Raw genomic sequence first — 112982 nt, forward strand, 5'->3', positions numbered from 1 at the left:
TGCCGTTCAGCACGGTGTGGCAGTCGCTCGCGGCGAGCGCGGTGGCCGCGTCGGGCCCGGCCAGGATCTCGGGGAGCGGCTCGCCCGCCCCGTACTCCTCGCGCAGCGCCTCGCGCAGCGCCGGCACCTTGTCCTCGGCGGCGACGGCGACCGTGCGCACCCGGAGGCGCCGCGCCTGCTCGGCGAGCAGGGCGACCCGGCCGCCCGCGGCGGAGAGGGCGGTGACGCGGAAGCGGTCGGGGTTGCGCAGCACCAGGTCGATGGCCTGGGTGCCGATGGACCCGGTGGAGCCGAGGATCACGAGATCCCGGCGGCCGTCCGCGGCGTCGAAGATCAGATGCGGATCGGCGAGGGGGGCAGGGCTGTCGCTCATGCCCCCCATTGTTGCCGCAACGGCTGTGTGCCGTGACAGGGCGTCCCCGTGGGTGCCTGCCCGGCCGTGTCACTTCCCTGCGGGAGCCGTGTCACGTCCCCGTCGGAGCCGTGTCGCTTCAGCGAGGGACGCTGTCACTTCTCCATGGGGTGCGCGCACAGCATCTCCTGCCGGGCGCTGTAGTCGAGGTACACGAGCCAGTCCCTTCCCCAGCACTTCTCGCCCTTCGAGAGCCAGAACTCGGCCTCCTGCGAGCTGCACCCGACCTCTTCGAGGTCCTGTTCGGGCCACTCGGCGTTGTTGCGTCCGCAGTCGCCGGCCATGAACTTGGCCGGGGTGGAGGGGATGAGCCGCGGCACGACGAGGAAGCCGAGGGCCGCGACGAGGGCGCCGGTGATGACCAGGGCGGGCAGCCTGGCCAGGACGTGGCGGCCGGGGGCGAGCTGGGGCCGCAGGTTCCCCACCGGATGCGGCAGCGCGCGGATCCGGCGGCGCGCGCCGATGTTCATGAACAGGGTGACCGGGGCCGCGAACACGGACAGCAGCCCCCACCAGCCCTGCCAGAGGGTGTCCGACGTCATCTTCCGGTAGAGCGAGGTCCCGCAGACCCGGCAGAAGGTGCCTTCCTTCGTCAGGAAGCGCAGGGTGACGACGAGCCCCTGGTGACCGCGTACGACGGTGTGAACGGCGGGTATCGCACCGCAGATGTCGCAGGGAAGCGGCGGGGTGCCGCCGAATCCGAACGGGGGCAGGGGCTGGTAGGGCCAGGGTTGGTGGGGCTGGTGGGGCGGCGTGGCCATGAGTTCTCCTGTGGACGACGAGGCCCGGAAACCCTAACTGGCCCCGGTGGCAGCGAAATCCGCGAAGGTCTCGTGGAAGCGGGGGAACGTCTTGCGTACGCAGCCGGGGTCGTCGTACGTCATGCCCGGTGCGCGCAGACCGGTGACGGCGAACGACATGACGATGCGGTGGTCGCCGTGAGTGGTGATCTCGGTGGCACGGGGGGTGCCGGGGTGGATCTCGATCCAGTCGTGGCCCGTGTGCACGGTGATGCCCATGCGCCGGAGGTTGTCGGCGCAGGCGTCGAGCCGGTCGCACTCCTTCACCCGGGTGTTGGCGACGTCCTCGATACGGACGGGCGAGGAGGCGAACGGCGCGATGGCCGCCAGCGTCGGCATCGTGTCGGAGATGTCACGCATGTTGACCGTGAGGCCCGTCAGGGTGCCGGTGGAGCCGACGGTCGTCGCGTCCGCCGTCGTACGGACGTCGGCGCCCATGCGGCGCAGGACGTCGACGAAGCGCAGGTCGCCCTGGAGCGCGTCCCGGCCGAGGCCGGGCACGGTCACCTCGCGTCCGGTGAGCGCGGCGGCGGCGAAGAAGTAGCTCGCGGTGGAGGCGTCCGGTTCGACCGCGTACGTGGTGGGCCGGTATCCGCCGGGCGGGACGGTGAAGGTGTCGCCCTCCCGGACCGTCTCGACACCGAAGCTGCGCATCATCGCGAGGGTGATCTCGATGTACGGCGCCGACACCAGTTCGGTGACGTCGATGCGCAGGCCCTCGGAGGTGAGCGGTCCGAGCATGAGAAGGGCGGTGAGGTACTGCGACGACTCCCCCGCGTCCAGGGTCAGTTCGCCGCCCTTGATGCCCGACGCCTCGATCCGCAGCGGGTGGTGGCCCTCGGCCGCCTCGTGGTGCAGCTCGACGCCCAGGGTGCGCAGGGCCTCGGTGAGCGGGGCGAGGGGGCGGCGGCGCATCTGCGCGGAGGCGTCGAAGCGGTACGTGCCGGAGGCGGCGGCGGCGGCGAGCGTCGGCAGGAAGCGGGCGGTGGTGGCCCCGTCACGGCAGTACACATCTGCTTCGGCGACGGCGGGGCCGGCCGGGCGCCCCTCGATGTGCCAGCGGTCCTGCTCGCGGGTCACGGTGTAGCCGAGGCGGGTCAGCCCCTCCGTGAAGCCCTCGGTGTCGTCCGAGTGCAGGGGGCGTACGAGGGTGGTGGTGCCGTCGGCGGCGGCGGCCAGGAACAGCGCGCGGGCGGTGACGGACTTGGAGCCGGGGATGTGGATGACGGTCACGGCAGCCATCCTGCCGTGCGGCGGACACGACGGCGGGGCACGTCCAGCGCGTGGACGTGCCCCGCCGTCACGGCTCAGCGGATGGGCCGGTGGACGTTCTCCTTCGTCGAGGCGCCGGGGGTGGCATCGGCGATCCACGGGCCGTCGCCGCTCGGGTCGACGACGCCTTCCTCCAGCCAGGTGTACGTCCCGGAGAGGACCCCGTCGACCACGCGCCGGTCGAGGTCGTCCGTGTTGGACCACAGGCGGGTGAAGAGTTCCTCTACCCGGATGCGGGACTGGTGGCAGAAGACGTCGGCCAGTTGGTACGCCTCGCGGCCGTGTTCGCCGGTGGTGCGCAGGAGTTCGGCGCGGACGCAGGCGGCACTCATCGCGAAGAGCTCCGCGCCGATGTCGACGATCCTGCCGAGGAAGCCCTGCTTGGTCTCCATGCGGCCCTGCCAGCGGGACATCGCGTAGAACGTGGAGCGGGCCAGTTTGCGGGAGGAGCGTTCGACGTAGCGCAGGTGGGTGGACAGGTCCGGATGTCCGGGCGGGTGGAACTCGGCGTACGTGCGCGGCAGTTGTCCCGGTCCTGCGACCAGCTTCGGGAGCCAGCGGGCGTAGAAGCCCGCCGCGTTGGCACCCGCCTTCGCCTTGGCCGACAACGGTTTCTCGGGGTCGATGATGTCCCCCGCCACCTTGAGGTGGGCGTCGACGGCCTCGCGGGCGATCAGGAGATGCATGATCTCCGTGGAGCCCTCGAAGATCCGGTTGATCCGCAGGTCACGGAGCAACTGCTCGGCGGGGACGGCCCGTTCGCCACGGGCGGCGAGGGAGTCGGCGGTCTCGAAACCGCGGCCGCCCCGGATCTGGACCAGCTCGTCGGCGATCAGACAGCCCATCTCGGAGCCGTACAGCTTCGCCAGCGCGGCTTCGATGCGGATGTCGTTGCGGTCCTCGTCGGCCATCTGCGAGGCCAGGTCGACGATGGCCTCCAGCGCGAAGGTGGTCGCGGCGATGAAGGAGATCTTCGCGCCGACGGCCTCGTGCCGGGCGACGGGCCGGCCCCACTGCTCCCGCGCCGCCGACCATTCGCGGGCGATCTTCAGGCTCCACTTCCCCGCTCCCACGCACATGGCGGGCAGCGAGAGGCGGCCGGTGTTGAGGGTGGTCAGGGCGATCTTGAGGCCCGCGCCCTCGGGGCCGATGCGGTTGGCGGCGGGGACCCGGACCCGGTGGAAGCGCGTGACGCCGTTCTCCAGGCCGCGCAGGCCCATGAAGGCGTTGCGGTTCTCCACGGTGATCCCCGGGGCGTCCGCCTCGACGACGAAGGCGGTGATCCCGCCCCTGTGGCCTTCGGACTCCGGGACGCGGGCCATGACGACCAGCAGGTCGGCGACGACCCCGTTGGTCGTCCACAGCTTCACGCCGTCGAGCACGTAGTCCTCGCCGTCGGGCACGGCGGTGGTGGCGAGCCTGGCCGGGTCGGACCCGACGTCGGGTTCGGTGAGGAGGAACGCCGAGATGTCCGTGCTGGCCAGCCGGGGCAGGAAGGCGTCCTTCTGCTCCTGCGTGCCGAAGATCTTCAGCGGCTGCGGTACTCCGATCGACTGGTGCGCGGACAGCAGCGCGCCGAGCGCGGGGCTGGCCGAGCCGATCAGGGCGAGGGCCTTGTTGTAGTACACCTGGGTGAGGCCGAGGCCGCCGTAGTCGGTGGAGATCTTCATGCCGAGGGCGCCGAGTTCCTTGAGGCCGTTGATCACCTCGTCGGGAATCCTGGCCTCCCGCTCGATCAGCGCGCCGTCGATCCTCGTCTCGCAGAAGGTACGCAGCCGGGCGAGGAACTTCTCGCCGCGACGCACGTCCTCCTCGGCCGGGAGGGGATGGGGGTGGATCAGGTCGAGCCGGAAGCGGCCGAGGAAGAGCTCCTTGGCGAAACTGGGCTTGCGCCAGTCCTGCTCACGGGCGGCCTCGGCCACCCTGCGCGCTTCGCGTTCGGTGACTTTGGGCGCCTGGGACGGTTCGGGTGGTGCGGGTGGGGCGGACATGAGGAACTCACCTCGCCGCTTCTCGGTTCGGGTGGGGCCGGGTCGTCGGGGACCGGCCGGCGCGTTTTCTCCGGTCGGCCCACTCGTCCGTATGTACCCGATGTGCCCCGGTCCCACCACCCCTGCGGCAGGGTGCGCGAACGGCCGCAGCCCCCGCACAGTGGGCTGCGGCCGTTCGTCGTGCCGCCTGCTGCGATCGCTGTCCGGGCGGAAGGCAGGCGGCCGTTCGGGGTGTCCTACAGGGCGAGGCCGGTGAGGACGAGGACGCGCTCGTAGGTGTAGTCGTCCATCGCGTAGCGCACGCCCTCACGGCCGACGCCGGACTGCTTGGCGCCGCCGTAGGGCATCTGGTCCGCGCGGTACGAGGGGACGTCACCGATGATCACGCCGCCGACCTCCAGGGCGCGGTGGGCGCGGAAGGCGGTCTGCAGGTCGTGGGTGAACACGCCGGCCTGGAGGCCGTACTTGGAGGAGTTGACGGCGGCGAAGGCCTCCGCCTCGCCGTCGACCTTCTGCACGGACAGGACCGGGCCGAAGACCTCTTCGCCCGAGAGGGTGACGTTGTCCGGGAGCTCGGTGAGCACGGTCGGGGCGTACGTCGCCCCGTCGCGCTTGCCGCCGGTGAGCAGTGCGGCACCGGCCTGGACGGCCTCGTCGACCCAGGACTCGACGCGCTTGGCGGCGTCCTCGCTGACCAGGGGGCCGACGTCGGTGGTGGCGTCGGACGGGTCACCGGTGACCAGGGCCTCGACGGCCGAGACGATCTTCGGGACGAGGCGGTCGTAGACCGAGGCGTCCGCGATGACGCGCTGCACCGAGATGCAGGACTGGCCGCCCTGGTAGTTGGAGAAGGTCGCGATACGGGTCGCGGCCCAGTCCAGGTCCTCCTCGGAGGCCCAGTCGCCGAGGACGACCGCCGCTCCGTTGCCGCCGAGTTCCAGGGTGCAGTGCTTGCGCGGGACCGAATCCATGATCGAGTAGCCGACCGGGCCGGACCCGGTGAAGGAGATCACGGGCAGCCGCTCGTCCTGGACGAGGGCCGGCATACGGTCGTTGGGGACCGTCAGCACGGACCAGGAACCGGCCGGGAGGTCGGTCTCGGCCAGCAGCTCACCCAGGATCAGCGAGGAGATCGGGGTCGCCGGGGCGGGCTTGAGGATGATCGGGGCGCCGACGGCGATGGCCGGGGCGACCTTGTGCGCGCTCAGGTTGAGCGGGAAGTTGAAGGGCGAGATCCCGAGGACGGTGCCGCGCGGGAAGCGCCGGGTCAGCCCGAGACGGCCGGTGCCGCCGGCGTCGGTGTCCAGGCGCTGGGCGTCGCCGCCGTTGAAACGGCGGGCCTCCTCGGAGGCGAAGCGGAAGACGGAGACGGCGCGGCCGACCTCGCCGCGGGCCCACTTGATGGGCTTGCCGTTCTCGGCGGAGATCAGCTGGGCGATCTCCTCGGTGCGCTCCACGAGGCGGCGTACGACGTGGTCGAGCGCGGCGGCCCTGACGTGGGCCGGGGTCGTGGCGAACTCCTCGCGGACGGCGTGCGCGGCGGCGACGGCTTCCTCGGTCTGCGCGTCGGTGGGCACGCTGACCGTGCCGACGAGACGGCCGTCCCAGGGGTTGGTGACGTCGAAGCTGTCCTCGCCGGTGGCCTGGCGGCCGGCCAGCCAGAAGGCGTGGGTGGAAGTCATGGCGGGTCCGGCCCTTCGGAGGTCGTGAAGCTCGTGGGTGTGCTGCTCCCCCACCGTAGGGCGGCCGGACGCGGATGACGTTTGTCCGGCGTGGAGCACAGGGCCCCGTCGATGCTCCGCTTTGTCGGGGATCAGGTCGCGGGGGTGCCGGAAGCTCCGGGAGCGCCCGACGCCGCGGCCGTCGTGACCTTCAGCGCCAGCCAGAGCTCCATCCGGACGTCCGGATCGTCCAGGGACCGGCCGAGGATCTCCTCCACGCGGCGCATCCGGTAGCGCAGGGTGTGGCGGTGGACGCCCAGGTCGGCGGCGGCCGCGTCCCACTGGCCGTGCCGGGAGAGCCAGGCGCGCAGCGAGGCGACGAGGTCGCCGCGGCCCTTGGCGTCGTGCTCGTACAGGGCTCGGAGCATCCCGTCGGCGAAGGCCCGTACGGCGTCGTCGGCGAGCAGCGGGAGTACGGAGCCCGCGGCCAGCTCCTCGTGCTCGACGAGGGCCCTGCCGCGACGGCGGGCGACCGAGAGGGCCTGCTCGGCCTGCTTGTACGCGGCGGCGACGGCGATCGGGCCGCAGGGCGCGGAGAGGCCGACGACGACCTCACCGTCCTCGGTGCCGGGTTCGCGGGCCGGGCGGCCCTCCTGGGCCTCGGCGTAGCCGGCGCAGGAGGTGACGGCGGCACCGCCGTCCGCCGCGAGCACGACGACCCGCTCGCCCTCGGGGACCATCAGCAGCGCCTCCCCGGCGCGGGCCGCGGCGGCCTCCATGGTCTCGGCGAGGAGTTCGGGGGTGGACCCGGGTGCCGCCTCCGCGATCAGCAGCCGGAAGGGGGCGTCCAGCAGTCCGCCGTACAGGTCTCCGGCGACGGCCCGGGCGTGGTCGGACTGTCCGGCGAGCAACATGCGCAGCACGGCGGCGCCGAGGCGCTGTTCGGCGCCCTGGAGGGAGCGGGAGCGTGCGGTCGTGAGCGTCAGGAGGGCGACCGCGGAGTGCACGGCGTACCGCTCGGCGGTGCCGAGTGCCGCGCCCGTACCGACGGCGAGCGCGCCGCGGACGCGGCGGCCTGTGCCGAGGGACTGGAGCTCGACCCGGTCGTCGGTGTCGCCGACGACGACGCTGGCCGGGGCGGGACGGTCCCGGAGGCGCTCCACGTCGGGGGTGAGGCGGGCGGCACGTCTGGCGGCCCAGTCGGGCGCGGCGGCCACGACGGCGCCGGAGGTGTCGTACAGAGCCGCCCAGCCGTCGACGTGGGCGGCGAGGCGGGTGAGGAGTTCGCCGGGCCCGTCGCCCGCGACGGCGGCCTTGGTCAGCTCGCGCTGGGCCTCGAAACCGGCGGTGACGGCGCGGTACTGGTCGGCGGCGATGGCCGCGGACACGGCTTTGCTGATGGCGAGGAACGGGGTCCTGCGCGGGACTTCCAGGAGCGGCAGCCCGGCCTCCTCGGCGGCGTCGACGAGGGCCTGCGGGATCTCGTCGTAGTTCACGCCGACGGCGAAGCCGAGCCCCGCGACACCGGCGGCGGCCAGCCGTCGCACGTACTGGAGCATGGCCGCACCGTCCTCGGCGTCGAGGTTGGTGGCGGTGACGAGGAGGAGCTCCCCGCCCTCCATGTAGGGCACGGGGTCGGTGAGCTCACTGGCGTGCGCCCAGCGCACCGGGGTGTCGAGGCGGTCGGCCCCCGCGCGGACCTTGAGCTTGAGCGCCGAGTGCTGGGCGAGCGAGGCGAGTGTGGGGGGCATGGGACGGCGGACCCTCTGGATCGATTTCGCCGTCCCGTACGAACGGCTCCTTCGATTCTGCCAGGGCGGCAGAGTCCGTGGAGCCGCCACCTGGGCTACTGCCCGGTAGGGCGGCTCAGCCTCCCAGCTCCACCAGGAGCGGTGGCGCGTGCTCGCCGTCCACCGTCGTGAGGGAGAGGACGGCGTGCCCGGCGGGGAGCGAGTAGGCCAGTTCGGAGGCCGACCAGCGTTCCCGCTCGACCTGTCGTACGGTCACGGCGTCCGTCGTCACCGCCTTGCCGGTCACCAGCTTGCGCAGGGCGTGCAGGGCGCGGGTGAAGGGCTGGTCGGCGAAGACGGTGTGCTGGGCGACCTCCCTGGTGGAGACCCACTCCTTGCCCCAGACCTCGGCGAACCGCTTGCCGTCCCAGGTGGTCACGCCGGAGAACGCCATGCAGCAGCCGACGGCGCCCATCAGCGCGGTGTGCAGTCCTTCCGGGACGTCGTCGACGGTACGGAGCGTGAGGACGGCGCCCGCGTTGACCGACCGGAGCCGCCGGATTCCGCGCACGGTCTGCGGGGTCACCGTGTGCGTCGCGTCGTCCAGGACCAGGCAGACGAAGAGTGACCGGTCCCCGCGCGCCGCCGCGACGGCGGTGAACTGGGCGAGGACCAGCCGCGCGAGAAGCCGTGACGCCTCCGCGTGGGTGCGCTCCGGCAGATCGATACGGACCCGCAGCGGAAGCTGCCCCAGGGAGCGCAGCGAGAACGGGTGGCCCTCGTCCCCGGTGGCGAAGAATCCGGCGAACGCGGGCCGGTCGAGCAACGCGATCCGGTCGGCGAGCACAGGCCCGGGGTCCCCGGCGCCGCCCGCCTGCCGGGTCCTGGCCTCGAGTTCGCGCAGCATCCCTCCGTGGCCGCCCGCCTCCAGCGCCCCGCGCAGCGAGGCGAGCGCGTCCGGGGCGCCGTCGAGCAGTTCCCGCAGCTCGGGAACGCCCGGAAAGCGGCCGTGCACCGCGCGGAAGGGGCCGAGCAGCTGGGCCAGCACCGTGGCCGCGCGCCGGCTGTCCGTCGTGGACACATCGCCGACGAGCCCCTCCGCGAGCACCCCGGCGGCCTCGTCGGGATCGGTCGTCCCCGCGTACAGGTCGAAGTCGTGCAGGGAACGGGGATCACCGATCCGCACCACGACGTCGTACGCCTCGTCGGGGCCGGACGCGGCTCCGCCCCCGCCCACCGCGAGCACGGCGGCCTGGCCGGCGAGCGCCCGGAGCGCGAGGGACTCGACGACGGGCCGTACGAGGGAGGCGGACTTGCCCGAGCCGGGCGGTCCCACCGCGAGCAGGGAGGTGCCGAGCGTCCCGGGTTCCAGGGCGACGCCCGATCCACGGCGCGCATAGGGGTTACGGGCGTCGTCGGCGCACCTGCCGACGCGCACCTGACCGGTCAGGACGTCGTGCCGCGCGGTGCGCACCGGCAGGTCGCGGTGACCGGAGGGGTGCAGGGCGGCGGCGCCCCCCGCGCGCAGGACGGCGTCGGTGAATCCGGCGAGGCGCTCGGGGTGTGCGCGGGCGACGGTCCAGGCGTGGCGCAGCCGTGCGCAGTCCACGTCGTTCATCCGGCCGGCGCGCACCTCGGCGGTGAGCGTCTCGGCGGCGTCCGTCTGCGCTGCCGCGCGCAGCTCGGGCCACCGGTCGGCGTCCGTGTCGGGGGCCGTCTCCGGGGCGGGAGCGGCGCCCTGACCGCCGGACGGGCCCTCGCGGCGGGCGGCGAGGAGTTCGCGCCAGCGGCCCAGGCGGGCGAACGGGTACAGGACGGCTGCCGTGATCAGTACGTAGATCACGTTCACGACGCTCTGGCTCTGGAAGACCTCACCGCCCGCGACGGAGGCGATCAGGATGAGGACGGGCCTGACGAGCGGCACGGCGCCCTGCCAGACGAGGAGCTGGGCGACGCCGGCCATGGCGGCGGTGGCCACGGCGAGGAAGGGCTGCCCCCGTCCGGCGACATGCCGCCGGAAGAGCTCGGGCCAGTTCCCCAGGCGCCCGCAGCCGTACACGAGCAGCCCGAACAGGAGTGCCTCGTACACCGTCAGGGCGTCGACGCCCTCCACGGTCCGCGGACCGCCCGCGCTGCCCACGTACCACCACTCGCGGGGGGTGAAGAGCTTCAGCGGGACGAGGCGGTAGGGGATGTACCCGTTGCGCCACAGGGACCAGACGAGCACTCCGCACAGGACCGCGATCACCGTGCCGACCACGAGGGACCGGTCGGAGACCTCGTCCGGCTTCTCGGGCGGCCGGGGCGTGTGGCCGTACCTCCACACACCGGGCGCCTGCGGGAGACGCGGGGTGCGCAGCCACTCGTCGGGGCGCGGGCCCGCGGCCGGGGCACGGTCCGGGCGCGGCGGGCCCGGCGGAGGCCCGGCAGGAGGCGGGGGCGGCGGCACCGCCGGTGGAAGACCTGCGGGCGGGGGCGGGCCGGGCGGCGGCGCGCTCGGGCGGGGCACCTGATTCGCCCGTGTGTCCCGTGCGCCGTACGTGCCTTCGGTGTCCATGAACCGCTGCCCCCTGACCGGCCTGGTCCGTCCGCTGCCCCGGTCAATCTAGTGCGCCCGCACCAGGAGTTCAGCCAGGCACCCGAGCCGGTCCCGGAGCGGTGACTTCGCCGCCTCGTACACCCATCTGTCCGGATGGGACAAGGACACGCCCCCCACCACTCCCGATCGGCGTATGACCGTCGGCGCTCACCGCCCCTAGCCTGCAGGAAGAGAAGCGTACGAAACACCCCCAGGAGCCCCTCATGAGCGCAGTCCCGCAGGAGCGCAGCCTCGTCACCGCCATTCCCGGCCCGAAGTCGGTCGAGCTGCAGGCTCGCCGTGTCGCGGCGGTCGCCGCGGGGGTGGGCTCCACCCTGCCGGTGTTCACGGCCCGCGCCGGTGGCGGGATCATCGAGGACGTCGACGGCAACCGTCTGATCGACTTCGGCTCCGGTATCGCCGTGACGTCGGTGGGCGCCTCCGCCGAGGCCGTCGTACGCCGCGCGTCCGCGCAGCTCGCCGACTTCACCCACACCTGTTTCATGGTCACGCCGTACGAGGGGTACGTCGAGGTCTGTGAGCAGCTGGCCGAGCTGACGCCGGGCGACCACGCGAAGAAGTCCGCGCTGTTCAACTCGGGCGCCGAGGCCGTCGAGAACGCCGTCAAGATCGCCCGCGCCTACACCAAGCGCACCGCCGTCGTCGTCTTCGACCACGGCTACCACGGCCGGACCAACCTCACGATGGCGCTGACGGCGAAGAACATGCCGTACAAGCAGGGCTTCGGTCCGTTCGCGCCCGAGGTCTACCGCGTCCCGGTGGCGTACGGCTACCGCTGGCCGACCGGCGCCGAGAACGCCGGCGCCGAGGCGTCCGCGCAGGCCATCGACGAGATCACCAAACAGATCGGCGCGGACAACGTCGCCGCGATCATCATCGAGCCGGTCCTCGGCGAGGGCGGCTTCATCGAGCCCGCCAAGGGCTTCCTCCCGGCGATCGCCCAGTTCGCCAAGGACAACGGCATCGTCTTCGTGGCGGACGAGATCCAGTCCGGCTTCTGCCGCACCGGCCAGTGGTTCGCCTGCGAGGACGAGGGCATCGTCCCCGACCTGATCACCACCGCCAAGGGCATCGCGGGCGGCCTGCCGCTCTCCGCCGTGACGGGCCGCGCCGAGATCATGGACGCCGCGCACGCGGGCGGCCTCGGTGGCACGTACGGCGGGAACCCGGTGGCCTGCGCGGGCGCGCTCGGCTCCATCGAGACGATGCGCGAGCTGGACCTGAACGCGAAGGCCAAGCGCATCGAGGAGGTCATGAAGGGGCGCCTCGCCGAGATGCAGTCGAAGCTCCCCAACGGCGACATCATCGGTGACATCCGCGGCCGCGGCGCGATGATCGCGATCGAGCTGGTCCAGTCGGGCACGAAGGACCCGAACCCGGCTGCCGCCGCCGGCCTGGCCAAGGCCTGCCACGCCGAGGGTCTGCTGGTCCTCACCTGTGGCACGTACGGCAACGTCCTGCGCTTCCTGCCGCCGCTCGTCATCGGCGAGGACCTGCTGAACGAGGGCCTCGACATCATCGAGCAGGCTTTCGCCACGGTCTGATCCGTGCGAATCCCCGCCGAACGCCGCGAGGCGGACACGCGGGGACGCGGCGGCCCAGGCGTGTGGGCCTGTGAAGAACGTGTGGGGGGCCGATGGCGGGATCCGTTTCCGGCTGTCGGTCCCCCTCCGGCTGACGTACGGTTTCTGCAGATGAGAGAAACACGCCGCTCGCAGGAGACTGCGGGCGACTCCGGTTCGGCGCTTCCCCGGTGCCGTCCCGGTTGTGCCCACGCGCACACCACTGGAGCCTCTGGTTCCGGAACTCCTCACCGATCGGATGGCCGCCCGCCCCACACCCCCCGGGGCGCGCGGCAGACCGATCCCGCCGGTGACCCAGGAACAACCCCCCCTGTTCCTGGGTCACCGGCTCCTCTCTTCTCCCCCGCGGGAATCCTGACCGTCGTGGCCTCGCTGCTCGCGGTCTTCGGACTCATCACCTGGCAGGTCGTGGCCGACGGCCCCCTGCTCGGTCCGGACGAGCGCGTCGGCGGGGCGCTGGCCGGCCGCGGCCCCGTGGCGGTCGCGGAGGTCTTCACCGACCTCGGCAACATGCAGGTCGCCCTCCCCGTACTGCTCTGCGCGATCGTCTTCGCGCTGGTGCGGGGCGACCGTCCGCAACCCCTGTACGCGGCCCTCACGATGGCCGCCGTGCCCGCGCTGGTGGTCCCGCTGAAGCTGTGGACCGACCGCCAGGGCCCGCTGACCGAGGCGACCGGCTACTACCCGTCGGGCCACACGGCCACCTCCGCGGTGGCGTACGGGGCGGCGGCGATGCTCCTCGCCCCGTACCTGAAGCGCACGTGGATGATGCCCGCCGCCGCCGTCCTGCTGACGGCGGCGACGAGCATCGGTCTCGTACTGCGCGGCTACCACTGGCCGCTCGACGTGGTCGCCAGCTGGTGCCTGAGCGGGGTCCTGCTGGTGGCGCTGTGGGCGCTCAGCCGCCGAAGTAGGCGTCGAAGTTCTTCGAGAACTCCCACTGGTTGAAGCGGTCCCAGTTGATCGACCAGGTCATCAGTCCGCGCAGCGCGGGCCAGGTGCCGTGGGTCTGGTACGTGCCACAGTCGGTCTTCTTCGTCAGACAGTTCAGGGCCTTGTTCACCTCGGCGGGTGAGGTGTGCCCGTTGCCCGCCTGCGTCGAGGCCGGCAGACCGATGGCGACCTGCTCGGGGCGCAGTGCCGGGAAGACCTTCGCCTGGTCACCGGCGACCGGGAAGCCGGTGAGGAGCATGTCGGTCATGGCGATGTGGAAGTCGGCGCCGCCCATCGAGTGGTACTGGTTGTCCAGGCCCATGATGGAGCCCGAGTTGTAGTCCTGGACGTGCAGCAGGGTGAGGTCGTCGCGCAGGGCGTGGATGACCGGGAGGTAGGCCCCGGCGCGCGGGTCCTGGCCGCCCCAGGGGCCCGAGCCGTAGTACTGGTAGCCGAGCTGGACGAAGAAGGTCTCCGGGGCCATGGTCAGCACGAAGCCGGCGCCGTACTTCGCCTTGAGCGTCTTCACGGCCGAGATCAGGTTGACGATCACCGGCGAGGTCGGGCTGCGGAAGTCGGTGTCGCCGGTGTTCAGCGACAGGGAGTGGCCCTCGAAGTCGATGTCCAGGCCGTTCAGCCCGTACTCGTCGATGATCCTGCTCACCGAGGAGACGAAGGTGTCGCGGGCGGCGGTGGTGGCGAGCTGGACCTGGCCGTTCTGGCCGCCGATGGAGATGAGCACCTTCTTGCCGGCGGCCTGCTTGGCCTTGACGGCCGCCTTGAACTCGGCCGCGGATTCGACGTTCGGGCACTCGGCGACCGGGCAGAGCGAGAAGCGGATGTCGCCGGACGTGACGGAGGTCGGCTCGCCGAAGGCGAGGTTGATGACGTCCCAGGAGTCGGGCACGTCCGCCATGCGCGTGTAGCCCGAGCCGTTGGCGAAGCTGGAGTGCAGATAGCCGACGAGGGCGTGGGCCGGCAGACCACCGCCCCCTCCGCCGCCGCCCGCCGTCGTGGTGGCGGAGACCGCGGCCGACCTGGCGGACTCACCGGCGGCGTTCACCGCGCTGACCTGGAAGCTGTACGCGGTCGAGGCGGTGAGGCCGGTGACGGTGGCCGAGGTGCCGGTGACGGTGAGGACCTTGGTGCCGCCGCGGTAGACGTGGTAGCCGGTCGCTCCGGAGGCCGCGTTCCAGGTGAGCGGTACGGAGGAGGAGGTGGCCGTGCCCGCCCTCAGCCCGGCGGGGACGGCGGGCAGGGTGACCGGGTCACCGCCCGGGCCGATGAGGCTGAGGTCGTCGGCGTAGTAGGCCGGGGTGCCGTACCAGCCGTGGGTGTAGAGGGTCACCGAGGTGGTGGCGGCCCCGGTCGTGAACGTGGTGGTGAGCTGCTTCCAGACGCCGGGCGACTGCGTCCAGGTGGAGACGTCGGTGGTGCCGGTGCCGGACGCGCCGAGGTAGACGTAACCGCCCTGCACCCAGGAGCTCAGCGTGTAGGTGGAGCCGGGTCTGACCGCGACGGTCTGGGAGCACTTGGCGTTGTCGCTGCCCGCCGGAGTGCCCCTCAGCGCGGATGTGCCGCTGTGGACCGGCGTGCCGACGACGGCTCCGCTGCCTCCGGTACAGCTCCAGCCGTCCAGACCGGCCTCGAAGCCGCCGTTGCGTGCCAGTTCGGCGTCGGCGGCGCCCGCGGCCGGCGCGGTCGCGACCAGTCCCGCCGCGGCGAGCAGGGTCGTCGCACATGCGGCCAGAAGCCGCGACCATCGGGTGGGGGTTCCCGTACGTTCCACAACAGCCTCCGGGCAGGGGGGAATTGGGGGGTGGCGCGCCACAACATGGTCCAGACCAATCAACTTGTCAAGACCTCTGGCAGCGCGCGGCCACCACCCTTGCCCTCCGCTCACCGGCCCCCGGGGGCGTCAGCCCTCGTCGCCGCCCCGCGCCGCGGACCCGGCGGCCTCGTGCATCGCGAGCTCCAGCAGGGAGGGGTCGGTCAGCGTTCCGGAGCCGTCCGGCGGGATGAGCCAGCGCACTCCGCCGGACGCGCGGCCGGGATACGGAACGACGATCCAGGTGCCCTGACCTGCTCCTCTTACGCCGGAGCCGAGCCAGCGGGTGACGGTGCCCGGCGGCACGAAGAACCCCATCCGGGCCTCGCCGAAGTCGGCGAGCACCGGTCCCGGCCGGTCGATGAGGCGGGTGAGGACGTCGAGGGTCGGATAGCCGAGCTCCCCGGGAAGAATCAGCACGTCCCAGCGCCTGCCGGCGGGCAGGAGCGCGATCCCCTGCGGGTTGCGCTCCCATTCCCACCGGCAGGCGTCGGGATCCGGTGCCACTGATGCGAGCCACTCCACTGCGGACTTTGCCCCCGGGCCGGTCATGGCGTGCCTTCCGTTCCTGTGAGCACCGGCAGGGACCTGCCGGTGCGTTCACAGGAGAGAGAGCGCCGCGCCCGGTTCATTACGCGGGTTCGGGGACTTGTCGGCTGTGAGCCGGATCACATGGGTCCGGCCGGGTTCAGCTGTCGAAGCCGAGGCCGGCCCGGTCCATCGCCTTCAGCCACAGATTGCGGTGTCCGCCGTTGCTGTCGGCCCTGGCCAGAGACCGCTTGGTCAGCTCGATGCCGGCCCAGGCGAACGGCTCGGGCGGGAAGGGCACGGGCTTGGAGCGGACCATCTCCAGGGAAGTCCGCTCCGTCTGCTCACCGGAGAGCAGATCGAGCATCACGTCGGCGCCGAACCGGGTCGCGCCGACTCCGAGCCCGGTGAACCCGGCCGCGTAGGCGACCCGCCCCTGATGAGCCGTACCGAAGAAGGCGGAGAAGCGCGAGCACGTGTCGATCGCCCCTCCCCACGCGTGGCTGAAGCGCACACCGGCGAGCTGCGGGAAGCACTCGAAGAACTGGCCCGCGAGCTTGAGGAACGTCTCCGGCCGCTGGTCCAGGTCGGCGCTCAGCCGTCCCCCGTACGGATAGACGGCGTCGTATCCGCCCCACAGGATCCGGTTGTCCGCGGAGAGCCGGAAGTAGTGGAACTGGTTGGCGCTGTCGCCGAGCCCCTGCCGGTTCTTCCAGCCGATCGAGGCCAGTTGCTCCTCGGTGAGCGGCTCGGTCATCAGCGCGTAGTCGTAGACCGGGACGGTGTACGGGCGCACCCGCTTGACCAGCGAGGGGAAGATGTTCGTACCCAGCGCGACCTTGCGCGCCAGGACCCGCCCGTACGGGGTGCGGACCGCCATCCCCGGACCGGACTTCACCAGGTCGAGGCCCCGCGTGTGCTCGTACACCCGCACGCCGAGTTCGGCACAGGCCCGCTTCAGGCCCCAGGCCAGCTTCGCCGGGTGCAGCATGGCGACACCGCTGCGGTCCAGGAGCCCGCCCAGGAATGTCGGCGAGTCGACTTCCGCCCGCACCGCTTCCCGGTCGAGGAACTCCAGCCCGGTGAAGCCGAGTTCGGTGGCCTCCCGGTGCCAGGCACGCAGCTCTTCGAGCTGGTGCGGTTCGGTGGCGACGTCGATCTCGCCGGTGCGCTCGAACTCGCAGTCGATGGAGTAGCGGGCGACGGCGGCCTCGATGGCGTCGAGGTTCCGTGCCCCGAGCTCCTCCAGCTTCCGGATCTCGTCCGGCCAGCGCTCCACACCGTTGGGGAGGCCGTGGGTGAGGGAGGCGGCGCAGAATCCGCCGTTGCGGCCCGAGGCGGCCCAGCCCGCCTCGTGCCCCTCGATCAGGACGACATCGCGCCCGGGATCCCGTTCCTTGGCGATCAGGGCGGTCCACAGACCGCTGTATCCGCCGCCGATGACGAGGAGATCGCAGCGCTCCTCCCCGATGAGCGCGGGGAGCGCCTCCGGCTTCGCCGGGTCGTCGAGCCAGTACGCGAGCGGCTTGGCGCCGGCGAGCGAGTGTGCGGCAGTACGCATGGCAGCTGGGGCCATGGTTTCCAACTCCTTCAGAGCTTTCTAGGGTTGCGCGTTGTTCTTCCGTCGGTTGGCGACGAGCTGGCCGACGAGGACCACCGTCACGGCAATGATGAACATCGCCGTGCCGATGACGTTGATCTGCACGGGCGTGCCGCGCTGTGCCGATCCCCAGACGAACATGGGGAAGGTCACGGTCGAGCCCGCGTTGAAGTTGGTGATGATGAAGTCGTCGAAGGAGAGCGCGAAGGCGAGCAGCGCTCCCGCGGCGATTCCCGGCGCGGCGATCGGCAGGGTCACCCGGACGAAGGTCTGGACGGGCCCCGCGTAGAGGTCACGCGCCGCCTCCTCCAGCCTCGGGTCCATCGACATCACCCGTGCCTTGACCGCGGTCACCACGAAGCTGAGGCAGAACATGATGTGGGCGATCAGGACGGTCCAGTAGCCCAGCTCCGCGCCCATGTTGAGGAAGAGCGTGAGCAGCGAGGCGGCCATGACGACCTCGGGCATGGCCATCGGCAGGAAGATCAGCGAGTTGATCGCGCCGCGCGCCCGGAAGCGGTAGCGGACCAGCGCGAAGGCGATCATCGTGCCGAGCACGGTCGCTCCGATCGTCGCCCAGATCGCGATCCGGAACGACAGGGAGAGGGAGCCGCACAAGTCGGCGACGCCGCAGGGATCCTTCCAGGCGTCCAGCGAGAACCGCTGCCAGGCGTAGTTGAAGCGCCCGTTGGGCTTGTTGAACGAGAACACCATGACGACGATGTTCGGCACGATCATGTACGCGAGGGTCAGCAGACCCGCGATGACGATCATGTTGCGGCGAATCCAGCGCAGAGCGGGCATCAGACCAGGTCCTCCGTCCCGGAGCGGCGGATGTAGAAGGTGACCATCAGCAGGACGACCGCCATGAGGATGAAGGAGAGCGCGGCGGCGGTCGGATAGTCCAGGACCCGCAGGAACTGGGACTGGATGACGCTGCCGACCATCTTGGTGTCGGTGGAGCCGAGCAGTTCCGCGTTGACGTAGTCACCGCTGGCGGGGATGAAGGTGAGCAGCGTGCCGGAGACGACACCCGGCATGGAGAGCGGGAGCGTCACCTTGCGGAAGGTCGTGGCGGGGGTGGCGTACAGATCGCCCGCCGCCTCGTGCAGCCGGCCGTCGATCCGCTCCAGCGAGGTGTAGAGCGGCAGGATCATGAACGGCAGGAAGTTGTACGTCAGACCGCAGACGACCGCCATCGGGGTGGCGAGCACCCGGTTGGACTCGGTCCAGCCGAGCCAGCTGGTGACGTCCAGGACGTGCAGCGTGTTCATCAGGTCCACGACCGCGCCGCCGTCCGCGAGGATCGTCTTCCAGGCGAGCGTACGGATCAGGAAGCTGGTGAAGAACGGGGCGATGACCAGGACCAGCACCAGGTTGCGCCAGCGGCCGGCCTTGAACGCGATGAGGTAGGCCAGCGGATAGCCGAGCACCAGGCACAGGATCGTGGCGGAACCGGCGTACAGCAGGGACCGGACGAACTGCGGGTAGTAGTCCTTCAGCGCGTCCCAGTACGTCTGGAAGTGCCAGGTGACCTCGAACCCCTTCTCCAGGGATCCCGTCTGTACGGAGGTCGATGCCTGGTAGACCATCGGCACGGCGAAGAAGACGATCAGCCACAGGATGCCGGGGAGCAGCAGCCAGTAGGGCACGAGCCGCTTGCGGGCGGAGGGCTTGCGCACCTTGAGTGCGGTGGGTGGCGCGGGGGGCGCCTCGGTGACGGTCACGCCGCGTCCTCCACCGTCTCCACGCCGGCGTCACCCATCGTCCCCGCAAGCATGGACTGGGAGGCGTCCAGGCCGAAGGTGTGCGCCGGATTCCAGTGCAGGACGACTTCGGCGCCGGGGACGAGCCGCGCGTCGCGCTCGATGTTCTGCTCGTACACCTGGAGCGCCTTGCCCGCCGGGCTTTCCACGACGTACTGCGTGGAGACCCCGATGAAGCTGGAGTCGACGATCCGGCCGGTGACCCGGTTGCGGCCGTCGGCTATCCGCTCGGCGGCGTCGGCGTGCGCCAAGGAGATCTTCTCGGGGCGTATGCCGAGGAGCAGCTTGCCGCCGGTCGCGGCGGGTGTCGAGCAGCGGTCTGCGGGCAGCCTGAGCTTTCCGCCGCCGGCCGAGACGACGATGTCCGTGCCGGTCTCGACGACCTCGCCCTCGATGAGGTTGGAGGTGCCGAGGAAGTTGGCGACGAAGGTGGTCCGCGGGTTCTCGTACAGATCGGCGGGGGCGCCGAGCTGCTCGACCCGTCCGCCGTTCATCACGGCGACGGTGTCGGCCATGGTCATGGCCTCCTCCTGGTCGTGCGTGACGTGGACGAAGGTGATGCCGACCTCGGTCTGGATGCGCTTGAGCTCAAGCTGCATCTGACGGCGCAGCTTGAGGTCGAGGGCGCCCAGCGGCTCGTCGAGGAGGAGCACCTGCGGGTGGTTGATGAGCGCGCGGGCGACGGCGACGCGCTGCTGCTGGCCACCGGAGAGCTGGTGCGGCTTGCGGCGGGCGAAGTCGCCGAGCTGGACGAGCTCCAGCATGTCGTCGACCTGCTTCTTGACCGACTTGATGCCGCGCCTGCGCAGACCGAAGGCGATGTTCTCGGTGATGTCCAGGTGGGGGAAGAGCGCGTAGCTCTGGAAGACGGTGTTGACGGGCCGCTTGTACGGGGGCAGGCCGGTGATGTCCTTGCCGCCGAGCGAGACCGTGCCGGTCGTCGCCTCCTCCAGGCCGGCGATCATGCGGAGCGTGGTGGTCTTGCCGCAGCCGGACGCGCCGAGCAGCGCGAAGAACGAACCCTGCGGGACGGTCAGGTCGAGCGGATGCACGGCGGTGAAGGAGCCGTAGGTCTTGCTGATCCCGGTGAGACGGACGTCGCCGCCGGTTGTCTGCTGCTGAGTCATGGGTCGCAGTCCCAGTGGTGGAAGGGCGGGTGAGGGAAGGGAAGGTCCGGCTCTAGGCGCCGATGAGCTTGGCGAACTTCTCCTCGTACGCCGTTTCTTCCTTGGAGCTGAGCGAACGGAAGGCGCGCGATTTCGCGGCCATCTCCTTGTCGGGGAGGATCAAGGTGTTCGCGGCCATCGACTCGTCGATCTTGGCGAGTTCCTCGCGTACGCCGTCGACGGGACACACGTAGTTGATGTACGCGGCGAGCTGGGCGGCGACCGGCGGCTCGTAGTAGTAGTCGATGAGCTTCTCGGCGTTGGTCTTGTGCCGTGCCTTCGCGGGGACCAGCAGGTTGTCGCTGGAGGTGATGTAACCGGCGGCCGGGATCGAGAACTTGATGTCCGGGTTGTCGGCCTGGAGCTGGATGATGTCCCCGGCCCAGCCGATACAGGCGGCGATGTCGCCCTTGCTCAGGTCCGCGGTGTAGTCGTTGCCGGTGAAGCGGCGGATCTGCTTCTTGTCGACGCCCTTCTGGAGGCGGCCGATCGCGGCGTCGAAGTCGGCGTCGTCGAACGTCCCGGGGTCCTTGCCCATGTCCAGCAGCGTCATGCCGACGGAGTCGCGCATCTCGGACAGGAAGGACACCCGGCCCTTGAGCTTGGGGTCGTCGAGCAGCTGCGTGACGGAGTCGACCTTGCGGCCCCCGGTCGCCTTGGAGTTGTAGGCGATGACGGTGGGGATGCCGGTCCAGGGGTACGAGTAGGCGCGGCCCGGGTCCCAGTCCGGGGTGCGGAACTGGGTCGCGAGGTTGGCGAAGGCGTGCGGCAGGTTCGCCGGGTCGAGCTTCTGCGCCCAGCCGAGGCGGATGATGCGCGCGGCCAGCCAGTCGGTGACGCATATGAGGTCGCGCCCGGTGTTCTGTCCCGCCGCGAGCTGCGGCTTGATCTTCCCGAAGAACTCGACGTTGTCGTTGATGTCCTCGGTGTACTTGACCTCGATCCCGGTGCGTTTCGTGAACGCCTCCAGGGTCGGACGGCCCTTCTCGTCCTCGCTGACGTCCATGTACTCGGTCCAGTTGGAGAAGCTGATCTGCTTCTCCTTCGCCGAGTGGTCGTCCGAGGCGGCTGCGGCATCGCCCTCGCGCTTGGCGGGCGGGATGCCGCAGGCGCTGAGCGTGCCCAGGCCGCCGAGCGCGAGGGCGCCCATGCCCGAGGCGCGCAGCATCGAACGGCGTGTGAGGGCGCCCCTGCCCGTGGTCAGGCTTCGCCTCGTGGCCGCCAGCTGGGCGGGAGAGAGGTGCTCGGGCTCGTACTGCTCCATACGCGTTGCCCTTTCGGGTGTGTGGCCGCTGGTCAGGCGACGGCTGCTATCGGTCCCCGAAGATCGTGCGGTGCCAGTCCTTGCGGGCGACCGCGGTGTTGTCGTACATCACGTGCTTGACCTGCGTGTACTCCTCGAAGGAGTACGCCGACATGTCTTTGCCGAAGCCGCTGGCCTTGTACCCGCCGTGCGGCATCTCGCTGAGGATCGGGATGTGGTCGTTGATCCAGACACAGCCCGCCTTGATCTCGCGGGTGGCCCGGTTCGCCCGGTACAGGTCGCGGGTCCAGGCGGAGGCCGCGAGGCCGTACGGGGTGTCGTTGGCGAGGGCGATGCCCTCGTCGTCGGTGTCGAACGGGAGGACCACGAGAACCGGTCCGAAGATCTCGGACTGGACGATCTCGCTGTCCTGGGCGGCGCCCGCGACCAGGGTCGGCCGGTAGTAGGCGCCGTCCCGGAGGTCGCCACCGGGGGCCTCGCCGCCGGTGACGACGGTGGCGTAGGCACGGGCGCGCTCGACGAAGGCGGCGACCCGGTCACGCTGGGCGTGGCTGATCAGCGGGCCGAGGTCCGTGGAGGGGTCGAAGGGGTCGCCGAGCCGGACGGTCTCCATGAGCGCGGCGACGTCCCGTACGAAGGCGTCGTAGAGGGGCCGCTGCACGTAGGCGCGGGTGGCGGCGGTGCAGTCCTGCCCGGTGTTGATGAGGGAGCCGGCCACCGCCCCGTTGACCGCCGCTTCGAGGTCCGCGTCGTCGAAGACCACGAAGGGGGCCTTGCCGCCCAGTTCGAGGTGGAGGCGCTTGACGGTGGAGGTGGCGATCTCCGCGACCCGCTTGCCGACGGCGGTGGAGCCGGTGAAGGAGGTCATGACGACGTCGGGGTGTCCGACGAGGTGTTCGCCCGCGTCCCTGCCCGCGCCGGTGACGATGTTGATCACGCCGTCGGGGATGCCCGCCTCGGTGGCCGCCTGGGCGAACATCAGCGAGGTCAGGGGGGTGATCTCGGCCGGCTTCAGCACGATGGTGTTACCCGCCGCGACGGCCGGGAGCACCTTCCACGCGGCCATCTGGAGCGGGTAGTTCCAGGGAGCGATGGAGCCGACGACGCCGATCGCCTCGCGGCGTACGTACGAGGTGTGGTCACCGTCGTACTCGGCCGCCGCCTTGCCCTCCAGATGACGGGCGGCGCCCGCGAAGAAGGCCGCGTTGTCGACGGTGCCGGGCACGTCGAACTCGGTGGAGAGCTTGAGCGGCTTTCCGCACTGGAGGGACTCGGCGTACGCGAAGTCGTCTGCCTGCTCGGCGAGTACGGCGGCGAAGCGGTGCATCGCCTCGGAACGCTCGCCGGGAGTGGCGCCGGACCAGCCGGGGAAGGCGGCCGCCGCCGCGGCGACGGCCGCGTCGACGTCGTCGGTGCCGGCCAGTTCGTAGCGGTACACCGTCTCGCCCGTGGCCGGGTTCACCACCTCGTGGTGGCGTCCCGATGTACCGGACCGCAGTTTTCCGCCGATGTACTGCGCGCCGCCCGCGAAGCGGTCCTGCACGTGGAAGCCGTTGCCCATGACGCTCTCCTCCGCCGCTCCCCCTCTGAACAGGGGCGGCGTAGCTTCTGGTCGAGTTGAGTGCCGATCCTGACAGAGGGACCCCATGCCAACAAGTGATTCCGTTGTTGCCTTTTGGTTACGCGACGGAATCTGTCGACCATGTGTCGCGTCGGTACGAAGATCCCCGTACGTAGTGTCAGTGGCGGATGCCAGACTCACCTGCCATGGGGCATACCGAGGATCTTGTGGCGAGACTCGCGCGTGGCGAGAAGGTGAAGTACCTGCCGTTCTGGGGGCATCGGCCGCGGCCCGACGGCCGGCTCGGATCGAGCTGTCTGAGCCAGTGGTGGCCGTCGCCGTTCACCGTCGACGAGGTGACCTACGCGTCGGCCGAGCACTGGATGATGGCCGGCAAGGCACGGCTCTTCGGCGACGAGGAGGCGGAGATACAGGCCGTGGCCGCGAGCAGTCCGGCGGCGGCGAAGAAGGTGGGCCGCCTGGTGCGCGGCTTCGACGAGAGCGTCTGGGTGCGCGAGCGCTTCGCCCTGGTGGTGGAGGGCAGCGTCCACAAATTCGGCCAGGATCCCGCGCTGCGCGGATATCTGCTGTCGACGGGGGACCGGGTGTTGGTCGAGGCGAGCCCCGTTGACCGCATCTGGGGCATCGGCCACGCCTGGGACGACCCGAGGGCGAATGATCCGGCCCGCTGGGCGGGGCTCAATCTGCTCGGCTTCGCGCTCATGGAGGCGCGGGCGCGACTGCGCGCGCTCTGACCGTTCACGGCTGCTGAGCCCTTCGCCGGACGGCCGTTTCCCGAGCCGTCCGGCGAATGTGGGCGCCAGGCAGTCCTAGCGGCTGGTCCCGATCACGAGCGACGTGGCGAACGGATCGTCCTCGTACTCGTTGTTGTCGAACTCTTCACTGTGCGTGGCGAACAGCCAGATGAAGAAACCGATGATCGCCGCCCCGAGTGCGAGACCGATCGACCCCAGGATGACGCCGGCCAGGGCCTGACCGCCGTTGTCGGCCTCGCCGCGGGTCACGCGCTTGCGCCCCAGGATGCCGAAGATCAGGGCGAGCACGCCCAGGATCAGGCTCGGGATCCCGTAGAGGCAGAACAGGCAGACGGCCAGGATGCCGAGCACCATGGAGGCCGTGCCCAGCCCGTTCGCGGGCGGGGCGCCACCGCCCCAGCCGGGCTGGGCGCCGTAGCCGGGATATCCCGGGTAGCCGCCGTACGGCGGGACGGGCGCGGCCGGGTAGCCGTACTGGCCCATGGGCGCAGTGGGCTGGCCCGGGCCGTTGGGACCGACAGGCGGCGGCGGTACGGCCGTGTCGCCGGGCCCGAATCCGGGGCCCGCGCCGCCCGGCCCGTATCCGGCCCCGACGTTACCCGGCCCGAATCCCTGGCCTCCGGGCACGGGGCCGCTGCCCAGGCCCGGCATGGCGCTGACGGTCGGCTGGTCGTGCACGGGCGGCGGTCCGGCGGCGGCCGGCTTCCCCAGGTCCACCCGGCTGTCCGGCGGCGCCCAGGGATCGTGCGGCGCGGGCCCGCCCCCGGGCTGCTCTGTGCTGTCTGACATGGGCCTCCCCCATCGTGGTCCCGTCATGCTACGGCCCGGCCTCCGGCCGTCCACCCCCGCATACGATGATCGGTGCGGCCGGTACTCCCGGCCGAAAGACGCCGAACGCCAAGACTTCCGGAGAGTCCGATGAACGATCTGCACCCCTTCATCGCAGGGCTGCCCAAGGCCGAGCTGCACGTCCACCACGTCGGCTCCGCCTCTCCACGCATCGTCTCGGAACTGGCCGCGCACCACCCCGACTCCAAGGTGCCCACGGACCCGGAAGCCCTGGCCGACTTCTTCACCTTCACCGACTTCGCGCACTTCATCGACGTCTACCTCTCCGTGGTGGACCTCATCCGCACCCCCGAGGACGTGCGGCTGCTCACCTTCGAGGTGGCCCGGGACATGGCCCGCCAGAACATCCGGTACGCGGAGCTGACCGTCACCCCGTTCAGCTCGACCCGGCGCGGCATCCCGGAGGCCGGCTTCATGGAGGCCATCGAGGACGCCCGCAAGGCCGCCGAGGCCGAGCTCGGCGTCGTCCTGCGCTGGTGCTTCGACATTCCGGGTGAGGCCGGTCTGGAGGCCGCGGCCGAGACCACCCGGCTCGCCGTCGACCTGCGGCCCGAAGGGCTGGTCTCCTTCGGCCTCGGCGGGCCGGAGATCGGCGTGGACCGCCCCCAGTTCAAGCCGTATTTCGACCGGGCCATCGCCGCGGGCCTGCACTCGGTGCCCCACGCCGGGGAGACCACCGGACCGCAGACCGTCTGGGACGCGCTCACCGCCCTGCGCGCCGAGCGCATCGGCCACGGCACCAGCTCCGTCCAGGACCCCGCGCTGCTGGCCCACCTCGCCGAGCACCGGATCGCCCTCGAGGTCTGCCCGACCTCGAACATCGCCACCCGCGCGGTGGCCGACATCGAACGGCACCCGGTCCGCGAGATGGTCGAGGCGGGCGTACTCGTCACGATCAACAGCGACGACCCGCCGATGTTCGGCACCGACCTCAACAACGAGTACGCGGTGGCGGCCCGCCTCCTCGCCCTCGACGAGCGCGGAGTGGCGGACCTCGCCAAGAACGCGGTGGAGGCGTCCTACCTCGACGCGGCCGGCAAGCGGACGCTGGCCGCCGAGATCGACACGTACACGGCGAACTGGCTGGAGACCCCGGCCCCGTAACCCCGCACCACCACAATGGCCCCATGGTTCACCCTCTCGACACCGCCCGCGCCGTCACCGCCGTGGCCCACCGCGGCGATCCGTACCGAGCCCGGGAGAACACGCTGCTCTCGGTCCGCTCCGCCCTGGAACACGGGGCGGACGCGGTCGAGATCGACGTCCGCGTCACCCGCGACGGCGTGCCCGTCCTGCTGCACGACTCCACGCTGGAGCGGCTGTGGGGCCACGAGCGGCGTCTCGACCGGCTCCGCCACGAGGAACTGGACGAGCTGACGTCGGGCGGCGTACCCACGCTCCACGACGCGCTGCTCGCCACGCCGGATCACCGCCTGATGATCGACCTGCCCGGCTGCACCGACGCCTCCGTACGCACCATCGTGGGCGTGGTGCACGAGTGCGGGGCGGCCGACCGGGTGTACTACTGCGCGGGCGGCGGGGCGATGCTGCGCGTCCGGGCCGCCGATCCGGCCGCCGAGATCGCGCTGACGTGGAACACGCTCGCGCCGCCGCGCGCCGTGCTCCTGGACGCCGTGAAGCCCCGCTGGATGAACTACCGGTTCGGACTGGTGAGCCGGGAACTGACGGACCGGGTGCACCGGGACGGGATGCTGGTCTCCGCCTGGACGGCCGACACCAAGCGCACGATGCGCCGCCTCATCCGGCGCGGCGTCGACTCGATCACCACCAACCGCGTCGACGCGCTGCACGCTCTGCTCGCCAACTCCCCTGCACGTGAAGCACCTTGATCGGTCCGGCATGATGGAAGCGCGGCATCGCCCGTGATGCCCTGCCCGGCACCGGAGGAGCAGACGTGACCGACCCCAGCACCGCGCCCGTCCCCGCCCGCGTCCGTTCCGACGTCGCGCACAACGCACGCGTCTGGAACTACTGGCTGGGCGGCAAGGACAACTACCCGGTGGACCGGGTGGTCGGCGACCACATCACCGGCATGTATCCGAGCATCGCCGAAGTGGCTCGCGCCGACCGGGCGTTCCTCGGCCGGGCAGTGCGGCATCTGGCCGGGGACGTGGGCGTCAGCCAGTTCCTGGACATCGGCACGGGCCTGCCGACCTTCAACAACACACACGAGATCGCCCAGCACACCGCCCCCAGCTCCCGCGTCGTGTACGTCGACAACGACCCGATCGTGCTGGCGCACGCGCGGGCGCTGCTCACGAGCTCGCCCGAGGGCGCCACCGAGTACATCGACGCGGACGCCCACGACCCGGAGCGGATCCTGCGCTCCGTCGAGCCCACCCTCGACCTGGCGCGGCCCGTCGCGGTGATGATGCTCGGCATCCTGAACTTCGTCCTGGACACCGGCGAGGCGCGGGGCATCGTACGGAAGCTGATGGACGCGGTGCCGTCGGGCAGTTACCTGGTTCTCACGCACCCCACGCTGGAGCTGGGCGGCGAGGGCAACGAGGCGGCGATGCGCTTCTGGAACGAGAACGCCACCCCACCGATCACCGCCCGCACCCGCGCCGAGTTCGCCGCGTTCATGGACGGCCTGGACATCCTGGATCCGGGCATCGTGTCCTGCGCCCGGTGGCGTACGGAACCGGCCGGCTCCGCGGCCGAGGTCGCCCAGTTCGGCGCGGTGGCCCGCAAGCCGTAGGAGGCCGGGCCGTCCGGCTCGGGAGGTTCCCTTCCGTCCACCATGTCGGTGGGGCGGGCGGGCACGGGAACGGCCCCGGACGTGAGCCCGGGGCCGTAGGAACCGCTGTGCGTCACACAGGTCAGTCGTCGAGCGACGTCATGACGTGCTTGATGCGGGTGTAGTCCTCGAAGCCGTAGGCCGAGAGGTCCTTGCCGTAGCCGGACTTCTTGAACCCGCCGTGCGGCATCTCGGCGACGAGCGGGATGTGGGTGTTGATCCACACACAGCCGAAGTCGAGGTTCTTGGACATGCGCATGGCGCGCGAGTGGTCCTTGGTCCACACCGAGGACGCCAGGGCGTACTCGACGCCGTTCGCGTACTCCAGCGCCTGCGCCTCGTCCGTGAACGACTGCACGGTGATGACGGGCCCGAAGACCTCGTTCTGGATGATCTCGTCGTCCTGCTTGAGGCCGGAGACCACCGTGGGGGCGTAGAAGTACCCCTTGTCACCGACCCGCTGACCGCCGGCCTCGACCTTGGCGTGGGCGGGCAGGCGCTCGATGAAGCCGCTGACCTGCTTCAGCTGGTTGGCGTTGTTGAGCGGGCCGTAGAGCACGTCCTCGTCGTCCGGAAGCCCGGTCTTCGTGTCGGCCGCGGCCTTGGCGAGCTGCGCGACGAACTCGTCGTGGATCGACTCGTGGACCAGCACACGGGTGGCGGCCGTACAGTCCTGGCCGGCGTTGAAGAAGCCCGCGACGGAGATGCCCTCGACGGCCTTGGCGATGTCGCTGTCCTCGAAGACCACGGCGGGCGCCTTGCCACCGAGCTCCAGGTGGACGCGCTTGACGTCCTTGGCCGCGGACTCGGCGACCTGCATGCCGGCGCGTACCGAACCGGTGATGGAGGCCATGGCCGGGGCCGGGTGCTCGACCATCGCGCGGCCGGTGTCCCGGTCGCCGCAGATGACGTTGAAGACACCCTTGGGCAGGATCCGGCCGATGATCTCGGCGATCAGCACGGTCGACGCCGGCGTGGTGTCGGACGGCTTGATGACGACCGTGTTGCCCGCGGCGAGCGCCGGGGCGAACTTCCAGACGGCCATCATCATCGGGTAGTTCCACGGCGCGACCTGGGCGCACACGCCCACCGGCTCGCGTCGGACGATCGAGGTCAGGCCTTCCATGTACTCGCCGGCCGAGCGGCCTTCGAGCATCCGGGCGGCACCCGCGAAGAAGCGGATCTGGTCCACCATGGGCGGGATCTCTTCGGTACGGGTGAGCTCCAGCGGCTTGCCGGTGTTCTCCGACTCGGCCGCGATCAGGTCCTCCGCGCGCTCCTCGAAGGCGTCCGCGATCTTGAGCAGGGCCTTCTGGCGCTCGGCCGGCGTGACATCGCGCCAGGCCGGGAACGCGGCGGCTGCCGCGTCCATGGCGGCATCGACGTCGGCCTGTCCCGAGAGCGGGGAGGTCGCGTAGACCTCTTCCGTCACCGGGTTGACCACGTCGATGGTCCGCCCGTCCGCGGCGTCCCGGAACTCTCCGTTGATGTAGTTGCGCAGACGGCGCACCTCGGTGGTCACAACCACCCCTCCTGTCGGCTGTCCGATGGATGAGATTCCACCCTAATCGCTTCGGTGACGCTTTCGACATACCCGTAGTCCGCCAACTTCGGATTCCGTGAGATCGAGGTCCGCAAACAACGAATTTCATCGCTCTGGGCTTGCCAGACAGACGAGTCGCGGTGCAGAGTGGGTGCGTGGCCAGTCGCAGCGCAGACTCCAGGACCGGGAACGGATCGTCCTCGACGGTCGATGCCGTCTCTCTCGCAATCATCGAGCAGCTCCAGGAGGACGGACGCCGTCCGTACGCCGCGATAGGCAAGGCCGTGGGCCTTTCCGAAGCGGCCGTACGCCAGCGCGTCCAGAAGCTGCTCGACCAGGGCGTGATGCAGATCGTCGCCGTCACGGACCCGCTCACCGTGGGACTCCGCAGGCAGGCGATGGTCGGCATCAATGTCGAGGGGGACCTCGACCCCGTCTCGGAAGCCCTGGCGGCCATGGCCGAGTGCGAGTACGTGGTCATGACCGCGGGCTCGTTCGACCTGATGGTGGAGATCGTCTGCGAGGACGACGACCACCTGCTGGAGACGATCAACAAACGCATCCGGGCCATTCCCGGGGTGCGCTCCACCGAGAGCTTCGTCTACCTCAAGCTCAAGAAGCAGACCTATATGTGGGGAACCCGATAGCCGTGAGCAAGGACCTCAGCCGAACCGCGTACGACCACCTGTGGATGCACTTCACCCGCATGTCGGACTACGAGAACGCGCCCGTTCCCACCATCGTGCGTGGCGAGGGCACCTACATCTTCGACGACAAGGGCAAGCGCTACCTCGACGGCCTCTCCGGCCTCTTCGTGGTCAACGCGGGCCACGGCCGTCACGAGCTCGCCGAGACGGCGTACAAGCAGGCGCAGGAGCTGGCCTTCTTCCCGGTGTGGTCCTACGCTCACCCGAAGGCCGTCGAGCTCGCCGAGCGTCTCGCGGACTACGCTCCGGGTGACCTGAACAAGGTCTTCTTCACGACCGGTGGCGGCGAGGCCGTCGAGACCGCGTGGAAGCTGGCGAAGCAGTACTTCAAGCTCACCGGCGAGCCGACCAAGTACAAGGTCATCTCCCGCGCGGTGGCGTACCACGGCACCCCGCAGGGCGCCCTCTCCATCACGGGCCTGCCGGCCCTGAAGGCCCCCTTCGAGCCGCTGGTCCCCGGCGCGCACAAGGTGGTCAACACCAACATCTACCGCGCCCCGATCCACGGCGACGACCCCGAGGCCTACGGCCGCTGGTGCGCCGACCAGATCGAGCAGGAGATCCTCTTCGAGGGCCCCGAGACCGTCGCCGCGGTCTTCCTGGAGCCGGTGCAGAACGCCGGTGGCTGCTTCCCGCCGCCGCCCGGGTACTTCCAGCGGGTCCGCGAGATCTGCGACCAGTACAACGTGCTGCTCGTCTCGGACGAGACGATCTGCGCCTTCGGCCGCCTCGGCACGATGTTCGCGTGCGACAAGTTCGACTACGTGCCGGACATGATCACCTGCGCCAAGGGCATGACCTCGGGCTACTCCCCGATCGGCGCCTGCATCGTCTCCGACCGTCTGGCCGAGCCGTTCTACAAGGGTGGCAACACCTTCCTGCACGGTTACACCTTCGGTGGCCACCCGGTCTCCGCGGCCGTCGGTATCGCCAACCTCGACCTGTTCGAGCGCGAGGGCCTCAACCAGCACGTCCTGGACACCGAGGGCTCGTTCCTCAAGACGCTGCAGAAGCTGCACGACCTGCCGATCGTCGGCGACGTCCGCGGCAACGGCTTCTTCTACGGCATCGAGCTGGTGAAGGACAAGGCCACCAAGGAGACCTTCACCGACGAGGAGACCGAGCGCGTCCTGTACGGCTTCCTCTCCAAGGCGCTGTACGAGAACGGTCTGTACTGCCGGGCCGACGACCGTGGCGACCCGGTCGTCCAGCTCGCGCCGCCGCTGATCTCCGACCAGGCCACCTTCGACGAGATCGAGGGCATCCTGCGCGCCGTGCTCACGGAGGCGTGGACGAAGCTCTGACCCCGACGGTGACCCCTGGGCGATGACGTTCCAGCGGTCATTTCATACGGTCCACGCGGCCCGGATACGCCTTTCGAGTGAGAAGGAGCGCATCCGGGCCGCGTGCTGTGCGCACACCCCGGCCGGGCTGCCTACCGTGCCGAGTGACCGATCGGCCGCGTCTTCGTTCCCCCGTACGGGGGAACGGGAAAACTGATCTGAACCGAGGTGTACGCCATGGTGGCCCCGCCGGACAACGACGTGATCTGGGCGCGTTCCCTGCACCATTCCCACAACGGCTCGCCCGGCCTCGGCGGTGTCTCCGTCGGTATCCGTGACGGCGAGATCCTGGCCGTGACCGGCCCGCGCGGCAGCGGGAAGACCACGCTGCTGCACTGCCTGTCCGGACAGCTGGTGCCCCAGGAGGGCGAGGTCTGGTTCAACAGCGTGCCCATCCACACGATGGGCCCGCGCCTGCGCGAACAACTGCGCCGCGAACGCTTCGCCTGGATCGCCCCCGACCCCCAGCTCGTACCGGAGCTGACCACCTGGGAGAACGCGGCCCTTCCGCTGCTCCTGCGGGGCACCTCGCACCGGGCGGCGAAGAAGGCCGCGATGGAGTGGCTGGAGCGCCTCGACATCGCGGCGTTCGCCAAGAAGCGTCCGCACGCCCTGCTCCAGGCCCAGCGCCAGCGTGTCTCCGTCGCCCGCGCGCTGACCGCCTCGCCTTCGGTGATCTTCGCCGACGAGCCGACCGCCTCGCTCCACCGCACCGAACGCACCCAGCTCCTGCGCACCCTGACGACCGCCGCCCGCTCGCACGAGATCACGGTCGTCCTCGCGACCCACGACGTGGAGGTCGCCGCCCTCGCCGACCGTGCGGTCGCCCTGCTCGACGGCCGCCGGGTCAGCACCGTCTCCCTGCCCGCCGAAGCCGATACGGAAGGCCGCCCGGCGTGCTCGCTCTCCGTCTGACTCGCGGTACCCATCCCCTGGTCCTGATGCGGCGCCTGCTCGTGGCCGCCGCGTCGGCCGGGGTCGGCTTCCTGCTGCTGTGCACCCTGGGGTACGCCTCAGGGCATCCGGCGCAGGCCACAGGATCGGTTCTGCGGCTGCTGTGGTGCCTCGTCCCGCTGGCGGCCACCGTGCAGTTCGCCGTCGCGGTGGCCCGGACGGACCCGGCGACCCGGCCTCGCCCGGGTCTGTCCGCCATCGGGCTCGGGCCGGTCGGGCTCTCGGTACTCGCGGCCGTCTCCACCGCCATCTCCACCACCCTCGGCTCGATGGTGGCCCTGCTCTTCTTCCTCCACCTGCGCGGGGACCTCACCGGACTGCCGTTCGACGGCGGCGCGGCCGAACTGCTCGGCGCCGACGCCCCCTTGCCGCTGGCCGCCGCCCTCACGCTGCTCGCCCTCGTACCGGTGGCCGCGTCACTGGCGAGCGCGCTCGCCCTGCGCGCCCGGCCGCTGCCGCCCTCCACCGACGCCGCCGAGGCCAAGGAGGCAGGTCCTTCCGGGGCTCCGGCGGGTCTGCCGTGGGGAGTCGCCCTGACAGCGGCCGGTCTCGCCGTCGAGGCGTACGTCGGACGGGGCGGTGGGGGCAGTCCGTTCCCGCTGCCGGGCCGGCTGGACGCCACCCCGGCCGGCGTCCTCGCGGGCTGGACCCTCACGGCGATCGGCCTGGCCATGGCCGGCCCCGGCATCACCTACCTGTGCGGGCAGCTGCTCCAGGCCGTGCGCCCGGGAGCCGTCCGCCTGCTCGCCGGCCGCGTCCTGATGCAGGAGTCACGCCGCATCGGCCGCCCGATCGGGGTCATCTGCGCGGTGCTGTCCGGCGTGGTCGCGGCCCTCGCGCTGTACGGGACGGGCCCACGCCCCTTCGGCCCTCTCACCGCGCTCGGCGCGGCGCTCGTCCTGGGCTGTACGACGGCCACTCTGCTGACCTCGGCGCTGGAGGCCAAGCAGGCCCGCGTCGAGACGACCGACGCACTGCTGCGGATGGGCGCCCCCGCCTCGGCGCTGCGCAGCGCAACCGCTCTGCGCGCGGGCGTGCTGCTGGTCGTGTTCGCCCCGCTGACGTGGGCGGTGGCGGCACTGGCCGCGCTGCCCCTGACCGCCTGACCGGCCGGCCGGCCGCAACCGGCGGGCGCGAGGCGCGAGTCCGTCCGGAGACGAGCGCGAAGCGGTGCCCGGAGGGCCGGTGGCCTCTCGGCCGGAGTCCTACCGGGAGTCGGCGAGCACCAGGGCGAGCGTGTCGAAGAACGCCTCCCAGCCGTCCTCCGCCGCCGCGTACTGCTCGGGGGTGAGATTGCCGCCGCGCTGCCGGAACGTCATCTCGGTGGTGCGCCCATGGCCCGTGAACGTGGCGGTGACGACCTCGCCCTCCGCCTCCTCGGCGGCGCTCGCGTCCTTCAGTGTGAAGACCAGCCGCTCCGGCTCGACCACCTCGCGGTAGACCCCGTGGAACGGCATCTCGGCGCCCGGCACGACCAGGACGAGGCTCCACTTCCCACCCGGCCTGACATCCATCGACACCTGGTCGAGCGGCACGTCGGCGTGGCCCCCGTACCAGGCGGCGAAGCGTTCCGGCGTCGTCCACGCCTCGAACACCCGCTCCCGTGGGGCGTCGAAGACACGGGTGAGGTCGATCCCCTCGCGTACTGACCCGTTCATGGTCGTGGTCCTTTCCTGGGCCTTCGGCCGGGCGGTGCTGCCGGTTCCAGGGGACCAGGCTCCGGCAGGCGCCGCCAGCCGGTCACTCCCCCGTCAGGGGCCGGCCGGCTCCGGGCCCGTCGGTGACAGGACCACCGTCTCCGCCGCCTCGAAGGTCACTCCGACGGACGCGCCCTCATCGGGGGTGTCCCGCAGCGCGCACTCCGCCTCCAGCACGGGCCCGCTCTCCGGATACAGGAGAACGGAGACGTGGTGTCCCCGGAACGTACGCGCCCCCACGGTGCACCGCAGGCCGTCCTCGGGGGCGCCCATCCGCACCCCGGCCGGCCGCACCAGCAGCTCGCACCGCCCCTGCGACTCCCCCTCGGCGACGGCCAGCTTGCCCCAGACCGTGTCCGCGACCGTGCCCGTCACCTCCGCGTCCACCACGTTGTCGAAGCCGAGGAACCGGGCGACGAACGCGGAAGCGGGCCGCTGCCACACCTCCAGCGGCGTCCCGGTCTGGGCGATCCGCCCGTCGCGCATCACCACCACCCGGTCGGCGAGCGCGAACGCCTCGCCCTGGTCGTGCGTGACCGCGAGCACCGTCGTGCCCAGGCGGCCGAAGAGCGTACGGAGTTCGACGACCAGCCGTTCGCGCAGGCTCCGGTCCAGCTGTCCCAGAGGCTCGTCCAGCATCAGCAGCTTCGGGCTGGGGGCGAGCGCACGGGCGAGCGCCACGCGCTGCTGCTCACCCCCCGACAGTGCGGCGACGGCCCGCCGCCCGGCCCCCGGCAGCCCCACCAGGTCCAGCAGATCGGCGACTCCGCGCTCCCGCTCCGCCCGCCCCGCGCCATGCATACGAAGCCCGAAGGCGACGTTGGCGCCGACATCGCGGTGCGGGAACAGCTGGTGGTCCTGGAACATCAGGCCGAGGCCCCGCCGGTGCACGGGTACCCCCGCCTGGTCGGCGCCGCCCAGCAGCACGCGGCCGCCGTCCATCGGCTGCAGCCCGGCGACCACCCGCAGCAGCGTCGACTTGCCGCTGCCGCTCGGCCCGAGCACACAGACGATCTCGTGCTCGGCGACCTCCAGGTCCACCGCGTCGAGCGCCTTGCGCTTCCCGAAGAGGACCGTGGCCGATTCCAGTGTCAGCATCGTCAGAACTCCCCGGATCGGTCGGTGCGGATACGTTCCAGCAGCAGCAGCGAGACCGCGCAGACGAGCATCAGGATCGTGCTGAGCGCCATCGCCTGCCCGTAGTTGAGCTCCCCCGACCGTCCCAGCAGGCGGGCCACCGCGACCGGCAGCGTCGGATTGTCGGGGCGCGCGATGAACACGGTCGCGCCAAACTCACCGAGCGACACGGCGAACGCGAAGCCGGCGGCGACCAGCAGGGCCCTGCGCACGAGCGGCAGATCGACCTCGCGCCAGGCCCGCAGAGGAGAGGCCCCGAGCACCGCGGCCGCCTCCCTGAGGCGCCCGTCGACCGCCCGCAGGACCGGCAGCATGGTCCGTACGACGAAGGGGACACCCACCAGGGCCTGCGCGAGCGGCACCAGGATCCAGGACGTGCGCAGATCGAGCGGAGGTTCGTCGAGCGTGATGAGGAAGCCGAAGCCGACCGTCACGGCGGACACCCCGAGCGGCAGCATCAGCAGCGCGTCGAAACCGCGGACCAGCCGCCCGGCCCGCCTCGTGAGCGCGGCGGCGGCGAGCCCGCCTACGAACAGCGCGATGAGGGTCGCGACGAGCGCGTACCTCAGTGAGTTCCAGACGGCTTCGAGCGGTGGGACGAGGAAGGTGGAGCCGCTCGCGTCGGCGGACTGCAGGGCGCGGTAGAAGCCGAACCCGTAACCGCCCGATCCGTCGAACGAGCGCTCGACCAGCACACCGAGCGGCAGCAGAATCAGCAGGAGGACGGTCAGCAGGACCCCGCCGAGCAGAGTCCACTGCCCGGCGCCACGCGGTCTGCGGGCCGTCTGCTCCGGGTCGACCAGCTTCAGCGCGGTCTCGCGCCGCCGTACGGTCCAGCCGTGCAGGGCGAGGATCGCGCCGACGGCGGCGAACTGCACCAGGGTGAGCACGGCGGCCGTCGGCAGGTCGAGGAGCTGGGCGGTCTGCCGGTAGATCTCCACTTCGAGCGTGGAGTAGGCCGGTCCGCCGAGGATCTGCACGACGCCGAAGGAGGTGAACGTGAAGAGGAAGACCATCAGGGCCGCCGCGGCCACCGAGGGCGCCAGCGCGGGCAGGGTGACCCGCCGCCAGGCCGCGAACCGCCCGGCACCGAGGACCCTGGCGGCCTCCTCCTGCCGGGGATCCAGCTGCGACCACAGGCCGCCGACGGTCCGTACGACCACCGCGTAGTTGAAGAAGACGTGGGCGAGCAGGATCGCCCACACGGTGGTGTCGAGCCGCACCCCCCACAGCTCGTCCAGGAAGCCGCCACGGCCGAGGAGCGCCAGGAACGCCGTCCCCACGACCACCGTCGGCAGCACGAACGGCACCGTGACGACGGCCCGCAGCAGCTGCTTGCAGGGGAAGTCGAAGCGGGCGAACACATAGGCGGCGGGCAGGGCGAGGACGAGGGTGAGCCCGGTGGAGGCGAGAGCCTGCCAGGTGGTGAACCACAGGACGTCGTGGATCTCCGGCCGGCCCAGCACCTCCCCGATCCGGCCGAACTGCCACCGGCCCGCGTCCTTCAGCCCGCGGCCGACGATCGCGGCGACGGGGTAGGCGAAGAACAGCGCGAAGAACACGACGGGCACGGCCATCAGGCCGAGCCGCACCGCGCTCCCGCGTATCCGCTCCCTGGACGCCCGCCCCTTGCGCACGGAGCGGCCGGCTACTTCACCACGATCGAGGACCACGACCGGACCCACTGCTCACGGTTCTCGGCGATCCTGTCCGGCGCCACGGTCGTCGGCTGGTCGATCTTCGCGCCGAACTCCGTGAAGAGTCCGGGCAGCTTCGCGTCGCTCACGACCGGGTTCACGAACATGTTCAGCGGCATGTCCTCCTGGAACTTCTGGCCGATCAGGAAGTCCAGGAGGGCCTTGCCGCCCGCCTCGTTCTTCGCGCCGTCCAGCAGTCCCGCGAACTCGATCTGGCGGAAGCAGGTCCCGGTGGCGACACCGGTCGGGGCCTCGGCCGGCTGCGGCTCGGCGTACAGGACCTCGACGGGCGGGCTGGAGGCGTAGGAGACCACGAGCGGCCGGTCGGCCTTCGCCGCCCTGCCGCCCGCCGAGCCGGAGAACTCGTCGTTGTACGCCTGCTCCCAGCCGTCGACGACCTTGACGCCGTTGTCCTTCAGCTTCTTCCAGTAGTCCTCGTAGCCGTCCTCGCCGTAGGCGGCGACGGTGCCGAGGAGGAAGCCGAGACCGGGCGAGGAGGTGGCGGCGTTCTCGGCGACCAGAAGGTTCTTGTACGCGGGCTTCAGCAGGTCGTCGAAGGACTGCGGCGGCGCCAGCTTCTTGTCGGCGAAGTACTTCTTGTCGTAGTTGACGCAGATGTCGCCGGTGTCGACGGGCGTGACCCGGTGCTTGTCCGCGTCGAGCTGTACGTCGTCCGCGACCCGGTCGAGGCCCTTCGCCTCGTACGGCGTGAAGAGGCCGTTGTCCAGGGCACGGGAGAGCAGCGTGTTGTCGACCCCGAAGAACACGTCACCGCGCGGGGATCCCTTGGTCAGGATCTCCTGGTTGAGCGCCGCACCGGCGTCACCGCTCTTGAGGACCTTGACCGTGTAACCGGTCTCCTCCGTGAACGCCTTAAGGACGTCCTTCGAGGCGTTGAAGGAGTCGTGGCTGACCAGCGTGACGGTCTTGGAGCCGGAGCCCTTGCCGTCCCCGGACGCACCGTCGTCGGAACCGCCGCAGCCCGCGAGGGCCGTGACACCGAGCGCCGCGGCGAGCGCGGTCACGGTGATCTTCTTGGTGGTGCTCATGTGATTCCTCCTGGAAGTGACCAGGAAGAGACGCGGCCCTGCCCGCCTCCCAGTGATCATCGGGAGGCGGGCAGGGCGCAACAGCTTGAGTAAGGTCCGAACTTCCTACCCGGAATGACCCGGGCGAGGTTCAGAGGGTCTGCGGCCAGCCTGTCCTTGGTGCCGCACTCTCAGCGCTGTGGCGCTCCCCTGTCGGAATATGAAGTTGAGTGTGGCGCCCAGGCTACACCGGGCCCTTTCCGGCTCAGCGCTCGGAGGCCGCCAGCTGTCCGCAGGCCCCGTCGATCTCCTGGCCGCGGGTGTCCCGGACGGTGACCGGCACGCCGTGGGCCGCGATGGCCTCGACGAACGCCTTCTCGTCCTCGGGCCGCGAGGCGGTCCACTTGGAGCCCGGCGTCGGGTTCAGCGGGATCAGGTTGACGTGCACCCGCTTGCCCTTGAGCAGCCGGCCGAGCCGGTCGCCCCGCCACGCCTGGTCGTTGATGTCGCGGATCAGCGCGTACTCGATGGAGATACGGCGCCCGGACTTCGCCTCGTACTCCCAGGCGGCGTCCAGCACCTCCCGTACCTTCCAGCGCGTGTTCACGGGGACGAGCGTGTCGCGCAGCTCGTCGTCCGGGGCGTGCAGCGAGACGGCGAGACGGCACTTGAAGCCCTCGTCGGCGAAGCGCAGCATCGCGGGCACCAGGCCCACGGTGGAGACGGTGATCCCGCGCTGCGAGAGACCCAGCCCGTCGGGCTCGGGGTCGGTCAGCCGCCTGATCGCACCGACGACGCGCTTGTAGTTGGCGAGGGGCTCGCCCATGCCCATGAAGACGATGTTGGACAGCCGCGCGGGACCGCCCGGAACGTCGCCGTCGCGCAGCGCCCGCATCCCGTCCACGATCTGGTGCACGATCTCGGCGGTGGACAGGTTGCGGTCCAGCCCGGCCTGCCCCGTGGCACAGAACGGGCAGTTCATCCCGCACCCCGCCTGGGAGGAGATGCACATGGTCACCCGCTCCGGGTAGCGCATGAGGACGGACTCGACGAGCGTCCCGTCGTGCAGCTTCCACAGGGTCTTACGGGTGGTGTCGTCGTCGCAGCTGATGTGCCGCACGACGGACATCAGGTCGGGGAACAGCGCCTCGGCGAGGCCCGCCCGCGAACCGGCCGGAATGTTGGTCCACTCCGACGGGTCGTGCGCGTACCGCGCGAAGTAGTGCTGCGACAGCTGCTTGGCGCGGAACGGCTTCTCGCCGATCGCGGCGACTGCTTCCTTGCGCTCGTCGGGCGTGAGGTCGGCGAGATGCCGCGGCGGCTTCTTGGCTCCGCGGGGCGCGACAAAAGTGAGTTCTCCGGGCTTAGGCATGGTTCATCCAGTGTCGCAGACACGCCGTGGTACCAGAGGTCATCGTCGGCTCACAGGAGATCGGGCCCGGCCGTCGGCGGCCTTACGGCGGCCCACAGGCGGCCCGGCGCCCCGGACGAGGGTGACCGATCGCACCCAGGACAGGCGGTACGCGGACTCCTTCACCGAGATCTAGAATCGAATACGTGTCCGAAAACTTCACTCGCCTGGATCGGCTGCGCATCGTGCGCGAGTGGCAGGCCTACCAGCTCGGCCGAACCGATCGGACGATAGCCGAGCTGGAGGAACAGCAGGCAGCAGCCGCCCGCGCCGCCCGCGTCCTGCCGCCGCCGGCGCCCGGATGGAAGCTGTCCATGCTGCGCACGGGCGGCAGGGCACATGCCGACGCCGTCCACACGGACGACTGCGGCATGAGCGGAAAGCAGACACAGCCGATGACCCGCGAGCAGGCCCTGCGCGCCCTCACGGAGGACGGCATCGAGGCATGCCCGTTCTGCCGGCCGGACAGAGACCTCGGAGTGCTCTGAACCGCGAGCTGCCGGAACCGGCGACAGGGGCGGCTCGCCACGCCGCCTGCAACCGGGCCGTCTCCCTGCGCGTCCCTCGGCTCACACGGGACAGGGGGACAGAAGTGGACTCGAACAGCATCGCCGCGTGGTCGGGGCTGGTGGGAAACGTGATCGCCGTCCTGGTGGCGGTCTTCAGCCTGCGCAAGGCCGAACGTGCCTTGGCCCAGTCCGAAGCCCAGTCGCTGCGCAGCCTGGAGAGAGCCGACCTGGCGCTGACACAGGCACAGCAGATCGCGGAGCGCACGCTGCGGGCGCACTACAACATCGACGGGGCCATGTCGGCCATCGCCTGGCGCGACCAGGTGATAGCTCTGCATGACCGAGGGCTGACGCCTGCCCAGATCCGGGCGATCATGCTGCTGGAAGAGGGCGGCGCGGGATACGAAGCCGGCAACGGACGCATCGACGACATCGTTCGGGAGGTTCCCCGGCCGAGCTCCACGGACCCCGGCAGGGTTTCGCCGACGTAGCGGAGCAGGAGTGAGGGCCCGCCGTCCGGGGGACGACGGGCCCTCACGACATGCCGGAGTGGACGGGAAGCCGGCCGTCAGCCGGATCCGACGAAAATCACCAGCAGCAGCCAGACCACGGGCGCGGTCGGCAGCAGTGAGTCCAGCCGGTCCATGATGCCGCCGTGACCGGGCAGCAGCGTGCCCATGTCCTTGATCCCCAGGTCGCGCTTGATCATGGATTCGCCCAGGTCACCGAGCGTGGCACTGACGGCGACCGCGAGACCCAGCAGCAGGCCCTGCCACCAGGCGCCGCCGTCGATCAGGAACTCCATGCACAGCGCACCGGCGACCATGGCGAAGCCCACGGCACCGAGCAGACCCTCGCGGGTCTTCCCGGGGCTGATGCGCGGCGCGAGCTTGTGCTTGCCGAAGCGCCAGCCGACCGCGTAGGCCCCCGTGTCGCTGACCACGGTCAGCAGCAGGAACGTCAGGACGCGCTGCGGTCCGTCGTCGGCGGTGAGCAGCATCGCGACGAAGGTGGCCAGGAACGGCACGTAGAAGGCGGCGAACACACCGGCCGTGACGTCCTTGAGGTACCCCTCGGGCGGTTCGGTCATCCGCCAGACCAGCACGGCCAGTGCGGTGAGCGCCATGGCGACCCAGGCACCCTCCGCACCGCGCACGTATCCGGCGACGACCATGGCGGCCCCGCCCACCGCCAGCGGTACGAGGGGCGCCTTGATGCCCTTGCGCTCCTCCAGGCGGGAGGTGAGCTCCCACAGTCCGACCACGACGGCGGCGACGATCACGCCGATGAAGACGGCCTTCACGACGAAGAGCGAGGCGAAGATGACGGCACCGAGCCCGACACCCACCCCTATGGCGGCACGGAGATCACGCCCGGCACGCTTCTTCGGCGGGGGCTGCGTCGGGCTGGACATGGGCTCCTGCGGCATCTCGTCACGGAACAGGGGACCGCTCGCGCGCGCGGTCTCCCTGTCCCGGTCGTCGCGGTTGTCAGCGTCTCTACCTGCGTCGGGAACGTCCGGCACGATGGGCATGGGCCGAGTCTGCTGGGCTTCATGCACATCGTGAGCAGGACCCGCCGGGGCGGCTCCCATCTGGGGCGCGCCCCAGTATCCGGCTCCCTGCGGGGCACCCCAGGAAGAGTCGTTCATCAGACTTCGAGCAGCTCGGCTTCCTTGTGCTTGAGCAGCTCGTCCACCTGGGCGACGTACTTCGCGGTGGTGTCGTCCAGCTCCTTCTCCGCGCGACGCACCTCGTCCTCGCCGGACTCCTTGTCCTTGACGAGCTTGTCGAGCGTCTCCTTGGCCTTGCGGCGGATGGAGCGGATCGAGATCTTGGAGTCCTCGGCCTTGGTCTTGGCGACCTTGATGTACTCCTTGCGACGGTCCTGCGTGAGCTCCGGGAACGTCACACGGATGATGTTGCCGTCGTTGCTCGGGTTGACGCCGAGGTCGGAGTCGCGGATCGCCTGCTCGATGTTGCGCAGCGCCGTCTTGTCGAACGGAGTCACCACGGCCATGCGCGGCTCGGGAACCGAGAACGAGGCCAGCTGGTTGATCGGGGTCAGCGCGCCGTAGTAGTCCGCGACGATCTTGTTGAACATCGCCGGGTGCGCGCGGCCGGTGCGGATCGCGGCGAAGTCCTCTTTCGCGACGACAACGGCCTTCTCCATCTTCTCCTCGGCCTCGAGGAGGATTTCTTCGATCACCACGTGCTCCTGCGTGTCTTGAGTGGACCCGGCATCGTCGGGCCCTGCGGATCATCCTGCGTCGCGTCCTCACCTGCACGGTCTCCGACCGGCAGGCGGTTGTCCATCCTTGGGGGCCGTCAGGCCCGGGTGCCCTCGTCACTCACGAGCGTGCCGATCTTCTCACCCTTGACCGCGCGGGCGATATTGCCCTCGGCGGTCAGTTCGAAGACGAGGATCGGCAGCTGGTTGTCGCGGCAGAGCGTGATGGCGGTGGCGTCGGCGACCTTGAGATCGCGGGCGAGCACCTCGCTGTACTCCAGGGCGTCGAACTTCACCGCGCCGGGGTTGGTCTTCGGATCGGCGTCGTAGACCCCGTCCACCCCGTTCTTGCCCATCAGCAGGGCCTTGGCGTCGATCTCCAGGGCACGCTGGGCGGCGGTGGTGTCGGTGGAGAAGTACGGCATGCCCATGCCTGCGCCGAAGATGACGACGCGCCCCTTCTCCAGATGCCGCACGGCACGCAGCGGGATGTACGGCTCCGCGACCTGGCCCATGGTGATGGCGGTCTGGACGCGCGAGTCGATGCCTTCCTTCTCCAGGAAGTCCTGGAGGGCGAGGCAGTTCATGACCGTGCCGAGCATGCCCATGTAGTCGGACCGGGCCCGGTCCATGCCGCGCTGCTGGAGTTCGGCGCCGCGGAAGAAGTTGCCGCCGCCGATCACGACCGCGATCTCCGCGCCGTCCCGTACGACCGCGGCGATTTCGCGGGCGATGGTGTGCACGACATCGGGGTCGACACCGAGGCCCCCGCCGCCGGCGAACGCCTCACCCGAGAGCTTCAGCATGAAGCGTCCGGAAATCGTGCCCTCGTCGCGCTTGTGGTCGGCCTGTGTGGCGTCCGCGCCCTTGTCCATGGAAATTCTCCTCGTGCACATACGAAGAAGGCCATTGCCGGTGGGTCTGGTGTCCCTCAGCGGCAATGGCCTCCTCGTCAGATCTGCGGTCGTACGGCGTGAGTGCGGCCGTCGACTGCACTAGACCCTATCGGGGTCCACCGTTGTTCGCGGACGGACTCAGATGCCGACCTTGATGCGCGAGAAGCGCTTCAGGGTGACACCGGCCTCGTCCAGGACCTTCTGGACGGACTTCTTCGGGTCCTTCGCGAACGCCTGGTCCAGGACGACGACGTCCTTGAAGAAGCCGTTGACGCGACCCTCGACGATCTTCGGAAGGGCGGCCTCGGGCTTGCCCTCCTCGCGAGAGGTGGCCTCGGCGACCCGACGCTCGTTCTCGACCGTCTCGGCCGGGACCTCGTCGCGGGTGAGGTACTTCGGGGCGAAGGCAGTGATGTGCTGCGCGACGTCCTTGGCTACCTCGGCGTTCTCCTTGTCCAGCTCGACGAGCACGCCGACCTGCGGCGGGAGGTCGGGCATGGTGCGGTGCATGTACGCAGCCACGTAACCGCCGGTGAACTGCGCGAAGCGGTCCAGGACGATCTTCTCGCCGAGGTTGGCGTTGGCCTCGTCCACGTACGCCTGGACGGTCTTGCCGGCCTCGATCTCGGACGCGAGCAGCGCCTCGATGTCGGCGGGGGAGGTGGCGGCGACGTGCGCGGCCAGCGCGTTGGCGACGGCCTGGAACTTCTCGCCCTTAGCGACGAAGTCCGTCTCGCACTTCAGCTCGAGCAGGACGCCGGAGGTCTTGTCCTCGGAGATGAGGGAGACGACGGCGCCGTTCTCGGCAGAACGGCCTTCGCGCTTGGCGACGCCCTTCTGGCCCTTGATACGGAGGGCCTCGACGGCCCCTTCGACGCTGCCGTCGGCCTCGTCGAGGGCCTTCTTGCAGTCCATCATGCCGGCGCCGGTGAGCTCACGGAGCTTCTTGACGTCAGCGGCGGTGTAGTTCGCCATGAGTCTGTATGTCTCTCTCGAAGTCTGAAAGATCTACGGGTGAACGGCGGGGGCGGTGCTTGTGGCACCGGCCCCCGCCGTCGTCAGCCGTGACGGGTGTCAGGCCTGCTCGGCGTCCGCGGCCGGGGCCTCGGCAGCGGGGGCCTCGGCGGCGGGCGCCTCGGCAGCGGCCTCGGCGACAGGAGCCTCGGCGTCGGCGACCTTCTCGGTCTCGGCAGAGGTCTCGACCTCGGCGTCGGCCTTCTTGTCACCCTCGAGCAGGTCGCGCTCCCACTCGGCGAGCGGCTCGCCGGCGGCCTTCTCGCCCGGCTTCGAGTCACCGGTGGCGGCACCGGAACGGGCGATGAGGCCCTCGGCGACGGCGTCGGCGATCACGCGGGTGAGCAGGGTGACGGAGCGGATCGCGTCGTCGTTGCCCGGGATCTTGTAGTCGACCTCGTCGGGGTCGCAGTTGGTGTCGAGGATCGCGACGACCGGGATGTGGAGCTTGCGCGCCTCACCGACGGCGATGTGCTCCTTCTTGGTGTCGACGATCCAGACGGCGCTGGGGACCTTCGACATCTCGCGGATACCGCCGAGAGTCTTCTCCAGCTTGGCCTTCTCGCGCGAGAGAACCAGGAGCTCCTTCTTGGTGAGGCCCGACGCGGCCACGTCCTCGAAGTCGATGAGCTCCAGCTCCTTCAGGCGCTGGAGGCGCTTGTAGACGGTGGAGAAGTTGGTCAGCATGCCGCCGAGCCAGCGCTGGTTGACGTAGGGCATGCCCACGCGCGTCGCCTGCTCGGCGATCGCTTCCTGCGCCTGCTTCTTGGTGCCGACGAACATGATGGAGCCGCCGTGGGCGACGGTCTCCTTGACGAACTCGTAGGCGCGGTCGATGTACGACAGCGACTGGAGCAGGTCGATGATGTAGATGCCGTTGCGCTCCGTGAAGATGAAGCGCTTCATCTTCGGGTTCCAACGACGGGTCTGGTGACCGAAGTGGACGCCGCTTTCCAGCAGCTCCCGCATCGTGACGACGGCCATGGCCGTACTCCTTGAGGTACTCGGTTATCGCGACCGCAGGATTGCTGTCGCGCCTGACGCCCCGACGCGCCGTGCCACAAGGGACCGAGGAGCGCGGCCACCGTCCGCAGAGAGGGTGGTGGCGGGGCGTGCGAAGTCGACCCGGTCACCCGGATCGCCAAAGGAAGTGTACGGGACCCGCCGGGTGCCGGGTGACGGCGATGTCCACAACGCGGCCGTCGTCCCCAGATCGGGCCCATGATCCCCGCGAGAGGGCCGGGCCGGGCAGCGTTGCGGACATGCGCCGCACACCTGCACCGTCCTCGTCCCGGTCCCTCGCAACCGCCCTCGCGGCCGTGTGCGCGGCCCTGCTCGCGGTACCGGTCCTCTGCTCCGGAGCCCACGCGTCCGGGCGGGGCGCAGAGGACGGGGACCGCTCGTGGCCGCTGGCGGGCCGCCCCGCGGTGGTACGCGGGTGGGAGCCGCCCAGCGGGCCGTACGGGCCGGGGCACCGCGGCGTGGACCTCGCGGCCGGACCGGGGGCCCGGGTGCTGGCGGCGGCCCCGGGCCGGGTGTCGTTCGCCGGGCCGGTGGCGGGGCGCGGAGTGCTCGCCGTCGAGGTGGCCGGGAGCGGCGAGCCGCCGCTGCGCACGACGTACGAACCGGTGCGCCCGCTCGTCGCCGAGGGCGAGGAAGTCGTCGCGGGGCAGCAGGTGGCTGTCGTGGGGCCGGGCCCGTTCCACTGCACGGCGTCCTGTCTGCACTGGGGGCTGCGGCGCGGCGGCACGTATCTGGATCCCCTGTCCCTGCTGCCGCCCGCACTGCTGAGGCGCGGCCCTTCCCGGCTGCTCCCGGTGTCAGGCGTACCGGAACCGGAGCCGCAGTTCTCCGCCCCGGCGGAATCCGGCCCTGCGGGAGGGATCCGGCAGGCGGGCCACGGCGAGCGCGGCCTGCCCGGACACGCGGCCCGGGCGGGAATGCTCGCGGCCGCCGCCGCGGCCATCAGCCCCTTACGCCGCGCAGGATCATCGCGACGGCCGTGTCGGCGACGACACCCGGTTCCTCGGCCACACCCAGCTCGATCCGGCGCACCGCGGCGTCCACCGAACCCTGCAGCAGCATCGCGGCGAGCCTCGGCTGCGCATGGCCGAGATCGCTCAGAGCCTCGACGATCATGGCGATCAGCCCACCGTGCGCGGCCCGGATCTTCTCGCGTGCGCCGGCGTCCAGCTCACTCGCGGAGATCGCCACGACCGCCCGGTGGCGCCTGTCTCCGACGAGGTCGAGCTGTCGGCGGACGTACGCCTCGATCTTCTCCTCCGGGGTCCCGGCGCGTTCCATCGCGTTCTCGACCTCGGCGGCCCAGACGGGGAAGTCGACGGCGCAGAGTTCCTCGACGACGGCGGCGCGGGAGCGGAAGTACTCGTAGACGGAGGAGCGTGCGAGCCCTGTGCGCTCGGCGAGAGCGGGGAAGGTCAGCGCCTCCGTACCGCCCTCGGACAGCAGGGAGCGTGCGGCGTCCAGGAGGGCGCCGCGCTGCATGGTCCGGTGCTCGGCCACGGAGGCCGCTCGAATCCTGGGCACGTATCCACTCTACGGCGGCAGGGGTTCGGGAGGGTGTGCGCGCCCGCGTTCGAGTGGCCGAAGCCGGCCGGGCCGTGCGCCGGAGGGCGGAGTCCGAGGCCGGCTCAACGCCCCGCGTCGGCCAGCTTGGCCCGGAGTTGCAGCACGGACTTGGTGTGGATCTGGCTGACCCTGCTCTCGGTGACCCCGAGGACGTTGCCGATCTCGGCGAGGGTCAGCCCTTCGTAGTAGTAGAGGGTGACGACCGTCTTCTCCCGCTCGGGGAGCGTGTTGATGGCCCGGGCGAGCAACCGTCTGAGCTCACGGTCCTCGGCGACCTCCACCGGATTGTCGGCGGCGGTGTCCTCCAGCGTGTCCATCAGGCTCAGCCGGTCACCGCCCTCTCCGCCGACGTGCAGCAGCTCTTCGAGGGCGACCACGTTCGCCAGGGACAACTGGCTGAAAACAGCGTGCAGTTCTTCCAGCGCGATGCCCATCTCCGCGGCGACCTCCGCCTCCGAGGGCGTACGCCGCAGCTGGGCCTCCAGCGTGGCGTAGGCGCGCTCCACGTTCCGCGCCTTCTGCCTCACGGAACGGGGGATCCAGTCCAGGGCCCTGAGCTCGTCGATCATCGCCCCCCGGATACGGGTGATCGCGTATGTCTCGAACTTGATGGCCCGTTCGAGGTCGAACTTCTCGATGGCGTCGATGAGTCCGAAGACCCCGGAGGAGACGAAGTCGGCCTGCTCCACGTTGGACGGCAGCCCCACGCTGACACGGCCCGCGACGTACTTCACCAGGGGCGAGTAGTGCAGGATCAGCTGCTCCCGCAGCCTCCCGTCACCCGTCGACTTGTAGGAACGCCACAACTCGTCGAGGGAGGAGGGGGCAACTGGACGCACAGTGCCAGGCGCGGCCGGTGGAACTGCCGCGCGGTCAGACCCGGAGGTGTGCTGGGGCATGTGGTGCCTTGAGCCGTTCTGCTGTGAAGCGCTGGGGAACTTCTGTCTTGTACGGAATCCTCGTGAGCGTAGCGTGACTGACGTGTCGCGGTGTGCGTCGGACGGGGGACCTGCACCGGGAGATTCTGCACCATCGTGCGCGCCGCCGGTCATGAACGCGATCCGGGGCCGTCGCGGTGCGCGCCGGCCCCGGAGGCATCACCGAGAGAGCTGCCGAGGTCATCGGCTTCACCTTTTCACCCGAATGCTCCGGGTCAAGTACCGCCTCGCCGCGCGTCCCCGTTGCAAGTCGGCCTCCGCGTCAACTGCCATCCGTCGCCTTCCCGTTCGACGAACCCCAGTGAGTGCAGTTCGTACAGGCGGCCGAGAGCCTCGTCGGCGGTGACTCCGGCGGCACGCGCCACCTCCCGGCCGTCGACGGCGTCCTGGTACGGCAACGCCTCCAGCACCCGGGCGGTCACGGCGTCGAGCAGGTCCCTGGGGAGCACGGGACCTCTCCGTGCGGGAGCGAGGTCCCCGATGTCGCCGACCAGTTCGGCCACTTCGGCGGCGTCGGTCACCAACACCCCTTCGCCGCGCAGGAGTTCATGGACTCCCGCTGACAGGCCACTGGTGGCGGGCCCCGGCACCCCCATCGTGAAGCGGCCGAGGCGCTGCGCGCTGCGGGCGGTGACGAGCGAACCGCTGCGGTACTGGGCCTCGACCACGACCGTCCCTCTGGTCAGGGCCGCGATCACCCGGTTCCGGAGCACGAACCTGCTGCGCGTGGGATGGCTGCGCGGAGCCAACTCGCTCATGATCAGGCCCTGTTCGGCCATGCGTCCGATCAACTCGGCGTGACCCCGCGGGTAGGCGACGTCCACCCCGCAGGCGAGCACCGCCATCGTCGCGCCGCCCACGGCCAGGGCTCCGCGATGGGCCGCGCCGTCCACGCCGAACGCGGCCCCGGAGACCACCACCCAGCCGCGCTCCGCAAGCCCCGAACCGAGATTCGCGGCCATGTGCGCCCCGTACGGCGTGCAGGCTCTGGCACCGACCACCGCGACGGAGCGCAGCGCCCACAGGCGCAGGTCGGAACGCCCACGCACCCACAGACCGACGGGTCTCGCGTCGCCCAGGTCGTCGAGCTGGGTCGGCCACTCGCGGTCGCCGGGGCAGACGAATCGTCCGCCGGCTCCGGCCACCGCGGCCAGATCCCGCTCCGGTTCGACGGCCGCCGCGCGTAGGCGGTAGCCACCCAGTCGCACCGCCGTCATGCCCGCAAGCCGCTCCGCCGAGCCGTCGCACGTGGTGAGGCGCCGGACCAGCTCGACCGGACCCGTCTCCCGCAGCCAGCGGCCCGCGCGCTCGTCCCCCGGTTCGATGATCCGTGTCAGAGCCACGCGCGCCAGCCGCGCCCGGTCACCGCACCCGGCGGCTTCCTCGTCTCCCCCCTCGCCCTCCATCAGCCGGCTCACGACGCCCCGGCTTCCATCGGCACCCCTCGCTGGATGCCCGTCCGCAGCTCCAGGGCCACCGCGACGTCGGAGGCGTCGGGGCGGTCGGCGGCGCGGAGGTCCGCGACGGTCCACGCCACTCGCAGCACCCGGTCCAGCCCTCTGGCCGTCAGGACGCCCCGCTCCATGTCGCGTTCGGCGGCGTGCAGCGCACCGGGGGCGGCGAGCAGCCGGGTACGAAGTTCATGGCCCGGTACTTCGCTGTTGGTGCTCCAGGGCGTGCCCGCGAGCCGGTCGGCCGCCCGCTCCCTCGCCTCCCGCACCCGGTCGGCGACCTCGGCCGTCGTCTCGCCCCGCCCGCCGCGTCCCATGAGGTCCGCCCGGCTGACGGGCTCGACCTCGACGCGCAGGTCGACCCGGTCGAGCAGTGGCCCGGAGAGCCTCGACTGGTAGCGCCGGATCATGGCGGGCGGGCATTCGCAGCCGGCTCCGCTGAGGGTGTGCCGGCCGCAGGGGCACGGGTTGGCGGCCAGGATCATCAGGAACCGCGCCGGCAGCCGCACCACCCCCGCCGCGCGGGCGACCACCACGTGTCCGCTTTCCAGCGGTTGACGCAGCGCGTCGAGCGCCCGTCCGGAGAACTCAGGTGCCTCGTCCAGAAAAAGCACGCCTCTATGAGCGAGCGAGACCGCGCCGGGCCTCGGCAGGCCGTTGCCGCCGCCCACCAGGGACTGCATCGTCGCCGAGTGGTGCGGAGCGCAGTACGGCGCCCTGGTGACCAGGGGTTCGCCCGGCGGGAGGATCCCCGCCACCGAATGGACCGCCGTCACCTCAAGGGATTCCCGGCGGGTCAGCGGCGGCAGGATCGCCGACAGCCGTTCCGCCAGCATGGTCTTGCCCGCGCCCGGCGGGCCCGAGAGCAGGAGATGGTGACCCCCCGCCGCCGCCACCTCAAGAGCCTTGCGCGGCCTGTGCTGGCCGGCGACGTCCGCTAGGTCGGGGCGGTGGCCGTCGCTGCCCTGCACCGCGAACGGGGCGAGCCCCGTCCCCACCCCCGCTCCGGGCATCATCAGCCCGGCCAGCATGCTGTCGGGCCTGCCCTGGGCGGACACCGGTTCCTCGGGGACGGGCTCGTCGGCGAGCACGGCGATCAGCTGCTGCAGGCTCCGCACGCCGAGGACCGAGACACCCGGTACGAGCGCCGCCTCCCCGGCGGTCTGTTCGGGGACGACCACATGGCGGTACCCCGCCTCGGCGGCGGCGAGCACAGCCGGCAGCACCCCTCGCACCGGACGGACCCGGCCGTCCAGGCCCAGCTCCCCGATCATCACCACGTCGGCGATGGCCGCCGGATCGATGCGCTCCGCCGCACCGAGCACCGCACACGCGACGGCAAGGTCGAATCCACTGCCACTTTTCGGCACGGACGCCGGGGAGAGTCCCACCGTGAGCTTCTTCTGCGGCCATTCGGCACCGGAGTTGACCACTGCGGCCCTGACCCGGTCCCGGCTCTCCACCAGGCTCTTGTCCGGCAGACCGACCAGGGCGAACGCGGCCACCCCCGGCTCCAGGTCCGCCTGGACCTCCACCACCACACCCTCGACGCCTACCAGCGCCACCGAGCACGCGCGGGCGAACCCCATCAGGCCACCCCCCGCACATGCTCGGCGACGGGTGCTCCTCGCCGCGGCAGGATCACGCCGACCAGATCGATCCGGACGCCGCCCGACGGCGGTCCGTCGTGCCTGTCGAGCCAGATCCCGGCGAGCCTTCGCAGCCGCTCCGCCTTGGCCGGTGTGACGGCCGCCATCGGATGTTCGAAGGTTCCGGCCCTGCGGGTCTTGACCTCGCAGATGACCAGGGCATCGCCCTCACCTGCGACGATGTCGATCTCTCCGGCCCGGCAGCGCCAGTTGCGCGCCAGAACCGTCATACCCGACTCGGTCAGCAGCCGCGCTGCCAGATCCTCGCCGTACCGCCCGAGTGCCCCCCGTGCGTTCATTCGGCACCACCTCCGGCACCGACTCTGACGCGTCGGGCCGGAAGGGGTGGATCTTGGTGGACAACTCAGCGATTGTGGATAACTCAGCCACCCGGAAGTTCGAGATCGCTCTTGTTGAGCTCCTCGATGTTGACGTCCTTGAAGGTCAGAACACGGACCTGCTTGACGAATCGGGCGGGCCGGTACATGTCCCAGACCCAGGCGTCCGCCATGGACACCTCGAAAAAGACCTCGCCCTGAACCGAGTGCACCTGCATCTCGTAATCGTTGGTGAGGTAGAAGCGCCGTTCGGTCTCGATCACATATTTGAACAGACCGACGACATCGCGGTACTCCCGGTAGAGCTTCAGCTCCATCTCGGTCTCGTACTTCTCGAGGTCCTCGGCGCTCATGGCATGTTCCCCTTCAGCCGTGCGTCCCCCTATTGTGCGTCAGCCTCTCCCGCTCCCGGTCGATTAGACGATTTCGGGAGCCAGGACCAGCGGATGACGTGGAGGACCCTCGTCGAGCAGCGTGCGCAGCAGCTCGGCGAGTCTGGTCGGGTACACCGTCTCACGCGCCGCCAGCAGTTCGGCGGAAGTCCACCACCTGGAGCCCGCGATACTGCGCAGCTCCAGCTCGGTGAGGGCCGTCGGGGCGGTGACCGTCTGCGTCGTCCGGGCCAGGAAGTACCACTCGTCCTGGTCCCAGCGCCGACCGTCGAACGGGAACGAGCAGGACCGCTTCCAGATGACGGGCCCGAGTTCCACGTCCACGATCCCGGTCTCCTCGGCGAGCTCGCGCAGCGCGGCCTCCTCCCGGGTCTCCTGTCCCTCCAGGCCGCCGCCCGGGGTGAACCACCATGTCTTCGCCGGGTCGTCCGGTTCGAACCCGTGCAGGAGCAGAACGCGGTCGTCCGGGTCCAGGAGCACCACCCGGGCGACCCGGCGCGACTCAGCGGGCACTCGCGGGCCCCGCTGTGCGCCTGCGGCGTGAGGCGCGTGCCGCGATGGTGCTGTAGGCGGACCCGGCCAGTATGAGCAGGACACCCACCAGGACGGCGCCGAGCTGGAGCGGCAGCGGTCCGGCTGCCGAGATCCCGCCGGGCAGCCCGGCGAAGCCGGCCGGCCGCTCGATCAGGCTCTGCGAGGGCCAGGCGACGGCGTCCAGCCGGGCCTGCACGGCGCTGAGGGGGACCGATCCCTGCCCCGGGTCCTCCAGGTGGACCCGGGAGTCCAGCGAGCTGCTGCGCTCGTCACCCAGGAGGAACACCTGCCCCTTGGGCACCACGGCCGTGAAGTCCTGCTGCGCCGCCGGCGCCCCGCCCCCGCCCCCGCCGAAGGACTGGCCCTGCACATACGGTTCCTCGATGGGCTCACCGTTGACGGTGAGCCGTCCGTCGGCGTCGCAGCAGGCGACCTTGTCGCCGCCGACCCCGACCACCCTCTTCACCATCGGCTGGTCACCCCACACCGAATCGGTGAAGACGACCACGTCCCCGCGCTTCACATCCGTGCCGTCGATCCGCTCCGCGAGCACGCGGTCACCGGCGTCGACCGTCGGCGTCATGGACCCGGTCGGCACCGTGTACGGCTTGTACACCACGGCTGCCCAGGCGAAGCCGCCGAGGAAGAGCACACAGCCGACGGCCACGGCCAGGCTCGACAACACATTGCCGAGCCGGCCGTGGCCGTCACCCGTTCGTCCTGTTCCGCTCATCCCAGCGCTCCCCCATCGGAGATCGACAATCGCTGATCCGAGTCGGCACCCTACCCGGCGGTATGCCCGTGGGTCAGCCTCCGGCGGCGCCACAACACGAGGGGCAGCGCTCCGGCTACACCCAGTGCACCCGGCACGGCGATCGCGGCCGCCGCGTTCAGGCCGGGCTGGTCGAAGGTGCTGGGAACCGGCAGCGTGGCCCAGCGGTTGACCGGCCAGGCCACGACGACGGCGCGGCCGACGACCTCGTCCGTGGAGACGGTGCCCTGGCCAGGCAGCTCCTGGTGGTAGCGGGAGTCCAGCGAGTTGCTGCGGTGGTCACCCATCACCCAGATACGGCCGTCCGGCACGTTGATCGGCCCGAACGGTTCGTCGTTGCAGGGAGTGTCCCCGGGGAAGATGAACGACTTCTCGTCCAGAGCCTTGCCGTTGACGGTCACCGGCCCGTTCTTCTTGCACTCCACCGTGTCGCCGCCCACCGCGATGACCCGCTTGATCAGGTCCTTCTCCTCCGCGGACGGCATCAGCCCGATGAAGCTGAGGAACTTCTGCGCCACGTTGGGCTCGGGCGCCACCGTGTCCTCGAGCCAGCCGCCGGGGTCGTGGAACACCACGACCTCGCCGCGCTTGGGCTCGGCACCGAACCACGGCGTCAGCTTGTCGACCAGCACCCGGTCGCCCCGCTGCAGCGTGTTCTGCATGGAGTCGGACGGGATGGAGAACGCCTGCACCAGGAACGTCTTGATCAGCAGCGCGAGAATCAGCGCGATGCCGATGAGCAGAGGCAGTTCCTTCCAGAAGGAGCGCTGCTTCTTCTGGGCGTTGCCACCGTTGTCCGCGGAGTCGCCGTCACTCTCCGTCCGGCCCACCGACGCCTCCCCCTGCGCCCCGGCCCTCTCCGGCCGGTCCTCGGGTTCGTCGTGTCCGGATCGTGCGCCGACCGCCAAATCCCCCACATCCACTCCTCAATCCGTGCCACCGCCCGCGCCTTGGTCGGAGCAGGCCCACCACTCCCATAACGAGCGGGAGTTCCGCAGGGGTCGGGAGCGGGACCATTCCGTATCGATCCCGGGAGGACACACTATTCGACCCGCCGGTCCCTGCCGCCGTCCCCGTGCCCGTGGCCGGGACCGATGCGTACGTCTCCCGTTCCTCCAGTCTGCGCCAGTGACCGAAGGGCCAGGCGATCACGACGGCGCGTCCCACGACCTCGTCCTCGGAAACCGTGCCGTTCTCCGGCTCGTCGAGGTGGAAACGTGAGTCGGCGGAGTTGGACCGGTGGTCACCCATCACGAAGATGCGGCCCGCCGGGACCTCCACCTTGAACTTGAGCGTCGACGGCTTGTCGTCGGGATGGATGTACTGCTCGTTGAGCGGTTCGCCGTTGACCCGGATCCGGCCGTCCTCGCCGCAGCACTCGACGGTGTCGCCGCCGACGGCCACCACCCGCTTGATCAGGTCCTGCTCGTCGTCGGACGGCAGGAGCCCGATGAAGGTGAGTAGTTCCTCGGCCTGCTTGACCCCGATGGGCGGGTCCTTCTCCTGGGTGGCCTGCTCCTGCTGGAGCCAGCCCCCGGGGTCCTTGAACACGACGACGTCGCCGCGCTCCGGCCTGGAACCGAACCACGGCGTGAGCTTGTCGACCAGCACCCGGTCGCCGATCTGGATGGTCTGCTCCATCGAACCGGACGGGATCACGAACGCCTGCACGAGAAATGTCTTGAGGACCAGCGCGATCAGCAGCGCGACAAGGATGAGGAGGGGGATCTCCTTCGCCGCCGACCTGCGCCTGCGCCGCTTGACCTTGCGGGCCAGCTTGCGGCGCTCGGCCCGGGTCGGCAGGGAACGGCGCGAGGTCGGCCTGGTCCCGGTCGGCAGCGGGACGGCCTCGTCCGACGCTCCGCGCGGGCGCCCGCGGTTACCCATGGGCTCCGCCCGGTACCCCTACGCCCTCGAAGGCGCCGGTGCCGGGCACGGAGCCCAGCCGGCCCGGTGGCCAGCCCAGCCAGTCGACCCGCCCGATCACCATGTCCACGGGAACCATCCCGCCGCCGGGCTGCCCCAGAAGCTCCCGGGAGTCACGCGAGTTGCCGCGGTGGTCGCCCATCATCCACAGGGTGCCCTGGGGTACGACGATGTCGAAGGCCACCGAGGAAGGTTCGTCGCCCGGGTAGAGGTACCGCTCGTCCACGGAACGGCCGTTCACCTGGAGCCTCCCCCGCCGGTCGCAGCAGACCACCCGGTCGCCCCCCACGCCCACCACCCGCTTCACGAAGTCGGTCTCGGCGGGCTCGGCCAGCCCGAGGGACGCGCCCGCGCCGCGCAGCAGGCCGGTGAGGGGGTCGCCCCCCGACGACTCCCTGACGAAGGAACCGGTGCCGTCGAACACCACCACGTCGCCGCGCTGCGGGACTGTGCCGAAACGGTACGCCAGTTTGTTGACGAGCACCCGGTCCCCGACCCTCAGCGTCGGCTCCATCGAGCCGCTGGGAATGAGGAACGGCTGCACCACGAAGTTGCTGAACAGCAGCAGCGCCACCGTGAGGGCTGCCCCCAGGGAGACGGCCCGTCTCCAGGACATCGCGAGGGATATCCGGTCCCGGATACGCGAGAAGCGCGACCCCTCCTCCGGCCCTTCTGCAGGCCCAAAGGAGCGGTCGCGCTCTGTGTGCTGTGTGTCCGTGTCCATCGGAGCCGAAGCTTATCCGGCCGCGCCGAGGACCCTGGAGTCAGCTCAGCGGTCGCGCTTCTCCTTGATCTTCGCGGCCTTGCCGCGCAGCTCACGGAGGAAGTACAGCTTGGCGCGACGGACGTCACCGCGGGTGACGAGCTCGATCTTCTCGAAGATCGGGCTGTGCACCGGGAAGGTGCGCTCGACGCCGACGCTGAAGGAGACCTTGCGGACCGTGAAGGTCTCGCTGACACCGGCACCCTGGCGGCGGATGACGACGCCCTTGAACTGCTGGATACGGGAGCGGTTGCCCTCGATCACGCGCACGTGGACGTTGATGGTGTCACCGGCGCGGAACGCCGGGAGGTCGGTACGCAGCGAAGCGGCGTTGACGCCATCGAGCAGATGAGACATGTTGTCTGCTTTCTTCGCCGATGCCACAGGTCATCGACGGGAGAGAGGGAAGATTCGGGTGCTGATCGCGTCGGGCGGGCGTCTTTCCCCCTGTGGCAGGGGCGCGCGCCGGACGTACAGCAGCGTTATTCTTCCATGCCCTCGGGCCTGCGCCAAAATCGGCCGCCCGGCCCCGGGGACCAGCCGAGGATGGAAAGCATCTCCCGGTCCTTCTTGTCGAAGCCCGAGGCCTCGCAACGCTCAATGAGATCCGGCCTGTTGAGCGCGGTACGACGGAAGGCCTCGTCCCGGCGCCAGCGTGCGATCTTTCCGTGGTGCCCGCTGAGCAGGACCTCCGGGATGCCGCGGCCACGCCACTCGGGCGGCTTGGTGTAGACCGGGCCCTCCAGCAGATCGGCCATGGCACCCGGTGCGAAGGAGTCGTCCCGGTGCGATTCGGCGTTGCCGAGGACACCGGGCAGGAGCCGGGCCACGGCCTCCGTGATGACCAGCACGGCGGCTTCCCCGCCGGCCAGGACGTAATCCCCGATGGACACCTCGATGACCCGCATACGGGTGGCGTACTCGTCCATCACCCTGCGGTCGATGCCCTCGTACCGGGCGGGCGTGAAGATCAGCCACGGCCGCTCGGAGAGCTCGACGGCCAGTTCCTGGGTGAACGGCCGGCCGCTGGGCGTGGGTACCACGATCACCGGGGAGTGCGCCCCGGCCTCGTAGCCGTCGGCCAGCGTCTCGTCCAGGCAGTCACCCCAGGGCCCGGTCTTCATGACCATGCCGGGGCCGCCGCCGTAGGGGGTGTCGTCGACCGTGTTGTGCCGGTCGTAGGTCCACTCCCGGAGGTCGTGGACGTGCACGTCGAGCCGTCCTCGGGCGCGCGCCTTACCGACCAGCGAGACGTTCAGCGGCTCCAGGTACTCGGGGAAGATCGTGACGACGTCGAGCCTCATCGGGTGCCGTCCCCTGACGGGGCGGACTCGTCGTCCTCCTCGTCGCGCGAGGTGGCGACCACGGCCTCGTTCTCGTCGATCAGCCCGGGCGGCGGCGTGATGACCACGCGCTGCTCCTCCAGGTCGATCTCACCGACGATCTCCTCGACGAAGGGGATCATCACCTCGCTGCCGTCCGGGCGCTCCACGATGAACAGGTCCTGGGACGGCAGGTGCGTGATCTCGGTGATCCGGCCGATCTCGGTGCCGTCGGCGAGGACGACGTCGAGGTCCATGAGCTGGTGGTCGTAGAACTCCTCGGGGTCCTCCGGAAGCTCGTCCGGGTCCACCTCGGCGATCAGGAGGGTGTTACGGAGGGCCTCCGCGCCCGTACGGTCCCGTACGCCCTCGAAGCGGAGCAGGAGCCTTCCGCTGTGGACCCTGCCGCTCTCAATCGTCAGCGGTCCCGTCTCGGCGGGCTCGGTGGCCAGGACGGCACCGGGACCGAGCCGCACCTCGGGCTCGTCCGTGCGCACCTCGACGGTGACCTCGCCCTTGATGCCGTGGGCACGGCCGATCCGTGCGACTACCAACTGCACGCTACTTCTCCAGGTGATCGTTTACGGACGACAAAGGCCGGGGACGGCTCGAAAGCCCTCCCCGGCCCTGGCCGGTGTTCAACTCTTCAGCGAGCCTGATCCACGTCGACGAGGTCGACGCGGATACCGCGGCCGCCGATGGCACCCACGACGGTACGCAGAGCGCGAGCGGTGCGGCCGTTACGGCCGATCACCTTGCCGAGGTCGTCCGGGTGAACCCGGACTTCCAGGACGCGTCCACGGCGCAGGTTGCGCGAGGCAACCTGCACATCGTCGGGATTGTCGACGATGCCCTTCACGAGGTGCTCGAGAGCCTCCTCGAGCATGCTCAGGCCTCGGTCGACTCGGTGGACGCAGCGTCAGCCGCCTCGTCCGCCTTCTTGTCGGCCTTCTTGGCCTTCTGGGTGATGGCCTCACCCTTGGCCTCGTCGCCGTCCGAGGTCAGAGCCTCGAACAGGGCGCGCTTGTCAGCCTTGGGCTCCGGCTGCAGGAGCGGCGCCGGGGCCGGAAGGCCCTTGTGGGCCTGCCAGTCACCGGTGAGCTTGAGGATCGCGAGAACCGGCTCGGTCGGCTGAGCGCCGACGGAGAGCCAGTACTGCGCGCGCTCTGCGTTGACCTCGATGCGCGAGGGGTTCTGCACCGGGTGGTACAGGCCGATCTCCTCGATGGCCCGACCATCACGGCGGGTACGGGAGTCGGCGACGACGATGCGGTAGTGAGGCGAACGGATCTTGCCCAGACGCTTCAGCTTGATCTTGACTGCCACGGAAGTGGTGTCTCCTGGTCTTGACGTGGTTGGGCACAACGTAGATGCCACGTGGGGTTGCGGTACTCGCGTGCCCGACGGACGCGTCAGCCGGAGGAGAGAGGGGTCCTATGCGACTGTCGAGTACAGCTGTCCATTGTGCCACACCGCATCGGGTCACCCCACCGCGACCGCCGCTTCCGGGATCCTGAACGGCTTTCCGCAGCCGCCGCAGACGATCGGGGCCTGCGCGAGGACCGAGGGGACCACGCGCACGTTGCGTCCGCAGTCGCAGACCGCCTTGACCCGCACGCCGCCTCCGGAGGAGCCGTGCCGGGCGGCCGGCCCGCGGAAGGAGCGCTTGGTGTCGGCTGCCGTGGCGACGGTGTGCGCCTTGAGGGCGCGCTGCAGCCGTTCGATGGTGGGTCGGTACCTCCGCTTGGCCTCCGGGTTCAGGGTGACCAGCGAGAATCCGCTGCTGGGATGGGGCTCCTCGGAATGATCGAGGCCCATCTCCTCTGCGATCGCGAGGAATCGTCGGTTGTGGTACCGCCCCGCACGTGAGGTGTCGCGGACACCTCTCGCGGCGGCGATGCCGTGGACTGCCTCATGGAGCAGTCGCTCGAAGGAGAGCTCGGCGCCACAGGCGGACGACGACTCTCCGATCAGGGACTCGGGCGCGGCAAGATCGGGCAGCTCGGGGTGGTACCGCTGAATGTCGGCCCACGCCTGTGCCAGCTCTGCGGCAAGTACAGGTGGTGTCGTGCTCACGTCGTGACAACGAGCCTGAGTGCCCCGGTGTTCCTATTCCGGGGCATCCCAAATAATTTGCACGTACCAGTCAGTTGCCGTTGATGCGTCCGGACGAGGGCGGGTGCGCTGATCTGCGGAGAAGCCACACAGCTCACACCAAGGTGGTACGTAGCGCCTCGTACGTCCGGCGCGTAGTCGCGGGGCGGCGGGGGAACCCTGCGGGTTCCGGTGCGCGGCTCATCCGGGACAAGGGTGACCCTACCCGGCGTTCCGCACGCCCCGGGCACCGGCCCGGCCGCCTCCGGGGCCCGCCGGACACGGGGCTCCGGGTGCTCGACGTGCTGCGGGTCACGTGTCGGGTAAGACTGGTGAGGGAAGAGCACGAGCCCGCAGGGCCTCACGTCGTGCGAATGAGCCCGCCGAAGCTGCTGGTCGGCGGGGGTGCACGACAGGGGCGCACAAGCATTGCCTTTCAACCCCTGGACGAGACCGCGAATGCGGAGTTCTCTGACATACGGGGGGCTGCGGGCCTACGCACACGGGGGGCCGTCCACTCGGGCACGACCGACCTCTTGGCGGATTGGGGCGCTTTCATGACACCAACGCTCGTCCGGCACCACAGGTATGCGGATTCGTCCGCCACGGTGGACGCCGCTACCCGTGCCCGCGACTGGGCCGAGATCCAGGAGCGGATGCTGGCACCGCTGTACGAAGCCGTGTACCAGCGGCTCGAAGTCGGAGCCGCGACGCGGATGCTCTCCATCGGCTGCGGCTCCGGGCTGGCGCTGCTGATCGCGGCGGCCCGTGGCGCGCGCGTCACCGGTGTCGACACCGACCGTGAACGGCTCGCGCTGGCCCGCGAGCGCCTCCTGCCCGATCAGGGCTGGGACGGCGGCCCCGACCAGCCCGTGGCGGAGCAGCCGAGGCTGTTCGTCGGCGGCCCGTCGGCCGCCGCTCCCGCCGCGGCCGAGGCTCCGTACAACCTCCTGACGGCGTTCAACCCGATCGGCTGTGTGACCGGTGATTCCGAAGGGCTCTCGCCCGCGCTGGAATCGGCCGTACGGCTGGCCGCCCGGGGCACCACCGTGGTCCTGACCGGCTGGGGGCCGCCCGAGCGGTGTGCCACGGCGCCGGTGCTGCGGGTGGCGGCCCGGCTCGCGGAATCGGCCCGGGCACCGCGGTCCGCGGGCCTGCGGGCCGCCCGCCGCGACGATCTGGAGGACGTGGCGGCGCGGGCGGGGCTGAAGCCGGACGGTTCGGGCCGGGTGTCCTGTCCGTTCGGGTACGCCGACATGGAGAGTGCCGTGCGCGGCCTGCTGTCGACCGGGCTGTTCGACTCCGCCGTCCGGGCCACCGACCGGTCCCAGGTCGAGAAGGAGGTCGCGGAGGCGCTGCATCCGCACCGCCGTCCGGACGGCACGGTATGGATGCCCAACGTGTTCCGGTACCTGGTGTGCGTCTCCTGAGGACCGCGCACCCGGGACATGCGTAAGGGGCGCCCTCTCCCTGAGAGGGCGCCCCTTACGGCTGGTCCTTGGCGATACCGCGGTCAGCCCATGAACTTCTTGAACTCGTCGGGCAGCTCGAAGTTCTTGTCCTGGGCCGGCAGCGCCGGTACACCGCCCTGAGCGGCCTGCTCGCGGCGGGCCGCCTCGGCCTGCTCCTCGGCCTTGCGCTTCATCGGGTTACCGCTCTTGCGCTTGCCCTTGGCCTGCTTGACCTGCTTCTTCTGACGGCCGGGACCGCCACCCATGCCCGGCATCCCCGGCATCCCGGGCATCCCGCCGCCCTGGGCCATCTTCGACATCATCTTGCGGGCCTCGAAGAACCGCTCCACCAGGTTCTTCACGGCGGAGACCTCGACGCCCGAACCCTTGGCGATACGGGCCCGGCGCGAACCGTTGATGAGCGTCGGCTCGGCGCGCTCCTTCGGGGTCATCGACTTGATGATCGCGGCCGTACGGTCCACGTCGCGCTCGTCGATGTTGTTGATCTGGTCCTTGATCTGCCCCATCCCGGGGAGCATCCCGAGCAGCTTGGAGATGGAGCCCATCTTCCTGACCTGCTCCATCTGCGACAGGAAGTCGTCGAGCGTGAAGTCCTTGCCCTTGCTCGACGCCAGCTTGGAGGCCATTTGAGCGGCCTCTTCCTGGCTGAACGTCTTCTCCGCCTGCTCGATCAGGGTGAGCAGGTCACCCATGTCGAGGATGCGGGAGGCCATGCGGTCCGGGTGGAAGGCGTCGAAGTCCTCGAGCTTCTCGCCGTTCGACGCGAACATGACCTGCTTGCCCGTGACGTGGGCGATCGACAGGGCGGCGCCACCGCGGGCGTCACCGTCGAGCTTGGAGAGCACGACGCCGTCGAAGCCGACGCCGTCGCGGAAGGCCTCGGCGGTGTTGACCGCGTCCTGGCCGATCATCGCGTCGACGACGAAGAGGATCTCGTCGGGGCTGACGGCGTCGCGGATGTCCGCGGCCTGCTTCATCAGCTCCTGGTCGATACCGAGGCGGCCCGCGGTGTCGACGATGACGATGTCGTGGACCTTGGTCTTCGCGAACTCGATGGAGTCCTTGGCGACCTTGACCGGGTCACCGACGCCGTTGCCCGGCTCCGGCGCGTACACCGCGACTCCGGCCCGGTCGGCGACGACGCTGAGCTGGTTGACGGCGTTGGGGCGCTGGAGGTCACAGGCGACGAGCAGCGGGGAGTGGCCCTGGCCCTTGAGCCACAGACCGAGCTTTCCGGCGAGGGTCGTCTTACCTGCACCCTGGAGACCGGCCAGCATGATCACGGTGGGCGGGTTCTTCGCGAACCGCAGTCGCCGCGTCTCGCCGCCGAGGATGCCGACGAGTTCCTCGTTGACGATCTTGACGACCTGCTGGGCCGGGTTCAGGGCCTGGGAGACCTCGGAGCCACGCGCCCGCTCCTTGACCTTGGCGATGAAGGCGCGGACCACGGGGAGCGCGACATCGGCTTCCAGCAGGGCGATACGGATCTCGCGAGCCGTGGCGTCGATGTCCGCCTCGGACAAGCGGCCCTTGCCCCTGAGGTTCTTGAAAGTCGCGGCAAGGCGGTCGGAGAGAGTATCGAACACGGCGCTCGTCGGTCCTCAGGGTCGGGGGCGGGGCAGGTCAGTCGCACTCCAGGGTATCCGGCCCCCGGAGAACGCAAAGCCCTCGCCCGTTTCTCGTGACGTACGGGGGCTGTGTCCGCCGCTCCGGAAGGCGGAACGGCGGACATACGGCGGGGTCAGCCGAGCGCCTTCTCCACCTCTCCCGCCACCTGTGCGGCCCGGGCGTCGGGCAGCGGGTTCCCGTCGGTGTCCGTGACGTAGAACGCGTCCACCGCGTTCGCGCCCAGGGTCGAGACATGGGCGCTGCGGACCCGTACGGCGCTCTGTTCGAGGGCCCGGCCGATCCGGTGGAGCAGCCCCGGGGCGTCCTGGGCGCGGACCTCGATCACCGTGGCGACCTGGGAGCCCGCGGCCGCGACGGTCACCCGGGGCGGCGGGGCCTTGACCCCGCGCCGGCGGGGGTAGGCCGCTTCGCGTTCGGCGAGGCGGGCCCTGATGTCCAGGGATCCGTCCAGGGCGCGTACGAGGTCGGCGCGGAGCCGGGCGGCCTGCGGGAGGGACCCGTACTCGGCGGCGACCCGCCAGCTCAGCAGCAGCAGATCGGCGCTCTCGCCGAGCTCGGTGGGGAGCTCGACGGCACGCAGATCGGCGGCACGGACCGTGAGGCGGTGCAGGGCGAGGACGCCGGCCGCCGCGGGCAGGACGCCGGGACGGTCGGGCAGGGCGATGAGCAGTTCGACGCCGACCGGTTCCGGTTCGCCGTCCTGCGGCGGCGTCTCCGCCTGGGCGTGCAGAGCCAGTACGGGCTCACCGGTTCGCAGGGCCTCGACGGCGAGGCGCTCCTGCTCGGCGCTGGGCGCGGCCGGTTCCGGTTCCGGCGGTGCCTCGCCGGCGAGCACGGCGGCGACGCGCCTGACGAGGTCGGTGACGAGGGAGGCGCGCCAGGTGCTCCAGGCGGCGGGTCCTGTCGCGAGGGCGTCCGCCTCGGTCAGGGCGTGCAGGAGCTCCAGGGTCGAGGCGGTCCCGACCGCCGTGGCGACGGAACGGACCGTCGCGGGGTCGTCCAGGTCGCGCCGGGTGGCCGTCTCGATGAGCAGCAGGTGGTGGCGTACGAGCGTGGCGATGACGCCCACGTCGTGCTTGTCGAAGCCGATGCGGGCCGCCATGTCGCGGGCGATGACCTCGCCGGCGACGGAGTGGTCGCCGGGCCAGCCCTTGCCGATGTCGTGGAGCAGCGCGGCGACGAGGAGCAGGTCGGGGCGGCCGACGCGACGGGTGAGGGCGGAGGCGCGGACAGCCGTCTCGACGAGGTGGCGGTCGACGGTCCAGGTGTGGACGGGGTTGCGCTGGGGGCGGCAGTGGACCCGTTCCCAGTCCGGCAGCAGCCGGGTGATGATCCCCTCCGATTCGAGCGCCTCCCAGACCCCCACGGTGGCTTCGCCGGCCCCGAGGAGCGTGACGAGTTCCTCGCGGGCGTCGGCGGGCCACGGCACGGGCAGCGGGCGGGCGGCGCCCGCCAGGTGGCGTACGAGGTGGCGGGAGAGCGGCAGCCCGGACTCGGCGGCCGCCGCGGCGGCCCGGAGTGTGAGGACGGGGTCCTTCTCGGGGCGGGCGGTGCGGGCGAGGACGACCTCGCCGTCCGCCTCCACGACCCCGTCCGCGAGCGGCGTGCGGTCGGGGACGGGTTTGCCGCCCCCCAGTCCGCCGCCCAGCATCGCGCGCAGCCGGGGCCGGACGGAGCGGGCCCGCAGCACCCGGCTGACCTCGCGCCAGGTGACGTCGGTGGCGTACGAGACGGTGCGGGCGGCCTCGTAGACCTGGCGTAGCAGTGCGTCGGCGTCCAGGAGGCCGAGCTCGGTGGCCACCTGGTCCTGTTCCTGGAGGGCGAGGCGGTCGGTGGCGCGGCCGGTGGTGAGGTGGAGGGCGTCGCGGGCGTCGAGAAGGATGCGGCGGGCCTCCGAGAGCCCTTCGCGCGGGGCGTCCGCGACCCAGGACGCGGCGACGGCGCGCAGGGCTGTGGCGTCGCGCAGGCCGCCGCGGGCCTCCTTGAGGTCGGGTTCCAGGAGGAACTGGAGCTCGCCCATGCGCTCGGCCCGTTCGCGGCAGAGCTCGTCCAGGGCCGGGAGTCGCTTGGGCGCCTGGTTGCGCCAGTCGGCGAGGATCGCGGTGCGCAGTCCGGCGGCGAGGCCGAGGTCGCCGGCCACGGGACGGGCGTCGAGCAGCCCGAGCTGGACCTTGAGGTCCTCCCTCGCGGTCCAGCATGCCTCGGCGGGGGTGCGTACGGAGTGGTCGAGGGCCAGGCCGAGGTCCCAGACCGGGTACCAGACGCGGTCGGCGAGGGCGGCCAGGGCCGCCGCGTCGGCGCTGCCGTCGTGCAGGAGCAGGAGGTCGAGGTCGCTGCGCGGGGAGAGCTCGCCGCGGCCGTATCCACCGACGGCCACGAGGGCGGCGCCCCGGACGCCCGTCTCCGCGGCCGCGGTGGTGAACAGCGCGCTCAGCCAGTCGTCGGTGAGCGCGGCGAGGGCAGCACGGCGCGGCGGCCCGGACTGCGCCTTCTCCTGGAGAAGGCGCAGCCGGGCCGCCGCGTAGCCGCTGGGTCCCGATTCTTCGGATTCGGTGGTCACTTCGGTGCTCGTCACCCAGCTGCCTCTCGGTTGTACGGGACGCTCAGAGCGCGTCGGGTCCGCGTTCCCCGGTGCGTACGCGGATCGCGGTCTCCACCGGCACGCTCCAGACCTTGCCGTCACCGATCTTGCCGGTACGGGCGGCCTTCACGACGACGTCGATGAGCTGTTCGGCGTCCTCGTCCTCGACGAGGACCTCGATACGGATCTTCGGCACGAGGTCGACGGTGTACTCGGCACCGCGGTAGACCTCGGTGTGTCCGCGCTGGCGCCCGTAGCCGCTGGCTTCCGTGACCGTGAGGCCCTGGACGCCGAAGGCCTGGAGGGCCTCCTTGATCTCGTCGAGCCTGTGCGGCTTCACGACCGCGGTGATGAGCTTCATGCGTCCACCTTCTTCGTCTTCGCTGCTGCCGTCGTGTCCTGGGGGGCCGCGGTGCGCGGGGCGGCGCCGCCGCCGGCGCCGCTGAAGTCGTACGCCGTCTCGGCGTGTTCGACCTGGTCGATGCCGGAGATCTCGTCGTCCTCGGGGACCCGCATCCCGATCGTCTTGTCCAGGAGGAAGGCCAGGACCGCGGAGACGACCAGAGAGTACGCCAGGACCGCGACCACTCCGACGGCCTGCTTGCCCAGCTGGTCGAGGCCGCCGCCGTAGAAGAGGCCCTTGGCGTCGGACTGGACGCCGCCGGTGGCGAAGAAGCCGACGAGGAGGGAGCCGGCGATGCCGCCGACGAGGTGGACACCGACGACGTCCAGGGAGTCGTCGTAACCGAACCTGTACTTCAGGCCGACCGCCATGGCGCAGAGCACACCGGCGATGGCGCCGACGGCGATGGCGCCGAGCGGGCTGACCGCACCGCCGGACGGGGTGATGGCGACGAGGCCCGCGACGGCGCCGGACGCGGCACCCAGGGTGGTGAAGGAGCCGTGGCGGATCTTCTCGTAGCCGAGCCAGGCGAGCATCGCGGCGGCCGTGGCGACCTGCGTGTTGACGAACATGACCGCGCCGACGCCGTCGTCGTTGCCCAGCCACGAGCCGGCGTTGAAGCCGAACCAGCCGAACCAGAGGAGACCGGCGCCGAGCATGACGAGCGGCAGGCTGTGCGGCCGCATCGGGTCCTTCTTGAAGCCGACGCGCTTGCCGATGACGAGGATCACGCCGAGAGCCGCCGCACCGGCGTTGATGTGGACGGCCGTACCACCGGCGAAGTCGATGACGCCCATCTCGAAGAGCCAGCCGCCGGCGCCCCATACCCAGTGCGCGACCGGGAAGTAGACGATGGTGACCCAGAGCGTGATGAACAGGGCCCACGAGGTGAACTTGACCCGGTCGGCGAGTGCGCCGCTGATCAGTGCCGGGGTGAGGATGGCGAACATCAGCTGGAAGACGGCGAAGACGTAGACCGGGATGGTGTAACCGTCCCAGAGTTCGTTGACGCCGATCCCGCTGAGACCGACGTAGTCGGAGGTCCAGCCGACGACCGAGCCGATGTCGGAACCGAAGGCCATGCTGAATCCGTAGAGCACCCACAGGATCGTGACGATCCCGAGGCTGATGAAGCTCATCATCAGCATGTTGAGGGTGCTCTTGACGCGGACCATGCCTCCGTAGAAGAAGGCAAGGGCCGGAGTCATGAGCATCACCAGGGCGGAGCAGATGAGCATGAACCCGGTGTTGGCGGCAGACAGCTCAGGGGCGTCTGCGGCAAACGTCATGATGCCTGGGGGCATCGGCGTCTCCTCGTCGTCGGTGCGGCCGCGTGCGGGCGAGATTGCGGGGCCACTGGGAAAAAGGTGCGGGCCGGTTATGCGCCATGAGATTGACCCAGCGCCGTTTCCGCAGATGCTGCACGGTGTTTCGCCGCAGTGACGAAGAGGCGCGGTGTGTTACGTCCGAATGAACCGGGAGTGGCGTAAGCGTTGGGCTGCCTACCATGCGTTCCGCGCCGCATACGGTGGGGTTGAACCGCCCGAAGACGTGAACCGGCCACGGCAACCGTCCGTTGACCTGGCAATGGGGGAGCCGAGTCGGGCTGTACGGGACGGTGGCCGTGGCCGGTGGTGAGGGAGCCGGGTCAGACCGCTTCGGCGGTCTCCGGCAGCTGCTCGTGGAGCAGCTCGGTGAGCCTGGCGACGTCGGCGACATCGCCGAAGTCCCTGGCAGCGGTGTCGACGGTCTTGCGGAGCCGGGTGTTGACCCGCTCGGAGCGGACCTTCCTGGCGACCTTCAGGGCCTGGGTGGCGAGCACGGTGGACTCCTCGGGCTCGCGCTTGAGCAGATGGACCGTGGCCATGCCGATCAGGTTCAGCGCGTACGACCGCTGGTGCTCGTCGTCCTCGCCGAACAGCTCGACCGCCCGCTCCATGACGGGCTCGGCGAGGGAGGCGTACGTGGGACTGCGGCCGGCCACATAGGCCAGGTCACGGTAGGAGTGGGCGTTCTCCCCGTTCAGCTCGGCCTCGGAGAAGAACCTGATCCAGTCGGGCTCGGGCTCTCCGTCGAGTCCGGCGTCGAGGAAGGTGTCCTCGGCCATCCGGACCGCCCGCTTGCACTTGCTCGGCTGGCCCATGTTGGCGTAGGCGCGGGCCTCCATCGCATACAGCATGGCCTGGGTGCGCGGGGTGGCGCAGTCCCGGCTGCCGTACTGCGCGAGGTGGATGAGTTCCAGGGCGTCGTCCGGCCGTCCGAGGTGGATCATCTGCCGGCTCATGCTGGAGAGCACGTACGACCCGAGGGGCTTGTCGCCGGCTTCCTTGGAGGCGTGCAGGGCGAGCACGAAGTACTTCTGGGCGGTCGGCTGGAGGCCGACGTCGTAACTCATCCAGCCCGCCAGCTCGGCCAGTTCGGCGGCGCAGCGGAAGAGGCGGGTGGCGGTGGCCTGGGGCTGCGGTTCCTGCAGCAGGTCGGTGACCTCGTGGAGCTGTCCGACGACGGCCTTGCGCCGCAGTCCGCCGCCGCACTGGGCGTCCCACTGGCGGAACATCGCCGTCGTGGACTCCAGCAGGTCCAGCTCGGGGCCCGACAGGCGGGAGGGGCGGCGGGCCGCGGCCGGGGATTCGGGCTCGGCGGGCCCCGTGGCGGGTACGGGCACCAGCCAGCGCTGCATGGGCTCGATCAGGGCGGGACCGGCGGCGAGGGCGAGCGAGGAGCCGAGGAAACCGCGCCGGGCGAGCATCAGGTCGCTGCGGGAGAACTCGGAGAGCAGGGCGACGGTCTGCGGGCCCGCCCACGGCAGGTCGACGCCGGACACGGAGGGCGACTGGTGTGCCGTACGCAGTCCGAGGTCCTCGACGGCGACGACGGCGCCGAATCTCTCCGAGAAGAGCTCGGAGAGGATGCGGGGGATCGGCTCGCGGGGCTGTTCACCGTCGAGCCAGCGCCGCACCCGGGAGGTGTCGGTGCTGATGTGGTGGGCGCCCATCTGTCGCGCCCTCCGGTTCACCTGTCGCGCGAGTTCGCCCTTTGACCAGCCACTGCGCACGAACCAAGATCCCAATTGCCCGTTGGGGCGCTTCCCGGCATTCGTCTCGCCTGCGCCGCTGCCACTCACTGGAACGCCCCCATCCCGCCGAAACCTGTCGCGCGAACCACTATCAGAATGCCGTGCATCGATGCTGCCCGTACGGAGGTTGAACACCCTCGCACAAGAAGTCGGGTTGCCTCCGGCATACCCGTGGGCGCCCATACTTCCAGGGTTCGTGTACCGACGGTAATCCTACGATCACCCCTCCAGCGAGGTCTCTTGCAGAAACGCCACCATTCGCCACCCCTTCGGATGAACGCGCCTGGCGCCTCTCGCGATTCACTTGACAGGCGGCGATCAACAGAGGGCGGAATGGAGCACTCAGGGGCGCGCGGAACACGGCGCGCACCCCCAACAGCACCCGTACCCCTACGGATCGACGACGACACGGCGGGCGCATCGCTGCCCCCGGGGTCGTAACCACCGGTGAGTCGGACCCGTTGGAGGGGGCATGGGCTTCACGATCGGCGGCATCCGTGAGATGCGATCCGGCTCGCGGCGCCGCGGCCGTTCGGCCGAGGGCACGGCGGTGGCCGAGTACACAGGACTCTGGGGCTGGGCGGTGACTCCCGGCGCGCGGGCTTCCGCGGGCGTCTGTTCATGCGGTGACGCGGCCTGCGCCGCGCCCGGCGCGCATCCGCTGGCCTTCGCCCAGGAGGTGCCGGCCGGTGCTCCGCTCGACATCGCCGCGGGCGCCTGGGCCGAGGTGCCCGGCGCCGCGATGCTGCTCCCCGTGGGCCGCACCTTCGACATCCTCGACGTCGCCGAGGCGGCGGGGCGGCGCGCGCTCGTGCGGCTGGAGCGGATGGGGCTGCCGCTCGGCCCGGTGGCGGCCACCCCGACCGGACGCGCGCAGTTCTTCGTAGCCCCCGGGGCCGCGGCCGAACTGCCCGAGCTGCTCTACCGGCTCGGCTGGGACGACGCGGACCTCGACCTGCGGGCTCTGGGCCGCGGTTCCCACATCACGGCCCCGCCGTCCGATCTCGGGGGCCTGGGGCCGGTCCGCTGGCTGCGCGCACCGTCGCCGGACACCGCGGGCGCTCCCCCGCAGGCCCGGCTGCTGCTCGGCACGCTGGCGTACATCTGCCACCGCCTGTAGGGCGCGGGCACACGCGAGGGCCGGGCAGGCCGTCACACGGCTTGCCCGGCCCTCGTACGACGAGACGGCCCCGAGGGGGTGTCAGTCGCCGATCAGCGCGTCCACGAACGCCTCGGGCTCGAACGGGGCGAGGTCGTCGGGACCCTCGCCGAGACCGATCAGCTTCACCGGTACGCCCAGCTCGCGCTGGACCGCGATGACGATGCCGCCCTTGGCGGTGCCGTCCAGCTTGGTCAGGACGATGCCGGTGATGTCGACGACCTCGGCGAAGACGCGGGCCTGCACCAGGCCGTTCTGCCCGGTGGTCGCGTCCAGGACGAGCAGGATCTCGTCGAGCGGACCGTGCTTCTCGACGACCCGCTTGACCTTGCCCAGCTCGTCCATCAGACCGGTCTTGGTGTGCAGACGGCCCGCGGTGTCGATGAGTACGACGTCGGCGCCCTCGGCGATACCTTCCTTCACCGCGTCGTACGCGATCGAGGCGGGGTCACCGCCCTCGGGGCCGCGGACCGTGCGGGCGCCGACGCGCTCGCCCCAGGTCTGGAGCTGATCGGCGGCGGCGGCACGGAAGGTGTCGGCCGCGCCGAGCACGACGCTGCGGCCGTCGGCGACGAGCACCCGGGCCAGCTTGCCGGTCGTGGTGGTCTTGCCGGTGCCGTTGACACCGACGACCATCACGACGCCGGGGGTCTCGGCCCCGCCCTCCGTCCTGACCGCGCGGTCGAAGTCGGTGCCGAGGAGAGCGATGAGCTCCTCGCGCAGCAGCTTGCGCAGCTCGTCGGGGGTGCGGGTACCGAGGACGCGGACACGCTCGCGGAGCCTCTCCACGAGCTCCTGGGTGGGAGCGACGCCGACGTCGGCGGTGAGGAGCGTGTCCTCGATCTCCTCCCAGGTGTCCTCGTCGAGGTTGTCGCGGGACAGGAGAGTGAGCAGGCCCTTGCCCAGGGAGTTCTGGGAGCGGGCGAGCCGGGCGCGCAGCCGTACGAGACGGCCGGCCGTGGGCTCGGGGATTTCGATCGCGGGGGCGGCGGGCGCCTCCGGTTCGGCGGTGGCCGGGGCTTCCGCGGTGTCCGGGAGGCCGGCCTCCTCGATGGTGCGCCGCGCTTCGTCGCGCGGCGCCTCGGCTTCCTCGCCGACTTGGGGCTCGGCGGGAGGAGTGATGGTCGGCGTGCTCGGCGGCGGGGGCGGCAGCTGCTTCTTCTTGCGGCTGCCGACCACGAGCCCGCTGATCAGGCCGACCGCGACCAGGGCGATGACTACGGCAAGGATGACGATTTCGGCGAGTTCCATAACCCGACCAGTATCGGCCACGGCCGCGACGGGGGCACTGCTCCGGCTGCCACCCGGAGTCACACAGGGGCGTAATGCACCTTTTGGCCGTAACCGACGGGTTCGGTGAGGCGCCTGGCGGCGGACGGCTCCCTACCTTTCTGACGCGACGTCAGCTACCGTGCCGCCTCGCCAGGCCGATCCGGCGAAGGGGACATGCCATGCCGTTCACCGTGCTCCGTTTCAATCTCGTCGATCCCGCGGCCACACCCGACACCCTCTCGGCCCGCTACCGCGCGGCGCTCGAGATGGCCCGGTACGCCGACGAGCGGGGCATCGACACCGTGCAGACCGAGGAGCACCACGGGGCGGAGAACTCCTGGCTGCCCTCCCCCTTCGTCTTCGCCGGTGCGGTGTTCGGAGCGACGAGCCGGATCGCGGTCACGGTGTCCGCGATCATCGGCCCGCTGCACGATCCGCTGCGGCTGGCCGAGGACATCGCGGTCCTCGACCTGCTGAGCGCCGGGCGCCTGGTGACGGTGGCGGGCATCGGCTACCGGCCCGAGGAGTACGAGCGGGCGGGCGTCGACTGGGGGCGTCGTGGCAGGCTCCAGGACGAGCTGCTGGAGACGCTGCTGCTGGCGTGGACCGGGGAGCCGTTCACCTGCCGGGGCCGTACGGTCCGGGTCACCCCGCGCCCGTACACCCGGCCCCGTCCGATGCTCCTGGTGGGCGGCAGCTCACGGGCGGCGGCCCGGCGGGCGGCGCGGCTGGGCCTGCCGTTCTTCCCGAGCGCGCACCTGCCGGAGCTGGAGGCGTACTACCAGGAGCGGCGCGCGGAGTACGGGACCGAGGGCTTCTGCATGATGCCGGCGGCGAGTACCCCGCTGCTGCACCTGTCCGAGGACCCGGACCGGACCTGGGCGCTCTACGGCGAGCACTTCCTGCACGAGGCGCGTACGTACGCCTCCTGGCAGTCCGAGGACATCCGCTCGGCCGTGCGGTCGGCGGCGACGACGGTGGAGGAACTGCGCGCCGAGGGCGTGTACCGGGTGCTGACGCCGCAGCAGTGCGCGGAGCTGGAGGCCGAGAGCCTGGTGCTGCATCCGCTGTGCGGCGGGATGCCCGTGGAGGAGGGGTGGCGCAGCCTGCGGCTGTTCTGCGAGGTCGCTGGACGCGGAACAGCCCCGGCTCAGCAGGGCTGAGCCGGGGCGGTTCTCTGTTCGAGGAGAGGGGCAGCGGGGATTAGCCCATCTCCTCCAACGCCTTGCCCTTGGTCTCCTTCACGAACTTGAGCACGAAGGGGATCGAGAGCACGGCAAAGACCGTGTAGATGATGTAGGTGCCGGAGAGGTTCCAGTCGGCGAGGCTCGGGAAGCTCGCGGTGATCGCCCAGTTGGCGATCCACTGCGCCGAGGCGGCCACTCCGAGCGCGGCGGCCCTGATCCTGTTCGGGAACATCTCGCCGAGGAAGACCCAGACGACGACGCCCCACGACAGGGCGAAGAAGAGCACGAAGACGTGGGCCGCGACGAGCGCGACGACGCCCTGGGTGTTAGGCAGCTTGCCGTCGACCAGGTCCGCGGAGAACGCCCAGGCCTCGAAGGCCAGCGCGATCGCCATACCGCAGGAGCCGACCAGCGCGAGCGGCCTGCGGCCCACCCGGTCCACCAGGACCATCGCGATCACCGTGCCGATGATGTTGATGATCGACGTGGTGAACGAGTAGAAGAACGAGTCGGTCGGGTCGATGCCGACGGACTGCCACAGCGTCGCCGAGTAGTAGAAGGCCACGTTGATGCCGACGAGCTGCTGGAAGACCGACAGTCCGATACCGACCCAGACGATCGGCAGGAAGCCGAAGCGGCTGCCCAGCAGGTCCTTGAAGCTGGACTTGTGCTCACGCTTCATGGCCGTCTCGATCTCGGTCACCCGAGCGTCGAGGTCCACGTGCTTGCCCTCGACCTCGGCCAGGATCTCCCTGGCCCGGCCCTTCTTTCCGACCGAGATCAGGAAGCGCGGCGACTCGGGAATCGCGAACGAGAGCAGCCCGTACAGGACGGCGGGGACGACCATCACGCCGAGCATCCACTGCCAGGCTTCGAGGCCACCGATCTCGCCGCGCTGGTCGCCGTCGGCGATCTGGAGGATTCCGTAGTTGACCAGCTGGGAGACGGCGATGCCGATGACGATGGCCGCCTGCTGGAAGGAACCGAGCCGGCCGCGGTAGGCGGGCGGGGAGACCTCGGCGATGTACGCGGGGCCGATCACCGAGGCCATACCGATGGCGAAGCCGCCGACGACCCGCCACAGCGCCAGGTCGAGGAGCGAGAACGGCAGAGCCGATCCGATCGCGCTGGCGGTGAACAGGACCGAGGAGATCTGCATGCACCGGATGCGGCCGATACGGTCGGCGATGCGTCCCGCCGTAGCGGCGCCGATCGCGCAGCCGATCAGGGCGATGGCGATGACCTGGGCGAGCGTGCCGGAGCCGATGTCGTACCGGTCGCGGATCGCCTCGACCGCACCGTTGATCACCGAGCTGTCGTATCCGAAGAGGAAGCCGCCCATCGCTGCGGCTGCCGTGATGAAGATGACATGGCCGAGGTGGTCCGGATGAGCCTCTCGGGCCCCGGACGCCGGTCCGTTCGCTGTGCTGGTCACATGAACTCCTGATGCCTGGCCGCTACGTCAGGCGTGGGGGGCGAGCTCTCCCTAGTGGCACACAACTTTCCAGGCGCCACCACTTGAAGGCAAAAACGACGTTGCAGAGACTATGCGTTCAAGTTTCGAAGTCAAACGTCGGGTGGAGTTCCACATCTACCCAGGAGCACCCAAAAGGCGCGGGGAGGGAGTGATGATTAGGTAAAGACTCAGCGAAGGCGCTGGCTGATCACCTTGGAGACACCGTCGCCCTGCATGGAGACGCCGTACAGCGCGTCGGCGACCTCCATCGTCCGCTTCTGGTGGGTGATCACGATCAGCTGCGAGCTCTCCTGGAGCTCTTCCATGAGCCGGATCAGGCGCTGCAGATTGGTGTCGTCGAGCGCCGCCTCGACCTCGTCCATCACATAGAACGGACTGGGCCTCGCTTTGAAGATCGAGACCAGCAGCGCCACCGCCGTCAGGGACCGTTCACCGCCCGAGAGCAGGGAAAGCCGCTTGACCTTCTTGCCCGGCGGACGCGCCTCGACGTCCAGACCCGTCGTCAGCATGTTGTCCGGATCGGTCAGGATCAGCCGTCCCTCGCCGCCCGGGAAGAGCCGCGAGAAGACGCCCTCGAACTCGCGGGCGGTGTCCCGGAACGCCTCGGTGAAAACCTGCTCGACCCGCTCGTCGACCTCCTTGATCACCTGCATCAGATCGGCCCGGGTCTTCTTCAGGTCTTCAAGCTGCTCGGAGAGGAAGTTGTGCCGCTCCTCAAGGGCCGAGAACTCCTCGAGAGCGAGCGGATTCACCTTCCCGAGTTGCTGATACGCCCGTTCGGCCGCCCTGAGGCGCTTCTCCTGCCCGGCCCTCACGAACGGCTGGGGCCGGTTGCGCGGATGCTCCGGATCGTCCGGGAGTTCCTCGCCCTCGGCCGCCGGGGAGGGCGGCACCAGCTGATCGGGGCCGTACTCGGCGGTCAGGGCGGCCGGCTCCACTCCCAGCTCCTCCAGCGCCTTCGCCTCCAACTGCTCGATCCGCAGCCGCTTCTCGGCGCCCAGCACCTCGCCGCGGTGAACCGAGTCGGTCAACTTGTCCAGCTCGTCCTTCAGCGCGCGGCCTCGCGCACGCTCGGCCGCCAGGCCCTGTTCGCGCCCGGCCTTCGCCGCCTCGGCCGATGACCGCTCCTCCTCGGCGCGTACGACGGACACCTCCACGTGCGCGAGCAGCTGACGGGCGCCGGAGGCGACCGCCGCGGCGACCTCGGCCTCGTGGCGGAGGCGGGCGCGGCGCTGTTCGGCGCGGGCGCGGGCCTCGCGTTCGGCGCGGGCACCCCGGTCGAGGGAGTCGGCGCGTCCGGCGAGTGCCTTGACCCGTTCCTCGTGCGTACGGGCCTGGAGACGTGCCTCCATCTCCGTCTGGCGGGCGTTTGCCCCGTCGGCGGCGAGCCGGTCACGCACGGAGGTGTCCGGCTCCTCCTCCACCGGGGTCTCCTCGGCGACCAGCAGCCGTTCGGCCAGTTCCCCGGCCTCCTCGGCCGCCCGCTCCAGCGCCTCCTGGGCGCGGGCCGCGGAAGCAGCCGTGCGTTCCGCCTCCCCTGCCGCGCCCCGCGCCTGCCCGGCGAGCCGGCCGAGCTGCTGCGCCACCCCCGACTTCGCGCGCTCGGCCGCCCGGCGGCGCTCCCCCAGCTCCTCCACGAGGAGGGCGCGGTCCCGCCGCCGCTCCCCCGCGCGCTCCTGGGCGGCGGCGAGCTCCTCGCACCGCACGGCCAGCTCCGCCAGCTCGGCCGCGGCCTCGTCGACCGACGCCTGCACCTCCAGGAGGCTGGGCGCCCCGGCCGAACCACCGTGCGCGAAGTGGGCACCCAGAACATCGCCCTCGGCGGTCACCGCGGTCAGCGCGGGGTGCGCGGCGACCAGGTCCTCGGCGTCCTCCAGCGTTCCGACGACCACCATGTCGCGGACCAGGCTGCGCACGGCGCCCATCAGCCCCGCCGGTCCGCTCACCAGATCCGCGACAGCGGGCGCCCGGCCGGTCCCGGCGCCCGAGCCCTCCTCCACCGCCGAGCCCGGCGACCGGGGCTCCGCGCCGAGGAGCAGCGCCGCCCGCCCCGCGTCCTGCTTGCGCAGCAGCCTGATCGCGTCGGCGGCGGCGGCCGGGCCGGTGGCGGCGATCGCGTCGGCCGCGGCTCCGAGGGCGGCGGCCACCGCGATCTCGTACCCCGGGACCACGGTGAGCAGTTCCGCGGCAGGACCGGCCAGCCCGGGCGGTCGGTCGTGGGCGTCGAGCAGCGCGCCCGTGCCGTCCTTGCGGCGCAGGCCGAGCGACAGCGCCTCGTGGCGGGCGGCCACCGCCGCCCGCTTCCGTTCCGCCGCCGTGGCGGCCTCGCGGGCCGCGCCGTGGGCGGCCTCCGCCTCGGCGAGCTCCCGCCTGGCCGCGTCGTGCCGCTCGCCCAGCTCGGCGTCGTCCGCGTCCAGACCGTCCACCTCGGCCTTGAGCTGTTCGTACTCCTCCTGGGCGGCGGCGGCACGGTCCCCGGCCTCGTCACGGGAGGCGGTCAGCCGGTCGATCTCCGCCTGGGCCGAACCGGCCCGGCTGCGCGCCGCGTTGACCTGTCCGCGCAGCCGGGCGAGGCCCTCGCGCCGGTCGGCGATGGCCCGCGCCGCGTCCTTGAGCCTGCGCTCCTCGGCAGCCAGCTCCCGCTCCAGATCGGCCCGGTGCGCGGTGGTGTCCTCCAGGGCGTGCTCCGCCGCCTCCAGCGCGGCCGTCAGCTCGGCCTCCTGCTCACGGATCCGGGCGGCCTCGCGCTCCATGCTGTCCGGGTCCCTGAAACCCTGCCCGCGCCGCTCGTCGTCGGGTGCCTCGGTGGCACTCTTCACCCGGGCGTCGGCGAGCGAGACCGTGCCGCGGACCCGCTCGGCCAGCTGCGACAGCTCGTACCAGGTCTGCTGGGCCCTCTGGAGCCGCGGCGCCAGCCGCCGTACCTCCTCCTCCAGCTCCGCCTCGCGCCCCAGCGCGGCCTTGAGGTCGGCCTCGGCCGCCTCCCTGCGCTTCCTGAGCGCGGCCTCGTCCGCGATCTCGGTGCGCAGCGCCTCGTTCAGGCGCACCAGGTCGTCGGCGAGGAGCCGCAGCCGGGAGTCACGGAGGTCGGCCTGGATGACCGCGGCGCGGCGGGCGACGGCGGCCTGCCTCCCGAGCGGCTTCAGCTGCCGCCTCAGCTCACCGGTGAGGTCCTGGACGCGGGCCAGATTGGCTCCCATCGCCTCCAGTTTCCGCAGCGCCTTCTCTTTGCGCTTGCGGTGCTTGAGCACACCGGCGGCTTCCTCGATGAATGCGCGGCGCCCCATCGGATCGGCGTGGAGAACGGAGTCCAGCCGCCCCTGACCGACGATGACGTGCATCTCGCGGCCGATACCGGAGTCCGAGAGGAGCTCCTGGATGTCCAGGAGCCGGCAGGTGTCGCCATTGATCTGGTATTCGCTGCCACCGTTACGGAACATGATCCGCGTGATGGTCACTTCCGCGTACTCGATCGGCAGCGCACCATCGGAATTGTCAATGGTCAGAGAGACCTCTGCACGTCCGAGCGGCGGCCGGCCCGTGGTGCCGGCGAAGATCACGTCTTCCATCTTGCCGCCGCGCAGAGATTTGGCTCCCTGTTCACCCATGACCCAGGAGAGCGCGTCCACCACATTGGATTTGCCGGATCCATTGGGTCCGACGACACAGGTGATCCCCGGCTCGAACCGCAGGGTCGTGGCGGAGGCGAATGATTTGAAACCGCGCAGGGTCAGGGCCTTGAGGTGCACGCCGCCGGACTCTACCTTTCACTCTCGGTTTCGCTGATGAAGGTGCAGGGCACATCAGACGGTAAGGGAGGGGCTGTACGTCCGGGGCGGGCCGGGGGAATCTCTGCGGGGGCTGCGGGCAAAGAAAAAGGGACGCCGAAGCGTCCCCTGAACTTGATTCACGCCGGCGCTACGGACCGAGGCCGCGGTTTCACGAGCAAACCTCGAAGACCAAGGACGACGATCCGTGACGAAGGCATTCCGGTGCTGAGTTCAGGCAGGTGCCGTATGCGGCCCGGCCGGCCCCGACGGGGTACCGGTCAGGTCAGCGCGGGCTCCGCCTGAGGTACGTCGATGTCGATGCTGTCGAGCAACGAGTCCTGGTGCTGAGCGGCGGCGTTGAGCGCGTCGTTTTCGTCCTGGATCCGTACGAGCTCGGATTCCAGGTCCTGGACGCGCTGCTGGAGCCGTCGCATCTCGGCGAGGAGTCGCGGGTCGGAACCGCCGACGTAACCGAGAAGCGCCTTTGCCATGATGGATGGTCCTCCACACTGAGTGACCGACCGAAGCGGTGTGGGTCGTGAGGGAATCGCACCCGCGGTGCTCGGCAGTGCTCTGTACTCCACTGCTGTCCTGCTGCTAATCAGCTCTGCCGAACAGCTAAGGTGCGCGGGGTTTTCAGCGTCTCACCAAAAAGTTTGACGGTCAACACGATCACACCCCGTTGAGGCGGACGTCCCGGGGTGCGCGGCCTATGGATCATGCGGCGCGACTCTCCTGCGGGTGCCCGGGGGGCGTGAGGATCTTCGTTACAGCCGCAGCCTGGCATGTCGGCCCGCTCTTGGCAACCATCACCGGCCGACGCGTCAATTCGCAGGTCATTTCGGGTGCACCACCTTGGGAAGGGGTCCCCGTCACGCCTCGCCGCACCTCGAATACGGAGCGGAACGGAGCCGGATCACCGACGCGTGTTCAGCGGATTGCGAATCCCTCATATCCACCGCGCGGGGTGTCCCAGATCTCAGTCACTCCGTCCACGTGGCCGGGTGTGTCGGCGGAGCGCAGCCAGTCCAGCAGCCGGTGGCAATTCTCACGTGGCCCCTCGGCCACCACCTGCACCCTGCCGTCGTCGAGATTGAGTGCGAAGCCGCGGAGGCCTCCGATCTCCAGAGCGTTTGCCCTGGTGAACCAGCGGAAGCCTACTTGCTGTACTCGGCCGCGTACCCAAACGACGAGGCGTGCATCTTCGTTCATACCCGAACGCTAACCGGCCAATTGCTCACGGGGCACGTCGCCCCTTTTCTCCATGGCGTACAGTCCCCTCGCAATAGCCTCACCCGAACGGGTGAGGCTTCTGGAGTCACGGTGGCGCCATAAGGGCGTCAGGACCACAGGGAAGGCACAGCGCATGGGACGCCACGGCAAGAAGCGGGCCTCCATCCCCGTACGCACGGGTCTCCTCGGCGTCTCCGCGGCCATGGCCGTCGGTGCGGTCGCCGTGACCTCCGGCCTGCTGCCGGGCGGTGACACCTTCGAGATACGCGGCAGCTCGTCGGCGGACCAGGTCCGCTCGGGCGGCGCACCCGACCTGCTGACGCAGGGCGGCACCACGGCCTCACCGACCGACCGCGCCTCGGCCTCCACCGGAACGAGCCGTTCCAGTGAGCGCCCCGCCGCCCCCTCCACCTCGCCTTCTTCCAAGTCCGCGGAGCCCACCAAGCCGGCCGCGACCCCTTCGAAGACCGCGCAGAAGTCGAAGCCGCCCACCGAGGCGCCCGCGAAGAAGACCCCGCCGAAGACGAGCGCCGCGCCGGCCCCCAAGACACCGTCGGCTCCGAAGACCTCCTCCCCGCCCCCGGCCCCCCAGCCCGCGGCACCCAAGCCCTCGAACCCGGACACCGGCGTGACCGAGTCCGCCCGCGCCTCCGTGCTCGCGCTCGTCAACCAGGAGCGCGCGAAGGTCGGCTGCAGCCCGCTCGCCGCGTCCCGGGGTCTCACCGCCCTCGCCCAGGACTTCAGCGAGGACATGGCCGCACGCGGCTTCTTCTCGCACACCGACCCCGACGGTGCGACTCCGTGGGACCGCGCGGAGAAGGCGGGCGTGCTGGGTCTCGGCGGCGAGAACATCGCCCGCGGCCAGGCCGACGCGCAGGCCGTCATGGACGGCTGGATGAACAGCGACGGCCACCGTGCAAACATTCTCAACTGCGATTACAAGACGCTCGGCGTCGGTGTCCACCTCGGCTCCGGCGGCCCCTGGTGGACGCAGGACTTCGGCTTCTGATCACGGAAGCCGCAAAAGGCCGGCACGGAACCGGCGAGACCCACAGCCCTTCAGGGCGCGAGCTGGGTGCGCGGGGGCCGCTGGCAGCGGGGGCAGTAGTAGCTGGAGCGGTTCATCCAGGCGCGGCGTCGGATCGGCGTACCGCAGCGGTGGCACGGCTCGCCCTCCCGTCCGTACGCGTCCAGTGACCGGTCGAAGTAGCCGGACTCGCCGTTCACGTTCACGTAGAGACTGTCGAAGCTGGTTCCGCCCTGCGCGAGCGCCTCGTTCATGACGTCCCGGACGTGCCCGAGCAGCGCGGTCGTCGCGGGACGGGTGAGCGTCGCGGTGGGCCGCTCGTAGTGCAGCCGGGACCGCCAGAGCGACTCGTCGGCGTAGATGTTCCCGACGCCGCTGATCAGCGTCTGGTCGAGCAGCGCGCGCTTCACCGTGGTGCGGCGCAGGCGCAGGGCCGTGTGGAACGCCGCATCGTCGAAGGCCGGGTCGAGCGGGTCACGGGCGATGTGCGCGATGGTGTCGGGGAGCCCCTCCGGGGTGTTCTCGTGGAGCGAGAGACCTCCGAAGGTCCGCTGGTCGACGAAGCGCAGCTCTGTGCCGAGTGTGTCGTCGAAGGCGATCCTGATCCGCAGGTGCTTCTCGTCGGGGGCGTCCTGCGGCCGTACGAGCAGCTGACCGCTCATCCCCAGGTGACCGAGGAGCGAGAAGGTCATGTCGTCGAGCGGTACCCAGAGGTACTTGCCCCGGCGCATGGCCGCGCCGAAGCGGATCCCGTGCAGCCTGGCCGCGAAGTCGGGCCCGCCCGCGAGGTGCCGGCGGACCGCACGCGGATGCAGGACCTCCACCGCGCCGACGGTGCGCCCGGTGACCCAGCGCTCCAGACCCCGCCGTACGACTTCGACCTCGGGCAGCTCGGGCACGGTGACGCTCCTGGGAAGAACTGGGCGGTGCGGGACAGGGAAAACCCCCCGGCGCACCAGGCACCGAGGGGCTTTCTCATGCTTCAGGCCGGAGCGACGTCCGTGTTCGGCGACGACGGTTCGGCAGGAGTGTCGGCGACCCCTGCCTCGGCGGCGGCCTTGGCCGCCGCCTGTCGCGCTTCCGCGTCGGCGCTGATCTCGCGCCAGGCGGACTCTGCCGCCTGTTGCTCCGCTTCCTTCTTGCTACGGCCGGTGCCGGTGCCGTACGAGACACCACCGACGCGAGCAGCAGCAGTAAAGGTCTTCTCGTGATCCGGACCGGTCTCCGTGACGAGGTACTCGGGAACCCCGAGGCTCTCGCTCGCGGTGAGCTCCTGGAGGCTGGTCTTCCAGTCCAGGCCGGCGCCGAGGTTGGAGGACCTGTCGATCAGCGGGTCGAAGAGCCGGTGAACCAGCTCCGAGGCCACGCCGAGGCCCTGGTCGAGATAGACGGCGCCGATCACTGCTTCCAGTGTGTCGGCGAGGATGGAAGCCTTGTCCCGGCCACCCGTGCCCTCTTCACCCCGGCCGAGCCGGATGAAGGAACCGAGTTCGAGGCCGCGGCCCACTTCCGCAAGCGCACGTGAGTTGACCACCGCGGCCCGCAACTTGGCCAGCTGGCCTTCGGGCAGGTCGGGGTGGGTGCGGTACAGCGTGTCCGTGACCACCAGGCCGAGCACCGAATCCCCGAGGAATTCGAGACGCTCGTTGGTGGGCAGACCGCCGTTCTCGTATGCGTACGAACGGTGGGTCAGCGCACGCACCAGAAGGGCGGACTCGAGGTGATACCCGAGCCGCCCTTCCAGAAGCGTGTGGGACGAGGCTGTGTTGACGTTGTCTGCCTGCTTCTTGGCGCTGGACAACTCAGACATCGGGCCTCTCACCAGCCGCTCAGACCTCGAGGACCTGGCGCTTGTTGTAGGTGCCGCAGCTCGGGCACGCAATGTGCTGGAGCTTCGGCTCCTGGCAACGCTCGCACGAAACCAGGGTGGGGACCGCAGCCTTCCACTGCGACCGGCGGTGGCGCGTGTTGCTGCGCGACATCTTCCGCTTCGGAACAGCCACGGCTACTTCTCCTGCTTCTCGTCGACGCCTGCTTCGGCGCCGCCCATGTTGTCCTTCTCGCCGTCCTGAACGGTCTCGGCGAGTCCTTGCAATGCCGCCCATCGAGCATCGACGGCATCGTGGTGGTGGCCGGGATTCTCGTCCAGCCTGATTCCGCATTCGGAACACAGACCGGCACAGGTCTCCTTGCACACCGGCTGCAGCGGCAGTGCGAGCACCACCGCGTCACGCAGCACTGACTCGAGGTCGAACAAGCCGTCCTCGAGGAAGAACCTGTCCTCGTCGTCCTCGGCGTCGTCGACCGGCTCCGCAGTCCTGCTGCGGCCCCGGTCATCGGCGTCAGGGTACGAGAACATCTCCTGGAAGTCCGCCGAAACCTCTCGGCTCACCGGCTCCAGACACCTTACGCACTCCGCTTCGGCCGTGGCACGGGCGGTGCCTGTGACAAGCACCCCTTCCATGACCGACTCGAGGCGGAGGTTCAGCGCCAGGGGTGCGCCTTCCGGCACACCGATGACTCCGTCGATACCCAGATCCTTGGGTGCCTCCACCGAGCGGGTCAGCCGCTTGAGGGCACCAGGACGCCGGCCCAGCTCGCGCGTATCGAACACGAGAGGGTTTCGGTGGTCGAGGTGGCCGTTCAGGGCTTTTCCTGCTTTCGAATCATGTGCATCGCGCTGCTCAGGGGAAGGCTGTCCCGGCTTCGAATGGGAAGCGGGCAGCCGGGATCGCGGACATAGGCGCGACCGAACAACCAGGATACTGGACACACCGCCCAGCACCCAATCGGGTCCTCGCCGCTCCGGGCCGGTCACGGCCCGGCCCCGCGCGGTCCGGTCAGCGGCCCTGTTCGTAGCGGCGCAGCTGCTCCAGGTCGATCATGCTGGTGTCGAAGAGGCTGGTCTCGTCCAGCGCGCCCTCACCCTGCTGCGCCGGCGGCTGGGAGGGCTGCTGCGGCCAGCCGTACTCCTGCTGGTGGCCCTGCCCCTGGTTCGGGTCGTAGCCCTGCTGCGCGTACGCGGCGTACGGGTCGGGCTGCTGGTATCCGTAGGCGTCCTGCTGGACGGACTGGTCCTGGTAGCCGTACGTCTGCGCGTACTGGGGCTCCTGCTGCGCCTGCACCGGGAAGTCCGGCTGGGCCTGGGCCGCGTAGTCCGACGGCTGCGCCTGGGCCGCGTAGTCCTGCTGGGCCGGGCTCGCGTAGTCCTGCGATGTCTGCACCGGGAAGTGGGACTGCTGCGGCGCGGGCTCCGGCGTGGAGAGCTCGGCCAGTCCGGCCCAGTGGTCCTCGTCGCTGGTGTGCCCCTGGGCGCCCGCCGCGTCCTGTGCGGCCATGTGCGCCCCGAGGTCGTCGGTGGCGACCCGGCCGAGCAGCTTCTGCCGGCCGCGGCCGACCGCTTCCAGGGTCTTGGCGAGCACGGCCTCGAAGGCGCCGAGCTTGGTGTCCACGTACTCGTCCGCGCGCCGCTGGAGCGTCTCGGGATCCGCGCTTCGCTCGGGCGCCTCGACGAAGTCCGGGTCGTCGTAGCCCTGGTCCTCGTAGCCCTGGCTCCGGCCGAGGAGCTTCTCGCGGCCCCGGTCCACGGATCCGATGGTCTTGGTGAGGACGACCTCGAAGTTGGCGAGCTTGCTGTCGACGTACTCGTCGGCCTCGGCCCTGACCTCCTCGGCGTCCTTGCGGGCCTCGGAGAGAATGCGGTCGGCCTCGTCCTGGGACCGGCGGGCGATCTCCGTGTCCGAGATCAGGGAGCCGCGCTGGGCGTGGGCGGACTCGATGATCCGCTCGGCCTCCTGGCGGGCCTGCTCGACCAGCTGCTCGCGTCCGCCGATGAGCTCCTGGGCGTGGGCGAGGGAGCCGGGCAGGGCCTCCCGTACCTCTTCGAGCATGGCGAGCAGCTCGGCGCGGTTGACCACGCACGACGCCGACATCGGCATGGACCGGGCGTTCCCTACCGCTTCGACGATCTCGTCGAGCTTCTTCTGCACGTCCACCGTGTGCTCGCCACTCTCTGCTGCTGTTGGAGACGGACGGGACGACTGTAAGGCCAGTCGGCTCCCGTCCGACACCTGGTGACGGACGGTCAGCGCCTCACTTCTGGCCCAGACGCTCCGTAAGGGCTTCGTGGACCCTGGGAGGCAGCAGGTGGGAGACGTCGCCGCCCCAGGTCGCCACTTCCTTGACCAGGGAGGACGACAGGAAACTGTACGTGGGGTTGGTCGGCACGAAGAGCGTCTCGACACCGGAGAGGCCGTTGTTCATCTGGGCCATCTGGAGTTCGTAGTCGAAGTCGCTGACGGCCCGCAGGCCCTTCACGATCGCCGGGATGTCGCGCTCCTTGCAGAAGTCGACCAGGAGGCCGTGGAAGGCCTCCACCTCGACGTTGCCGAAGTCGGCGGTGACCTCGCGGATCAGCTCGATCCGCTCCTCCACCGTGAACAGTCCCTTCTTGGACTGGTTGATCATCACGGCGACGTGCACGACGTCGTACAGCTTCGAGGCGCGACCAATGATGTCGAGATGTCCATTGGTGATGGGGTCGAACGACCCCGGGCAGACGGCGCGGCGCAACTTGGTTCCCTCGCTCTCCGGTGCGGTCATCGTGCGTCTTCGCACGTAGAGGCGGCGCGACCGTACCAAAGCGTTCCCTCGCCGTAGCGACGGGCCCGCAGTGGCTCGAATCCCTTGGGCCAGTTGAACTCTCCGCCTCGGGTGCTGCGCTCCACGGTGACGAGCGCATCGTCGGTGAGCCAGCCCTGAGTACGGAGTGTGAGCAGGATCTCGCCAAGATCGTCGTCCGTGACGGCGTACGGCGGGTCCAGGAACACCACGTCGTAGGGCTCTGCGGGCGCCGGTCCTGTCACGATCTGTTCCGCTTTGCCGGCGCGGACCTCGGCACCGGGCAGACCGAGCGCGCGGGCGTTCTCGCGTACGACGCGGACGGCCCGGGGGTCGGCCTCGACGAGCAGGGCGTGGACGCCGCCCCTGGAGAGCGCTTCGAGGCCGACGGCTCCGGAACCCGCGTACAGATCAGCGATACGGACGCCCTCCAGGGTGCCGAGGAGCGCTTCCCAGGTGGAGAACAGGCCCTCGCGCGCCCGGTCGGACGTGGGGCGGGTGCCGGTGCCGGGCGGTACGGCCAGGCGGCGTCCGCCGGCCGAGCCGGCGATCACGCGGGTCATGGGTGTCTGGTCCTAGCGTCGCGGGTGGCACACAGGGCGGTACGCGTGCCGTGCACCCACGATATGGCGTCCGGGCCGATCGGGCCCCGGTCACCCCTTGTCGAGGTACTCCTCGCGCTCCTTGTCCAGGAGGGCGTCCAGCGCGGTCAGCAGCTCCGGCAGGTGCTCCAGCGCGGGGTCGGCCGCGACGACGGCGACGGCCTCCTCACGGGCGGCCGCGATGACCTCCTCGTCGTCGATGACGCTCAGCACCCGCAGGGAGGAGCGGACGCCGGACTGGGCCTGCCCGAGGACATCGCCCTCGCGGCGCTGCTCCAGGTCGATGCGGGAGAGCTCGAAGCCGTCGAGGGTGGCGGCGACCGCGGAGAGCCTCGCCCGCGCCGGACTCGCCTCGTGCGCCTCGCTGACCAGCAGGCAGAGGCCGGGCGCCGAGCCACGTCCGACACGGCCGCGCAGCTGGTGCAGCTGCGATACGCCGAACCGGTCCGCGTCCATGATCACCATCGCGGTGGCGTTGGGGACGTTCACGCCGACCTCGATCACGGTCGTGGCGACCAGGACGTCCACCTGCCCCTCGGAGAAGCGACGCATCACGTCGTCCTTGTCGTCCGGATGCATCCTGCCGTGCAGCACCTCGACGCGGAGTCCGGCGAGTGCGCCCCTGCGGAGCTCCTCGGCGATCTCCAGCACGGCGAGCGGCGGCCGCTTCTCGGCGTCCTCGTCGGGGGCCTGGCCCTTGGTGCCCTTCCCCTTCTTCCCCTTCTTCTCCGCGGCCTCGTCCGCGTCGTCACCGATGCGGGGGCAGACGACGTACGCCTGGTGGCCGTTCTCCACTTCCTCGCGGACCCGTTCCCAGGCGCGGCTGAGGAAGTGGGGCTTGTCCTTGGCGGGGACGACATGGCTGGCGATCGGCGAACGGCCCGCCGGCAGCTGGTCCAGTACGGACGTCTCCAGGTCACCGAAGACCGTCATCGCGACCGTGCGGGGAATGGGGGTGGCGGTCATGACCAGCAGATGGGGCGGCTGCTTGCCCTTCGAGCGCAGGGCGTCGCGCTGTTCCACACCGAAGCGGTGCTGCTCGTCGACGACGACCAGGCCCAGGTCGTGGAACCGCACCTTGTCCTCGATCAGCGCATGGGTGCCGATGACGATCCCGGCCTCGCCGGTGACGAGGTCGAGCAGTGCCTGCCTGCGGGCCGGGACGCCCATGGAGCCGGTGAGCAGGACGACCTTGGTGCCCAGCTCGGAACCGCCGATCATGCCGCCCTCGGCGAGCTCGCCCATCATCTCGGTGATGGAGCGGTGATGCTGCTGGGCGAGCACTTCGGTGGGCGCGAGCATCGCCGCCTGGCCGCCCGCGTCGACCACCCCGAGCATGGCGCGCAGGGCGACCATGGTCTTCCCCGAGCCGACCTCTCCCTGGAGGAGGCGGTGCATCGGGTGTTCGGTCGCCAGGTCGTCGAAGATCTCCCCGGAGACCTTCTCCTGGCCTTCGGTGAGGGTGAAGGGCAGCTTGGCGTCGAAGGCGTCGAGCAGCCCGTCCGGCACGGACCGGCGGGCCACGGCCGGGAGTTGGGTGTCGGCGTAGCGGCGGCGGGCCAGCGCGACCTGGAGGACGAACGCCTCGTCCCACTTCAGCCGGTCCCTGGCGTCCGCGATGTCGGCCCTGGTCTGCGGGCGGTGGATCTTCAGCAGTGCCTCGGGAAGCGGCGCGAAGCCGCGTCCCTCGCGCAGGGAGGGCGGAAGCGGGTCGACGGCGTCCTGGGCGCTGGGCAGCACCGCGTCGACGGCCTTGGCGATCCGCCAGGAGTCGAGCTGCTTGCAGGCCGGGTAGATCGGCAGCAGCCTCCCCGCGAAGGCGTCGACCGCCTCCGTCGCCTCGTCGGCGTCGGTGGCGTCCAGAAGCTGGTACGTGGGGTGGGCGAGCTGCATCTTGCGGTTGAACACGGAGACCTTGCCCGCGAACATCGCCCGCCGTCCGGGCAGCAGTTCCTTGTGCGGTTTGTGGACTCCGTGGCCGAAGAAGACGAGTTGGAGCCTGCCGCTGCCGTCGGTGAGCGTCACTTCGAGGCGCTTGCCCCGGCCGTTGTTGAACACCATGATCCGCGCGTCGGCCACCTGCGCGACGACGGTCACATGCTCGTCCAGCGGGAGGTCGGACAGCGCCGTGAGCTGGCCGCGCTCCTCGTACCGCCGCGGGTAGTGGTGGAGCAGATCACCGACCGTGTGCAGGTCGAGGTGTTCGGCCATCACCTTCGCGGTGGCTCCGCCGAGCAGCTTCTTCAGGGGTTCATCGAACGAAGACACGCGATCCATTGCACACCACGGCACTGACAAATGTCCGGCGGGCGCCCTGTGGCGGGCCTTCGCGGTCCCTCCGGTCCGGCTATTCGACGCCGATCAGCAGGGGTGCCGCCTGGTGGCCGCCCCGGTAGACGACCGTGTCCACGGCCAGATACCCCTCGCGCACGTGCTCCGCCAGCGCGTCGGCCAGGGTGTCCGGTACGTCCTCGCCCAGGACCAGCGTGACGAGTTCGCCGCCCGCCGACAGCATCCGGTCCAGGACCGTACGGGCCGTCTCGGGCACGTCGGCTCCGATGACGGCGACGTCCCCGTCGATCAGACCGAGGATGTCACCGGCCTGGCAGATGCCCGCCATGGTCCACGACTGCCGCTCGGCGACGGCGAGTTCGGCGTACCGGGTGGCACCGGCGGCGGCGGTCATGGCCACCACGTCCTCGTCGAAGCCCCGGTCCGGCTCGTGTACGGCGAGCGCGGCGAGGCCCTGGACGACGGCGCGGGTGGGGATCAGGGCGACCCGGACACCTTCGGCGCGGGCCTGCTCGGCCGCTGCCCCCGCGGTGTGGCGCAGCGTCGCGTCGTTGGGGAGGAGGACGACTTCGCGGGCGTGGGCCCGGCGGATCGCGTCGACCAGTTCGCCGCTGGCGGGCGGCTCGCCGGGGCGCGCGAGCACGGTGGTCGCCCCCGCGTCCGTACACAGTCCCGCGAGTCCGTCGCCCGGGACCACGACGACGACCCCGCGCTGGGCGGGTTCGGCGTGGGCGTGGACCCGGTCGGCGCCGAAGTGGGTGATGCGGATGCGGTACGGCCGGCCGGCCTCGACGCCGGCCTCCACCGCCGCGCCCGCGTCGTCGACGTGGACGTGGACGTTCCACAGCCCGTCGCCGCCCACGACGACGAGTGAGTCGCCGAGCCCGTCCAGCCGGGTCCGCAGCCGGCCGACGGCCTCGTCGTGGGCCTCCAGCAGGTAGATCACCTCGAAGGCGGGTCCGTCCTCACCTGCCACCGCGCAGTCGTCCGCGGGCCCGGTCGGCGCCTCGGCCTTCACCGCCCACGACGTCCGCGCGGGTGCCTGTCCCGAGACGGCTTCCAGCAGCGCTCCGAGTACGGTCACCAGACCCCGCCCGCCCGCGTCCACGACGCCCGCACGTCCGAGGACGGCCAGCTGGCCGGGGGTGGCGGCGAGCGCGGTGCGCGCACTCTCGTACGCCGCCGTCACCACGGCCGTGAGACCGCCCACGGTGCGTTCCGCCGCCTCGGCCGCCGCGGTGGCCACGGTCAGCACCGTGCCTTCGACGGGGTGGGCGACGGCCTGCCGGGCCGCCGCGGCGGCCCTGGTCAGGGCCGCTCGCAAGTGGTCCGCGTCACCGCCGTCGGCCAGCACCCCGGCCATACCGCGCAGCAGCTGCGACAGGATGGTGCCTGAGTTGCCCCGGGCGCCGATCAGTGCGCCGTGCGCCATCGCCCGTACGGCATCGGCCCGGCAGGCCACGGAGGATCCGGTCTCGTGGGCGGCGAAGACCGCTTCCACGGCAGCAGCGGCGGACTCCACGGTCAGATAGAGGTTGGTGCCGGTGTCCCCGTCGGCGACGGGATACACGTTGATCGCGTCGATCTCCTCGCGTTCCCGGCCCAGGGCCTCCAGGGCCAGTGAGCACCAGGTGCGCACCGCGACGGCGTCCAGGTCGTCGGGGAGCTGCGGCACCTGATGGTCCTCCTTGAAGCGGCCGTCGGCAGCGGGTTGCACCGCAGAGTAGCCCGCTGCCCGTGGCTCCGGCGGGGACAGGGGCGGGGCGGGCGACCGGGTGAGACATGGTAGTTTCGTATCTCCGACGCAGCCGTTGTATGCTGCTTCGGTTGCCCGATGAGAGTCGGGCCATTCCCTCCGGTACCGCCACTTCAGTCAAATGAATCCGGCGCGCCGGAATTCACTGTAAGTGCATCTGAAGTCTTTGGAGTGACCCGTGGCTGCCAACTGCGACGTTTGCGGCAAGGGGCCGAGCTTCGGCAACAGCATTTCGCACTCGCACCGCCGTACGTCTCGTCGCTGGAATCCCAACATCCAGCGCGTGCGTGCCGTGGTCGGGCGGACGCCGAAGCGGCTCAACGTCTGCACCTCGTGCATCAAGGCCGGCAAGGTCGCGCGCTGACGTCTCGTCGTAGCGCAGCCTTACCGGTTGCCCAAAAGGCCGGTCCACCTCGGTGGACCGGCCTTTTGCTGTGCCCGGCGCCGGGCGGCGGGCCTCCTCAGCCTGACGTGCGCGTCAGCCACCCGTGATCGACGGGGCCGATTCCGCCTCCGAGCGGGAAACCGGCCGCGATCGCCCCGGTGACGTACTCCTTCGCCGCCCGGACGGCCGCCGGTACGTCCTCACCACGGGCCAGGCCCGACGCGATGGCGGAGGCGAGGGTGCAGCCGGTGCCGTGCGTGTGCCGGTTGTCGTGCCGGGGTGCGCGCAGCCAGTGCTCCTCGTCGCCGTCCGTGAGCAGGTCCACCGGCTCACCGGGCAGGTGGCCGCCCTTGATCACCACCCAGCGCGGCCCGAAGGCCAGCATCCCGGCGGCGGCCCCGCGCATTCCGGGCTCGTCGGTGACGGTGATGCCCGTGAGCTGCGCCACTTCGTCCAGGTTCGGGGTGGCCACGGTGGCGAGGGGCAGGAGCTTCGTCCGTACGGAATCCAGTGCCTCGGCCGCCAGCAGCGGATCACCGTGCTTGGAGACGCCGACGGGGTCGACGACGACGGGCGCGTCCGTGTCCGCGAGGAGTGCGGCGACCGTCTCGACGAGGACGGCGGAGGAGAGCATCCCGGTCTTGACGGCCTGGACCCCGATGTCGTCGACGACGCTGCGGTACTGGGCGCGTACGGCTTCCACCGGAAGCTCCCAGGCGCCCTGCACCCCCACGGAGTTCTGCGCGGTCACGGCGGTCAGCACGCTCATGCCGTGCACGCCGAGCGCCAGCATCGTCTTCAGATCGGCCTGGATGCCCGCACCGCCGCCGGAGTCGGACCCGGCGACGGTGAGGACACGAGGCGGTACAGCGGTGCGTATGGGCATACGCGGCAATCTACTGGGCGTCCTCGATGTCCCCGAAATGGTCCCAGCCGCCCTTGCTGGTCCAGGGCGCGCCGTCGACCGTCACCTGGGGCAGCGCCGACGGGTTGAGGACCTCGCCGATCACCTTCCAGCGCGCCGGGAGCTTCACGTCCGGCGGGAAGGTCGCCACGATGGCGTGGTCCTCTCCCCCGGTCAGCACCCACTGCAGCGGGTCGACGCCGACGGCCTGGCCGATGTCGGACATCTGCGAGGGGATGTCGATGAGCCCCGAGCGCAGGTCGATACGGACCTTGCTGGACTCGGCGATGTGCCCGAGGTCGGCCACGAGTCCGTCGCTGACGTCCGTCATCGCGGTGGCGCCGAGCCCGGCGGCCGCGGGGCCCGCGTGGTACGGCGGTTCGGGGCGCCGGTGCGCCTCGACGAAGGCGCGCGGTGAGCGGAAGCCGCGGGAGAGCACGGCGAATCCGGCGGCGGACCAGCCGAGCCAGCCGGTCACGGCGACGACGTCGCCGGGCCTGGCGCCGGACCGGGTGACGGGCTCGTGGTTGCGCAGGTCACCGAGAGCGGTGATCGCGATGGTGATGGTGTCGCCGCGTACGACGTCGCCGCCGACCACCGCGGCGCCGGCGACCTGGCACTCGTCACGGATGCCGTCCATCAGCTCGCCCGCCCAGGTGACCGGGAGTTCGGCGGGCACGACCAGGCCGAGGAGCAGCGCGGTGGGCACGGCGCCCATGGCTGCGATGTCGGCGAGGTTCTGGGCGGCGGCCTTGCGGCCGACGTCGTACGCCGTCGACCAGTCACGGCGGAAGTGCCGCCCTTCCAACATGATGTCGCTACTGGCCACGACCCTGCGGTCGGGAGCGGCTACGACCGCGGCGTCGTCGCCGGGTCCCAGCCGTACCGCCGGAGTGGTGGTGAGCCGGGAAGTGAGCTCTCTGATGAGCCCGAACTCCCCCAACTCGCCCACGGTTCCCTTCACCGAGTCTCACCTCTCATTTATCGCACCGGACACCTGTCCGGGCTGCTTCAGCGGACCGAGGTCCCGGCCGTGGTCCGTCGGCCGCCGGGGGCTTCCCGCCCCGGGACGTACTGGCATGTCCGTCCCCCTTCTGCGCCGGTGGGCTTGCGGTCGCGTGCCCTCACCGCTGTCGGTACCGTCAAGAGATACGTCAACTTCTGTCTTCCGCACGCCACGCTGTGGGCGTCATCCGGCCCGCAGGTCTCCCCGTGGCCCGTGGCAACGCGATACCGTGGCGTCCCTTTCCCCCACATGATCCTCGTGGCCGCCCTGGAGGTTCCGTGGTACAGGCGTACATCCTCATCCAGACAGAGGTGGGCAAGGCGTCGACAGTCGCCGAGACCATCGTGAAGATTCCGGGAGTCATTCAGGCAGAGGACGTCACAGGCCCCTACGACGTGATCGTGCGCGCACAGGCCGACACCGTCGACGCACTCGGCCGCATGGTGGTGGCCAAGGTCCAGCAGGTGGACGGCATCACGCGAACACTGACCTGCCCGGTCGTCCACCTCTGACCCCCGTCTAGGCTGGGCCGGTGACGTCTTCCGGCCGCAGGCTCCCCCGTTCGCTGTTCCTCGCCCCCTCCGCTGCCGTGCTCGTCATGGCCGCGGCGGGCTGCTCCTCCAGCGACGCACGGGCCTCGATCACGGTTCCCACGCCGTCTTCGGAGGCCGCCGCGTACTGCGAGGCGCTGCACAGGGAGCTGCCGAAGACCGTCGCCGGTATGGACCGGAGCGATCCCGGGCCGGACTCCGACCTCACGGCCGGATGGGGAGACGGGGCGATCGTACTGCGCTGCGGCGTCCCCCGGCCCGCGAAGATGGAGGACGTCCAGTCGGAAGGGATCGACGCGGACGGCGTCAACTGGCTGCTGGAGCAGCGGGAGGACGCCGGTCCGCGGTTCACGACCACCTATCGCAAGGCGTATGTGGAGGTGACGCTCCCCAAGGAGTTCGCCCACGACATCACGCCGCTCGCCGAGTTCGCGGCGTCCGTCAGGAAGACGGTCCCGGAGAGCCTGTAACCGGCCCGGGGTCTTCCCGACGGACGTGCGGGAAGACCCCGGCGCGGAACGTCAGCGCAGGCCCGTGGGCCTGTTCAGCGCGGCCTGGATCAGCCGGTCCACCAGTTCCTGGTAGTCGACGCCGCTCTCCTGCCACATCCGCGGGTACATGGAGATCGGTGTGAAGCCCGGCATCGTGTTGATCTCGTTGATGACGAAGTCGCCCTCGTCGGTGAGGAAGAAGTCGGCGCGCACGAGGCCCTCGCAGGAGGTGGCCTCGAAGGCGGCGACGGCGAGCCGCTGTACCTCCGCGGTCTGCTCCGCGGTCAGCGGCGCGGGCACCAGCCCGGCCGCCGAGTCGATGTACTTGGCCTCGAAGTCGTAGAAGTCGTGCGCGGTGACCGGGGGGATCTCGGCGGGCACGCTGGCGCGCGGACCGTCCTCGAACTCCAGCACGCCGCACTCGATCTCGCGGCCCCGCAGCAGCGACTCCACAAGGAACTTGGGGTCGTGGCGGCGGGCCTCCTCGATCGCCTCGTCGAGGCCCGAGAGGTCGTCGACCTTGGTGATGCCCATCGAGGAGCCGCCGCGGGCGGGCTTGATGAAGAGCGGGAAGCCGTGCTCCGCGGCGAAGTCCACGATGCGCTTGCGGGCGGTGGGACGGTCGTTGTCCCACTCGCGGGGGCGCACGACCTCGTACGGGCCGACGGGCAGGCCGAAGGAGGTGAAGACCCGCTTCATGTACTCCTTGTCCTGACCGACCGCGGAGGCCAGCACACCGGCGCCCACGTAGGGCACACCGGAGAGCTCCAGGAGCCCCTGGAGCGTGCCGTCCTCGCCGTACGGTCCGTGCAGCACGGGGAAGACGACGTCGACCTCGCCGAGCGCCTTGGGGACCGCGCCCGGTTCGGTGTAGACGACCTCGCGGCTGCCGGGGTCGACGGACAGCACGACACCGCCTTCGTCGGACTCCGCGAGCTGGGCCACGTTCGGTACCTTGCGGTCCGCGATGGCCATGCGGGCGGGGTCGTCGGCGGTGAGCGCCCAGCGGCCGTCCGAGGTGATGCCGATCGGCAGGACGTCGTACTTGGTCCGGTCGATGGCGTTCAGTACTGCGCCGGCCGTCACGACCGAGATGCCGTGCTCGGAGCTTCGGCCGCCGAACACGACGGCCACCCGCGGCTTACGGCCCTGCACAGGGCTCTCGGGGCTCTCAGGGCTCTGGGGGAGGTTCTCGCTGCTCATATCGCGATGAGCGTACCTTGCAGGTCCGCGGCGAAGGAGTGCAGGCACGGGGCGTGCCGGGGACGCGTGGGGAAGGATCAGTGCCGCTCGGGCTTGGCGCTGCGCGACATCAGCTCCTTGAGAGCGACGACCGGCGGCTTGCCCTCGTGGACGATGCCGACGACGGTCTCGGTGATGGGCATGTCGACACCGTGCCTGCGCGCCAGATCGAGCACCGATTCACAGGACTTGACGCCCTCGGCGGTCTGCCGGGTGGCGGCGATCGCCTGCTGGAGGGTCATCCCGCGGCCGAGGTTGGTGCCGAAGGTGTGGTTGCGCGAGAGCGGGGAGGAGCAGGTCGCCACCAGGTCACCGAGGCCCGCGAGGCCGGAGAAGGTGAGGGGGTCGGCGCCCATGGCCAGGCCCAGGCGGGTGGTCTCGGCGAGGCCGCGGGTGATGAGGGAGCCCTTGGCGTTGTCACCGAGGCCCATGCCGTCGGCGATGCCGACGGCCAGGCCGATGACGTTCTTGACGGCGCCGCCGAGCTCGCAGCCGACGACGTCCGTGTTGGTGTACGGGCGGAAGTACGGGGTGTGGCAGGCGGCCTGGAGGCGCTGGGCCACCGATTCGTCCTGGCAGGCGACGACGGCGGCGGCGGGGCGGCGCTCGGCGATCTCCTTGGCGAGGTTGGGGCCGGTGACGACCGCGACGCGGTCCGCGCCGACGCCGGTGACGTCGGCGATGACCTCGCTCATCCGCTTGGCGGTGCCGAGTTCGACACCCTTCATGAGCGAGACGAGCACCGTGCCGGGGCCGATGTGCGGGGCCCAGTCGGCGAGGTTGGCGCGCAGGGTCTGCGAGGGCACGGCCAGGACCGCGAAGTCGGCGCCCCGCAGGGCGTCGGCGGCGTCGGTGGTGGCGCGGACCGAGGCGGGGAGCTCGATCCCCGGCAGGTAGTCCGGGTTGGTGCGGGTCGTGTTGATGGCCTCGGCGACCTCCGCGCGGCGGCCCCAGAGGGTCACCTCGCAGCCTGCGTCGGCGAGGATCATGCCGAAGGCCGTACCCCATGAGCCGGTTCCGAAGACGGCTGCCTTCGCGGGGTGCGTCACGTGGGTCCCTTTCCCTCTGCCTTGCGCCGTTGGTCGGCGCGGGCCTTGCGGTGATCGTAGAGCTCGGTGGGTGCCTTCTCGCCCCGTACGAGTTCCAGCTGCGCGGTGACGGCGGCCATGATGGCCTCGGTCGCCTCGCGCAGTACCTCCGGCGTGGGTTCCAGGCCGTAGAACCGGTCGAGGTCCACCGGCGGACCGGCCTGCACCTGGAGGGTCTTGCGGGGGAAGAAGCTGAACTTGTTCTCCTTGGCGTACGGCGGCATCGCGAGGTTGGCGCCCCACTGGGCGACGGGGATGACCGGCGCCTTGGTCAGCAGAGCGACCCGGGCCGCGCCGGTCTTGCCGGCCATCGGCCACATGTCGGGGTCGCGGGTGAGCGTGCCCTCGGGATAGAACGCGACGCATTCGCCCCGCTCGATCGCGTCGACGGCGGCACGGAAAGCGTCCAGCGCATTGGTCGTCTCGCGGTACACGGGGATCTGGCCGGTGCCTCGCAGCATCATTCCGACGAAGGGGGTGCTGAACAGCCCCGCCTTGGCCAGCAGCCGCGGCACCCGGCCGGTGTTGTACTGGAAATGTCCGTACGAAAGGGGGTCCAGGTACGAATTGTGGTTGACCGCGGTGATGAATCCACCGTCGGCCGGAATGTGTTCCATTCCCCGCCAGTCGCGCTTGAACAGAATCACCAATGGCGGCTTGGCGATGACCGCCGCCAGGCGGTACCAGAAGCCGATTCTGCGGCGGGACACTCGGACACCTTCCTATAGGACCTGACCTGCTGCCTGGCTGCCGGCGGTCACGTCTCGCCCCAGGCCCCTGCTCTGTCGAGAACACCGTACGCCCCGCCTTCCCGGGCGGACCTCCGGGTTGTCACACCGGCAGGCGAGAATAAGACGCGTTGCGTACGGAGGGGGAGATGACCACGAACACCGACCTGACCGGGGCCTGGTCCCTGGTCGTCCCGCTGAAGCCGCTCGCGCGGGCCAAGAGCAGGCTGGAGCGGACGGCGGGCGGACTGCTGAGACCTCGCCTGGCCCTGGCGTTCGCGCAGGACACGGTCGCGGCGGCACTGGCGTGCCCGGCGGTGCGGGATGTGTTGGTCGTCACGGACGATCCGGAGGCGCGGGAGGCGCTTTCGGCACTGGGGGCACGCGTCGTCGCGGACTCACCGGCGGCCGGGCTCAACGCCGCGCTCTCCCACGGGGCGCGTGCGGTGCGGGCCCTGAGGTCCTCGGCGGCGGTGGCCGCGCTCAATGCCGATCTTCCCGCACTGCAACCCGCGGAATTGGCGCGGGTGCTCCAATTTTCCGCCGAATTTCCCCGCACATTTGTGACGGATGCGGCGGGAATCGGTACGACATTTCTGTCGGCAACGCCCGGTGCGGAATTGCACCCGGCTTTCGGCGGTCCTTCGAGGGCCCGGCATCTGGCTTCGGGAGCCGCCGAAGTCACGCTGACCGGTATCGACTCGGTGCGCCGGGACGTGGACACCGGCGAGGATCTGCGGGTGGCGCTGGCCCTCGGGGTGGGCCCGCACACCGGGGCCCTGCACGCCTCGGCCGCTCCCGCGCGGGACCGATAGGCTTGCGCCATGCAGGCGACCGCGTACACGTACGACTCCGAGACCCGCACCGGCAGTGTGCTCCTCGACGACGGCACCCCGATGGACTTCGACGCCCCGGCGTTCGAGGCCGGCGGCCTGCGGCTGCTGCGTCCGGGGCAGCGGGTGCGGATCGAGATGAGCGGTGAGGGCGCCTCGCCACGCATCAGCCTGGTGACGCTCCAGACGTTCTGAAAAGCCCGCGGGCCGGGCTCCCCATGGGGAGCCCGGCCCGGCGCGTGTGAGAGGAATGGGGCGATGCCCGTCCTCACTTCTTGCGTGCAGTGGCCTTCTTGGCCGTGGTCTTGCGCGCCGTGGTCTTCTTCGCGGGCGCCTTCTTCGCCGTGGTCTTCTTGGCGGGCGCTGTCTTGCTGGCGACGGCGGCCTTCTTGGCCGGAGCCGTCTTCTTCGCCGGAGCGGCCGCCTGCTTGGCGGTGGCGGCCTTCTTGGCGGTGGCCGTGGCCTTCTTCGCCGTCGGCGTGGCCTTCTTGGCGGTGGCGGTGGTCTTCTTCGCCGGAGCCGCCCTCTTGGCGGTGGCCGTGGTCTTCTTCGCCGCCACGGCCTTCTTGGCGGTGGCCTTCTTGGCCGCGGCCTTCGCCGTCGTACGGGTGGAAGAACCGCCCGAGAGGCTGCCCTTGGGCGCCTTCTTCACGGCCACGTCGTTCTTGGGGAGCTTCTTCGAGCCGCTCACCAGGTCCTTGAAGCCCTGTCCCGCACGGAAACGGGGCACGGACGTCTTCTTGACCCGTACGCGCTCACCCGTCTGCGGGTTGCGGGCGTAACGGGCGGGGCGGTCGACCTTCTCGAACGAGCCGAAGCCGGTGACCGAGACACGGTCCCCTGCGACAACTGCGCGGACGATCGCGTCGAGTACCACATCGACAGCGTCTGCGGCCTGCTGGCGGCCGCCGACCTTGTCGGCAATCGCTTCTACGAGCTGCGCCTTGTTCACGTCTTCCCCTTCGGAGACATTGCCAGAACGAAAGTGTTCAAGCTTTTTCGCACGTTAGGCAGATATATACCGCAAATCAAACACGAAACGGGCTAATCACCCTAGTGCCGCAACGAAGTCGACCACTGCGCAGTTCCGCAGAGTCAGTCACCTTCGGGGAATCGGCCCTCATCGAGGTCCTTCATCAACCGGTCCAGACGCCTTGCCGCATCCGGGAGATCGTGCTTCGCCGCGGCCGTGACGACCAGCAGCTTCCGGGTCAGCGCCATCCGTACGCCCTCCGGGACTTGCAGTGCACGCACTCTTGCGTGCGCTTCCTTCAATCGGTCGGCGACTTGGCCATAGAGCTTGAGTTGGCTGTCGCGTTCCATGCACCGATTGTGCCATCTGGGGCGAGTTGTCGCCCGACGGGGTCTCAACAAGCGACTGCGCCCCCTGCCGGAAGGCAGGGGGCGCAGTCCTGGAAAAGCGCTGCTCAGACCTCAATTGTACGCGGCTTGTGGGTCGGCCTTGCCGCCTCATAAGTCGCAATGTCCGCTTCGTTCTGAAGGGTGAGGCTGATGTCGTCGAGGCCGTTCAGGAGCCGCCAGCGGGCGTTCTCGTCGAGCTCGAAGTCGGCTGTGACGCCCTCCGCGAGGACCTGGCGCTTCTCCAAGTCCACGGTGATCTCGGCCGTTGGGTCGGCCTCCGTCAGGTCCCACAGCGCGTCCACGACCTTCTGGTCGAGCACGACGGTCAACAGTCCGTTCTTCAGCGAGTTGCCTCGGAAGATGTCGGCGAACCGGGAGGAGATGACCGTCTTGAAGCCGAAGTTCTGCAGGGCCCAGACGGCGTGTTCGCGCGAGGAGCCGGTGCCGAAGTCGGGACCCGCCACCAGGACCGAGGCGCCTGCCCGCTCGGGGCGGTTGAGGACGAAGTTCTCGTCCTTGCGCCACGCCTCGAAGAGGCCGTCCTCGAAGCCGTCCCTGGTGACCTTCTTCAGCCAGTGGGCGGGGATGATCTGGTCGGTGTCGACGTTGCTGCGGCGCAGCGGGACGGCCCGGCCGGTGTGTGCGGTGAATGCTTCCATGGCTATCGGACTCCGGCGGACGTGAGGGCATCGGACAGGTCGGCGGGCGAGGCCAGATGGCCCAGCACCGCGGTGGCCGCGGCAACCTGCGGGGAGACCAGGTGCGTACGGCCGCCCTTGCCCTGCCTGCCCTCGAAGTTGCGGTTCGAGGTGGACGCCGAGCGCTCGCCGGGGGCCAGCTGGTCGGGGTTCATCCCGAGACACATCGAGCAGCCCGCGTGCCGCCATTCGGCGCCGGCGGAGGTGAAGACCTTGTCCAGGCCCTCCTCGATCGCCTGCAGGGCGACGCGCACCGAGCCCGGGACGACCAGCATCCGTACGCCGTCGGCGACTTTGCGGCCGTCCATGATCGAGGCCGCGTTGCGCAGGTCCTCGATGCGGCCGTTGGTGCAGGAGCCTACGAAGACGGTGTCGACCCTGATGTCGCGCAGCGGCTGCCCGGCGGTCAACCCCATGTACTCCAGGGCGCGTTCGGCGGCGTGCCGCTCCGAGGCGTCCTCGTACGAAGCAGGGTCGGGGACGTTGGCCGACAGGGGCGCGCCCTGGCCGGGGTTGGTGCCCCAGGTGACGAACGGCGCCAGTTCGGCGGCCTCGATGACGACCTCGGCGTCGAAGACGGCGTCGTCGTCGGTGCGCAGGGTCTTCCAGTACTCGACGGCCGCGTCCCAGTCCTCCCCGACGGGGGCGTGGTCACGGCCCTGGAGGTAGTCGAAGGTCGTACGGTCCGGGGCGATCATGCCCGCGCGGGCGCCGGCCTCGATCGACATGTTGCAGATGGTCATCCGGGCCTCCATCGAGAGTTTCTCGATGGCGGAGCCGCGGTATTCGAGGATGTAGCCCTGGCCGCCGCCGGTGCCGATCCGCGCGATGATGGCCAGGATCAGGTCCTTGGCCGTGACGCTGTCGGGCAGTTCGCCCTCGACGGTGATCGCCATGGTCTTCGGGCGGGCCAGCGGGAGCGTCTGGGTGGCCAGCACGTGCTCGACCTGGCTGGTGCCGATACCGAAGGCCAGCGCGCCGAACGCACCGTGCGTGGAGGTGTGGGAGTCGCCGCAGACCACGGTGGTGCCGGGCTGGGTCAGACCGAGCTGGGGGCCGACCACGTGCACGACGCCCTGCTCGACGTCGCCCAGCGGGTGCAGCCGGACGCCGAAGTCCGCGCAGTTCTTGCGCAGGGTCTCCAGCTGGGCGCGGGAGACCGGGTCGGCGATCGGCTTGTCGATGTCGATGGTCGGGGTGTTGTGGTCCTCGGTGGCGATGGTGAGGTCGAGGCGCCGCACCGGGCGTCCGGCCTGCCGGAGGCCGTCGAACGCCTGCGGGCTGGTCACCTCGTGCAGCAGGTGCAGATCGATGAAGAGAAGGTCGGGCTCGCCCTCCGCGCGCCGGACGACGTGGTCGTCCCAGACCTTCTCCGCGAGTGTCCTACCCATCGCTTTCCCTCCGGCCGGCGTCTTCGCCGGCCCAACTAGAGATTCGTTGCTCCACCGTCCGGACCCCCGTGCGGGGCGGTGGCTACGGGCCGTTGTGTGGCCGCCCCTACAGGTTCGCAACTTCCGCCGGAAATTGAACTTGCGTTTCACAGAGTGAGACGCGAGTATCGTCGTATGGACAACTCTAGCGGCGTCGGCGTTCTCGACAAGGCAGCTCTGGTATTGAGCGCCCTGGAGTCCGGTCCGGCCACCCTCGCCGGGCTGGTCGCGGCGACCGGGCTCGCACGACCCACGGCTCATCGACTGGCCGTGGCACTGGAACACCACCGCATGGTGGCGAGGGACATGCAGGGCCGTTTCATTCTCGGCCCCCGCCTGTCGGAACTCGCGGCCGCGGCCGGTGAGGACCGTCTCCTGGCGACGGCGGGACCGGTGCTCACGCATCTGCGTGACATCACCGGCGAGAGCGCGCAGCTCTACCGCCGGCAGGGCGACATGCGGATCTGCGTGGCGGCGGCGGAACGGCTGTCCGGACTCCGGGACACCGTGCCGGTGGGCTCCACGCTCACCATGAAGGCCGGCTCGTCCGCGCAGATCCTGATGGCATGGGAGGAGCCGGAGCGCCTGCACCGCGGCCTCCAGGGCGCCCGTTTCACGGCCACGGCTCTCTCCGGCGTACGCCGCCGGGGCTGGGCCCAGTCGATCGGCGAGCGGGAACCGGGCGTCGCCTCGGTCTCGGCGCCGGTGCGGGGGCCCTCGAACCGGGTGGTCGCCGCGGTCTCGGTCTCCGGACCCATCGAGCGGCTGACCCGCCACCCGGGCCGGATGCACGCCCAGGCGGTCATCGACTCCGCGGCACGGCTGAGCGAGGCCCTGCGCCGCACGGGCTGACCGACGCCCGCTTCCCCGTTCTCCCCGAAGGCCGCCCCAGCGCCGTGGCGGCCCTCTTCAGTTCCCCTGCCCAGCCCTTCCGTTCGGCTCTCCCCACCGGACGAGCCGTTGTGCGGGACGGTCGCCGCACGGCGGCCTCGCACCCCTTGGGCCTGAGCGGCACCAACGACACCAGCGGCACATGAAAAAGGCCCCTCACCGAAGTGAAGGGCCTTCCCTGTCGAGCTGTTGTACCCCCGACCGGATTCGAACCGGCGCTACTGCCGTGAGAGGGCAGCGTGCTAGGCCGCTACACAACGGGGGCGTGTTACTTGGGACTTGCGCTGGGCTACCAGGACTCGAACCTAGAATGACGGTACCAGAAACCGTAGTGTTGCCAATTACACCATAGCCCATGGTGTTACAAGTACCCCCGACCGGATTCGAACCGGCGCTACTGCCGTGAGAGGGCAGCGTGCTAGGCCGCTACACAACGGGGGCCCTAGCGATCCTGCATCAAGAACGTGGGTGCGACCCAGATGTTCTCGCGGGAAGGATCTGTACCCCCGACCGGATTCGAACCGGCGCTACTGCCGTGAGAGGGCAGCGTGCTAGGCCGCTACACAACGGGGGCGTGTACTTCAGTCTTGCGCTGGGCTACCAGGACTCGAACCTAGAATGACGGTACCAGAAACCGTAGTGTTGCCAATTACACCATAGCCCACTGAAACGCAACCCTTTGAGGGGTTTCATTTCTGTCTGCGCTTCCCTGCCGGATCTTTCGTCCCGCTCGGGCGGCGCAGGAAGAACACTACCCGAAGGTGTCCGGCGCTCCAAAACGGGTATTGCCTGCCAGCAGTCCGGGCAGCTGATCGAGTCCCGTGATGCGCACAAGATCCGGACGGCCGCCCCGGTCCTCCCGGTCCAGCCAGATCCCCATGAGACCCGCGGCCACGGCCCCACCTGCGTCGATGTCGGGTTCGTTGCCCACGTACGCCACCTCGTGCGGCGCCAGCGCGAGCGCCTCGCACGCGGCGTGGAAGGCGGCGGGCTCGGGCTTGGAGATCCCCAGCTCCGCCGCGCAGAGCACCGACTCGAACCGGTCCCGTACGCCGAGGACCGTCAGCTTGCGGTGCTGGTGTTCCAGCGAGGAGTTCGACAGGACGGCGTGCCGGTACACCGTCGCCAGCGCGTCCAGCGCCGGCACTGTGTCCGGGAACAGCGACCAGGCCGACTCGTAGTGCCGGATGTGCCGCCCGAACCACTCGTCGGCCTCCGCGTCGCTGAGCGGTCGCCCGAGGAAGTCCCTGGCCCGGTCGCGGCGCTGGCCCTCCCAGTCGGTGACACCCGCCGCGAAGCGCTCCCAGTGCCGCTGCGTGAGCTCCGCCCAGACGTCCAGGGCCTCCTGCGCGGTGCGGTAGCCGCCCGGCAGTCCTTCGGCATCCATGTGCCTGCTGAGGCCCGTGGCAGCAGCTGATCCGTAGTCGAAGAGGGTGTCGTCAACGTCCCAGAGGACGGCTCTGATCGCCATGAACCGACTCTAACGGCCCGTGTACGCGGACGGGCCCGGACGAGCCGCTCGGTGCGGTCCGTCCGGGCCCGTGCCCGTGCCCGTAGGGCGGGTGCTACGCGGAGAGCTTCGCCAGCGCCGCGTCCACGCGGGCGATGGTCTTCTCGCGGCCCAGGATCTCCAGGGACTCGAAGAGCGGCAGGCCGATCGTGCGGCCCGTGACGGCGACGCGGACCGGGGCCTGGGCCTTGCCCAGCTTCAGGCCGTGCTCCTCGCCCGCCTCCAGGACCGCGGCCTTGAGGGCCTCGGCGTTCCAGTCGGCGGCGATCAGCTTGGCGCGGGCCGTGACGAGGAGGTCGCTGGACCCCTCCTTCATGGCCTTGGCCCAGGACGCCTCGTCCTCGGCGGGCTCGTCGAGGAAGAGGAAGTCGACGTTGGCCGTGATCTCGGAGAGGACGGTCAGCCGGGTCTGCGCGTACGGGGCGATCGTCGCGAACTGCTCCGCGTCGAACGCCTCGGGGGCCCAGGGGGCGAACGGGGCCTTCAGCCAGGGGCCGCACGCCTCGGTGAACGCCTCCACGTCGAGCCTGCGCACGTGCTCGGCGTTGACGTGCTCGGCCTTCTTCAGGTCGAAGCGGGCCGGGTTGGCGTTGACGTCGTCGATGTCGAACGCGGCGACCATCTCGTCGATGTCGAAGATGTCGCGGTCCTCGGCGATGGACCAGCCGAGGAGCGAGAGGTAGTTGAGCAGGCCCTCGGGGAGGAAGCCGCGCTCACGGTAGAGGTTGAGCGAGGCCTGCGGGTCGCGCTTGGAGAGCTTCTTGTTGCCCTCGCCCATGACATAGGGGAGGTGGCCGAAGAGCGGGATCTCCTTGGCGACGCCCAGCCCGATGAGCGCCCGGTAGAGGGCGATCTGCCGGGGGGTGGAGGAGAGCAGGTCCTCGCCGCGCAGGACGTGGGTGATCTCCATCAGGGCGTCGTCGACCGGGTTGACCAGCGTGTAGAGCGGGGCGCCGTTGGCACGGACGATGCCGTAGTCCGGCACGTTCTCCGGCTGGACGGTGATCTCGCCACGGACCAGGTCCGTGAAGGTGATCGCCTCGTCGGGCATCCGGAAGCGCACGATCGAGACGCGGCCCTCCGCCTCGTACGCGGCCGTCCGCTCGGCGCTCAGGTCGCGGCAGTGGCCGTCGTAGCCCGAGGGCTTGCCGGCGGCGCGAGCCGCGTCGCGGCGGGCGTCGAGCTCCTCGGTGGTGCAGTAGCAGTGGTACGCGTGACCGGCGGCGAGCAGCTTCTCGGCGACGTCCTTGTAGATGTCCATGCGCTGCGACTGGCGGTACGGGGCGTGCGGGCCGCCGACCTCGGGGCCCTCGTCCCAGTCGAAGCCGAGCCAGCGCATCGACTCCAGCAGCTGGCCGTAGGACTCCTCGGAGTCACGGGCCGCGTCGGTGTCCTCGATGCGGAAGACGAGGGTGCCCTTGTTGTGCCGGGCGAACGCCCAGTTGAACAGGGCGGTACGGACCAGGCCCACGTGGGGGTTACCGGTCGGGGAGGGACAGAAACGTACGCGGACTGGTCCGTTAACCACGCTTGATCACCTTGTTGGTGAGAGTGCCGATGCCTTCGATGGTGACGGCGACCTCGTCGCCGACGTGCAGGGGACCGACCCCTGCGGGGGTTCCTGTGAGGATCACGTCGCCCGGGAGCAGCGTCATCGCCTCCGTGATGTGGACGACCAGGTCCTCGATGGAGCGGACCATGTCGCTCGTACGGCCGAGCTGGCGCTGCTCGCCGTTGACCGTCGCCTGAATGGCGAGGTCACTCGGGTCGAGGTCGGTCTCCACCCAGGGGCCGAGCGGGCAGGAGGTGTCGAAGCCCTTGGCCCGCGCCCACTGCTTCTCGCGCTGCTGGGCGTCGCGGGCGGTCACGTCGTTGGCGCAGGTGTAGCCGAAGATGACGTCCTTGACGCGCTCACGCGGGACTTCGCGGCACATGCGGCCGATGACCACGGCCAGTTCGGCCTCGTGGTGCAGTTCGTTCGAGAAGGAGGGGTACTCGATGGCGTCTCCCGAGCCGATCACCGACGTGGTGGGCTTGAAGAAGGCGACGGGAACCTCCGGGACCTCGTTGCCCAGCTCGGCGGCGTGCTCGGCGTAGTTGCGGCCGATGGCCACGACCTTGTTGGGGAGCACGGGAGGCAGGAGCCGGACCTTGCTCAGCGGGACCTTCGTCCCGGAGAGCTCGAAGTCGGTGTACGGAATGCCCCTGATGATGTCGAGGACGAGGTCACCGGATTCAACGGTGCCTTCACCCTCCACGGCGCCGAAGGCGACATTGCCGTCGATGGAGAACCTGGCGATGCGCACGGGAAGCTGTCGCCCCTCACTTGCTGGCTGGCTGAAGACTGACGCTCCAGGCTAGCGCCTCACCGGCGCCCCGCAGGGCGAGGCGCAGGCGAGGACGAGGGGACAGCGGCACCGGTCAGGCGGAGGCCGTGACCGGCGCTTCCATCAGGATGGTGCGGCGGGGGTTGGCCGTCTGGGCGGGCAGGTCGACCGAGTGCTCCGGCTGCTCCGGCGTCCGCAGTGCTACGGCGTCCTCGAGGTGCGCCAGCGTGGTGCGCCGGGGGTTGGCAATGTTGCGGAACATCATCGTGGTCTTCATCTGCCGTCTGGGCCCTGTCGGTCTGGGCGCCACCCGTGGGGGCGCCTGGTTGTCGGATTCGCCATCCCTGTAAAGGGTCAGGCTAAACATCCAATTCCCACTCGACGCCCCGGGAAGACGGCGATCATCATGTGAGTTTGCTCACGAAGTAGCCGACAAATGCCGCATCGTGGTCAGCCGGTCGTGGGCCACGAAACGGACATTGCATAGCTGAATCAGCCATTCCGCTCCTGATCATCGCGACTGGGGCACCCCCTACCCGTAAGCGACTCATCCCTGATCACCCCATTTGACCCCTAACACTCTCCACGCCTTGTTACCCGTTCATCACAACGTGTCACCCAGGTCACAGGCCGGTACAGGGGCCTTGTTGGAGATCCGGCACTGTGCTGGAATTCCACGCACCGCCGCGGGTTTCAGGCCGGCGCGAAGGCGCAACGCAGCGCCGAGTGGCGGCGGGAGGGGGAAGAACGCCGGTCACTCACGACCACCATGGGGCGCGTCCAGCGCCCCACGACGCCGACACCGTCCTGGCCCGCGCACGCGGGATGGGACGCCTGGTCCAGAGGTTGCGACGCTAGTGCAGGGACGTTTCAAGAGGGATGGCATGGGGTCTCCCCAGCCCCGCCAGGGCCGAGGGGAAGCTCCGGCGGATCAGGAGCCGCGCGGTGGGAACGACCGCGGCTCCTCGCCCCAGCACGCCCAGAACCCCGGGCAGACCACGGCCGGTGACAGCGGTGACCGCGCACAGCGACCGGGCACGACGACGATCGGTGGCGCGGAGCCGGTCAGCGGCTTCCAGTCGACCGGTCCGGTCAATACCGGCTCACGAATAGCTCTCCGTAACTGGCGCATCAGTACGCGCCTGGTCTCGCTTCTCGCCCTTCCCGTGGTGGCGGCGACCACGCTGGGCGGACTCCGTATCAACGAGTCCATGAACGACATGCAGCAGCTGGAGCACATGCAGCTGCTCACCAAGATGACCAAGCAGGCGACCGCGCTCGCCCAGGCGCTCCAGGAGGAGCGCGACAAGTCGGCGGGCCCGCTGTCCAACGGCACCGCGCCCACGGACTTCAAGGTCACCGAACCCCGCAAGAGGACCGACCGCTCCAAGGACGCCTTCTTCGAGGCGACCGAGGCGATCGACAACACCGACAGCGACGAGGCCCTCGAGAGCATCCACTCGAGCGTCAGCCAGATCTCGGTCCAGCTCGGGCAGATCCGGGACATCCGCGAGGACGCGTACGCCAAGGGCACTCCGAGCCTCAACACGATCGACCGGTACAGCCAGTTGATCACCTCGCTGCTCAGCCTCTCGCAGGACATGGCGCAGGCGACCAACAACCCGGAGATGATCAAGCGCACCCGGGCCCTGGCGGCCTTCTCCTCCTCCAAGGAGTACGCCTCGGTCCAGCGTGCCGTCATCGCCGCGGCCCTGCCCGGCGGTGGTGGCAGCCAGAAGACCGACCTCGACAAGAACGACCAGCAGTTCGGCCGCAACGCCCTCCGCAAGGAGGCGCAGACGCTCGCCTCGTTCAAGTCGACGTACGAGAACACCGGCAACAGCGCCGACGAACTCACGGCCTCGCTGACCAACGGTCACCCCGAGATCAACGCCGCGGACATGTACGCGAAGCAGGTCCTCGAAAGCCCCAACGGCATGGAGGGCAAGAAGACCCGCTCGTACCTGGACTGGTACGAGCAGAGCTCCACCAAGATCCAGGCCATGAAGACCATCGAGGAGACCCTCCTCAGCGAGATGGAGGGCAAGGCGCGCGAGCTCCGCGAGGAGTCCCAGCGCGAGGCCATCCTCAACGGTGTGGTCATCCTCCTCGTGCTCGGTGTCTCGCTGGTCGGCGCGTTCGTCGTGGCGCGGTCCATGATCCGCTCGCTGCGGCGGCTCCAGGACACCGCGACCCGGGTCGCCCAGGACCGGCTCCCCGAGCTCGTCAAGCAGCTCTCGGAGACGGACCCGCAGGACGTCGACACCTCCGTCGAGTCCGTCGGTGTGCACTCCCGGGACGAGATCGGCCAGGTGGCCGCGGCCTTCGACGACGTGCACCGCGAGGCTGTTCGACTGGCAGCCGAGCAGGCACTGCTCCGAGGCAACGTCAACGCGATGTTCACCAACCTCTCGCGCCGTTCGCAGGGCCTCATCCAGCGCCAGCTCTCGCTCATCTCCGAGCTGGAGTCGCGCGAGGCCGACCCGGACCAGCTGTCCTCCCTCTTCAAGCTCGATCACCTCGCGACCCGTATGCGCCGTAACGGCGAAAACCTCCTCGTCCTCGCGGGCGAGGAGCCGGGCCGCCGGTGGACCCGCCCCGTGCCGCTGGTCGACGTGCTCCGTGCCGCCGCCTCCGAGGTGGAGCAGTACGAGCGCATCGAACTGGCCGCGGTGCCCGCCACCGAGGTCGCCGGCCGTGTGGTCAACGACCTCGTGCACCTGCTCGCGGAGCTGCTGGAGAACGCCACGTCGTTCTCCTCGCCCCAGACGAAGGTCAAGGTCACCGGTCACGCGCTGCCCGACGGCCGTGTGCTCGTCGAGATCCACGACACCGGTATCGGCCTCTCCCCCGAGGACCTCGCGGCGATCAACGAGCGGCTCGCGTCGCCGCCGACCGTGGACGTCTCGGTCTCCCGGCGCATGGGTCTGTTCGTGGTCGGCCGCCTGTCCCTGCGACACGGCATCCGCATCCAGCTGCGTCCCTCGGACTCCGGCGGCACGACCGCGCTGGTCATGCTGCCCGTCGATGTCGCGCACGGTGGCAAGCAGCCCCCGTCCAAGCAGGGCCTCGGCCAGCAGCAGGGCGCTCCCGGCGGGCTTCTCGCCGGTGGTGCCCCGGGCAGCGCCCCGCGTCCCGGTCTCGGCGGTGCGCCGGGCTCGGCCGCGCTCGGCGGCGGTGCGCATCGCGGGCAGGTCGGTGCGGGCTCCGGTCCGCGTGCCGCGCTGCCCTCGCGCGACGGCGGCCCCCGTCAGCCGCAGCCCGCGGCAGGTTCCCAGAGCAACGGCATGGGCAACGGCCCGCAGAACGCGGGCCGGCCCAACCAGGCCCCGCCCGCCGGCGGCGCCACCGGTGCCTTCGGCGGCGGCGCCCGCATGGGTGCACGCGGTGGCCAGGGCGAGGCTCCCGGCCGTACGGACGCGGGTCAGCCCAATCTGTTCGGTCACTCGGGACAGAGCAGGCCCGCCCAGCAGCAGAGCGGCCAGTACGGTCAGCAGGGCCAGCAGAGCGGCCCGCCCGTCCGGCAGCCGCAGGCCCGGCACGCCCAGAACGACCAGGGCGGTTTCCAGCAGCCCGGCGGCCCCGGCCGCCAGCTGCCGCCGCCCGGCGGTCCGCGCGCCGAGCTGCCCGGGGGCAACCCCCAGCCGCAGCGTCCGCAGACCCCGAGCTGGAGTGCCGAGGGACAGGGCGCGCAGCGCCAGTCCCCGCCGGACGCCCCGCGCGGTCACGAAGAGCCCGACTCCACCGGCCGGTTCGCCCGGCCGGCCGGCCCGAACCAGCCGTACGGCGCCCCGGACCAGCTCCAGGGCCCGGCTGCCACGGCGGAGTTCGCCCGCCCGGACTTCTCGGCGCCGCAGGCGTCCCAGGACCCGGCAGGCACCGCCCAGTTCGCGCGCCCCGACTTCGGCGCCCCCCAGCAGAACCAGGGGATGCCCGCGCCGCGCCAGCGCGGCCGGGACGACGCCGACTTCGGTGCTCCGCGTCCGGCGGCTCCGCCCGCGGGTGCCTTGCCGCCCCGTCCGGCGCTGCCTCAGCAGGCGCAGCCCGAGGCCCTTCCGCCGGCCGGTCCCGGGGACGGTCGTACCCCGCTGTACGACACCCTTGAGACCAACTGGTTCCACGGTCCGCAGCAGGGCGGCCAGCAGCCCGCTCCCGAGGCGCAGGCTCCGGCCGCTCCGGCCTCGGCACCCACTCCTCCCATGCCGCGGCGTGGTGACGCCGACACCGGCGCCACCACCAGCACGTGGCGGCCCTCGCCCAACGACGAGCTCGTACGGCAGGCGGAGCGGGTCAAGAAGCCCGCTGCGGGTGGCATCACCACATCCGGACTCCCTCGCCGGGTTCCCCGTGCCAATTTGGTACCGGGCACCGCCCAGCAGCAGAATCACCAGTCCGGACCCCAGGTTTCGCGTGCGCCCGATGACGTACGCGGACGTCTGACCAATCTCCGCCGGGGCATCCAGCAGGGTCGGCAGGCCAACAACGGCCAGTCGACCGGCGGTTTCCATCTCGGCCCCACTCACCAGCAGGAGCGTTAGTTGAGCCCCATGAGTCAGGCCGCACAGAATCTGAACTGGCTGATCACCAACTTCGTGGACAACACCCCCGGGGTGTCCCACACCGTCGTGGTCTCCGCTGACGGCCTGCTGCTGGCGATGTCCGAAGGTTTCCCGCGCGACCGCGCCGACCAGCTGGCGGCAGTCGCCTCCGGTCTGACGTCGCTGACCGCGGGCGCCTCCCGGATCTTCGAGGGCGGCGCCGTCAGCCAGACCGTTGTGGAGATGGAGCGAGGATTCCTCTTCCTCATGTCCGTCTCCGACGGTTCCTCCCTGGCCGTTCTCGCCCACCCGGACGCCGACATCGGCCTGGTCGGTTACGAGATGGCCCTCCTCGTCGACCGGGCCGGCACCGTCCTCACGCCCGACCTGCGCGCCGAGCTCCAGGGCAGTCTGCTCCACTAGGCGGCCATGCAGCGGATCCCAGGCACAATCCCCCCAGGTACTGCCCATAACCCTCACCCGTCCGGCCGCCCCAGACCCCCCACCGGCCCCTTCAGACGGCAAGTCGACACACCGCTGTCACGCCCGGAGGATTCATGACCCCGCCACCCGCCTCACCTGATCCGTACGGCGCACTGCACCACGCGTCGTACGACGGTGAAGGCGACCAGCCGCTGGTCCGTCCCTATGCCATGACCGGCGGCCGGACCCGGCCGCGTTACCAGCTCGCGATAGAGGCCCTGGTCAGCACCACGGCCGACCCGGCACACCTGGGGACCCTGCTCCCCGAGCATCAGCGGATCTGCCACCTGTGCCGCGAGGTCAAGTCGGTGGCCGAGGTCTCGGCACTGCTGTCCATGCCTCTCGGCGTGGCCCGCATCCTCGTGGCGGACCTGGCGGAAGCCGGCATGGTGGCAATCCACCAGCCGGGCAACGGAGAGGCCGGCGGCGCGCCGGATGTGACACTGCTCGAAAGGGTGCTCAGTGGACTTCGCAAGCTCTAACGGCGGGACGGGCCGTGCCACCACCTCGGCGAAGATCGTGGTGGCGGGCGGCTTCGGCGTGGGTAAGACCACGTTCGTCGGTGCCGTTTCGGAGATCAATCCGCTGCGCACCGAAGCCGTGATGACGTCCGCGTCCGCGGGCATCGACGACCTCACCCACACCGGGGACAAGACCACCACCACGGTGGCCATGGACTTCGGACGCATCACCCTGGACCAGGACCTGATCCTGTACCTCTTCGGCACCCCCGGACAGGACCGCTTCTGGTTCATGTGGGACGACCTCGTACGCGGAGCCATCGGCGCCGTCGTCCTCGTCGACACCCGCCGCCTCGCCGACTGCTTCCCCGCGGTCGACTACTTCGAGAACAGCGGCCTCCCCTTCGTCATCGCCCTCAACGGCTTCGACGGACACCAGCCCTACACCCCCGAAGAAGTGCGCGAGGCCCTGCAGATCGGGCCCGACGCCCCGATCATCACCACGGACGCCCGCCACCGCGCGGACGCCAAGAGCGGTTTGATCACTCTGGTCGAGCACGCCCTGATGGCACGTCTCAAGTAGACGTAAGTCGTTTTTGCAATACGGAAGTTGTTGTAGTCACAGGGGGGCGGGCTGTGTCCTTTGACACGATCCGCCCCCGTGTTCATAACGTTTCGACAGAGAATTACCGCGGCATCAATACACGATGCATCCGACTGGTACCACTCTGCTCATGCGGGCCCCGCCATTTGGCGGGGCTCGCTCTTTATGCCCGTTTTATCTGCGGTGTAGACCACTCGGAATGACTCATTCCGACTGTTTGGAACGCACCCCGTCCCCGTGCTGAAATTCGTCGAACTACCGAGTAGTACGGCCCTGAACGAATACTTCGGCACAACGTTGGTGCCGACGCCGAGAGGTTGTTGGTCGAGTGAGGCGAAGCAACGAGGGCTCCGCGGCGCAGCCGGAACGGGGCAACTTCACCCCGCCGCCCCGCGCCGGGGCGTCGTCCGCGGACATGTCCGCGCCCGAACCGGCCGGTGGCTCCACCAGCCGGCTGTCCCCGCGCAACTGGCGGGTGCCCACGAGGCTGAACGCGATCCTCCTGATCCCTGCGCTGGTCGGCCTGATCATGGGCGGCTTCCAGGTGAAGGGGTCGATCGACACCTGGAACGAGGCCCAGGACGCCGAGAAGACCGCGCGGATCGTGCGCGCGGCCTCGGAGTACGGGCAGGCACTGCTCAACGAGCGTGACCTCACCGCTCAGCCGCTCCTGTCGAACAAGCGCACCGCCGACGTCGTCGAGCAGGCCCGTGCCACCACGGACGAGGCAGCGACGAAGTTCGACACCGCCGTGCAGGACATGCCCTCCGCGGGACGCCTGGAGCGCCGCCTGAAGCTGTTCAGGGTGGAGGAGCCCCAGCTCCCCGAGCTGCGCAAGGCGGCCTACGCCGAGGCCCTTGACCCGGTGAAGACCGAAGAGGGCTACACCAAGGTCCAGCACTCCCTGATGGAGTTCTCCAACGACCTCGGTCTCGGCACGGGCAACATCACCAGCTACGGCCGTACGGTCTACGCGATCGAGCTCTCCAAGGCCGCGGTCTCGCTGCAGCGTTCCATCGGCATGCACCTGCTGGTCCGCCCCAGCCAGGAGCGCGGCACGTTCCAGGCGCAGGTCAAGGCCTTCGGCTCGTACAACTACCTGGAGCAGATCGCCCTCGCCGAGTTCGTCTCCGGTGGTACGGAGGCCGACGCGACCCGCCTCAAGACCGTCATGACCGGCAAGGCCGCCGAGGGTGCCAAGCGGCTGAAGACGGCCGCCGAGCAGGCCCAGGCCGCCGGCAAGCCGTTCGTGCCGCCGCCGAGCATCGACGGTTCGGTCTTCGACGGCATGGCCCAGCAGATCGGCCAGGGCCGTTCACCGGCCGAGCTGCGGTCGAAGGGGATCACCCCCGAGACCTGGATGGCCGCCGCCACCGCCAAGTTCGACGGATACTCCACCGTCGGCGACGAGCTCGTCGACAAGGCCGTGACCGAGGCCGCCGAGATCTCGTCCGACGCGAAGACCGACGCCATCGTCAACGGCCTGATCGTGGTCATCGCGCTGCTCGCGGCGTTCATCGTCGCGGGTCTCATGGCCCGCCAGATGAGCCGTGCGATGCGCCAGCTGCGTACCGCCGCCTTCGGTATCGCCGAGCAGCGTCTGCCGATGCTGGTCGACCAGCTGTCGCGGACCGACCCGGGCCGGGTGGACACGCGTGTCCAGCCGATCCCGATCAACACCCAGGACGAGATCGGCGAGGTCGCCCGCGCCTTCGACCAGGTCCACCGCGAGGCCGTCCGGCTCGCCGCCGAGCAGGCCATGCTCCGGGGCAACGTCAACGCGATCTTCACCAACCTCTCGCGCCGCAACCAGTCGCTCATCGAGGGCCAGCTGACCCTCATCACCGACCTGGAGAACAACGAGGCGGACCCGGACCAGCTGGAGAGCCTGTTCAAGCTGGACCACCTGGCCACCCGTATGCGCCGTAACGGCGAGAACCTCCTCGTCCTCGCGGGCGAGGAGCCGGGCCGCCGCTGGAACCAGCCCGTGCCGCTGGTCGACGTCCTGCGGGCCGCCTCCTCCGAGGTGGAGTCCTACGAGCGCATCGAGCTCACCGGCGTACCGGAGAGCGAGATCCACGGGCAGGCCGTGACCGACCTCGTCCACCTGCTGGCCGAGCTCCTGGAGAACGCCACCACGTTCTCCTCCCCGCAGACCAAGGTCCGGGTCACCGCGACCCGGCTGCCCGACGGCCGCGTGATGGTCGAGATCCACGACAAGGGAATCGGCCTCACCGCCGAGGACTTCGCGGACATCAACCACAAGCTGGCCAACCCGCCGACCGTGGACGCCGCGGTCTCCCAGCGCATGGGTCTCTTCGTGGTCGGCCGTCTCGCCGACCGCCACGGCATCCGCGTCCAGCTGCGCCCCTCGGGCGAGCAGGCCGGTACCACGTCGCTGGTCATGCTGCCGGACGCCATCACCCACGGTGGCGGTGGCGAGGCCGCCGCGCAGGACGACTTCACGGTCTCCTCGATCATCCCGCAGCAGCAGCAGCCGGCGTTCGACCCGATGCCGCACCAGACCACGATGCGTACGGCGGCGGAGCTCGGCTTCGACGACTCGCGCTACGAGATATCCGACGGGGAGACCCAGCTGGACCCGGTCGGCCGTTCGCTCCTGCGTGAGGAGCGACGCGCCGCGCTTGAGGCCCAGGCCGGCGGCGAGCGTCCGGTGTTCCCGGACGAGACGCAGCAGTACGCCCAGGACCAGTACGGCCAGGAGCAGTACGCCCCGGAGCAGCAGGCGCAGCAGGGGTACGAGCAGGCTTCGTACGAGACGCCCTACGAGTCGTACGGCACGGACGGCGGCTACCCGCAGCAGGCTCAGCAGGGCGGTTATCCGGAAGCGGCCTACGGCGCTCCGGAAGCCCAGCAGGCTCAGTACGGCGAGCAGTTCAACCCCGCCCCTGCCCAGTCGCACCAGGATGACTGGCCGGATCAGGGCGGCTACCAGGGGGCGTACGAGCCCGCGCCGCAGGCTGAAGCGGAATCTGCTGCGAGTGCTCCCGCAGCGGCTCAGGAGCGCGTAGGCTTCGACCGTTCGGGCCCCGTCCAGAACGCCGCGCAGGAGCTGACCGAGGCCGGTCTGCCGCGCAGGGGCGGTGTGCAGCACTGGCAGCCCACCGGCCGCGGCAACGAGGCTACGGCGCCGGCGCAGGACACCCAGCAGCAGCAGCCGTCCGCCCCGGCGAACGGCGCCGCCACCGACGACTGGCGCTCCACGAACGACGAGCGCTGGGAGCGGGCGGAGAAGCTCCGCGACCCGAAGGCGGGCGGGATCACCCCGTCCGGTCTCCCCCGCCGCGTACCCAAGGCCAATCTGGTCGAGGGCACGGCGGAGCAGACTCAGCAGGGCGGCCCCCAGGTCTCCCGCGCACCCGAGGACGTCCGTGGCAGGCTGAGCAAGCTGCGGCGCGGTGTCCAGCGGGGCCGCGATGCGGGGTCGGACGCAAGTAACACCTACAACCAGGAGCGTTAGTGTGAGCCCGATGAGCCAGGCGGCGCAGAATCTGAACTGGTTGATCACCAACTTCGTGGACAACACCCCCGGGGTGTCGCACACGGTGGTGGTCTCCGCTGACGGCCTGCTGCTGGCGATGTCCGAAGGTTTCCCGCGCGACCGCGCCGACCAGCTGGCGGCAGTCGCCTCCGGTCTGACGTCGCTGACCGCGGGCGCCTCCCGGATCTTCGAGGGCGGCGCGGTGAATCAGACCGTTGTGGAGATGGAGAGAGGATTCCTCTTCATCATGTCCATCTCCGACGGATCATCTCTTGCTGTCCTTTCGCATCCGGACGCCGACATCGGTCTGGTTGGGTATGAAATGGCGCTTCTGGTGGATCGTGCGGGCAGTGTTCTGACCCCGGATCTCCGTGCGGAG

104 protein-coding genes, 5 tRNA genes, 1 pseudogene and 1 riboswitch (2 of these 111 cut by a window edge) are annotated in these 112982 nt (G+C 70.4%); of the genes and pseudogenes, 29 read left to right on the forward strand and 81 right to left on the reverse strand.

The genetic code is table 11. From position 1 onward, the window contains the following. From dxr to AB0C82_RS00260, 7 genes are all read right to left on the reverse strand, one after another. Positions 1 to 373: the 5' end (the start) of a 1-deoxy-D-xylulose-5-phosphate reductoisomerase gene (dxr, locus tag AB0C82_RS00230; RefSeq protein WP_362834575.1), read on the reverse strand. It extends 881 nt beyond the left edge of the window; only the first 373 of its 1254 coding nucleotides appear in the window; it begins with the start codon at positions 371 to 373; its stop codon lies beyond the left edge, outside the window. Positions 374 to 507: 134 nt separating this feature from the next. Continuing rightward, entirely contained in the window at positions 508 to 1173 is a 666-nt protein-coding gene (locus AB0C82_RS00235) for a hypothetical protein (RefSeq protein WP_362834577.1), read from the reverse strand. Positions 1174 to 1206: 33 nt separating this feature from the next. Beyond that, complete coding sequence (gene aroA / locus AB0C82_RS00240; protein WP_362834579.1) at positions 1207 to 2445, reverse strand: 3-phosphoshikimate 1-carboxyvinyltransferase; 1239 nt, start codon at positions 2443 to 2445, stop codon at positions 1207 to 1209. Between the two features lie 74 nt (positions 2446 to 2519). After that, positions 2520 to 4475, reverse strand: a complete 1956-nt coding sequence (locus AB0C82_RS00245) for an acyl-CoA dehydrogenase family protein (protein ID WP_362834581.1) — start codon at positions 4473 to 4475, stop codon at positions 2520 to 2522. Positions 4476 to 4711: 236 nt separating this feature from the next. Next, the gene (locus tag AB0C82_RS00250; protein ID WP_362834583.1) at positions 4712 to 6157 is read right to left on the reverse strand and encodes an aldehyde dehydrogenase family protein; all 1446 of its coding nucleotides are present in this window, start codon (positions 6155 to 6157) and stop codon (positions 4712 to 4714) included. Positions 6158 to 6288: 131 nt separating this feature from the next. Further along, positions 6289 to 7887: a PucR family transcriptional regulator gene (locus tag AB0C82_RS00255; protein ID WP_362834585.1), complete on the reverse strand. Its 1599-nt coding sequence runs from the start codon at positions 7885 to 7887 to the stop codon at positions 6289 to 6291. A 115-nt stretch (positions 7888 to 8002) separates the two neighbouring features. Continuing rightward, positions 8003 to 10423, reverse strand: coding sequence for an ATP/GTP-binding protein (locus AB0C82_RS00260; RefSeq protein ID WP_362834587.1), 2421 nt, complete (start codon positions 10421 to 10423; stop codon positions 8003 to 8005). A gap of 245 nt (positions 10424 to 10668) precedes the next feature. Between AB0C82_RS00260 and gabT the strand changes: the two genes are divergently transcribed. Beyond that, a complete protein-coding gene (gene gabT / locus AB0C82_RS00265) occupies positions 10669 to 12009 on the forward strand; it encodes a 4-aminobutyrate--2-oxoglutarate transaminase (RefSeq protein ID WP_362834589.1) in 1341 nt (446 codons plus the stop codon). Between the two features lie 150 nt (positions 12010 to 12159). After that, complete coding sequence (locus AB0C82_RS00270; RefSeq protein WP_362834591.1) at positions 12160 to 12996, forward strand: phosphatase PAP2 family protein; 837 nt, start codon at positions 12160 to 12162, stop codon at positions 12994 to 12996. Here AB0C82_RS00270 and AB0C82_RS00275 read toward each other — a convergent pair. The 8 genes from AB0C82_RS00275 to AB0C82_RS00310 form a co-directional block, all read right to left on the reverse strand. Beyond that, on the reverse strand, positions 12947 to 14770 hold the full coding sequence (locus tag AB0C82_RS00275) for a glycoside hydrolase family 18 protein (RefSeq protein ID WP_362834593.1): 1824 nt from the start codon (positions 14768 to 14770) through the stop codon (positions 12947 to 12949). The two genes, AB0C82_RS00270 and AB0C82_RS00275, sit on opposite strands and share 50 nt — an antisense overlap. 129 nt (positions 14771 to 14899) lie before the next feature. Beyond that, complete coding sequence (locus AB0C82_RS00280; RefSeq protein ID WP_362834595.1) at positions 14900 to 15361, reverse strand: hypothetical protein; 462 nt, start codon at positions 15359 to 15361, stop codon at positions 14900 to 14902. A 136-nt stretch (positions 15362 to 15497) separates the two neighbouring features. Then, entirely contained in the window at positions 15498 to 16913 is a 1416-nt protein-coding gene (locus AB0C82_RS00285; RefSeq protein ID WP_362834597.1) for an FAD-dependent oxidoreductase, read from the reverse strand. A gap of 24 nt (positions 16914 to 16937) precedes the next feature. Beyond that, positions 16938 to 17741 (reverse strand): ABC transporter permease, encoded by an 804-nt coding sequence (locus tag AB0C82_RS00290; RefSeq protein WP_362834599.1) that lies wholly within the window; start codon positions 17739 to 17741, stop codon positions 16938 to 16940. Continuing rightward, the gene (locus AB0C82_RS00295) at positions 17741 to 18664 is read right to left on the reverse strand and encodes an ABC transporter permease (RefSeq protein WP_362834601.1); all 924 of its coding nucleotides are present in this window, start codon (positions 18662 to 18664) and stop codon (positions 17741 to 17743) included. Before AB0C82_RS00295 ends, AB0C82_RS00290 begins: the two co-directional genes overlap by 1 nt. Beyond that, on the reverse strand, positions 18661 to 19830 hold the full coding sequence (locus AB0C82_RS00300) for an ABC transporter ATP-binding protein (RefSeq protein WP_362834603.1): 1170 nt from the start codon (positions 19828 to 19830) through the stop codon (positions 18661 to 18663). Before AB0C82_RS00300 ends, AB0C82_RS00295 begins: the two co-directional genes overlap by 4 nt. Before the next feature lie 52 nt (positions 19831 to 19882). Next, positions 19883 to 21133: a spermidine/putrescine ABC transporter substrate-binding protein gene (locus AB0C82_RS00305; protein WP_362834605.1), complete on the reverse strand. Its 1251-nt coding sequence runs from the start codon at positions 21131 to 21133 to the stop codon at positions 19883 to 19885. A gap of 46 nt (positions 21134 to 21179) precedes the next feature. Continuing rightward, a complete protein-coding gene (locus AB0C82_RS00310; RefSeq protein WP_362834607.1) occupies positions 21180 to 22694 on the reverse strand; it encodes a gamma-aminobutyraldehyde dehydrogenase in 1515 nt (504 codons plus the stop codon). 206 nt (positions 22695 to 22900) lie between these two features. On the opposite strand from AB0C82_RS00310, the gene AB0C82_RS00315 reads away from it, so the two are divergent. After that, positions 22901 to 23449, forward strand: coding sequence for an NADAR family protein (locus AB0C82_RS00315; protein ID WP_362834609.1), 549 nt, complete (start codon positions 22901 to 22903; stop codon positions 23447 to 23449). A gap of 75 nt (positions 23450 to 23524) precedes the next feature. On the opposite strand, the gene AB0C82_RS00320 is transcribed toward AB0C82_RS00315, so the two are convergent. Continuing rightward, positions 23525 to 24259, reverse strand: coding sequence for a DUF4190 domain-containing protein (locus AB0C82_RS00320; RefSeq protein ID WP_362834611.1), 735 nt, complete (start codon positions 24257 to 24259; stop codon positions 23525 to 23527). A gap of 129 nt (positions 24260 to 24388) precedes the next feature. On the opposite strand from AB0C82_RS00320, the gene AB0C82_RS00325 reads away from it, so the two are divergent. The 3 genes from AB0C82_RS00325 (at position 24389) to AB0C82_RS00335 (ending at position 27041) form a co-directional block, all read left to right on the forward strand. After that, on the forward strand, positions 24389 to 25423 hold the full coding sequence (locus AB0C82_RS00325; protein ID WP_362834613.1) for an adenosine deaminase: 1035 nt from the start codon (positions 24389 to 24391) through the stop codon (positions 25421 to 25423). Positions 25424 to 25446: 23 nt separating this feature from the next. Beyond that, positions 25447 to 26169 carry a glycerophosphodiester phosphodiesterase gene (locus AB0C82_RS00330; protein ID WP_362834615.1) on the forward strand — a complete coding sequence of 241 codons (723 nt, stop codon included), beginning with the start codon at positions 25447 to 25449 and terminating at the stop codon, positions 26167 to 26169. A gap of 65 nt (positions 26170 to 26234) precedes the next feature. Further along, positions 26235 to 27041, forward strand: coding sequence for an SAM-dependent methyltransferase (locus AB0C82_RS00335; protein ID WP_362834617.1), 807 nt, complete (start codon positions 26235 to 26237; stop codon positions 27039 to 27041). A gap of 121 nt (positions 27042 to 27162) precedes the next feature. Here the strand turns inward: AB0C82_RS00335 and AB0C82_RS00340 are convergent, their stop codons facing one another. Then, a complete protein-coding gene (locus AB0C82_RS00340) occupies positions 27163 to 28602 on the reverse strand; it encodes a gamma-aminobutyraldehyde dehydrogenase (RefSeq protein ID WP_362834619.1) in 1440 nt (479 codons plus the stop codon). 176 nt (positions 28603 to 28778) lie between these two features. Between AB0C82_RS00340 and AB0C82_RS00345 the strand changes: the two genes are divergently transcribed. The 4 genes from AB0C82_RS00345 to AB0C82_RS00360 all read left to right on the forward strand — a co-directional run bounded on the left by AB0C82_RS00345 (position 28779) and on the right by AB0C82_RS00360 (position 32733). Beyond that, entirely contained in the window at positions 28779 to 29270 is a 492-nt protein-coding gene (locus AB0C82_RS00345) for an Lrp/AsnC family transcriptional regulator (RefSeq protein ID WP_362834621.1), read from the forward strand. Then, positions 29255 to 30634, forward strand: a complete 1380-nt coding sequence (locus AB0C82_RS00350; protein WP_362834623.1) for an aspartate aminotransferase family protein — start codon at positions 29255 to 29257, stop codon at positions 30632 to 30634. The genes AB0C82_RS00345 and AB0C82_RS00350 overlap by 16 nt, the downstream gene beginning before the upstream one ends. Before the next feature lie 216 nt (positions 30635 to 30850). Further along, on the forward strand, positions 30851 to 31588 hold the full coding sequence (locus tag AB0C82_RS00355; protein ID WP_362834625.1) for an ATP-binding cassette domain-containing protein: 738 nt from the start codon (positions 30851 to 30853) through the stop codon (positions 31586 to 31588). After that, complete coding sequence (locus AB0C82_RS00360; protein WP_362834627.1) at positions 31570 to 32733, forward strand: hypothetical protein; 1164 nt, start codon at positions 31570 to 31572, stop codon at positions 32731 to 32733. Before AB0C82_RS00355 ends, AB0C82_RS00360 begins: the two co-directional genes overlap by 19 nt. A 99-nt stretch (positions 32734 to 32832) precedes the next feature. Here the strand turns inward: AB0C82_RS00360 and AB0C82_RS00365 are convergent, their stop codons facing one another. The 5 genes from AB0C82_RS00365 to rlmN all read right to left on the reverse strand — a co-directional run bounded on the left by AB0C82_RS00365 (position 32833) and on the right by rlmN (position 38558). Continuing rightward, positions 32833 to 33285, reverse strand: a complete 453-nt coding sequence (locus AB0C82_RS00365; RefSeq protein ID WP_362834629.1) for an SRPBCC domain-containing protein — start codon at positions 33283 to 33285, stop codon at positions 32833 to 32835. 93 nt (positions 33286 to 33378) lie between these two features. Continuing rightward, positions 33379 to 34422, reverse strand: coding sequence for an ABC transporter ATP-binding protein (locus AB0C82_RS00370; protein WP_362834631.1), 1044 nt, complete (start codon positions 34420 to 34422; stop codon positions 33379 to 33381). A 2-nt stretch (positions 34423 to 34424) separates the two neighbouring features. Next, positions 34425 to 36038, reverse strand: coding sequence for an iron ABC transporter permease (locus AB0C82_RS00375; protein ID WP_362836940.1), 1614 nt, complete (start codon positions 36036 to 36038; stop codon positions 34425 to 34427). Between the two features lie 71 nt (positions 36039 to 36109). Then, a complete protein-coding gene (locus tag AB0C82_RS00380) occupies positions 36110 to 37207 on the reverse strand; it encodes a thiamine ABC transporter substrate-binding protein (RefSeq protein WP_362834775.1) in 1098 nt (365 codons plus the stop codon). A gap of 84 nt (positions 37208 to 37291) precedes the next feature. Beyond that, a riboswitch (TPP riboswitch) is annotated at positions 37292 to 37408 on the reverse strand. Between the two features lie 43 nt (positions 37409 to 37451). Beyond that, on the reverse strand, positions 37452 to 38558 hold the full coding sequence (gene rlmN / locus AB0C82_RS00385) for a 23S rRNA (adenine(2503)-C(2))-methyltransferase RlmN (RefSeq protein ID WP_362834777.1): 1107 nt from the start codon (positions 38556 to 38558) through the stop codon (positions 37452 to 37454). A 185-nt stretch (positions 38559 to 38743) separates the two neighbouring features. On the opposite strand from rlmN, the gene AB0C82_RS00390 reads away from it, so the two are divergent. Continuing rightward, positions 38744 to 39085, forward strand: coding sequence for a DUF6233 domain-containing protein (locus tag AB0C82_RS00390; RefSeq protein ID WP_362834779.1), 342 nt, complete (start codon positions 38744 to 38746; stop codon positions 39083 to 39085). Between the two features lie 104 nt (positions 39086 to 39189). Further along, a complete protein-coding gene (locus AB0C82_RS00395; RefSeq protein WP_362834781.1) occupies positions 39190 to 39597 on the forward strand; it encodes a hypothetical protein in 408 nt (135 codons plus the stop codon). A 77-nt stretch (positions 39598 to 39674) separates the two neighbouring features. Here the strand turns inward: AB0C82_RS00395 and AB0C82_RS00400 are convergent, their stop codons facing one another. The 5 genes from AB0C82_RS00400 to rpsB all read right to left on the reverse strand — a co-directional run bounded on the left by AB0C82_RS00400 (position 39675) and on the right by rpsB (position 44229). Beyond that, positions 39675 to 40757, reverse strand: a complete 1083-nt coding sequence (locus AB0C82_RS00400; RefSeq protein WP_362834783.1) for a phosphatidate cytidylyltransferase — start codon at positions 40755 to 40757, stop codon at positions 39675 to 39677. Then, positions 40757 to 41314: a ribosome recycling factor gene (gene frr / locus AB0C82_RS00405; protein WP_073726823.1), complete on the reverse strand. Its 558-nt coding sequence runs from the start codon at positions 41312 to 41314 to the stop codon at positions 40757 to 40759. Before frr ends, AB0C82_RS00400 begins: the two co-directional genes overlap by 1 nt. Positions 41315 to 41433: 119 nt before the next feature. Beyond that, the gene (pyrH, locus tag AB0C82_RS00410; RefSeq protein ID WP_362834785.1) at positions 41434 to 42210 is read right to left on the reverse strand and encodes a UMP kinase; all 777 of its coding nucleotides are present in this window, start codon (positions 42208 to 42210) and stop codon (positions 41434 to 41436) included. 159 nt (positions 42211 to 42369) lie between these two features. Next, positions 42370 to 43206, reverse strand: a complete 837-nt coding sequence (gene tsf, locus AB0C82_RS00415) for a translation elongation factor Ts (protein WP_362834787.1) — start codon at positions 43204 to 43206, stop codon at positions 42370 to 42372. Positions 43207 to 43305: 99 nt separating this feature from the next. Further along, complete coding sequence (gene rpsB, locus AB0C82_RS00420; protein ID WP_362834789.1) at positions 43306 to 44229, reverse strand: 30S ribosomal protein S2; 924 nt, start codon at positions 44227 to 44229, stop codon at positions 43306 to 43308. A gap of 413 nt (positions 44230 to 44642) precedes the next feature. On the opposite strand from rpsB, the pseudogene AB0C82_RS00425 reads away from it, so the two are divergent. After that, a pseudogene (locus AB0C82_RS00425) lies at positions 44643 to 45083 on the forward strand (M23 family metallopeptidase); the annotation flags it as partial. A gap of 127 nt (positions 45084 to 45210) precedes the next feature. On the opposite strand, the gene AB0C82_RS00430 reads toward AB0C82_RS00425, so the two are convergent. The 17 genes from AB0C82_RS00430 to AB0C82_RS00510 form a co-directional block, all read right to left on the reverse strand. Beyond that, complete coding sequence (locus tag AB0C82_RS00430) at positions 45211 to 45768, reverse strand: helix-turn-helix domain-containing protein (protein ID WP_362836942.1); 558 nt, start codon at positions 45766 to 45768, stop codon at positions 45211 to 45213. Between the two features lie 128 nt (positions 45769 to 45896). Beyond that, positions 45897 to 46733: an RNA polymerase sigma factor WhiG gene (gene whiG, locus AB0C82_RS00435; RefSeq protein WP_362834791.1), complete on the reverse strand. Its 837-nt coding sequence runs from the start codon at positions 46731 to 46733 to the stop codon at positions 45897 to 45899. A gap of 254 nt (positions 46734 to 46987) precedes the next feature. Beyond that, entirely contained in the window at positions 46988 to 48178 is a 1191-nt protein-coding gene (dprA, locus tag AB0C82_RS00440) for a DNA-processing protein DprA (protein WP_362836944.1), read from the reverse strand. Between the two features lie 8 nt (positions 48179 to 48186). Continuing rightward, positions 48187 to 49812 (reverse strand): YifB family Mg chelatase-like AAA ATPase, encoded by a 1626-nt coding sequence (locus AB0C82_RS00445; protein WP_362834793.1) that lies wholly within the window; start codon positions 49810 to 49812, stop codon positions 48187 to 48189. Further along, complete coding sequence (locus AB0C82_RS00450) at positions 49812 to 50171, reverse strand: YraN family protein (protein ID WP_362834795.1); 360 nt, start codon at positions 50169 to 50171, stop codon at positions 49812 to 49814. Before AB0C82_RS00450 ends, AB0C82_RS00445 begins: the two co-directional genes overlap by 1 nt. Before the next feature lie 83 nt (positions 50172 to 50254). Then, positions 50255 to 50563: a DUF2469 domain-containing protein gene (locus tag AB0C82_RS00455; RefSeq protein WP_003965949.1), complete on the reverse strand. Its 309-nt coding sequence runs from the start codon at positions 50561 to 50563 to the stop codon at positions 50255 to 50257. A 63-nt stretch (positions 50564 to 50626) separates the two neighbouring features. Continuing rightward, positions 50627 to 51115: an NUDIX hydrolase gene (locus tag AB0C82_RS00460; RefSeq protein ID WP_362834797.1), complete on the reverse strand. Its 489-nt coding sequence runs from the start codon at positions 51113 to 51115 to the stop codon at positions 50627 to 50629. Beyond that, the gene (lepB, locus tag AB0C82_RS00465) at positions 51105 to 51869 is read right to left on the reverse strand and encodes a signal peptidase I (protein ID WP_362834799.1); all 765 of its coding nucleotides are present in this window, start codon (positions 51867 to 51869) and stop codon (positions 51105 to 51107) included. Before lepB (AB0C82_RS00465) ends, AB0C82_RS00460 begins: the two co-directional genes overlap by 11 nt. A gap of 50 nt (positions 51870 to 51919) precedes the next feature. Continuing rightward, positions 51920 to 52816: a signal peptidase I gene (gene lepB / locus AB0C82_RS00470; RefSeq protein ID WP_362836946.1), complete on the reverse strand. Its 897-nt coding sequence runs from the start codon at positions 52814 to 52816 to the stop codon at positions 51920 to 51922. Next, the gene (gene lepB / locus AB0C82_RS00475) at positions 52719 to 53795 is read right to left on the reverse strand and encodes a signal peptidase I (RefSeq protein WP_362834801.1); all 1077 of its coding nucleotides are present in this window, start codon (positions 53793 to 53795) and stop codon (positions 52719 to 52721) included. Before lepB (AB0C82_RS00475) ends, lepB (AB0C82_RS00470) begins: the two co-directional genes overlap by 98 nt. After that, on the reverse strand, positions 53788 to 54558 hold the full coding sequence (gene lepB, locus AB0C82_RS00480; protein WP_362834803.1) for a signal peptidase I: 771 nt from the start codon (positions 54556 to 54558) through the stop codon (positions 53788 to 53790). The genes lepB (AB0C82_RS00475) and lepB (AB0C82_RS00480) overlap by 8 nt, the downstream gene beginning before the upstream one ends. A gap of 45 nt (positions 54559 to 54603) precedes the next feature. Next, positions 54604 to 54954: a 50S ribosomal protein L19 gene (gene rplS, locus AB0C82_RS00485; RefSeq protein WP_362834805.1), complete on the reverse strand. Its 351-nt coding sequence runs from the start codon at positions 54952 to 54954 to the stop codon at positions 54604 to 54606. A 125-nt stretch (positions 54955 to 55079) separates the two neighbouring features. Continuing rightward, a complete protein-coding gene (trmD, locus tag AB0C82_RS00490; protein WP_362834807.1) occupies positions 55080 to 55901 on the reverse strand; it encodes a tRNA (guanosine(37)-N1)-methyltransferase TrmD in 822 nt (273 codons plus the stop codon). Further along, positions 55898 to 56479 (reverse strand): ribosome maturation factor RimM, encoded by a 582-nt coding sequence (gene rimM, locus AB0C82_RS00495; protein ID WP_362834809.1) that lies wholly within the window; start codon positions 56477 to 56479, stop codon positions 55898 to 55900. The genes trmD and rimM overlap by 4 nt, the downstream gene beginning before the upstream one ends. Before the next feature lie 86 nt (positions 56480 to 56565). Beyond that, positions 56566 to 56805, reverse strand: coding sequence for an RNA-binding protein (locus AB0C82_RS00500; protein ID WP_254369541.1), 240 nt, complete (start codon positions 56803 to 56805; stop codon positions 56566 to 56568). Positions 56806 to 56807: 2 nt separating this feature from the next. Next, a complete protein-coding gene (gene rpsP, locus AB0C82_RS00505) occupies positions 56808 to 57245 on the reverse strand; it encodes a 30S ribosomal protein S16 (protein WP_362834811.1) in 438 nt (145 codons plus the stop codon). A gap of 156 nt (positions 57246 to 57401) precedes the next feature. Next, positions 57402 to 57995, reverse strand: coding sequence for a hypothetical protein (locus AB0C82_RS00510; RefSeq protein ID WP_362834813.1), 594 nt, complete (start codon positions 57993 to 57995; stop codon positions 57402 to 57404). Between the two features lie 575 nt (positions 57996 to 58570). On the opposite strand from AB0C82_RS00510, the gene AB0C82_RS00515 reads away from it, so the two are divergent. Next, positions 58571 to 59443, forward strand: coding sequence for a methyltransferase domain-containing protein (locus AB0C82_RS00515; RefSeq protein WP_362834815.1), 873 nt, complete (start codon positions 58571 to 58573; stop codon positions 59441 to 59443). Positions 59444 to 59526: 83 nt separating this feature from the next. Here the strand turns inward: AB0C82_RS00515 and ffh are convergent, their stop codons facing one another. The 5 genes from ffh to AB0C82_RS00540 all read right to left on the reverse strand — a co-directional run bounded on the left by ffh (position 59527) and on the right by AB0C82_RS00540 (position 67222). After that, a complete protein-coding gene (gene ffh / locus AB0C82_RS00520) occupies positions 59527 to 61071 on the reverse strand; it encodes a signal recognition particle protein (RefSeq protein ID WP_362834817.1) in 1545 nt (514 codons plus the stop codon). Positions 61072 to 61226: 155 nt separating this feature from the next. Continuing rightward, the gene (locus AB0C82_RS00525; RefSeq protein WP_362834819.1) at positions 61227 to 63689 is read right to left on the reverse strand and encodes a [protein-PII] uridylyltransferase; all 2463 of its coding nucleotides are present in this window, start codon (positions 63687 to 63689) and stop codon (positions 61227 to 61229) included. A gap of 28 nt (positions 63690 to 63717) precedes the next feature. Next, positions 63718 to 64056: a P-II family nitrogen regulator gene (locus AB0C82_RS00530; RefSeq protein WP_014048583.1), complete on the reverse strand. Its 339-nt coding sequence runs from the start codon at positions 64054 to 64056 to the stop codon at positions 63718 to 63720. Further along, complete coding sequence (locus tag AB0C82_RS00535; protein WP_362834821.1) at positions 64053 to 65402, reverse strand: ammonium transporter; 1350 nt, start codon at positions 65400 to 65402, stop codon at positions 64053 to 64055. Before AB0C82_RS00535 ends, AB0C82_RS00530 begins: the two co-directional genes overlap by 4 nt. Before the next feature lie 344 nt (positions 65403 to 65746). Then, complete coding sequence (locus AB0C82_RS00540) at positions 65747 to 67222, reverse strand: hypothetical protein (protein ID WP_362834823.1); 1476 nt, start codon at positions 67220 to 67222, stop codon at positions 65747 to 65749. A gap of 424 nt (positions 67223 to 67646) precedes the next feature. Here AB0C82_RS00540 and AB0C82_RS00545 point away from each other — a divergent pair, with 424 nt between their 5' ends. Continuing rightward, positions 67647 to 68294: a bifunctional DNA primase/polymerase gene (locus AB0C82_RS00545; RefSeq protein WP_362834825.1), complete on the forward strand. Its 648-nt coding sequence runs from the start codon at positions 67647 to 67649 to the stop codon at positions 68292 to 68294. An 81-nt stretch (positions 68295 to 68375) separates the two neighbouring features. Here AB0C82_RS00545 and ftsY read toward each other — a convergent pair whose 3' ends face one another. Continuing rightward, positions 68376 to 69584, reverse strand: a complete 1209-nt coding sequence (ftsY, locus tag AB0C82_RS00550; RefSeq protein WP_362834827.1) for a signal recognition particle-docking protein FtsY — start codon at positions 69582 to 69584, stop codon at positions 68376 to 68378. Between the two features lie 200 nt (positions 69585 to 69784). Between ftsY and AB0C82_RS00555 the strand changes: the two genes are divergently transcribed. Continuing rightward, a complete protein-coding gene (locus AB0C82_RS00555) occupies positions 69785 to 70768 on the forward strand; it encodes an LLM class flavin-dependent oxidoreductase (RefSeq protein ID WP_362834829.1) in 984 nt (327 codons plus the stop codon). A 40-nt stretch (positions 70769 to 70808) separates the two neighbouring features. Here the strand turns inward: AB0C82_RS00555 and AB0C82_RS00560 are convergent, their stop codons facing one another. The 4 genes from AB0C82_RS00560 to AB0C82_RS00575 all read right to left on the reverse strand — a co-directional run bounded on the left by AB0C82_RS00560 (position 70809) and on the right by AB0C82_RS00575 (position 77251). After that, positions 70809 to 72227, reverse strand: coding sequence for a sugar porter family MFS transporter (locus AB0C82_RS00560; protein WP_362834831.1), 1419 nt, complete (start codon positions 72225 to 72227; stop codon positions 70809 to 70811). Positions 72228 to 72436: 209 nt separating this feature from the next. Then, positions 72437 to 76018 carry a chromosome segregation protein SMC gene (smc, locus tag AB0C82_RS00565; protein WP_362834833.1) on the reverse strand — a complete coding sequence of 1194 codons (3582 nt, stop codon included), beginning with the start codon at positions 76016 to 76018 and terminating at the stop codon, positions 72437 to 72439. A 299-nt stretch (positions 76019 to 76317) separates the two neighbouring features. Further along, on the reverse strand, positions 76318 to 76530 hold the full coding sequence (locus AB0C82_RS00570) for a hypothetical protein (RefSeq protein WP_056791072.1): 213 nt from the start codon (positions 76528 to 76530) through the stop codon (positions 76318 to 76320). Positions 76531 to 76969: 439 nt separating this feature from the next. After that, the gene (locus AB0C82_RS00575; protein WP_362834835.1) at positions 76970 to 77251 is read right to left on the reverse strand and encodes an acylphosphatase; all 282 of its coding nucleotides are present in this window, start codon (positions 77249 to 77251) and stop codon (positions 76970 to 76972) included. A gap of 154 nt (positions 77252 to 77405) precedes the next feature. On the opposite strand from AB0C82_RS00575, the gene AB0C82_RS00580 reads away from it, so the two are divergent. Continuing rightward, a complete protein-coding gene (locus AB0C82_RS00580; protein ID WP_362834836.1) occupies positions 77406 to 78281 on the forward strand; it encodes a CAP domain-containing protein in 876 nt (291 codons plus the stop codon). Positions 78282 to 78331: 50 nt separating this feature from the next. Here AB0C82_RS00580 and mutM read toward each other — a convergent pair whose 3' ends face one another. The 9 genes from mutM to AB0C82_RS00625 all read right to left on the reverse strand — a co-directional run bounded on the left by mutM (position 78332) and on the right by AB0C82_RS00625 (position 87488). After that, positions 78332 to 79198, reverse strand: coding sequence for a bifunctional DNA-formamidopyrimidine glycosylase/DNA-(apurinic or apyrimidinic site) lyase (mutM, locus tag AB0C82_RS00585; RefSeq protein WP_362834837.1), 867 nt, complete (start codon positions 79196 to 79198; stop codon positions 78332 to 78334). Between the two features lie 83 nt (positions 79199 to 79281). Beyond that, positions 79282 to 80109, reverse strand: coding sequence for a ribonuclease III (rnc, locus tag AB0C82_RS00590; RefSeq protein WP_362834838.1), 828 nt, complete (start codon positions 80107 to 80109; stop codon positions 79282 to 79284). Between the two features lie 19 nt (positions 80110 to 80128). Beyond that, positions 80129 to 80302 carry a 50S ribosomal protein L32 gene (rpmF, locus tag AB0C82_RS00595; protein WP_003965982.1) on the reverse strand — a complete coding sequence of 58 codons (174 nt, stop codon included), beginning with the start codon at positions 80300 to 80302 and terminating at the stop codon, positions 80129 to 80131. A 2-nt stretch (positions 80303 to 80304) separates the two neighbouring features. Beyond that, a complete protein-coding gene (locus AB0C82_RS00600) occupies positions 80305 to 80913 on the reverse strand; it encodes a DUF177 domain-containing protein (RefSeq protein ID WP_362834839.1) in 609 nt (202 codons plus the stop codon). Between the two features lie 226 nt (positions 80914 to 81139). After that, the gene (locus AB0C82_RS00605) at positions 81140 to 82294 is read right to left on the reverse strand and encodes a cell division initiation protein (RefSeq protein WP_362834840.1); all 1155 of its coding nucleotides are present in this window, start codon (positions 82292 to 82294) and stop codon (positions 81140 to 81142) included. A 97-nt stretch (positions 82295 to 82391) separates the two neighbouring features. After that, positions 82392 to 82871 (reverse strand): pantetheine-phosphate adenylyltransferase, encoded by a 480-nt coding sequence (coaD, locus tag AB0C82_RS00610; protein WP_362836948.1) that lies wholly within the window; start codon positions 82869 to 82871, stop codon positions 82392 to 82394. Positions 82872 to 82897: 26 nt separating this feature from the next. Then, positions 82898 to 83482, reverse strand: coding sequence for a 16S rRNA (guanine(966)-N(2))-methyltransferase RsmD (gene rsmD / locus AB0C82_RS00615; protein WP_362834841.1), 585 nt, complete (start codon positions 83480 to 83482; stop codon positions 82898 to 82900). 90 nt (positions 83483 to 83572) lie between these two features. Then, complete coding sequence (gene recG / locus AB0C82_RS00620; RefSeq protein WP_362834843.1) at positions 83573 to 85798, reverse strand: ATP-dependent DNA helicase RecG; 2226 nt, start codon at positions 85796 to 85798, stop codon at positions 83573 to 83575. A 70-nt stretch (positions 85799 to 85868) separates the two neighbouring features. Then, the gene (locus AB0C82_RS00625; RefSeq protein WP_362834845.1) at positions 85869 to 87488 is read right to left on the reverse strand and encodes a DAK2 domain-containing protein; all 1620 of its coding nucleotides are present in this window, start codon (positions 87486 to 87488) and stop codon (positions 85869 to 85871) included. 259 nt (positions 87489 to 87747) lie between these two features. Here AB0C82_RS00625 and rpmB point away from each other — a divergent pair, with 259 nt between their 5' ends. Further along, on the forward strand, positions 87748 to 87933 hold the full coding sequence (gene rpmB, locus AB0C82_RS00630; protein WP_003965989.1) for a 50S ribosomal protein L28: 186 nt from the start codon (positions 87748 to 87750) through the stop codon (positions 87931 to 87933). 97 nt (positions 87934 to 88030) lie between these two features. On the opposite strand, the gene thiD is transcribed toward rpmB, so the two are convergent. Continuing rightward, positions 88031 to 88840, reverse strand: coding sequence for a bifunctional hydroxymethylpyrimidine kinase/phosphomethylpyrimidine kinase (thiD, locus tag AB0C82_RS00635; RefSeq protein ID WP_362834847.1), 810 nt, complete (start codon positions 88838 to 88840; stop codon positions 88031 to 88033). 10 nt (positions 88841 to 88850) lie between these two features. Then, a complete protein-coding gene (locus AB0C82_RS00640) occupies positions 88851 to 89822 on the reverse strand; it encodes a thiamine-phosphate kinase (protein ID WP_362834849.1) in 972 nt (323 codons plus the stop codon). Between the two features lie 320 nt (positions 89823 to 90142). On the opposite strand from AB0C82_RS00640, the gene AB0C82_RS00645 reads away from it, so the two are divergent. Together AB0C82_RS00645 and AB0C82_RS00650 are read left to right on the forward strand one after the other, a co-directional pair. Next, positions 90143 to 90376, forward strand: coding sequence for an Lrp/AsnC ligand binding domain-containing protein (locus AB0C82_RS00645; protein ID WP_362834851.1), 234 nt, complete (start codon positions 90143 to 90145; stop codon positions 90374 to 90376). A 20-nt stretch (positions 90377 to 90396) separates the two neighbouring features. After that, complete coding sequence (locus AB0C82_RS00650; RefSeq protein WP_362834853.1) at positions 90397 to 90885, forward strand: DUF3515 domain-containing protein; 489 nt, start codon at positions 90397 to 90399, stop codon at positions 90883 to 90885. Positions 90886 to 90936: 51 nt separating this feature from the next. Here AB0C82_RS00650 and AB0C82_RS00655 read toward each other — a convergent pair whose 3' ends face one another. The 3 genes from AB0C82_RS00655 to AB0C82_RS00665 all read right to left on the reverse strand — a co-directional run bounded on the left by AB0C82_RS00655 (position 90937) and on the right by AB0C82_RS00665 (position 93946). Next, positions 90937 to 92109, reverse strand: a complete 1173-nt coding sequence (locus AB0C82_RS00655; RefSeq protein WP_362834855.1) for a D-alanine--D-alanine ligase family protein — start codon at positions 92107 to 92109, stop codon at positions 90937 to 90939. Positions 92110 to 92186: 77 nt separating this feature from the next. Beyond that, positions 92187 to 93197 (reverse strand): NAD(P)H-dependent glycerol-3-phosphate dehydrogenase, encoded by a 1011-nt coding sequence (locus AB0C82_RS00660; protein ID WP_362834857.1) that lies wholly within the window; start codon positions 93195 to 93197, stop codon positions 92187 to 92189. Then, on the reverse strand, positions 93194 to 93946 hold the full coding sequence (locus AB0C82_RS00665; RefSeq protein ID WP_362834859.1) for a lysophospholipid acyltransferase family protein: 753 nt from the start codon (positions 93944 to 93946) through the stop codon (positions 93194 to 93196). Before AB0C82_RS00665 ends, AB0C82_RS00660 begins: the two co-directional genes overlap by 4 nt. A gap of 149 nt (positions 93947 to 94095) precedes the next feature. Here AB0C82_RS00665 and cofC point away from each other — a divergent pair, with 149 nt between their 5' ends. Both cofC and AB0C82_RS00675 read left to right on the forward strand, forming a co-directional pair. Continuing rightward, positions 94096 to 94779 (forward strand): 2-phospho-L-lactate guanylyltransferase, encoded by a 684-nt coding sequence (gene cofC / locus AB0C82_RS00670; RefSeq protein WP_362834861.1) that lies wholly within the window; start codon positions 94096 to 94098, stop codon positions 94777 to 94779. Between the two features lie 9 nt (positions 94780 to 94788). Further along, the gene (locus tag AB0C82_RS00675) at positions 94789 to 94992 is read left to right on the forward strand and encodes a hypothetical protein (RefSeq protein ID WP_362834863.1); all 204 of its coding nucleotides are present in this window, start codon (positions 94789 to 94791) and stop codon (positions 94990 to 94992) included. A gap of 73 nt (positions 94993 to 95065) precedes the next feature. Here the strand turns inward: AB0C82_RS00675 and AB0C82_RS00680 are convergent, their stop codons facing one another. The 4 genes from AB0C82_RS00680 to leuC form a co-directional block, all read right to left on the reverse strand. Next, positions 95066 to 95749 (reverse strand): HU family DNA-binding protein, encoded by a 684-nt coding sequence (locus AB0C82_RS00680; RefSeq protein ID WP_362834865.1) that lies wholly within the window; start codon positions 95747 to 95749, stop codon positions 95066 to 95068. Between the two features lie 143 nt (positions 95750 to 95892). Further along, positions 95893 to 96120 (reverse strand): hypothetical protein, encoded by a 228-nt coding sequence (locus AB0C82_RS00685; RefSeq protein ID WP_362834867.1) that lies wholly within the window; start codon positions 96118 to 96120, stop codon positions 95893 to 95895. A 104-nt stretch (positions 96121 to 96224) separates the two neighbouring features. Continuing rightward, positions 96225 to 96818: a 3-isopropylmalate dehydratase small subunit gene (gene leuD, locus AB0C82_RS00690; protein ID WP_362834869.1), complete on the reverse strand. Its 594-nt coding sequence runs from the start codon at positions 96816 to 96818 to the stop codon at positions 96225 to 96227. 2 nt (positions 96819 to 96820) lie between these two features. After that, positions 96821 to 98248, reverse strand: a complete 1428-nt coding sequence (leuC, locus tag AB0C82_RS00695; RefSeq protein ID WP_362834871.1) for a 3-isopropylmalate dehydratase large subunit — start codon at positions 98246 to 98248, stop codon at positions 96821 to 96823. A gap of 174 nt (positions 98249 to 98422) precedes the next feature. Here leuC and ndgR point away from each other — a divergent pair, with 174 nt between their 5' ends. Beyond that, positions 98423 to 99139 carry an IclR family transcriptional regulator NdgR gene (gene ndgR / locus AB0C82_RS00700; protein WP_003966003.1) on the forward strand — a complete coding sequence of 239 codons (717 nt, stop codon included), beginning with the start codon at positions 98423 to 98425 and terminating at the stop codon, positions 99137 to 99139. A 231-nt stretch (positions 99140 to 99370) separates the two neighbouring features. On the opposite strand, the gene AB0C82_RS00705 is transcribed toward ndgR, so the two are convergent. The 9 genes from AB0C82_RS00705 to AB0C82_RS00745 form a co-directional block, all read right to left on the reverse strand. Further along, positions 99371 to 99443: transfer RNA gene (locus AB0C82_RS00705), tRNA-Glu, on the reverse strand. Between the two features lie 19 nt (positions 99444 to 99462). Further along, positions 99463 to 99534: transfer RNA gene (locus tag AB0C82_RS00710), tRNA-Gln, on the reverse strand. Positions 99535 to 99546: 12 nt separating this feature from the next. Further along, positions 99547 to 99619, reverse strand: a tRNA-Glu gene (locus AB0C82_RS00715). 60 nt (positions 99620 to 99679) lie between these two features. Beyond that, positions 99680 to 99752, reverse strand: a tRNA-Glu gene (locus AB0C82_RS00720). Between the two features lie 18 nt (positions 99753 to 99770). Continuing rightward, positions 99771 to 99842 (reverse strand) — tRNA-Gln (locus AB0C82_RS00725). A gap of 87 nt (positions 99843 to 99929) precedes the next feature. Then, entirely contained in the window at positions 99930 to 100649 is a 720-nt protein-coding gene (locus AB0C82_RS00730) for an HAD family hydrolase (RefSeq protein ID WP_362834873.1), read from the reverse strand. Positions 100650 to 100743: 94 nt separating this feature from the next. After that, on the reverse strand, positions 100744 to 102216 hold the full coding sequence (gene gltX / locus AB0C82_RS00735) for a glutamate--tRNA ligase (protein WP_362834875.1): 1473 nt from the start codon (positions 102214 to 102216) through the stop codon (positions 100744 to 100746). Then, positions 102209 to 102994, reverse strand: coding sequence for a fumarylacetoacetate hydrolase family protein (locus tag AB0C82_RS00740; RefSeq protein ID WP_362834877.1), 786 nt, complete (start codon positions 102992 to 102994; stop codon positions 102209 to 102211). Before AB0C82_RS00740 ends, gltX begins: the two co-directional genes overlap by 8 nt. Before the next feature lie 115 nt (positions 102995 to 103109). Beyond that, the gene (locus AB0C82_RS00745) at positions 103110 to 103292 is read right to left on the reverse strand and encodes a hypothetical protein (RefSeq protein WP_362834879.1); all 183 of its coding nucleotides are present in this window, start codon (positions 103290 to 103292) and stop codon (positions 103110 to 103112) included. Between the two features lie 607 nt (positions 103293 to 103899). On the opposite strand from AB0C82_RS00745, the gene AB0C82_RS00750 reads away from it, so the two are divergent. The 6 genes from AB0C82_RS00750 to AB0C82_RS00775 form a co-directional block, all read left to right on the forward strand. Beyond that, a complete protein-coding gene (locus AB0C82_RS00750; protein ID WP_362834881.1) occupies positions 103900 to 107553 on the forward strand; it encodes a nitrate- and nitrite sensing domain-containing protein in 3654 nt (1217 codons plus the stop codon). A gap of 9 nt (positions 107554 to 107562) precedes the next feature. After that, positions 107563 to 107976, forward strand: a complete 414-nt coding sequence (locus tag AB0C82_RS00755) for a roadblock/LC7 domain-containing protein (protein ID WP_024495006.1) — start codon at positions 107563 to 107565, stop codon at positions 107974 to 107976. 134 nt (positions 107977 to 108110) lie between these two features. Then, positions 108111 to 108518, forward strand: coding sequence for a DUF742 domain-containing protein (locus AB0C82_RS00760; RefSeq protein WP_003966010.1), 408 nt, complete (start codon positions 108111 to 108113; stop codon positions 108516 to 108518). Continuing rightward, on the forward strand, positions 108499 to 109080 hold the full coding sequence (locus AB0C82_RS00765) for an ATP/GTP-binding protein (protein WP_328906053.1): 582 nt from the start codon (positions 108499 to 108501) through the stop codon (positions 109078 to 109080). The genes AB0C82_RS00760 and AB0C82_RS00765 overlap by 20 nt, the downstream gene beginning before the upstream one ends. 349 nt (positions 109081 to 109429) lie before the next feature. Next, positions 109430 to 112582 carry a nitrate- and nitrite sensing domain-containing protein gene (locus tag AB0C82_RS00770; RefSeq protein WP_362834883.1) on the forward strand — a complete coding sequence of 1051 codons (3153 nt, stop codon included), beginning with the start codon at positions 109430 to 109432 and terminating at the stop codon, positions 112580 to 112582. 10 nt (positions 112583 to 112592) lie between these two features. Beyond that, positions 112593 to 112982 carry the 5' portion of a roadblock/LC7 domain-containing protein gene (locus AB0C82_RS00775; protein WP_124272100.1) on the forward strand. The gene runs 24 nt beyond the window's last position, so only the first 390 of its 414 coding nucleotides appear in the window; the start codon lies at positions 112593 to 112595; its stop codon lies off the right edge, out of view.

Origin of the sequence: Streptomyces sp. NPDC048560 (assembly GCF_040650955.1) — a bacterium.
GTDB lineage: Bacteria > Actinomycetota > Actinomycetes > Streptomycetales > Streptomycetaceae > Streptomyces.

Coding starts and splice junctions, on each gene's coding strand:
- AB0C82_RS00235 (WP_362834577.1), bottom strand. CDS start 1,173: ATGGCCACGCCGCCCCACCAGCCCCACCAACCCTGGCCCTACCAGCCC.
- AB0C82_RS00245 (WP_362834581.1), bottom strand. CDS start 4,475: ATGTCCGCCCCACCCGCACCACCCGAACCGTCCCAGGCGCCCAAAGTC.
- AB0C82_RS00250 (WP_362834583.1), bottom strand. CDS start 6,157: ATGACTTCCACCCACGCCTTCTGGCTGGCCGGCCGCCAGGCCACCGGC.
- AB0C82_RS00255 (WP_362834585.1), bottom strand. CDS start 7,887: ATGCCCCCCACACTCGCCTCGCTCGCCCAGCACTCGGCGCTCAAGCTC.
- AB0C82_RS00260 (WP_362834587.1), bottom strand. CDS start 10,423: ATGGACACCGAAGGCACGTACGGCGCACGGGACACACGGGCGAATCAG.
- gabT (WP_362834589.1), top strand. CDS start 10,669: ATGAGCGCAGTCCCGCAGGAGCGCAGCCTCGTCACCGCCATTCCCGGC.
- AB0C82_RS00270 (WP_362834591.1), top strand. CDS start 12,160: ATGAGAGAAACACGCCGCTCGCAGGAGACTGCGGGCGACTCCGGTTCG.
- AB0C82_RS00280 (WP_362834595.1), bottom strand. CDS start 15,361: ATGACCGGCCCGGGGGCAAAGTCCGCAGTGGAGTGGCTCGCATCAGTG.
- AB0C82_RS00285 (WP_362834597.1), bottom strand. CDS start 16,913: ATGGCCCCAGCTGCCATGCGTACTGCCGCACACTCGCTCGCCGGCGCC.
- AB0C82_RS00290 (WP_362834599.1), bottom strand. CDS start 17,741: ATGCCCGCTCTGCGCTGGATTCGCCGCAACATGATCGTCATCGCGGGT.
- AB0C82_RS00300 (WP_362834603.1), bottom strand. CDS start 19,830: ATGACTCAGCAGCAGACAACCGGCGGCGACGTCCGTCTCACCGGGATC.
- AB0C82_RS00305 (WP_362834605.1), bottom strand. CDS start 21,133: ATGGAGCAGTACGAGCCCGAGCACCTCTCTCCCGCCCAGCTGGCGGCC.
- AB0C82_RS00310 (WP_362834607.1), bottom strand. CDS start 22,694: ATGGGCAACGGCTTCCACGTGCAGGACCGCTTCGCGGGCGGCGCGCAG.
- AB0C82_RS00315 (WP_362834609.1), top strand. CDS start 22,901: ATGGGGCATACCGAGGATCTTGTGGCGAGACTCGCGCGTGGCGAGAAG.
- AB0C82_RS00320 (WP_362834611.1), bottom strand. CDS start 24,259: ATGTCAGACAGCACAGAGCAGCCCGGGGGCGGGCCCGCGCCGCACGAT.
- AB0C82_RS00325 (WP_362834613.1), top strand. CDS start 24,389: ATGAACGATCTGCACCCCTTCATCGCAGGGCTGCCCAAGGCCGAGCTG.
- AB0C82_RS00330 (WP_362834615.1), top strand. CDS start 25,447: ATGGTTCACCCTCTCGACACCGCCCGCGCCGTCACCGCCGTGGCCCAC.
- AB0C82_RS00355 (WP_362834625.1), top strand. CDS start 30,851: ATGGTGGCCCCGCCGGACAACGACGTGATCTGGGCGCGTTCCCTGCAC.
- AB0C82_RS00365 (WP_362834629.1), bottom strand. CDS start 33,285: ATGAACGGGTCAGTACGCGAGGGGATCGACCTCACCCGTGTCTTCGAC.
- AB0C82_RS00370 (WP_362834631.1), bottom strand. CDS start 34,422: ATGCTGACACTGGAATCGGCCACGGTCCTCTTCGGGAAGCGCAAGGCG.
- AB0C82_RS00375 (WP_362836940.1), bottom strand. CDS start 36,038: ATGGCCGTGCCCGTCGTGTTCTTCGCGCTGTTCTTCGCCTACCCCGTC.
- AB0C82_RS00380 (WP_362834775.1), bottom strand. CDS start 37,207: ATGAGCACCACCAAGAAGATCACCGTGACCGCGCTCGCCGCGGCGCTC.
- rlmN (WP_362834777.1), bottom strand. CDS start 38,558: ATGCCTAAGCCCGGAGAACTCACTTTTGTCGCGCCCCGCGGAGCCAAG.
- AB0C82_RS00400 (WP_362834783.1), bottom strand. CDS start 40,757: ATGAACGACTCTTCCTGGGGTGCCCCGCAGGGAGCCGGATACTGGGGC.
- pyrH (WP_362834785.1), bottom strand. CDS start 42,210: ATGGACAAGGGCGCGGACGCCACACAGGCCGACCACAAGCGCGACGAG.
- tsf (WP_362834787.1), bottom strand. CDS start 43,206: ATGGCGAACTACACCGCCGCTGACGTCAAGAAGCTCCGTGAGCTCACC.
- rpsB (WP_362834789.1), bottom strand. CDS start 44,229: ATGGCCGTCGTCACGATGCGGGAGCTGCTGGAAAGCGGCGTCCACTTC.
- whiG (WP_362834791.1), bottom strand. CDS start 46,733: ATGCCCCAGCACACCTCCGGGTCTGACCGCGCGGCAGTTCCACCGGCC.
- dprA (WP_362836944.1), bottom strand. CDS start 48,178: ATGGAGGGCGAGGGGGGAGACGAGGAAGCCGCCGGGTGCGGTGACCGG.
- AB0C82_RS00445 (WP_362834793.1), bottom strand. CDS start 49,812: ATGGGGTTCGCCCGCGCGTGCTCGGTGGCGCTGGTAGGCGTCGAGGGT.
- AB0C82_RS00450 (WP_362834795.1), bottom strand. CDS start 50,171: ATGAACGCACGGGGGGCACTCGGGCGGTACGGCGAGGATCTGGCAGCG.
- AB0C82_RS00455 (WP_003965949.1), bottom strand. CDS start 50,563: ATGAGCGCCGAGGACCTCGAGAAGTACGAGACCGAGATGGAGCTGAAG.
- lepB (WP_362834799.1), bottom strand. CDS start 51,869: ATGAGCGGAACAGGACGAACGGGTGACGGCCACGGCCGGCTCGGCAAT.
- lepB (WP_362834801.1), bottom strand. CDS start 53,795: ATGGGTAACCGCGGGCGCCCGCGCGGAGCGTCGGACGAGGCCGTCCCG.
- lepB (WP_362834803.1), bottom strand. CDS start 54,558: ATGGACACGGACACACAGCACACAGAGCGCGACCGCTCCTTTGGGCCT.
- rplS (WP_362834805.1), bottom strand. CDS start 54,954: ATGTCTCATCTGCTCGATGGCGTCAACGCCGCTTCGCTGCGTACCGAC.
- trmD (WP_362834807.1), bottom strand. CDS start 55,901: ATGAGGCTCGACGTCGTCACGATCTTCCCCGAGTACCTGGAGCCGCTG.
- AB0C82_RS00500 (WP_254369541.1), bottom strand. CDS start 56,805: ATGCTCGAGGAGGCTCTCGAGCACCTCGTGAAGGGCATCGTCGACAAT.
- AB0C82_RS00515 (WP_362834815.1), top strand. CDS start 58,571: ATGACACCAACGCTCGTCCGGCACCACAGGTATGCGGATTCGTCCGCC.
- AB0C82_RS00530 (WP_014048583.1), bottom strand. CDS start 64,056: ATGAAGCTCATCACCGCGGTCGTGAAGCCGCACAGGCTCGACGAGATC.
- AB0C82_RS00535 (WP_362834821.1), bottom strand. CDS start 65,402: ATGCCCCCAGGCATCATGACGTTTGCCGCAGACGCCCCTGAGCTGTCT.
- AB0C82_RS00545 (WP_362834825.1), top strand. CDS start 67,647: ATGGGCTTCACGATCGGCGGCATCCGTGAGATGCGATCCGGCTCGCGG.
- ftsY (WP_362834827.1), bottom strand. CDS start 69,584: ATGGAACTCGCCGAAATCGTCATCCTTGCCGTAGTCATCGCCCTGGTC.
- AB0C82_RS00555 (WP_362834829.1), top strand. CDS start 69,785: ATGCCGTTCACCGTGCTCCGTTTCAATCTCGTCGATCCCGCGGCCACA.
- AB0C82_RS00570 (WP_056791072.1), bottom strand. CDS start 76,530: ATGGCAAAGGCGCTTCTCGGTTACGTCGGCGGTTCCGACCCGCGACTC.
- AB0C82_RS00575 (WP_362834835.1), bottom strand. CDS start 77,251: ATGAACGAAGATGCACGCCTCGTCGTTTGGGTACGCGGCCGAGTACAG.
- AB0C82_RS00580 (WP_362834836.1), top strand. CDS start 77,406: ATGGGACGCCACGGCAAGAAGCGGGCCTCCATCCCCGTACGCACGGGT.
- rnc (WP_362834838.1), bottom strand. CDS start 80,109: ATGTCTGAGTTGTCCAGCGCCAAGAAGCAGGCAGACAACGTCAACACA.
- rsmD (WP_362834841.1), bottom strand. CDS start 83,482: ATGACCCGCGTGATCGCCGGCTCGGCCGGCGGACGCCGCCTGGCCGTA.
- recG (WP_362834843.1), bottom strand. CDS start 85,798: ATGGATCGCGTGTCTTCGTTCGATGAACCCCTGAAGAAGCTGCTCGGC.
- thiD (WP_362834847.1), bottom strand. CDS start 88,840: ATGCCCATACGCACCGCTGTACCGCCTCGTGTCCTCACCGTCGCCGGG.
- AB0C82_RS00655 (WP_362834855.1), bottom strand. CDS start 92,109: ATGAGCAGCGAGAACCTCCCCCAGAGCCCTGAGAGCCCCGAGAGCCCT.
- AB0C82_RS00675 (WP_362834863.1), top strand. CDS start 94,789: ATGCAGGCGACCGCGTACACGTACGACTCCGAGACCCGCACCGGCAGT.
- AB0C82_RS00685 (WP_362834867.1), bottom strand. CDS start 96,120: ATGGAACGCGACAGCCAACTCAAGCTCTATGGCCAAGTCGCCGACCGA.
- leuD (WP_362834869.1), bottom strand. CDS start 96,818: ATGGAAGCATTCACCGCACACACCGGCCGGGCCGTCCCGCTGCGCCGC.
- leuC (WP_362834871.1), bottom strand. CDS start 98,248: ATGGGTAGGACACTCGCGGAGAAGGTCTGGGACGACCACGTCGTCCGG.
- ndgR (WP_003966003.1), top strand. CDS start 98,423: ATGGACAACTCTAGCGGCGTCGGCGTTCTCGACAAGGCAGCTCTGGTA.
- AB0C82_RS00730 (WP_362834873.1), bottom strand. CDS start 100,649: ATGGCGATCAGAGCCGTCCTCTGGGACGTTGACGACACCCTCTTCGAC.
- AB0C82_RS00745 (WP_362834879.1), bottom strand. CDS start 103,292: ATGAAGACCACGATGATGTTCCGCAACATTGCCAACCCCCGGCGCACC.
- AB0C82_RS00750 (WP_362834881.1), top strand. CDS start 103,900: ATGGGGTCTCCCCAGCCCCGCCAGGGCCGAGGGGAAGCTCCGGCGGAT.
- AB0C82_RS00755 (WP_024495006.1), top strand. CDS start 107,563: ATGAGTCAGGCCGCACAGAATCTGAACTGGCTGATCACCAACTTCGTG.
- AB0C82_RS00760 (WP_003966010.1), top strand. CDS start 108,111: ATGACCCCGCCACCCGCCTCACCTGATCCGTACGGCGCACTGCACCAC.